89 protein-coding genes (1 of these 89 running past the window's edge) are annotated in these 115,343 nt (G+C 63.8%); 47 read left to right on the top strand and 42 right to left on the bottom strand.

All coding sequences use genetic code 11. The features are described from left to right. The 4 genes from ACI2KK_RS12445 to gltS all read right to left on the bottom strand — a co-directional run. Positions 1–425, bottom strand: the 5' end (the start) of a protein-coding gene (locus tag ACI2KK_RS12445; RefSeq protein WP_404669129.1) for an L-serine ammonia-lyase. The gene continues 952 nt to the left of window position 1, outside the view; the window shows 425 of its 1,377 coding nt (coding positions 1–425); it begins with the start codon at positions 423–425; its stop codon lies off the left edge, out of view. Between the two features lie 144 nt (positions 426–569). Next, complete coding sequence (gcvP, locus tag ACI2KK_RS12440) at positions 570–3,419, bottom strand: aminomethyl-transferring glycine dehydrogenase (RefSeq protein ID WP_404669128.1); 2,850 nt, start codon at positions 3,417–3,419, stop codon at positions 570–572. Between the two features lie 11 nt (positions 3,420–3,430). Continuing rightward, complete coding sequence (gene gcvH, locus ACI2KK_RS12435; protein ID WP_404669127.1) at positions 3,431–3,814, bottom strand: glycine cleavage system protein GcvH; 384 nt, start codon at positions 3,812–3,814, stop codon at positions 3,431–3,433. Positions 3,815–4,124: 310 nt separating this feature from the next. Continuing rightward, positions 4,125–5,330 (bottom strand): sodium/glutamate symporter, encoded by a 1,206-nt coding sequence (gltS, locus tag ACI2KK_RS12430; protein ID WP_404669126.1) that lies wholly within the window; start codon positions 5,328–5,330, stop codon positions 4,125–4,127. A 532-nt stretch (positions 5,331–5,862) separates the two neighbouring features. Between gltS and ACI2KK_RS12425 the strand changes: the two genes are divergently transcribed. Both ACI2KK_RS12425 and ACI2KK_RS12420 read left to right on the top strand, forming a co-directional pair. After that, positions 5,863–7,569 carry an S-type pyocin domain-containing protein gene (locus ACI2KK_RS12425; RefSeq protein ID WP_404669125.1) on the top strand — a complete coding sequence of 569 codons (1,707 nt, stop codon included), beginning with the start codon at positions 5,863–5,865 and terminating at the stop codon, positions 7,567–7,569. Beyond that, entirely contained in the window at positions 7,570–7,836 is a 267-nt protein-coding gene (locus ACI2KK_RS12420; protein ID WP_404669124.1) for a bacteriocin immunity protein, read from the top strand. A 70-nt stretch (positions 7,837–7,906) separates the two neighbouring features. Here the strand turns inward: ACI2KK_RS12420 and ACI2KK_RS12415 are convergent, their stop codons facing one another. The 8 genes from ACI2KK_RS12415 to arcD (ACI2KK_RS12380) all read right to left on the bottom strand — a co-directional run bounded on the left by ACI2KK_RS12415 (position 7,907) and on the right by arcD (ACI2KK_RS12380) (position 18,356). Next, on the bottom strand, positions 7,907–9,421 hold the full coding sequence (locus ACI2KK_RS12415; RefSeq protein ID WP_404669123.1) for a nucleobase:cation symporter-2 family protein: 1,515 nt from the start codon (positions 9,419–9,421) through the stop codon (positions 7,907–7,909). A gap of 97 nt (positions 9,422–9,518) precedes the next feature. Next, entirely contained in the window at positions 9,519–10,877 is a 1,359-nt protein-coding gene (locus ACI2KK_RS12410; protein ID WP_217886317.1) for an 8-oxoguanine deaminase, read from the bottom strand. A 462-nt stretch (positions 10,878–11,339) separates the two neighbouring features. Then, entirely contained in the window at positions 11,340–12,848 is a 1,509-nt protein-coding gene (locus ACI2KK_RS12405; protein ID WP_404669122.1) for a sigma-54-dependent transcriptional regulator, read from the bottom strand. 170 nt (positions 12,849–13,018) lie between these two features. Then, entirely contained in the window at positions 13,019–13,387 is a 369-nt protein-coding gene (locus tag ACI2KK_RS12400; RefSeq protein WP_404669121.1) for a DUF5064 family protein, read from the bottom strand. Positions 13,388–13,442: 55 nt separating this feature from the next. Next, positions 13,443–14,372: a carbamate kinase gene (arcC, locus tag ACI2KK_RS12395; protein WP_404669120.1), complete on the bottom strand. Its 930-nt coding sequence runs from the start codon at positions 14,370–14,372 to the stop codon at positions 13,443–13,445. A gap of 179 nt (positions 14,373–14,551) precedes the next feature. After that, on the bottom strand, positions 14,552–15,562 hold the full coding sequence (locus ACI2KK_RS12390) for an ornithine carbamoyltransferase (RefSeq protein WP_217840115.1): 1,011 nt from the start codon (positions 15,560–15,562) through the stop codon (positions 14,552–14,554). Between the two features lie 80 nt (positions 15,563–15,642). Continuing rightward, positions 15,643–16,896, bottom strand: a complete 1,254-nt coding sequence (arcA, locus tag ACI2KK_RS12385; protein WP_404669119.1) for an arginine deiminase — start codon at positions 16,894–16,896, stop codon at positions 15,643–15,645. 32 nt (positions 16,897–16,928) lie between these two features. Then, positions 16,929–18,356: an arginine-ornithine antiporter gene (arcD, locus tag ACI2KK_RS12380; RefSeq protein WP_404669118.1), complete on the bottom strand. Its 1,428-nt coding sequence runs from the start codon at positions 18,354–18,356 to the stop codon at positions 16,929–16,931. A gap of 438 nt (positions 18,357–18,794) precedes the next feature. On the opposite strand from arcD (ACI2KK_RS12380), the gene arcD (ACI2KK_RS12375) reads away from it, so the two are divergent. Continuing rightward, complete coding sequence (gene arcD, locus ACI2KK_RS12375) at positions 18,795–20,222, top strand: arginine-ornithine antiporter (RefSeq protein ID WP_404669117.1); 1,428 nt, start codon at positions 18,795–18,797, stop codon at positions 20,220–20,222. An 82-nt stretch (positions 20,223–20,304) separates the two neighbouring features. On the opposite strand, the gene ACI2KK_RS12370 is transcribed toward arcD (ACI2KK_RS12375), so the two are convergent. The 9 genes from ACI2KK_RS12370 to gap form a co-directional block, all read right to left on the bottom strand. Continuing rightward, entirely contained in the window at positions 20,305–21,651 is a 1,347-nt protein-coding gene (locus ACI2KK_RS12370; RefSeq protein ID WP_404669116.1) for a CoA transferase, read from the bottom strand. A 54-nt stretch (positions 21,652–21,705) separates the two neighbouring features. Then, positions 21,706–22,113, bottom strand: a complete 408-nt coding sequence (locus tag ACI2KK_RS12365) for a YbaN family protein (RefSeq protein WP_217840110.1) — start codon at positions 22,111–22,113, stop codon at positions 21,706–21,708. A 49-nt stretch (positions 22,114–22,162) separates the two neighbouring features. Further along, complete coding sequence (locus ACI2KK_RS12360; protein WP_369987903.1) at positions 22,163–22,756, bottom strand: biliverdin-producing heme oxygenase; 594 nt, start codon at positions 22,754–22,756, stop codon at positions 22,163–22,165. A gap of 405 nt (positions 22,757–23,161) precedes the next feature. Then, positions 23,162–25,753, bottom strand: a complete 2,592-nt coding sequence (locus tag ACI2KK_RS12355; RefSeq protein ID WP_404669115.1) for a TonB-dependent receptor — start codon at positions 25,751–25,753, stop codon at positions 23,162–23,164. 131 nt (positions 25,754–25,884) lie between these two features. Then, positions 25,885–26,847: a FecR family protein gene (locus ACI2KK_RS12350; RefSeq protein ID WP_404669114.1), complete on the bottom strand. Its 963-nt coding sequence runs from the start codon at positions 26,845–26,847 to the stop codon at positions 25,885–25,887. A 93-nt stretch (positions 26,848–26,940) separates the two neighbouring features. Then, positions 26,941–27,453: an RNA polymerase sigma factor gene (locus tag ACI2KK_RS12345; protein ID WP_404669113.1), complete on the bottom strand. Its 513-nt coding sequence runs from the start codon at positions 27,451–27,453 to the stop codon at positions 26,941–26,943. Positions 27,454–27,758: 305 nt separating this feature from the next. Then, positions 27,759–30,374 (bottom strand): adenosine deaminase, encoded by a 2,616-nt coding sequence (locus ACI2KK_RS12340; protein ID WP_404669112.1) that lies wholly within the window; start codon positions 30,372–30,374, stop codon positions 27,759–27,761. Further along, the gene (locus ACI2KK_RS12335; protein ID WP_404669111.1) at positions 30,364–32,958 is read right to left on the bottom strand and encodes a hypothetical protein; all 2,595 of its coding nucleotides are present in this window, start codon (positions 32,956–32,958) and stop codon (positions 30,364–30,366) included. Before ACI2KK_RS12335 ends, ACI2KK_RS12340 begins: the two co-directional genes overlap by 11 nt. 335 nt (positions 32,959–33,293) lie before the next feature. Beyond that, on the bottom strand, positions 33,294–34,295 hold the full coding sequence (gene gap, locus ACI2KK_RS12330) for a type I glyceraldehyde-3-phosphate dehydrogenase (RefSeq protein ID WP_404669110.1): 1,002 nt from the start codon (positions 34,293–34,295) through the stop codon (positions 33,294–33,296). 260 nt (positions 34,296–34,555) lie between these two features. Between gap and edd the strand changes: the two genes are divergently transcribed. From edd to ACI2KK_RS12275, 11 genes are all read left to right on the top strand, one after another. Beyond that, positions 34,556–36,382 carry a phosphogluconate dehydratase gene (edd, locus tag ACI2KK_RS12325; RefSeq protein WP_404669109.1) on the top strand — a complete coding sequence of 609 codons (1,827 nt, stop codon included), beginning with the start codon at positions 34,556–34,558 and terminating at the stop codon, positions 36,380–36,382. Then, positions 36,379–37,338: a glucokinase gene (locus tag ACI2KK_RS12320; RefSeq protein ID WP_404669108.1), complete on the top strand. Its 960-nt coding sequence runs from the start codon at positions 36,379–36,381 to the stop codon at positions 37,336–37,338. Before edd ends, ACI2KK_RS12320 begins: the two co-directional genes overlap by 4 nt. A gap of 152 nt (positions 37,339–37,490) precedes the next feature. Then, a complete protein-coding gene (locus ACI2KK_RS12315) occupies positions 37,491–38,213 on the top strand; it encodes a response regulator (protein WP_217886304.1) in 723 nt (240 codons plus the stop codon). Next, entirely contained in the window at positions 38,197–39,651 is a 1,455-nt protein-coding gene (locus ACI2KK_RS12310; protein ID WP_404669107.1) for an ATP-binding protein, read from the top strand. Before ACI2KK_RS12315 ends, ACI2KK_RS12310 begins: the two co-directional genes overlap by 17 nt. 170 nt (positions 39,652–39,821) lie before the next feature. Next, a complete protein-coding gene (locus ACI2KK_RS12305; protein WP_404669106.1) occupies positions 39,822–41,039 on the top strand; it encodes an AGE family epimerase/isomerase in 1,218 nt (405 codons plus the stop codon). 116 nt (positions 41,040–41,155) lie between these two features. Continuing rightward, on the top strand, positions 41,156–42,442 hold the full coding sequence (locus ACI2KK_RS12300; RefSeq protein WP_404669105.1) for an ABC transporter substrate-binding protein: 1,287 nt from the start codon (positions 41,156–41,158) through the stop codon (positions 42,440–42,442). A 186-nt stretch (positions 42,443–42,628) separates the two neighbouring features. Then, complete coding sequence (locus tag ACI2KK_RS12295) at positions 42,629–43,537, top strand: carbohydrate ABC transporter permease (protein WP_217886300.1); 909 nt, start codon at positions 42,629–42,631, stop codon at positions 43,535–43,537. Then, positions 43,530–44,375: a carbohydrate ABC transporter permease gene (locus ACI2KK_RS12290; protein WP_404669104.1), complete on the top strand. Its 846-nt coding sequence runs from the start codon at positions 43,530–43,532 to the stop codon at positions 44,373–44,375. The genes ACI2KK_RS12295 and ACI2KK_RS12290 overlap by 8 nt, the downstream gene beginning before the upstream one ends. Positions 44,376–44,378: 3 nt before the next feature. After that, positions 44,379–45,530, top strand: a complete 1,152-nt coding sequence (locus ACI2KK_RS12285; RefSeq protein ID WP_404669103.1) for an ABC transporter ATP-binding protein — start codon at positions 44,379–44,381, stop codon at positions 45,528–45,530. Between the two features lie 183 nt (positions 45,531–45,713). Continuing rightward, the gene (locus ACI2KK_RS12280) at positions 45,714–47,057 is read left to right on the top strand and encodes a carbohydrate porin (protein WP_404669102.1); all 1,344 of its coding nucleotides are present in this window, start codon (positions 45,714–45,716) and stop codon (positions 47,055–47,057) included. 118 nt (positions 47,058–47,175) lie between these two features. After that, on the top strand, positions 47,176–48,030 hold the full coding sequence (locus tag ACI2KK_RS12275; protein ID WP_404669101.1) for a D-hexose-6-phosphate mutarotase: 855 nt from the start codon (positions 47,176–47,178) through the stop codon (positions 48,028–48,030). Here ACI2KK_RS12275 and hexR read toward each other — a convergent pair. Further along, positions 48,023–48,886, bottom strand: a complete 864-nt coding sequence (gene hexR, locus ACI2KK_RS12270; RefSeq protein WP_217843642.1) for a MurR/RpiR family transcriptional regulator — start codon at positions 48,884–48,886, stop codon at positions 48,023–48,025. The two genes, ACI2KK_RS12275 and hexR, sit on opposite strands and share 8 nt — an antisense overlap. Positions 48,887–49,124: 238 nt before the next feature. On the opposite strand from hexR, the gene zwf reads away from it, so the two are divergent. The 5 genes from zwf to ACI2KK_RS12245 all read left to right on the top strand — a co-directional run bounded on the left by zwf (position 49,125) and on the right by ACI2KK_RS12245 (position 53,557). Next, entirely contained in the window at positions 49,125–50,594 is a 1,470-nt protein-coding gene (zwf, locus tag ACI2KK_RS12265) for a glucose-6-phosphate dehydrogenase (protein WP_404669100.1), read from the top strand. Next, a complete protein-coding gene (gene pgl / locus ACI2KK_RS12260; RefSeq protein ID WP_404669099.1) occupies positions 50,581–51,294 on the top strand; it encodes a 6-phosphogluconolactonase in 714 nt (237 codons plus the stop codon). Before zwf ends, pgl begins: the two co-directional genes overlap by 14 nt. A 17-nt stretch (positions 51,295–51,311) precedes the next feature. Beyond that, a complete protein-coding gene (locus ACI2KK_RS12255) occupies positions 51,312–51,986 on the top strand; it encodes a bifunctional 4-hydroxy-2-oxoglutarate aldolase/2-dehydro-3-deoxy-phosphogluconate aldolase (protein ID WP_404669098.1) in 675 nt (224 codons plus the stop codon). A 139-nt stretch (positions 51,987–52,125) separates the two neighbouring features. Beyond that, the gene (locus tag ACI2KK_RS12250; protein WP_404669097.1) at positions 52,126–52,803 is read left to right on the top strand and encodes a monalysin family beta-barrel pore-forming toxin; all 678 of its coding nucleotides are present in this window, start codon (positions 52,126–52,128) and stop codon (positions 52,801–52,803) included. Positions 52,804–52,828: 25 nt separating this feature from the next. Continuing rightward, positions 52,829–53,557: a monalysin family beta-barrel pore-forming toxin gene (locus ACI2KK_RS12245; RefSeq protein WP_404669096.1), complete on the top strand. Its 729-nt coding sequence runs from the start codon at positions 52,829–52,831 to the stop codon at positions 53,555–53,557. A gap of 84 nt (positions 53,558–53,641) precedes the next feature. On the opposite strand, the gene ACI2KK_RS12240 is transcribed toward ACI2KK_RS12245, so the two are convergent. The 6 genes from ACI2KK_RS12240 to xseA all read right to left on the bottom strand — a co-directional run bounded on the left by ACI2KK_RS12240 (position 53,642) and on the right by xseA (position 62,056). Further along, on the bottom strand, positions 53,642–54,784 hold the full coding sequence (locus tag ACI2KK_RS12240; RefSeq protein WP_404669095.1) for a merozoite surface protein 3b: 1,143 nt from the start codon (positions 54,782–54,784) through the stop codon (positions 53,642–53,644). 44 nt (positions 54,785–54,828) lie between these two features. After that, positions 54,829–56,172 (bottom strand): hypothetical protein, encoded by a 1,344-nt coding sequence (locus tag ACI2KK_RS12235; protein WP_404669094.1) that lies wholly within the window; start codon positions 56,170–56,172, stop codon positions 54,829–54,831. A 3-nt stretch (positions 56,173–56,175) separates the two neighbouring features. Further along, entirely contained in the window at positions 56,176–57,405 is a 1,230-nt protein-coding gene (locus tag ACI2KK_RS12230; protein ID WP_404669093.1) for a DUF6384 family protein, read from the bottom strand. Positions 57,406–57,644: 239 nt separating this feature from the next. Then, entirely contained in the window at positions 57,645–59,318 is a 1,674-nt protein-coding gene (gene leuA, locus ACI2KK_RS12225) for a 2-isopropylmalate synthase (protein ID WP_404669092.1), read from the bottom strand. Between the two features lie 527 nt (positions 59,319–59,845). Next, positions 59,846–60,673: a peptidoglycan DD-metalloendopeptidase family protein gene (locus ACI2KK_RS12220; RefSeq protein ID WP_404669091.1), complete on the bottom strand. Its 828-nt coding sequence runs from the start codon at positions 60,671–60,673 to the stop codon at positions 59,846–59,848. Between the two features lie 3 nt (positions 60,674–60,676). Then, positions 60,677–62,056: an exodeoxyribonuclease VII large subunit gene (xseA, locus tag ACI2KK_RS12215; protein WP_404669090.1), complete on the bottom strand. Its 1,380-nt coding sequence runs from the start codon at positions 62,054–62,056 to the stop codon at positions 60,677–60,679. Between the two features lie 232 nt (positions 62,057–62,288). Between xseA and ACI2KK_RS12210 the strand changes: the two genes are divergently transcribed. The 5 genes from ACI2KK_RS12210 (at position 62,289) to ACI2KK_RS12190 (ending at position 68,769) form a co-directional block, all read left to right on the top strand. After that, entirely contained in the window at positions 62,289–63,044 is a 756-nt protein-coding gene (locus ACI2KK_RS12210) for a sulfite exporter TauE/SafE family protein (RefSeq protein ID WP_404669089.1), read from the top strand. Between the two features lie 51 nt (positions 63,045–63,095). Continuing rightward, positions 63,096–63,647 (top strand): sugar ABC transporter ATPase, encoded by a 552-nt coding sequence (locus ACI2KK_RS12205; RefSeq protein WP_404669088.1) that lies wholly within the window; start codon positions 63,096–63,098, stop codon positions 63,645–63,647. 186 nt (positions 63,648–63,833) lie between these two features. Then, positions 63,834–65,303 carry an IMP dehydrogenase gene (gene guaB, locus ACI2KK_RS12200; protein WP_217886282.1) on the top strand — a complete coding sequence of 490 codons (1,470 nt, stop codon included), beginning with the start codon at positions 63,834–63,836 and terminating at the stop codon, positions 65,301–65,303. A 77-nt stretch (positions 65,304–65,380) separates the two neighbouring features. Further along, positions 65,381–66,958 carry a glutamine-hydrolyzing GMP synthase gene (gene guaA / locus ACI2KK_RS12195; protein WP_217840080.1) on the top strand — a complete coding sequence of 526 codons (1,578 nt, stop codon included), beginning with the start codon at positions 65,381–65,383 and terminating at the stop codon, positions 66,956–66,958. Positions 66,959–67,188: 230 nt separating this feature from the next. Next, entirely contained in the window at positions 67,189–68,769 is a 1,581-nt protein-coding gene (locus ACI2KK_RS12190; RefSeq protein ID WP_404669087.1) for a phage tail sheath family protein, read from the top strand. Positions 68,770–68,858: 89 nt separating this feature from the next. Here the strand turns inward: ACI2KK_RS12190 and ACI2KK_RS12185 are convergent, their stop codons facing one another. From ACI2KK_RS12185 to ACI2KK_RS12175, 3 genes are all read right to left on the bottom strand, one after another. Beyond that, positions 68,859–69,332, bottom strand: coding sequence for an OsmC family protein (locus ACI2KK_RS12185; RefSeq protein WP_404669086.1), 474 nt, complete (start codon positions 69,330–69,332; stop codon positions 68,859–68,861). A 46-nt stretch (positions 69,333–69,378) separates the two neighbouring features. Continuing rightward, positions 69,379–71,250, bottom strand: coding sequence for an LTA synthase family protein (locus tag ACI2KK_RS12180; protein WP_404669085.1), 1,872 nt, complete (start codon positions 71,248–71,250; stop codon positions 69,379–69,381). 131 nt (positions 71,251–71,381) lie between these two features. After that, a complete protein-coding gene (locus ACI2KK_RS12175) occupies positions 71,382–74,354 on the bottom strand; it encodes a membrane-targeted effector domain-containing toxin (protein WP_404669084.1) in 2,973 nt (990 codons plus the stop codon). 192 nt (positions 74,355–74,546) lie between these two features. Here ACI2KK_RS12175 and ACI2KK_RS12170 point away from each other — a divergent pair, with 192 nt between their 5' ends. Continuing rightward, positions 74,547–75,929, top strand: a complete 1,383-nt coding sequence (locus tag ACI2KK_RS12170; protein WP_404669083.1) for a multicopper oxidase family protein — start codon at positions 74,547–74,549, stop codon at positions 75,927–75,929. Further along, positions 75,929–76,408 (top strand): tRNA adenosine(34) deaminase TadA, encoded by a 480-nt coding sequence (gene tadA, locus ACI2KK_RS12165; protein WP_404669082.1) that lies wholly within the window; start codon positions 75,929–75,931, stop codon positions 76,406–76,408. Before ACI2KK_RS12170 ends, tadA begins: the two co-directional genes overlap by 1 nt. A gap of 83 nt (positions 76,409–76,491) precedes the next feature. On the opposite strand, the gene mltF is transcribed toward tadA, so the two are convergent. Continuing rightward, positions 76,492–77,949 carry a membrane-bound lytic murein transglycosylase MltF gene (gene mltF, locus ACI2KK_RS12160; RefSeq protein WP_404669081.1) on the bottom strand — a complete coding sequence of 486 codons (1,458 nt, stop codon included), beginning with the start codon at positions 77,947–77,949 and terminating at the stop codon, positions 76,492–76,494. A 455-nt stretch (positions 77,950–78,404) separates the two neighbouring features. Between mltF and purL the strand changes: the two genes are divergently transcribed. Together purL and cutA are read left to right on the top strand one after the other, a co-directional pair. Continuing rightward, the gene (gene purL / locus ACI2KK_RS12155) at positions 78,405–82,304 is read left to right on the top strand and encodes a phosphoribosylformylglycinamidine synthase (RefSeq protein WP_404669080.1); all 3,900 of its coding nucleotides are present in this window, start codon (positions 78,405–78,407) and stop codon (positions 82,302–82,304) included. A gap of 3 nt (positions 82,305–82,307) precedes the next feature. Continuing rightward, complete coding sequence (gene cutA / locus ACI2KK_RS12150) at positions 82,308–82,619, top strand: divalent cation tolerance protein CutA (RefSeq protein WP_404669079.1); 312 nt, start codon at positions 82,308–82,310, stop codon at positions 82,617–82,619. 251 nt (positions 82,620–82,870) lie between these two features. Here cutA and ACI2KK_RS12145 read toward each other — a convergent pair whose 3' ends face one another. The 5 genes from ACI2KK_RS12145 to ACI2KK_RS12125 all read right to left on the bottom strand — a co-directional run bounded on the left by ACI2KK_RS12145 (position 82,871) and on the right by ACI2KK_RS12125 (position 92,657). Further along, entirely contained in the window at positions 82,871–84,907 is a 2,037-nt protein-coding gene (locus tag ACI2KK_RS12145) for a PhoX family protein (RefSeq protein ID WP_404669078.1), read from the bottom strand. A gap of 150 nt (positions 84,908–85,057) precedes the next feature. Next, complete coding sequence (locus ACI2KK_RS12140; protein WP_404669077.1) at positions 85,058–89,497, bottom strand: hemagglutinin repeat-containing protein; 4,440 nt, start codon at positions 89,495–89,497, stop codon at positions 85,058–85,060. Between the two features lie 27 nt (positions 89,498–89,524). Next, entirely contained in the window at positions 89,525–91,201 is a 1,677-nt protein-coding gene (locus ACI2KK_RS12135; RefSeq protein ID WP_404669076.1) for a ShlB/FhaC/HecB family hemolysin secretion/activation protein, read from the bottom strand. A gap of 320 nt (positions 91,202–91,521) precedes the next feature. After that, the gene (locus ACI2KK_RS12130) at positions 91,522–92,082 is read right to left on the bottom strand and encodes a murein L,D-transpeptidase family protein (RefSeq protein WP_217840051.1); all 561 of its coding nucleotides are present in this window, start codon (positions 92,080–92,082) and stop codon (positions 91,522–91,524) included. Between the two features lie 20 nt (positions 92,083–92,102). Further along, positions 92,103–92,657, bottom strand: coding sequence for an NUDIX hydrolase (locus ACI2KK_RS12125; protein WP_404669075.1), 555 nt, complete (start codon positions 92,655–92,657; stop codon positions 92,103–92,105). A 137-nt stretch (positions 92,658–92,794) separates the two neighbouring features. Between ACI2KK_RS12125 and ACI2KK_RS12120 the strand changes: the two genes are divergently transcribed. The 5 genes from ACI2KK_RS12120 (at position 92,795) to purT (ending at position 96,314) form a co-directional block, all read left to right on the top strand. Beyond that, entirely contained in the window at positions 92,795–93,394 is a 600-nt protein-coding gene (locus ACI2KK_RS12120) for a CoA pyrophosphatase (RefSeq protein WP_217886268.1), read from the top strand. A 45-nt stretch (positions 93,395–93,439) separates the two neighbouring features. After that, entirely contained in the window at positions 93,440–93,964 is a 525-nt protein-coding gene (locus ACI2KK_RS12115) for a gamma carbonic anhydrase family protein (RefSeq protein WP_217840049.1), read from the top strand. Beyond that, positions 93,957–94,163 carry a DUF1289 domain-containing protein gene (locus ACI2KK_RS12110; protein ID WP_404669074.1) on the top strand — a complete coding sequence of 69 codons (207 nt, stop codon included), beginning with the start codon at positions 93,957–93,959 and terminating at the stop codon, positions 94,161–94,163. The genes ACI2KK_RS12115 and ACI2KK_RS12110 overlap by 8 nt, the downstream gene beginning before the upstream one ends. Before the next feature lie 318 nt (positions 94,164–94,481). Next, entirely contained in the window at positions 94,482–94,949 is a 468-nt protein-coding gene (locus tag ACI2KK_RS12105; RefSeq protein WP_369987863.1) for a preQ0 transporter, read from the top strand. Between the two features lie 183 nt (positions 94,950–95,132). After that, complete coding sequence (gene purT, locus ACI2KK_RS12100; RefSeq protein WP_404669073.1) at positions 95,133–96,314, top strand: formate-dependent phosphoribosylglycinamide formyltransferase; 1,182 nt, start codon at positions 95,133–95,135, stop codon at positions 96,312–96,314. Between the two features lie 70 nt (positions 96,315–96,384). Here purT and ACI2KK_RS12095 read toward each other — a convergent pair whose 3' ends face one another. From ACI2KK_RS12095 to ACI2KK_RS12085, 3 genes are all read right to left on the bottom strand, one after another. Then, a complete protein-coding gene (locus ACI2KK_RS12095) occupies positions 96,385–97,689 on the bottom strand; it encodes an MFS transporter (protein WP_404669072.1) in 1,305 nt (434 codons plus the stop codon). A gap of 243 nt (positions 97,690–97,932) precedes the next feature. Further along, a complete protein-coding gene (locus ACI2KK_RS12090; RefSeq protein ID WP_404669071.1) occupies positions 97,933–99,120 on the bottom strand; it encodes a transporter associated domain-containing protein in 1,188 nt (395 codons plus the stop codon). A gap of 9 nt (positions 99,121–99,129) precedes the next feature. Continuing rightward, a complete protein-coding gene (locus ACI2KK_RS12085) occupies positions 99,130–99,939 on the bottom strand; it encodes an inner membrane protein YpjD (protein ID WP_217886262.1) in 810 nt (269 codons plus the stop codon). Between the two features lie 294 nt (positions 99,940–100,233). On the opposite strand from ACI2KK_RS12085, the gene ffh reads away from it, so the two are divergent. The 12 genes from ffh (at position 100,234) to ACI2KK_RS12025 (ending at position 110,397) form a co-directional block, all read left to right on the top strand. Further along, the gene (gene ffh / locus ACI2KK_RS12080; protein WP_217886261.1) at positions 100,234–101,610 is read left to right on the top strand and encodes a signal recognition particle protein; all 1,377 of its coding nucleotides are present in this window, start codon (positions 100,234–100,236) and stop codon (positions 101,608–101,610) included. A gap of 232 nt (positions 101,611–101,842) precedes the next feature. Beyond that, positions 101,843–102,094 (top strand): 30S ribosomal protein S16, encoded by a 252-nt coding sequence (gene rpsP / locus ACI2KK_RS12075; RefSeq protein WP_011535318.1) that lies wholly within the window; start codon positions 101,843–101,845, stop codon positions 102,092–102,094. A 5-nt stretch (positions 102,095–102,099) separates the two neighbouring features. Further along, positions 102,100–102,636 (top strand): ribosome maturation factor RimM, encoded by a 537-nt coding sequence (rimM, locus tag ACI2KK_RS12070; RefSeq protein WP_217840041.1) that lies wholly within the window; start codon positions 102,100–102,102, stop codon positions 102,634–102,636. Positions 102,637–102,639: 3 nt separating this feature from the next. Beyond that, positions 102,640–103,392 (top strand): tRNA (guanosine(37)-N1)-methyltransferase TrmD, encoded by a 753-nt coding sequence (gene trmD / locus ACI2KK_RS12065; RefSeq protein WP_008094486.1) that lies wholly within the window; start codon positions 102,640–102,642, stop codon positions 103,390–103,392. Positions 103,393–103,434: 42 nt separating this feature from the next. Beyond that, positions 103,435–103,785, top strand: a complete 351-nt coding sequence (rplS, locus tag ACI2KK_RS12060) for a 50S ribosomal protein L19 (RefSeq protein ID WP_011535315.1) — start codon at positions 103,435–103,437, stop codon at positions 103,783–103,785. Between the two features lie 204 nt (positions 103,786–103,989). Next, a complete protein-coding gene (locus tag ACI2KK_RS12055) occupies positions 103,990–104,397 on the top strand; it encodes an acyl-CoA thioesterase (RefSeq protein WP_404669070.1) in 408 nt (135 codons plus the stop codon). Positions 104,398–104,615: 218 nt separating this feature from the next. Beyond that, positions 104,616–105,512, top strand: a complete 897-nt coding sequence (gene xerD, locus ACI2KK_RS12050) for a site-specific tyrosine recombinase XerD (RefSeq protein WP_217840039.1) — start codon at positions 104,616–104,618, stop codon at positions 105,510–105,512. A gap of 154 nt (positions 105,513–105,666) precedes the next feature. After that, positions 105,667–106,428 carry a DsbC family protein gene (locus ACI2KK_RS12045; protein WP_217886259.1) on the top strand — a complete coding sequence of 254 codons (762 nt, stop codon included), beginning with the start codon at positions 105,667–105,669 and terminating at the stop codon, positions 106,426–106,428. An 82-nt stretch (positions 106,429–106,510) separates the two neighbouring features. Next, a complete protein-coding gene (locus ACI2KK_RS12040) occupies positions 106,511–107,815 on the top strand; it encodes a homoserine dehydrogenase (RefSeq protein ID WP_217840037.1) in 1,305 nt (434 codons plus the stop codon). Between the two features lie 54 nt (positions 107,816–107,869). Continuing rightward, complete coding sequence (thrC, locus tag ACI2KK_RS12035) at positions 107,870–109,279, top strand: threonine synthase (RefSeq protein WP_217840036.1); 1,410 nt, start codon at positions 107,870–107,872, stop codon at positions 109,277–109,279. A gap of 331 nt (positions 109,280–109,610) precedes the next feature. Continuing rightward, positions 109,611–109,985: a histidine kinase gene (locus ACI2KK_RS12030; RefSeq protein ID WP_404669069.1), complete on the top strand. Its 375-nt coding sequence runs from the start codon at positions 109,611–109,613 to the stop codon at positions 109,983–109,985. Between the two features lie 130 nt (positions 109,986–110,115). Continuing rightward, positions 110,116–110,397, top strand: coding sequence for a DUF3509 domain-containing protein (locus ACI2KK_RS12025; protein WP_217886257.1), 282 nt, complete (start codon positions 110,116–110,118; stop codon positions 110,395–110,397). Between the two features lie 135 nt (positions 110,398–110,532). Here ACI2KK_RS12025 and ACI2KK_RS12020 read toward each other — a convergent pair whose 3' ends face one another. Further along, positions 110,533–111,417, bottom strand: a complete 885-nt coding sequence (locus ACI2KK_RS12020) for a TIGR02285 family protein (protein WP_404669068.1) — start codon at positions 111,415–111,417, stop codon at positions 110,533–110,535. Positions 111,418–111,431: 14 nt separating this feature from the next. Further along, complete coding sequence (locus ACI2KK_RS12015) at positions 111,432–112,631, bottom strand: CaiB/BaiF CoA transferase family protein (protein ID WP_404669067.1); 1,200 nt, start codon at positions 112,629–112,631, stop codon at positions 111,432–111,434. 249 nt (positions 112,632–112,880) lie between these two features. Here ACI2KK_RS12015 and ACI2KK_RS12010 point away from each other — a divergent pair, with 249 nt between their 5' ends. Next, entirely contained in the window at positions 112,881–113,420 is a 540-nt protein-coding gene (locus ACI2KK_RS12010) for a YaeQ family protein (protein ID WP_217840032.1), read from the top strand. A gap of 30 nt (positions 113,421–113,450) precedes the next feature. Then, a complete protein-coding gene (gene recJ / locus ACI2KK_RS12005) occupies positions 113,451–115,160 on the top strand; it encodes a single-stranded-DNA-specific exonuclease RecJ (protein WP_404669066.1) in 1,710 nt (569 codons plus the stop codon). Positions 115,161–115,343 lie beyond the last annotated feature (183 nt).

Raw genomic sequence — 115,343 nt, 5'->3', positions numbered from 1 at the left:
CGGCTGCGAATCTGCAGGCCGGCGGCGTCGAAGGCGCGGAAGATCATGCCGTTGGGGTGGTAGTCCAGCGGTTTGCGGATCATCGCCAGGTGCTGCTTCTCGATGAACGCAATGCGCTGCTCGCCCAGCAGGTCGAGATGACCGCTGTCGCGGATGGCCTGCAGGCGCGCGGGGATGCTCTCGGTGTCGATGAGGTCGGGGTGTTCGCCTTCAAGGCCCAGCAGCACCGCCTTGTCGCTGCCGTGGCCCTTGCCGGTGGCGCCCAGCGAGCCGTACAGCTCGGCCTTGACGCTGGTGGTGTTGGCCAGCAGGCCATCACGGCGCAGGCCTTCGGCGAAGCGCGCGGCGGCGCGCATCGGCCCGACCGTGTGTGAACTGGAGGGGCCGATGCCGATCTTGAACAGGTCGAAGACGCTCAGTGACATGGTGGAACCTCCTGAACAGCAGGGGTCGCTTTGCGACCCTTTCGCGACACAAGGCCGCTCCTACAGGGACCAATGCCGACCTTGTAGGAGCGGCCTTGTGTCGCGAAAGGGCTGCGCAGCAGCCCCCGCTATCTACAGGACGCCTCAGACGTCCTGATAGCTCTCGATCGACGGGCAAGCGCACACCAGGTTGCGGTCGCCGAACACGTTGTCGACACGCCCGACCGGCGGCCAGTACTTGCCTTCGACCAGGCTTGGCAGCGGGTACACCGCCTGCTCGCGGCTGTAGCCATGGGCCCATTCGCCGGCCAGTTCCGCCGCGGTGTGCGGGGCGTTTTTCAGCGGGTTGTCGTCCTTGTCCAGGCTGCCGTTCTCCACCGCGCGGATTTCCTCGCGGATCTGGATCATGGCGGCGCAGAAGCGGTCCAGTTCCTCTTTGGACTCGCTCTCGGTCGGTTCGATCATCAGCGTTCCGGCCACCGGGAACGACATGGTCGGGGCGTGGAAACCGAAGTCGATCAGGCGCTTGGCGACGTCGTCGACGCTGATGCCGCTGGTCTCCTTGAGCGGGCGCAGGTCGAGGATGCACTCGTGGGCTACCAGGCCGTTGCCACCGGTGTACAGCACAGGATAGTGCTCTTCCAGGCGGCGGGCGATGTAGTTGGCGTTGAGGATCGCCATTTGCGAGGCGCGTTTCAGGCCCGCGCCACCCATCATGCGAATGTACATCCAGGTGATCGGCAGAATGCTCGCGCTGCCGAACGGCGCCGCGCACACGGCGCCGGCGGTGTTCTCAAGCTGCGCGTGGCCCGGCAGGAACGGCGCCAGGTGCGCCTTGACGCCGATCGGGCCAACGCCCGGGCCGCCACCGCCGTGGGGGATGCAGAAGGTCTTGTGCAGGTTCAGGTGCGATACGTCGCCGCCGAACTTGCCCGGGGCGCACAGGCCGACCATGGCGTTCATGTTGGCGCCGTCGATGTACACCTGGCCGCCGTTGTCGTGGATGATCGCGCAGATCTCGCCGATGGCTTCCTCGAACACGCCGTGGGTGGACGGGTAGGTGATCATGATCGCCGCCAGGCGCTCGCGGTGCTCGATGGCCTTGGCGCGCAGGTCGTCGATGTCGACGTTGCCGCGGGCGTCGCAGGCGGTCACCACCACGCGCATGCCGGCCATGTGCGCGGTGGCCGGGTTGGTGCCGTGGGCCGAGGACGGGATCAGGCAGATGTCGCGGTGGCTGTCGCCACGGCTGCGGTGGTAGGCGCGGATAGCCAAGAGGCCTGCGTACTCGCCTTGGGAGCCGGCGTTGGGCTGCAGCGACACGGCGTCGTAGCCGGTGGCGGCGCACAGCATCGCCTCAAGCTCGCGGGTCATCTGCAGGTAGCCCTGGCTTTGCGCGGCCGGGGCGAACGGGTGCAGGTTGCCGAACTCGGCCCAGGTCACCGGGATCATCTCGCTGGCGGCGTTGAGCTTCATGGTGCACGAGCCCAGCGGGATCATGGTCCGGTCCAGCGCCAGGTCCTTGTCGGCCAGGCGGCGCAGGTAGCGCATCAGCTCGGTTTCGCTGTGGTAGCGGTTGAATACCGGGTGCTCGAGGATCGCCGACTGGCGCAGCAGGGCAACGGGCAGGCGCACCTGCACTGCGGCGGCGATGGCGGCAAAGTCCGCGGCCTTGTCGGTGAACAGCGCCCACAGCGCCTCGACATCGGCCTGGCTGCTGGTTTCGTCCAGCGACAGGCCCAGGTGTTCGGCGTCGATCTGGCGCAGGTTGATGCCCTGGGCGCGGGCCTTGTCGTGCAGTGCTGCGGTAGCACTGCCGGTGGCCAGGGTCAGGGTGTCGAAGAACGCGCAGGTGACCACGTTCACGCCGGCCTGCTCAAGGCCTGCGGCCAGAATCGCGGTCAGTGCGTGGGTGCGCTCGGCGATGCGCTTGAGGCCGGCCGGGCCGTGGTACACGGCGTACATGCTGGCGATGTTGGCCAGCAGCACCTGGGCGGTGCAGATGTTGCTGGTGGCCTTCTCGCGGCGGATGTGCTGCTCGCGGGTTTGCATGGCCAGGCGCAGGGCGCTCTTGCCGAAGCGGTCGATCGACACCCCCACCAAACGGCCGGGCATGTCGCGCTTGAACGCGTCACGGGTGGCGAAGTAGGCCGCGTGCGGGCCACCGAAGCCCAGTGGTACGCCAAAGCGCTGGGCGCTGCCGATGGCCACGTCGGCATCGAACTCGCCCGGCGGGGTCAGCAGGGTCAGGGCCAGCAGGTCGGCGGCCACGGCCACCAAGGCGCCCGCTGCGTGCAAGCGCTGCACCAGGTCACGGTAGTCGAACACGTCACCGTTGCTGGCCGGGTATTGCAGCAGGGCGCCGAAGAAGGCACTGGCGTCGCTCAGCTCGCGCTCGTCACCCACCACCACATCAATGCCCAGCGGTTCGGCGCGGGTGCGCAGCACGTCGAGGGTTTGCGGGTGGCAGTGTTTGGAGGCGAAGAAGGCGTGGCTGGCCTTGTTCTTCGACAGGCGCTTGCAGAAGGTCATGGCCTCGGCAGCGGCGGTGGCTTCGTCGAGCAAGGATGCGTTGGCGATCGGCAGGCCGGTGAGGTCGCTGATCAGGGTCTGGAAGTTCAGCAGCGCTTCCAGGCGGCCCTGGGAGATTTCTGGCTGGTACGGGGTGTAGGCGGTGTACCAGGCCGGGTTTTCCAGCAGGTTGCGCAAAATCGGCGCCGGGGTGTGGGTGTTGTAGTAGCCCTGGCCGATGTAGCTCTTGAACAGCTGATTGTTGCCGGCGATGGCTTTCAATGCGGCGAGGGCGTCGGCCTCACTCTGGCCGTCTTCGCTGCCAAGCACGCTGGTGCCCTTGATGCTGTCGGGGATGACCGCTGCGGTCATGGCCTCCAGCGAGTCGAAACCGAGGGTGGCGAGCATGGCTTGCTCGTCGGCGCTGCGTGGGCCGATATGGCGGGCGATGAATTCGTTGGCGGTGCCGAGGTTGATGGTCATGGTTGCACTCCTCAGGCGTCGTCGTTGGCTTTGATCAGGCGGTCGTAGGCGTCCTGGTCGAGCAGGGCGCCCACCTCGGCCATGTCGGTCGGGACGAAGCGGAAGAACCAGCCTTCACCCAGCGGGTCTTCGTTGACCAGCTCAGGTTGATCGTTCAGGCCTTCGTTGACCGCGACCACTTCACCGCTCAAAGGCATGTACACGCCGCTGGCGGCTTTTACCGACTCGACGGTGGAGGCTTCATCGCCCTTGCTGTAGGGCTGCAGCTCCGGCAGTTGCACGTAGACCACATCGCCCAGGGCGTTCTGGGCGTAGGCGGTGATGCCCACGGTGACGCTGCCGTCGGCTTCGACGCGCAGCCATTCGTGATCTTCGGTGAAACGCAACTCGCTCATGGGGAATCCTCGGGAAGCAGGGCGTTGGGCGCGGTGGGTCCGCGCTCTTGGGTTGGGATTTCCCTAGCAATAATGCGGCCACATGAAAAAAGTACATATAAATCAATTACTTGGTATTGAGGTGTAATAATTCATTCTTTCTGGTGGAATGAAATCATTACGCTGTTGGCGGGGAGGAAAAAGAAAGCGGGATCAAACCCTTGCGTAAGCGCTGGCAAATCAATGTGGAATGAATTCGACACGGTGTAATGATTTCGGTACGAGTGGCTGGCGCCCTTGCCTGATGATTGGCAAGGGCGCCGCACGGCTGCTACAGGGCCACGAACAACGGCAGCGCCAGATACAGCTTGATCACGATGGCGTTGATGATGTCGATGAAGAACGCACCGACCATCGGCACCACCAGAAAGGCCATCTGCGACGGCCCGAAGCGCTGCGTCACGGCCTGCATGTTGGCGATGGCGGTCGGCGTTGCGCCGAGCCCGAAGCCGCAGTGCCCGGCGGCCAGCACCGCCGCGTCGTAGTTGCGGCCCATCACCCGGAAGGTCACGAAGATGGCGAACAGGGCCATCACCAGCGTCTGTGCCGCCAGCAGGATGAAGAACGGCAGGGCCAGCGCGGCCAGGTCCCACAACTTGAGCGACATCAGTGCAATGGCCAGGAACAGTGACAGGCTGACGTTGCCGAGCACCGAGACTTCCCGTTCGAACACGTGGTATGCGCCAAACGCGGCCAGGCCGTTACGCAGCATCACGCCGACGAACAATACGCAGACGAAGGTCGGCAGCTCCAGCGCTGTCCCCTTGAGCATGCCGTTCAGCAGGGTGCCCAACATCAGGCTGACGGCGATCAGGGCCAGGGTCTCGACCAGCGAGAACGAGGTGATCAGCCGCTCGGTGTGCGGTTGCTCGAAGCCCTTTGGCAGTTGCGGCGCCGGCTGTTCGGTGCCGGGCACCTGGACGCGCTTGATCAGCAGGCGGGCAACAGGCCCGCCAATCAGCCCGCCGAGTACCAGGCCGAAGGTTGCCGAGGCCAGGGCCAGTTCCGAGGCCGACGCCAGGCCGAACTTCTCGCTGAAGGTCGCGCTCCACGCGGCCCCCGTGCCATGGCCGCCAGACAGGGTGATCGAGCCCGCCAGCAGGCCCATCAGCGGGTCCAGCCCCAGTGCCGTGGCCAGGCCGATGCCCATGGCGTTCTGCACCAGCAGCAAGCCTGTGACCACTAACAGGAAAATCACCACCACGCGCCCGCCTTTCTTCAGGCTGGTGAGGTCGGCGCTGAGGCCGATGGTGGCGAAGAACGCCAGCATGAGCGGGGTTTGCAGCGAGGTATCGAATTGCACACGAATATCGAAACTGCGCAGTGCCAGCAGCACCAGCGCGACCAGGAGCCCGCCGGCGACGGGTTCGGGGATGTTATAGGCGCGCAGGAAACCAACGCGTGCAACCAGGCTGCGGCCCAGCAGAAGTACCAGCGAGGCAGCGACCAGCGTCCCGTAGAAATCAAGTTCAAGCATCAAGGGGCTCTTTGTTGTATCCGCAGGCGGGCACATGCGTGCTCGGCCTGTGTAAGCGAAGGGGCAAGGCCCGGCCTCCCGGGGGAGGGTGAAGAAAAGCGGGGGCATTCTAGGGTAGGACTTGCCGACGGGACGATTCAGAAAAGTCTGAAAGTGCTGGGCGTGCCAGCTACTTTTTCCCGCGTAGCTGTAGGGCGGCTGTCGTGAATAAAGTCGTACCTGATGAAACCCTTACAACCTGTTGAACGGCTATTACGAAGCGTCTTGATGGGTATTTGTAAGATGGGTATTACAGGTGTTTATTCCTCGTTCGTAGGACCGCTCTCTATTTGTTTTGGCAACTCCCATTCCGCTTGCAACTGGCTTAGGCTGAGTTTTCCGGAACAGTTTCGGCGTGCCTGATCAGTTCAGCCAATAACTTCATAAGTGGATGCCGCTCACTCTGTGGGCAGTATTCGAGTGCCTGGCTTTTAACGAAGGCTGCAGATGCCAACGTTTGAAAGGCTAATGAGTGATACTCAGGGAGATGCACATGGCGAGGAAAAAGAGACAAGTCGTACTGCCGCCGACCTTTGTCGGCGGGCAGCCTACGCGCCCTGGCGGCCCCGCGCCGGGAGGGACGGTCATCAATCATGTAGGCCCGATTCTGGAAAACTTCAGGTTGTCCGCCTATCACGCAATGAATACCGCCGATGGTGCAGCACGGGCAACCTATCTTGAAAAACTTTCAATGCTTGCCAGCCTGCTTGAAGAGGAGGTTGCCACACTACGTGTAGCACTGGCGGGTACTCCGCGCTCGCACATCGAAATGCTCATGGATGATATCGCGGCGCGTAGCGATTTGCTCCAACGCAAAATCGCCGATCTGTCGGTACAGCAAGCGTTGGCCAACAGCTATTACGGCTCTACCCCGTTTGACAAGAGCGCTGAATATTACGCCGGTGCCACCTTTCATAACATTTCCACCGGACGCTTCAACGTCTCGGCGATACAAGAGGCCTTGAACGCTTCATACCGGGGGGCTTATACGGCACTGCTGCGCGAAGCTGAAATACAGGTGTTGCAGGCGCAGATAGCCGCGCTGCAGCAGGCGCTGGAGGATGCACAAGCGCTGAACGAGCGGGGCCCGCAACCTCCTGGTGCCGGTGATCGCTACGACATGGAGCTGCAGGCTGGCGCCGCACCGCCGGCGCTGCTGATTACGGCCTTAGGCGCGATTGGTGTAGTGGGGGCGAACACTCCCTTGGCACAGGCCGTCAATGCTGGCATCGAGGCCGTACGCAACGCCCGGGCGGGCGTGCTGGCAACGCCTTTTGCAGTCGGTGTGGCCGCCTTGTTGTACCCCTCCGAGTTAGGTCACGGGGAGTTGCCGGACAATTACCTGCTCAGCATGGCGTTGGCCGACCTGGGCCTTGAACTGGACAACGCGAAACAGGCTGCTGCCATCGCTCAGGGGGCGGTCGACCTGCCATTGCGGATGGGCAGCCATGGTGAAAACCCAGGTCGGGACGAGTTGTTCGTCGCCGGCACTGACGGCCCACAGCTTTCGTCCCGTGTCGGCGTGCTGGCCGCGCATTTCGATGCCGCCACCGGCCAGTACAGCGTCAGCACAGAAGACAGCCCGCCCAGAACCCTGATATGGACGCCGGCGGTTACACCGCCGAGTAGCTCGACAACTTCACCGGTCAGCCCGCAACCGCCGATAGTTTTGGTGGGGCCAACACTGGACCCGCTGGAAGGGCGACTGGACGAGTTCCCGGAGCTTGCGGACACTGGCTTTGATGACTACGTCATCATCTTCCCCGCCGACTCGGGGTTACCGCCGCTTTATGTGATGTTCAAGAGCCGGCGGTATATGCCGGGGGAGGTTGATGGGCTAGGCGGGAGTGCTTCAGGGAATTTACTGGTTGAAGGTAATGAGCAAGGCGCTGCTATCCCTGCTCAAATTGCCAGAGAAATGCAGGGCAAGGGTTTCAGCTCATTTGGAAGATTTCGCAGTGCTTTCTGGATGCTGATTGCTACCACTCCAGATTTCTCGGGGCAATTTGATGATCGCGCATTGGCATTGATGAGAAATGGCTATGCTCCTATAGCGCCCGAAAGCGAGCAGATTGGCGCTAGAGTAAAATATGAAATCCACCATAAACAGAGAATTACCGACGGCGGGGCAGTTTATGATGTTGATAATATGGTGATTCTGTCACCTAAATTCCATGTTCAAATGCATCGGGGTGATTGAATGAGTAGGTCTATTTCTGATTATACCGAGGCAGAGTTCGTCAGTTTCATGAATGCGATTGTTACGGTGGACTCTACAGTTTTTCCTACCGAGCGTGCGCATATAAAAGGCATCCTTGAGTTTAAACATCTGACTCAACATCCTTTGGGGTCTGATCTTCTTTATTATCCTGCCAAGCATGGTCTGGATGGATCCTTAGAGGAGGTATTAAAAATTGTCAAACAATGGCGGTCAGAGCAAGGAATGCCAGGGTTCAAAGACGCCTGAGAACAGTACTACCTAGCAAGCACGGTGCCGCTTCTAAAAGCGGCACCGTCCACACTAAATGGTCATTTCACTAACTCGACGTTTCGAGGCGCTTCTCTTTACGAGGCGCAATGTCATGATGCCCCTCATCATGCTCGACAATCGGCACTTCATTGCCGGCACTGTCGAACAGCTTGCCGTCGCGGAACACGTCCCCTTCGTTAAGCCCGGCGATATCCCGGTAACGCAGGGTACGTTCGCTGGCAACCGCGAACACCGATTGCTGCTCGGAGTTGCCGGCACGCAAATGGTTGAACAGCAGGTTGAGCAGAATCGCCATGATCGCCGCCGAGCTGATGCCGGAGTGGAACACCGTCTGCACCCAGGCCGGGAAGTGGTGGTAGAAGGCCGGGGCGGCGATGGGGATCATGCCGAAGCCGATCGAGGTGGCGACGATGATCAGGTTCATGTTGTTGCGGTAATCCACCTGCGACAGGGTACGGATGCCGCTGGCAGTGACCGTGCCGAACAGCACCAGGCCGGCACCACCGAGCACCGCGCTGGGCACGGCGGCGATCAGCCGGCCCATCACCGGCAGCAAGCCCAGGGTCACCAGAATCAGGCCGGCGCTGGCCACCACGTAGCGGCTCTTCACCCCGGTCACTGCCACCAGGCCGACGTTCTGGGCGAAGGCACTTTGGGTGAACGAGCCGAACAGCGGGGCCAGGGCGCTGGACACCATGTCGGCGCGCAGGCCGTTGCCCAGGCGCTTGGAGTCGACCTCGGTGCCGATGATTTCACCCACCGCCAGGATGTCCGCCGAGGTTTCCACCATGGTCACCACGATCACGATCAGCATCGACAGGATGGCCGCCAGCTGGAATTCCGGCGGCCCGAACGGCAACACGCTGGGGAACGCCACCAGCGGGCCGTCCATCGTTGTCGAAAAATCCGCCATGCCGAACGCCGTCGCCACCAGGGTGCCGATCACGATCGCCAGCAAAATCGACAAGCGCGACAGGCTGGCGCTGCCCAGCTTGCTCAACAGCAGCACGCAGGCCAGGGTGAAGGCCGCCAGCAGAATGTTGGCGGTGCTGCCAAAGTCTGCAGCCTGGCTGTTGCCGCCCATGGCCCAGCGGGCGCACACCGGCATCAGGGTCAGGCCGATGGTGGTGATGACGATGCCGGTCACCAGCGGCGGAAAGAACGTGATGATGCGCGAGAACAAAGGCGTGATCAGCAAGCCGACCAGCGACGAGACGATCACCGCGCCGAACACCACCGAAAGGCCGAGCCTGCCGTCATCGCCGATGATCGCCACCATGGTCGCCACACTGGCGAAGGACACCCCCTGCACCAGCGGCAGGCGGCAGCCGAACCAGGGCAGGCCGAGGGTCTGCAGCAAGGTGGCCAGGCCACCGGCAAACAGCGAGGCGGCGATCAGCAGGCCGACGTCGGCAGCTGGCAGGCCGACCGCCTGGCCGATGATCAGGGGCACGGCGATCATGCCGCCGTACATGGTCAGTACATGTTGCAGGCCGTAGGCCAGGTTGGCGCCAGCGCCGAGGTTCTCGTCCTCCGGACGCGATACTGCGGGAGAAGTCATGGTGAGTAGCTCGCTTTTGTTGTTTTGATGCGTCTAACAGCACGGTCTCAGTCGCACTCGGTGAAACGGGCCGCCGCCAGGCAGCGGCCCGGGTGAATCAGTTACCGCTGACCAGCTGGAAGGCCAGCTGGTTGTGGCGCTCGAGCACGCGCGGCAGGTCGACGGTGGTGATGCGCCCGTCCTGCACCACCACCCGGCCGTTGATCACGCTGGTGTGCACCTGGGTCGGGGTGCAGAACACCAGCGCCGCCAGCGGGTCGTGCAGGCCGCCGGCATAGGCCACATGGCCGAGGTCGAAGGCGACGAAGTCGGCCACCATGCCCGGCGCCAGGGCGCCGATGTCGTTGCGGTTGAGCACCTTGGCGCCGCCCAGGGTGGCGATCTCCAAAGCCTCGCGAGCGGTCATGGCATCGGGGCCGAAGCCGACCCGCTGCAGCAGCAGGGCCTGGCGCACTTCGCCGATCATGCTGGCGCCGTCGTTGGAGGCCGAGCCGTCCACGCCCAGGCCTACCGGCACGCCGTGGTCGCGCATCTTGCGCACCGGGGCGATGCCCGAGGCCAGGCGCATGTTCGAGCACGGGCAGTGGGCGACGCCGGTGCCGGTGCGGGCGAACAGCTCGATGCCGTGCTGGTCGAGCTGCACGCAGTGGGCGTGCCAGACGTCGTGGCCGACCCAGCCCAGGTCTTCGGCGTACTCGGCCGGGGTCATGCCGAACTTCTCGCGGCTGTAGGCGATGTCGTTGACGTTTTCGGCCAGGTGGGTGTGCAGCGACACGCCGTACTGGCGGGCCAGCACCGCAGCTTCGCGCATCAGGTCGCGGCTGACCGAGAACGGCGAGCAGGGCGCCACCACCACGCGCAGCATCGAGCCGTGGCTGGCGTCGTGGTAGTCCTCGATCAGGCGTTGCGATTCTTTGAGAATGTCGCTTTCTTTCTCGACCACCGAATCCGGCGGCAGGCCGCCCTGGCTCTGGCCAACGCTCATGCTGCCGCGCGCGGCGTGGAAGCGCATGCCGATTTCCCCGGCGGCGTGGATGCTGTCGTCGAGCTTGCAGCCGTTGGGGTAGATGTACAGGTGGTCGCTGGAGGTGGTGCAGCCGGACAGGATCAGCTCGGCCATGGCGGTCTGGGTCGATACCGCGATCATTTCCGGGGTCAGCCGCGCCCAGATCGGGTACAGGTTGGTCAGCCAGTTGAACAGCTCGCCGTCCTGGGCTGCCGGCACCACGCGGGTGAGGCTCTGGTACATGTGGTGGTGGGTGTTGACCAGGCCCGGGATGACCACCTTGCCGGCCATGTCCAGCACTACGTCGGCGTGTTGCGGCAGGCTGTCGCTGGGGCCGACCTGCTTGATGATGTTGTCTTCGATGTACAGGCCGCCCTGGCGGATTTCACGGCGTTCGCCGTCCATCGTCACCAGCAGTTCGGCGTTCTTGACCAGGAGAGTCTTGGGCATGGGTGTTCCTCGCCCCCAGGGGGCTGATTGTGAGCTCGATGTCGTGCAGGCGCCGGGCGCGTGCGTGGGCAGCGGGTGCGATCAGTGGGTCGGCGGGCGGGGCCGGCCGAAGGGGGGCGTACAGCGGGATGGGCGATCGCGGGAGGGTACTGGCAGAGGGGCTCGCGCCGGGGCGAGCAGATGTGGGCATTGCATGGCTTGAGCCTGTCGCAATACGCAGCGGCGATTGCCGATGTCGTAGGCGAGGGGTTATGTAAGCAGGATTTTCTTATTTTGTATACAACAGGCCGTCACATCCGGGCGGCTTGACGCAGGACCTGTAGGAGCGGCCTTGTGTCGCGATGGGCTGCGCAGCAGCCCCAGAAATTGTGTCAGTTATCGATATTTTGGGGCTGCTGCGCAGCCCATCGCGACACAAGGCCGCTCCTACAGGGGCCAACGCAGAATGCTCAAAATCGGCATTCAGCCCTTGGCGCCAATCCCGTACTTGCGCAGGCGCTGGGCGATGGCGGTGTGCGAGGTCTGCAACCTGCCGGCCAGCTGGCGGGTCGAGGGATAACTGGCATACAGCCGCTGCAGCAGCTCGCGTTCGAAATCCCCCACTGCCTGCTCCAGGCTGGCCACCTCGCCATCCTGCCCGCGCGCCACCGAGGTGCCGGCAATGTCCAGGTCGCCGATATCCACCAGGTTGCCCTCGCAAATGGCCGCGGCGCGGAAGATCACGTTCTGCAGCTGGCGCACATTGCCTGGCCAGGGGTTGGCCAGCAGCGCCGAGTGGGTGGCCGGGGTCAGCCGGCAGGCCGGGCGCTGGATCTGCGTGCAGGCCTGCTGCATGAAGTAGTGCGCCAGCATCAGTATGTCCTGGCCACGGTCGCGCAGCGGCGGCACTTGCAGGTTGAGCACGTTCAGGCGGTAGAACAGGTCTTCACGGAACGTGCCCTCGGCGACCATGCGCTCAAGGTCGCGGTGGGTGGCGCTGATGATGCGCACATCCACCTTCACCTCGCGATCGCCGCCCACCCGGCGGAAGCTGCCGTCGCTGAGAAAACGCAGCAGCTTGGCTTGCAGGTAGGGCGACATCTCGCCGATTTCGTCGAGAAACACCGTGCCCTGGTTGGCCAGCTCCATCAGCCCCGGCTTGCCGCCGCGTTGCGCGCCGGTGAAGGCGCCGGGGGCGTAGCCGAACAGCTCGCTCTCGGCCAGACTCTCGGGCAGCGCGGCGCAGTTAAGGGCCAGAAACGGCGCCCCCTGGCGGCTGCTGATGGCATGGCAGGCGCGGGCCACCAGCTCTTTGCCGGTGCCGGTTTCGCCGTGCACCAGCAGCGGTGCGTCCAGTGCGGCCACACGCAGGGCGCGGGCCTTGAGGGTGCGGATGGCCGGGGAGTCGCCGAGCAGGGCGTCGAAGCCCTCGGCGTGGTCGTGGTGCAGCGCCGACAGGCGTTCGCCCATGCGGTTGGGCGGGTACAGGGTGAGCAGGCCGCCAGCGTGGGTGATGGGGGTGGCGTCCAGCAGCAGGCTCTGGCCGTTGAGCTGCATTTCGCGCATGGGCAGGTGGAAGTTGTTGTCCTGCAGCGCCTGCAACAGCCCGGGGTCGCCGAACAGCTCGCCCACCGAGCGCCCGGCCGACTCGCGCCCGCACAGGGCGATCAGTGCGGGGTTGGCCAGCAGCACCTTGCCGGCGCTGTCCACTGCCAGCACCGGGTCGCTCATGGCCGCCAGCAGGGCGTCGAGTTGCAGGTGGCGGCGCTGGCCGGGGAGGATGTCGACCACCTCCACCGACTGCACGCCGTGCACCTCGAACAGCGCGTCGTGGAGCTCTTCGAGCACGGCGGGGCTGAGCGTGGGCGCGTCGATGTAGACGTTCGGCGGGACCATCTCCACGGCATCGAGGTTGAGGTTGCGGGCACCGAGCAGGGCCAGGACTTCCTGGGTGATGCCGACGCGGTCGATGAAGCTGACGTGGATGCGCATGGGGACGAGGCGGGGTTGTGGCCGGGGAGGACGGTAGTATGCCTCAACATCGCCGGGGCCGCTTTGCGGCCCAATCGCGACACAAGGCCGCTCCTACAGGGCGCGCGTAACTTCTGTAGGAGCGGCCTTGTGTCGCGACTGGGCTGCGCAGCAGCCCCAGGATCTTGGCCTCACTCCAGATGTTCCGGCTTGATCGGATCCCCGGACTTCACATCCAGCTTCTGGCGAATGTCTTCGAACATGTAGTCGTAGAGCTTGTGCGGCGAGCCGAGGTTTTCGAACTTCTTCGGCGCCGGCAGGTAAGACTGGGCCTTGCGGCTCAATAGCATCAGAAAGCTCGGCAACACCTGGTCCTTGGCCAGGAAGAACTTTTCATCGACGTTCTTGCCCTCGATGCTGCCGTGCATGCGGAACTGGATACCGCGGCCTTCCCTGGGGTCCGACGTGGCTTCGTACTCGATGTTCAGGTCGTAGCTGTGGTCGTTGTTGTTCAGCGCCGTGCGCTCGATGTGTACATGACCAGGTTGGTACTGGGCCATGGTGGTTCCTCCGGAAGGTTGAAAACGGCCGGTGCCTGGCACCGGCCAACTGCATTCAACGGTAGCTGATACCCGGCTTGGCGGTGGACACCCGGGTGCCGGCGGTGCCCTTGACGATCTCCTCGATGTTTTCCAGCGAGCTGATCACCGCCACCTTGCCGGTGTGCCGGGCGAAGTCGCAGGCGGCCTGCACCTTCGGCCCCATGGAGCCGGCGGCAAAGCCCAGGCGTTCGAGCTCGTCGGGGTGAGCCTGGGCAATGGCTTTTTGCGTGGGCTTGCCCCAGTCAATGTAGGCGGCATCGACATCGGTGGCGATTATCAGAAGGTCGGCTTCCAGTTGCTCGGCCAGCAGCGCCGAGCACAAATCCTTGTCGATCACCGCCTCGATGCCCTTGAGCTTGCGGTTTTCGTCGTACATGGTGGGGATGCCGCCGCCGCCTGCGCAGATCACGATGCTGCTTTTTTCCAGCAGCCACTTGATCGGGCGGATCTCGAAGATGCGCTTGGGTTTCGGGCTGGCCACCACGCGGCGGTACTTGTCGCCGTCAGGTTTGACCACCCAGCCTTTCTCCTTGGCCAGGCGCTCGGCCTCCTCTTTGCTGTACACCGGGCCGATGAACTTGGTCGGGTCTTTGAACGCAGGGTCGTTGGCGTCCACTTCGACCTGGGTCAGCAGGGTGGCGAACGGCACCTCGAAGTCCAGCAGGTTACCCAGCTCCTGCTCGATCATGTAGCCGATCATGCCTTCGGTCTCGGCGCCCAGCACGTCCAGCGGGTAGGCCTCGTCGGGCTTGTAGGCCATGCCCTGAAGCGACAGCAGGCCGACCTGCGGGCCGTTGCCGTGGGCGATGACCAGCTCGTTGCCGGAGTGGATCTTGGCGATCTGTTCGGTGGCGGTGCGGATATTGGCGCGCTGGTTGCCGGCAGTCATCGGCTCGCCGCGGCGCAGCAGGGCGTTGCCGCCCAAAGCAACAACGATACGCATGGGGAATGTCCTTTAAGCAAAAGAGATGAGCATTGACCTCGGGCCGGACGCCGCCCCCTGTGGGAGCGGGTTTACCCGCGAATGCGTCGGCAGCGCCAACGGTGATTTCTGCACCGACGCTTTCGCGGGTGAACCCGCTCCCACAGGGCTGCGGGTTGCCCGGCGTTTCGAGTCAGGCGTTACAGGTCAGCCAGCGTCGACACCAGAATCGCCTTGATCGTGTGCATGCGGTTTTCCGCCTGCTCGAAGGCGATGCAGGCCGGCGACTCGAACACGTCGTCGGTCACCTCGATGCCGTTGGCCAGGTCCGGGTACTGCTCGGCGATCTGCTTGCCGACCTTGGTCTCGGAATTGTGGAACGCCGGCAGGCAGTGCATGAACTTGGTCCGCGGGTTGCCGCTCGCCTTCATCAGTTCCTTGTTCACCTGGTAGGGCTTGAGCAGCTTGATGCGCTCGCCCCAGGCTTCGATCGGCTCGCCCATCGACACCCATACGTCGGTGTGGATGAAGTCCACGCCCTTGACCGCCGCCTTGGCGTCGTCGGTCAGGGTGATGCGTGCGCCGCTTTCTTCGGCATATTTCTGGCAGCGTTGCACCAGGTCGTCATGGGGCCACAGGTCCTTGGGCGCAGCGATGCGCACGTCCATGCCCAGCTTGGCGCCGATCAGCAGCAGCGAGTTGCCCATGTTGTTGCGCGCATCGCCCAGGTAGGCGTAGCTGATGTCGTGCAGCGGCTTGTCGCTGTGCTCGCGCATGGTCAGCACGTCGGCGATCATCTGGGTCGGGTGGTACTCGTCGGTCAGGCCGTTGAACACCGGCACCCCGGCGAACTTGGCGAGTTCTTCGACGATCTCCTGCTTGAAGCCACGGTACTCGATGGCATCGTACATGCGCCCGAGCACGCGGGCGGTGTCCTTCATGCTTTCCTTGTGGCCGATCTGCGAGGAGTTGGGGTCGATGTAGGTGACGTTGGCGCCCTGGTCATAGGCGGCCACTTCGAAGGCGCAGCGGGTGCGGGTGGAGGTTTTTTCGAAAATCAGGGCGATGTTGTTGCCCTTCAGGTGCTGCTGCTCGGTGCCGGTGTACTTGGCGCGCTTGAGGTCGCGGGACAGGTCCAGCAGGTACTTCAGCTCGCGCGTGCTGTGGTGTTCCAGGCTGAGCAGGTTGCGGTTGTGGATGTTGAACGCCATGACGGTTCTCCTTAGGTTCGGTAGGGTGCCCGGCCGCCACTTCGTGGGTGCGGCCGGGTGCAATGGGTCACACAGGCCACCTAGTAGTCGATTGGGTCGCGCACGATCGGGCAGGTCATGCAGTGGCCGCCGCCACGGCCCCGGCCCAGTTCGCCGGCGCTGATGGTGATGACCTCGATCCCGGCCTTGCGCAGCAGGGTGTTGGTGTAGGTGTTGCGGTCGTAGCCGATGACCACGCCGGGCTCCAGGGCCACCACGTTGTTGCCGTCATCCCACTGTTCGCGCTCGGCGGCGAAGCTGTTGCCGCCGGTCTCGACCACCCGCAGCTTGACCCCCAGTTGCTCGCCCACCACCTCGATGAACGACTTGTTGATGCGGCGCACGTCCATGCCGTAGGGCTTGCTTTCGTCCGGGCGGATGATGAACGGCACGATCTCGCGCACCACTTCCGGGAAGACCGTCACCAGGTCGCGGTCGCAGAAGCTGAACACGGTGTCCAGGTGCATGGCGGCGCGGGATTTGGGCAGGCCGGCAACGATCACTTCCTTCACCGCGCCCTTGGCGAACAGGTTCTGCGCCAGTTGGCCGATGGCCTGGCGCGAGCTGCGCTCGCCCATGCCGATCAGCACGATGCCGTTGCCGATCGGCATCACGTCACCGCCTTCGAGGGTGGCGTTGCCGTGCTCCTTGTCCGGGTCGCCGTACCACACCTCGAAGTCGGCGTTGGTGAACTGCGGGTGGAACTTGTAGATGGCAGTGGCCAGCAGGGTTTCCTGGCGGCGCGCCGGCCAGTACATCGGGTTGAGCGTGACGCCGCCGTAGATCCAGCAGGTGGTGTCGCGGGTGAACTGGGTGTTGGGCAGCGGCGGCAGGATGAAACTGGAGTGGCCCAGGTAGTCGTTGTACATCTTGACTACTTCGGCGCCTTCGCTCTGTGGCAGGTCCTGGCCGGCCACGCCGCCAATCAGGAACTCGGCCAGGTGGCGCGGTTCGAGGCCCTCGAGCCAGCTGCGCACCTCGTTGGTCAGGCCCACGCCGACGGTGTCGGGGGTGATCTTGCGGTCGAGGATCCAGGCCAGGGCTTCCTTGTTCTGCACGATGTCGGTCAGCAGGTTGTGCATTTCCAGCACATCCACGCCGCGCTCGCGCATCTTGGTGACGAAGTCGAAGTGGTCGCGCTTGGCCTGGTCAACCCAGATCACATCGTCGAACAGCAGTTCGTCGCAGTTGCTCGGGGTCAGGCGCTTGTGCGCGAGGCCTGGGGCGCACACCATCACTTTGCGCAGTTTGCCGGCTTCGGAGTGGACGCCGTATTTCTGTTTTTCAGTGGTCATGGTCTATTCCTCCAGTAAGGCGAAACGTGGGGTCAGAGGGTCAGGAAGCCGTCGTACAGGCCAAAGGCTGCCACCAGGGCGCCGACGACCACGGCTGCGAAGATCAGTTTTTCCACGTTGGTGAAGATCGGTTGGCCCACCTCGCGCTTGGCCTTGGCGAACAGGATCGCGCCAGGGGCATACAGCAGGGCCGAGAGCAGCAGGTATTTCACGCCACCGGCGTACAGCAGCCAGATTGCGTACAACAGGGCGATGCCGCCGATGATCAGGTCCTTCTTGCGCTCGGCCAGGGCCTGTTCATAGGTTTCGTTGCGCCAGGCCAGCAGGAAGGCGTAGGCCGCCGACCACAGGTAGGGCACCAGGATCATCGAGGTGGCGAGGTAGATCAGTGACAGGTAAGTGCTGTTGCTGAACAGGGTGATCACCAGGAACACCTGCACCATGGCGTTGGTCAGCCACAGCGCGTTGGCCGGGACATGGTTGGCGTTCTCGCGGCGCAGGAACTCCGGCATGGTGTGGTCCTTGGCCGCGGCGAACATGATCTCGGCGCACAGCAGCACCCACGACAGCAGCGCCCCCAGCAGCGAGATGATCAGGCCGACGCTGATCAGCACCGCGCCCCAGTGGCCGACCACATGCTCGAGCACCGCAGCCATCGACGGGTTCTGCAGCTTGGCCAGCTCCGGCTGGGTCATGATGCCCAGCGACAGCACGTTGACCAGCACCAGGAACAGCAGCACGGTGACAAAACCGATGACCGTGGCCTTGCCCACGTCGGAGCGTTTTTCTGCCCGTGACGAGAAGATGCTCGCGCCCTCGATGCCGATGAACACCCACACGGTGACCAGCATCATGTTGCGCACCTGGTTCATCACACTGCCTAGCTCCGGCGTGCCCAGCGCCCAGACATCGGCGGTGAAGATGTCGAGCTTGAAGGCGAACAGGCAGATCAGCGCGAACAGTGCCAGCGGCACCACCTTGGCCACGGTGGTCACCAGGTTGATGAACGCCGCTTCCTTGATGCCGCGCAACACCAGAAAGTGCACCGCCCACAGCAGCACCGAGGCGCCGATCACTGCCGCCGGGGTGTTGCCCTCGCCGAACACCGGGAAGAAGTAACCCAGGGTGCTGAACAGCAGTACGAAGTAGCCGACGTTGCCCAGCCAGGCGCTGATCCAGTAGCCCCAGGCCGAGGAGAAACCCATGTAGTCGCCGAAGCCGGCCTTGGCGTAGGCGTACACCCCGCCGTCGAGGTCAGGCTTGCGGTTGGCCAGGGTCTGGAACACGAACGCCAGGGTGAGCATGCCCACCGCCGTGATGGCCCAGCCGATCAGCACCGCCCCCACGCCTGCACTGGCGGCCATGTTCTGCGGCAGTGAAAAGATACCGCCGCCAATCATCGAACCCACGACAAGTGCAACAAGCGCACCCAGTTTGAGTTTTCCGGGAGAATCAGACATTTATCGACTCCGTGCCAGGAGAAAGTTGACATCAGGATAAAACTGACGCCTTTGCCATTCGCTGATTTGGATCAGTTCATGCCCACGTGAAGCTAAGGAAAAATCCTTCACGTGGCTCCTGGAGGATACCGACAGCTGTGCTGCAGGCCCTTTGCGCTGGCACCTCCATGCCTTTTTAGAGCAAACGCTCCGTGTCGCCTGCGAACTTTCAAGCTAGTCGCTTTTAGCTGTTTGGCAAATTTTTCACAAAAAACCTTGGTGCGTGCCACAGCGGCAACAGAAGTTGCGTAAAAACCCAATGTGTTAGTTGGTCTTCATAGACATTCCCGTTATGAGTGCTATAGCTTTGATTACCCTGCCTGATATAAACAAGCTGTTACAGTTATATGCTGCGCGCGGGTGTTTCGCCGGCAATACACACCTGCCAATGGAGGCGCGATGAGCGAACCCGGACAGAAGCTGCGCCTCGGTGCGCTGATCGCCCTGGTGGTCGGTTCGATGATCGGTGGTGGCATTTTCTCGCTGCCGCAGAACATGGCCGCACGCGCCGATGTGGGCGCGGTGCTGATCGGCTGGGGCATCACCGCGGTGGGCATGCTGGCGCTGGCTTTCGTGTTCCAGACCCTGGCCAACCGCAAGCCCGAGCTGGACTCGGGGGTGTACGCCTATGCCAAGGCCGGCTTTGGCGATTACATGGGCTTCTCGTCGGCCTGGGGCTACTGGATCAGCGCCTGGCTGGGCAACGTCGGCTACTTCGTGCTGCTGTTCAGCACCCTGGGCTTTTACTTCCCCGCCTTCGGTGAGGGCAACACGCCGCTGGCCATCGGCTGCGCCTCGCTGCTGCTGTGGGCCGTGCACTTTCTGGTGCTGCGCGGCATCAAGGAGGCGGCCTTCATCAACCAGGTGACCACGGTGGCCAAGGTGGTGCCGCTGCTGATGTTCATCGTCATCGCCGCTTTTGCCTTTCGCGCCGACATCTTCACCCGGGACATCTGGGGCCTGAGCAACCCCAAGTTCGGCAGCGTGCTGGAGCAGGTGCGCAACATGATGCTGGTGACCGTGTTCGTGTTCATCGGCATCGAGGGCGCCAGCGTGTACTCGGGCCGGGCGCTGCACCGCTCGGACGTGGGCAAGGCCACGGTGGTGGGGTTTCTCGGGGTGCTGGCGTTGCTGGTGCTGGTCAACGTGCTGTCGCTGGGGGTGATGACCCAGCCGGAGCTGGCCGGCCTGCAGAACCCGTCGCTGGCCTCGGTGCTGGAGCATATCGTCGGGCCCTGGGGGGCGTTGCTGATCAGTATCGGGCTGGCGGTGTCGCTGCTCGGGGCCTTGCTGTCATGGGCCTTGCTGTGCGCCGAGATTCTGTTCGCCACCGCACGCGATCGCACCATGCCGCGTTTTCTGGCCAAGGAAAATTCCAACCACGTGCCGGCCAATGCGCTGTGGCTGACCAACGTGATGATCCAGGGTTTCTTGCTGATCACGCTGTTCTCGGCGGGCACCTACACCAGCCTGATCTACCTGGCGTCGTCGATGATCCTGGTGCCGTACTTCTGGTCGGCGGCTTACGCGGTGCTGCTGGCGCTGCGCGGCGAGAGCTATGACGGCCAGCCAGGGCTGCGGCGCAAGGACCTGCTGGTGGCGGGGGTGGCGCTGTTGTATGCGATCTGGCTGCTGTATGCCGGCGGGCTCAAGTATGTGCTGCTGTCGGCGCTGTTGTATGCGCCGGGGGTGGTGCTGTTCGCCCGGGCCAAGCATGAGCAGGGGCAGCGGTTGTTTACCGGGTGGGAGAAGCTGATCTTCGCCGGGGTGCTGGCAGGTGCTGGCGTCGCGGCTTATGCGCTGTATAGCGGGGTGTTGAGCCTGTGAGGGCCCTATCGCCGGCAAGCCGGCTCCTACAGGTACCGCGTCCCTTGTAGGAGCCGGCTTGCCGGCAATAGGGCCGGTAGCTTCACCACCGGGCTGAAGCCGAGCCTAATTCGCAAGCACCCCGCTCCCACCCCATCACCGCCTCACCCACCTGCAACGGCCCCTTGAGCCGCCGTGTCGCGCCCCAGGGCGTGTGTTCGGTGAACGCGGCAATGTCCTGTGCCGATTCTGCGGCCAACGGCAAGTCTTCCTCCACCGTCCCCCGCTCGATCAGCAGTTTTGCCGTGCGCGCCAGGGAAAACCTCGAGCGGCAAGCCTGCCCGCTGCGCAACCGTTCGCCCAAACCGCGAATCGCTTCGGCCGCCATCAGGTAGCCGGTGGCATGGTCCAGCGCCTGCACCGGCAGCGGCACGGGCTTTTCGGCCTGTTGCCAGCGCTTGCCGGCGTGGGCGATGCCGCTGCTCATCTGCACCAGGCTGTCGAAGCCGCGCCGCTGCTGCCAGGGGCCGCTCCAGCCGTAGGCGTTCAGGCTGATATCGACCAGCCCGGGGTTGAGCTGGCGGCGCACTTCGTTGTCAAGCCCCAGGCGTTCTAATGCGTCGGCGCGGTAGCCGTGTACCAGCACATCGGCCTCGCTGAGCAACTGGCGGAAAGTCGCCTGGCCGTGGTCGCTGCGCAGGTCCAGGCGCGCGCAGCGCTTGCCCAGGGTTACCTCGGCAGCCACCGACGGCTCGTCCCAACCCGGTGGGTCGATGCGCAGCACCTCGGCGCCGAAGGCCGCCAGCAGGCGAGTGGCGATGGGCCCGGCAAGAATACGCGTGAGGTCGAGCACCTTGATACCGGCCAGCGGCCGGGCTTCGCTGCCCTGCCAGGCCACTGGCGGGGCGTTGAATGTGTCGCGTAGCACCAGCGGCTCGACATTCACCGCCCGGCCTTGCGGGTGGTCGCACCAGTCGAGCCAGCTGCGCATGCGTGCGGCGCAGCCGCCGGCGGCCACCACGGCGCTTTCCAGGGCGTCGGCATCCCATTGCGCCACTTGCCTTGCGACGCTGTCGCGGCTGGCCTCGCAAGCCAGCACCTGCAAGGCTGCGGCGCGGTGGTGCGCGGCGTTGGTGTGCAGGCGGATCCAGCCGTCGCGGGCTTGGTAATCACCGGCAATCGCATCCCACAGCGGCGGCGGCTCCCAGCCCTGCGGGCGCAGGCTGCCGGCGAACCAGAACGAAGCCAGGCGGCGGTCTGTGTGCACCAGCGGGCAGCGGTCCAGTTGCCCGGCCAGCAGCTCAGCCAGGGCCAGGCCGCAGGCGCCAACGCTGGCGGCGGCCAGTTCGCTGACAGCGAACGCCGAGGGCAGGGCGCCGATGCCATGCCAGCGTACGGGAGTGGGGGTGAGGTTCAGGGAATGGGCGATGGTGTCGAGCAACGGCTGCATGCAGGATCCTCCTTCGTGGATCCCATTTCAGACCATCTGCGGCACAGGTGCAAATTATTGCGCGACGGAACCCGGCGCGGTCGGCCGCTCGGGGCGCGACCAGATCCACAGGTTGCCCAGGGCCATGCCGCCGATGGCCAGGAACACCGGCCAGTGGTGTTCGAGGAAGGTCAGCATCAGCCCTGCGCACAGCAGCATGCTGAGCGTGGCGCTGACTTTTGCCCGGCGCTGGATCACCTTGCCGTTGCGCCAGTTGTACAGAATCGGCCCGAACAAGCGGTGGTTCTCCAGCCACGCCGATAGCCGCGGCGAGCTGCGGGTGGCGGCCCAGGCAGCCAGCAGGATGAACTCGGTGGTCGGCAGCCCCGGAATGACGATGGCCACCAGGCCAATGCCCAGGCTGACATAGGCCAGGATCGCGTAGAGCAGGCGGGCGAGTTTGGAGCGGGCGATTCGGGTCATGGTCTCACTGCAACGGTGCGGCCGCCCGCAGGCGGCCGGGTAAAGCGTGTCAGGCCAGTGCGGCATCGGCCGCGTAGGCCGCTTTGAGCAGTTCGGTGAAGCGCTCGAAGGCTGCGACCGCACCACGTTCGGCGGCGGCGTCTTCTTCGGCCGACAGCTGCAGGCTGTCGAGAATGCGGGTGAACTGCTTCCAGCCTTCGGCACGGCCACCGGCCGGCTCGCCGAGGTGGCGGGCGCCGAAGCTTTCGGACAGCTCCAGGGCCACGGCACGCTTGATCAAAAAGGCGGCGCCCAGTTTGGAGCCTTCGGAGACGAAGATCCAGCCCAGGGCTTCACCCAGGCTTGGGTTCTGCAGTGCGCCGGCCACGGGCGCAGGTACTTCGGTGTCGAGGTCGGCCAGGTCCAGGCGGGCCTGTTCGGCGCGGCAGCGCTGGGCCAGGTCGGGGACGATGGCGATCAGTTGCGGGTCGGTGTACAGCGCCTGCAGCTCGGACTGGAACAGGTACTGGGCGACCACGAAGCGGGCGAAGCTTTCGCGGCTGTCGAACGGCTTGTGCGACTTGACCAGGGCGTCCAGCTCGGTGTGCGGGGCGTGGGTCACCTGGTTGAGGCGCTGGGAGCGCAGGGCTGGGCGATCGGTCATTGGGCGGTCCTTGAGTAATGAGGGCGTCTAGTGACAAGACGAAGAAGGGGGCGTTGGGCAGTAAAAAAACACGCGCATCTGACAAAGATCGTGTGCGCTCACCTGTAGGAGCCGGCTTGCCGGCGATGGGGCCGGCATGGGCGGCGCATGGCACCGGCGATGCCGGTGATCGCCGGCAAGCCGGTTCCTACAGGGGGCAGGTGTGGGTCAGATATCCCACAGCAGGTTGATGGCGAAGCTGTGCCCCGGCATGGTCAGTAAAAAACACGCATGTCTGAAAATGATCGTGTGCGCTCACCTGTAGGAGCCGGCTTGTCGGCGATGGGGCCGGCATGGGCGGCGCATGGCACCGGCGATGCCGGTGATCGCCGGCAAGCCGGCTCCTACAGGGGGGGCAGGTGTGGGTCAGATATCCCACACCAGGTTGATGGCGAAGTTGCGCCCCGGCATGGTCAGGCGGTCGAGGTTGGCCGGTTGGGTCACCGAGGCTTCGCCCTGGGCGTCGTAGCCGCGCACGTCATCCCACTGCCAGTACTTCTTGTCGGTGAGGTTGTACAAGCCTGCGTTGACGGTGATGTCGTCGGTCACCTTGTAGAAGCCGGTCAGGTCGAGCACGCCGTAGCCCGGGGTGCGGAACTGCGAGCTGGCGCCGTCGGGGGCGAAGAAGGTGGTGTCGTCGACGCGGGTCTTGCGCTTGACCAGGGTCCAGCTCAGCAAACCACCATAGCCGGGTTGCTCGTAACCCAGGCCAAACACGCCGGTCAGCGGGTTGACGCTGTTCAGCGGCTGGCCGTTGTCGTCGTTGCGGCCATTGGCGTAGGCGATCGAGCCCTGGGTGTACAGGCCTTGCGGTGCGCCGAAGTGGTCGAGGTTGAGGCGGCCCTTGATCTCGGCACCTTTGATGGTGGCGTGCTTGATGTTGCTGGCCTGGAACTTCGAGGTCAGGTCCGAGGCCTTGACCGCATCTTCGTTGATGAAATCGCGGTACTTGTTGTAGAACACCGCCACGTCGAAGTTACCCGCCTCGAAGTTGCCGCGCAGGCCGGTCTCGTAGCTCTTGCTCTTTTCCGGTTCGAGGTTCGGGTTGGGCACCACGCTGTAACCCAGGGTCGGGTTCTCGAAGCGGCCATACATCGACTTGGCGGTCGGTGTGCGGAAGCCTTCGGCGTACTGCCCGTACCAGGTGTAGTTGTCGTTGAACGCATACGTCACGCCCAGCTTGGGCGACACGCGGTGCCATTTCTTGGCCGAGTCGTCGTAGTCGCTGGGGCCTGCCCCCAGGCTGCCTTGCACGCCGCGCAGGAACTCGTCGGTCATTTCCGGCTTCAGGTGGGTGTAGTCGTAACGCGCACCTGGCAGGAAGGTCCAGTCGTTCCAGCGGATCTCGTCCTGGGCGAACAGGCTGTAGGTGTTGATGGTCGGGTCAGGGAAGTCGCTGACCGGCACCTGGCTGTCGTTGGTGATGATCTGGCCGACTGCAGTGCAGGCGCCGCCGACGTTCAGGCAGGTGCCGGTGCCTTGGCGCAGGCCGGTGACTTTTTCGTGCTTGATGGTCGTGCCGTAGGTCAGCAGGTGCTCGGTGGCGCCGATGCTGAATGCCTTGTCGAACTGGGCGTCGAGCACCCACTGGCGGTCCTTGTAGGTGGTCTGGCGATCGCGCCAGGTCTGCCGGCCGGCGGCGGCATAGATTTCTTCGGTGCGCTGGTCGGTCTTGGCGATCTGGTAGTTCAGGCTCCACTTAATGTGGTCGGCCAGCAGGCTATCGAGGCCGAACTCATGGTTGATGCCCACCCGCTCGCGGGTGATGGTGTCGTTACCCTGGCGCATGCGATAGGAGTTGAATGCCGGGAAACCTGGAACGAAAGGCCCGCCCACTGCGTTGAGCAGGTTCTGGTCGCGGTCATCCTTATAGTGCTCGTAGGTCAGGCCCAGGCGCGCGTCGTCGGCGTAGTTCCAGCCGAGCTTGGCCAGCACGTTGGTGGTACGGGCATCGGCCGGGTTGGCTTCGGTGCGTTCAAGCCCGGTGCCGCCGTGGTTGCCATAGGACTCGGTCTCGTGACCATTGCGCTGGCTCAGGTGCAGCAGGCCATCGAAATCGCCGTGGCGGCCAGCCACGGTGGCGGAGGTCAGCCAGCTTTCGTCGGCCGAGCTGTAGCCGGTCTTCAGGCGTGCGCCGACATCCTTGCCGGGCTTGATGATGTCGTCGGGGTCGAGGGTGAAGTAGCTGACCGCGCCGCCGATGGCGTTGCTGCCGTACAGCACCGAGGCCGGGCCGCGCAGGATCTCGACGCGCTTGATGATCTCGGGGTCGACGTAGTTGCGCTGGGTTTGCGCGTAGGGGCCGTAGAAGAAGCTGTCGGGAATCGATACGCCATCGACCTGGGTGAGGATGCGTTCGCCATCGATGCCGCGGATGTTGTAGCCGTTCAGGCCGCTGCGCTGGCCCACGCCGCCCACCGAAACACCCGGTTCGTAGCGCACCAGCTGCTTGATGTCGTTGACGCTCTGCCGGTCCAGTTGCTCGCGGGTCTGCACGCTGACAGTGCTCGGCACCTGGCTCACATCCTGGGCGCTACGGGTGGCGCTGACGGTCATCTGCTGCAGGGCGATGGCATTGCCGACCGCCTGGCGCTCCAGCACCACGTTGCCGTTGCCGATCTTGCGGTAGCCAAGGCCGGTGCCTTGCAGCAGGCGTTGCAGCGCGGTTTCCGGCGCCAGCGAACCCTGTACGCCCGGCGAGGCCACGCCTTCGGCCAGCTCGGCGCTGAAGCCTACCTGCCAGCCGGTGACCTGGCTGAACGCGTTGATGGCCGCCACCAGCGGCTGCTGGGCGATGGCAAAGCGGTAGTCACCCATGCGCGGGCTGCTGGCCTGGGCCGGCTCTGCGGCCATGGCCGGCAGGCCGCAGGCACCGCTGGCGAGCAGCGCCAGGGTCAGCAGGGACAGCTGGCCACGGCGGCGGGGGGAAGTGGACGGGCGGGTAGGACCTGAAAACATCGAAAGCGCTCCCTGTCGCGCAAGTTATAGGCGTTGGCTGTTCCCGGTTTCGAGGGTTTCGAACGAGAATCAATCGTATTGGCTATAACGAGACGGGCAGGGTGTGCTGATCGCGTAAAAAAACTTTGCGCTCAGTTCAGAATCACCAGCGCGGGGTATTCGTGCAGTTGTGCCGACGTGATGTGGGCCAGGGCTCGCAGGGTTTCCAGTGGCTGGTCGAGGCGGTAGTTGCCGGTCACTGCCACCTGTTCCAGCTCGGCGTTGTGGCTGATGATCCAGCCGGGGTAGTAGCGCCGCACTTCGGCCAGCACCTGGCTCAGCGGGCAGTTCTCGAAGATCAGCCGGCCTTCGACCCAGGCCAGATCCTGGCGCATGTCGGGGCGCTGGCGTGGGCCGAAGCCGGCCGGGCCGACGCTGATGCTTTCGCCTGCGCTGAGGCGAATGCGCTGGTCGGCGCTGCCCTGCAGGTCGACATCGCCGCGCTGCACCCGCAACTGCGCCTCGCCATCCAGGTAGCGTACGGCAAAGTCGGTGTCGCGCACGCTGGCGCGCAGCGGGCCGGCTTGTACCTCCAGCGGCGGCTGGCCCTGGCCGGCCACCTCGAAGTACGCCTCGCCCTGCAGCAGGCGGGCCACAGGGTGGCCGTCGCGCAGCTCGCTGGCGAAGGCCGAGTTGGTGTTCAGCAATACCTTGGCGCCGTTGTCCAGTTGCAGGCGCTGGCGCTCGCCGACCACGGTGAGGTGGTCGGCCTGCAGGCGCACCGGCAGGTTGCCGAAGGTGAACAGCCCCACCAGCAGCACAGCGGCGGTGGCCAGGGGCTTCCAGTGGCTGCGCAGGCGCCCGCCGAAAGAGCGCCTGCGTTGCTGGTGCAACACGCCTGCGGCCTGGCGCAGCGGGGTGCCGTTCCACAGCGCCTCGGCTTCCACATAGGCTTCGGCGTTTTCCGGCTCGGCGCCGAGCCAGTGCTCGAAGGCTTCGGTGTCTTCGGCGCTGGCGCACTGCAGGCGGATCAGCCAGTCCATCGCCTCGCTGCGGGCACGGGCGCGGGCGTCAGGCTCGGCGGGTGTCGGGCGATCGGAGGGCTGGTCGGTCACGGTGGGTCCTTGGGGGCAGCTTGTATTGCGCATGATCCGTGCAGGCCCGGCGCATGGCAAGGCCTTTGCGTGCGGGCGCGGCGAGCGGTCGCGTCACTGGTGACGGTCGGCCACGCCCATGCAGATGGCCATGATCAGTTTCAATTCCTTTTGTACCGTGCTGGCTGAAACCTTCAGTTTTTCGGCGATTTCCAGGTAGCTGGCGCCGTGCAGGCGGCTCTGGATGAAAATCTGCTGCTGGCGCTCGGTGAGCTGGCCGAGGCTGATGCTCAGGTGCTTGAGCAACTGTTCGGCCTGGGCTGCGTCCTCGCTGCTGCCCACCGGGGCGGCGACGTTGTGCAGCACTTGCTCGGGTACGTCTTCCACCAGCATGCGCGCCTGCACCCGGCGGGCGCGCAGGTGGTCCAGGGCAAGGTTGCGGGCGGTCTGGAACACGAAGGGCTCCAGGTGCTCGATGGGCCGCTCGCCCAGGGCACGGGTGACCCGCAGGTAGGTTTCCTGAAGCAGGTCCTCGGCGGTGCTCGGGTTGCCGACCATGCGCTGCAGCGTGCGCAGCAGGCTGAGGCGCTGGTTGAGGAAGACTGAATTGAACCGGGACTGACTCACGGGGGGACCTGGCCGCTTGAGGGTGAATGATAATGCTTATCATCCATATGACAGGTCAAGGGTAAAAATGTCACGAATGGGTAAAGGTGGTTGTGTGATCGACAGCAAGGCCCCGTGAACGAGCTTGTAACGGTATCCATGCTCTTCGGTTCCAGCTCTGTGATTGAGTAGCGAGCAAGCAAATCAGGGGACGAAAAATTGTCGGTAGCCACTCAATAATTGAGACTGTTTTCAATTGACTTTGTGGTTGCCGCGCAGGCTGTTTTTGTAGATTTCAGTGTGTCTGCGAGCGCGGTCCATTCGATTTAAAATCTATAGCGTTTGGCATTGGAGCAAATTTTTTGAATTATTTCTTCGGATCGTGAAGGATTACTGTGGTTGTCAGTGCCTTTCTTAAGAGCGCGTAAGAGATGGGCATACTCCTGTCTTAGGCTAGTTGCAAATATTCCAGGATCATCCGAACCTAAAACAATTGGCACTGCATTTGGAGCTGGATGCTTGCCAGCGCCAAGCCAACCAATCGCATGGTGTTCATCATAAGAAGAGTGAATGCTGATGCGTACATTGCTACTAGGCAATGTCTCAATAGCAATTGAGTTTTCTGCGAGGAGCTTGAGTAAGTACTGTTGTAGTGTACGTAAGATCTTGGGCGTTAACACGTCATTGTCTCGTAGTACTATGATCTCCTCTTGACTGCGCTGTAATTCTTCTGTTGAAGCACCAAAGCCATGCCGCCTAAGGAAGTGGGAGTGTGCAAGCGGAGTGTTCGTGAGAGCGTTCAGGAATAGACCAGCTTCTTGACGTTTGTTCGGTTCAACATCATTAATTGAATAGCCTTTGGACAGGGGGTCTAGATACCTTAATCGCCAAGCGGCAGATAAAATGTCTGGGGTTAATAGAGGGTCGTGCCATATTTTGATTGCTAAGCGGCGGATTTCGGCTTCGATTGCAGGTAGAGCTTCTACGTGGCATCTGATTTTAACTAAGGTTCCCCATGCAAAAATGAGATCATCAAGACGATCTTCAATGGTGAGAGCGACATAGTTATTGACAGAGTTCCACCATTTTTTTGGGCTGACCCCTGCCGCGGTGCCATGCCCAATCCTACATCCAGCGTCTAGATCGAGGAAAATCACGGCCTCTACGATAGCCCTTAATCCCGAAGCCAAGTGCCCGAAATCCTCCCCAACATGGTAGGTGAAGCGTCTAACTCCAGCATTTCTCATGCGGCGAAAAACTGGGGCAAACACCTCGGGTCCAGCATGACGCTCATTACTGGCGGCATCAATTCCTCGAATAAGCTTGTCTGAACCATGGTTGCTTTGTAAGAATGCAGCCAAGGCGCGTGCACTTTTATCAACCCGATGACGTAGATGAAAGTCTCGGCAGTCAGGCCTTGAGCTTGTTTCGGCGAAGAAGGCTTGACGTTCAGTTAATGTCGTTTGCTTAATAAAGTGAGGGACAAGACCCAGGCGTAAACGGCGGCGCGTTTTTGTGATGCCGTCTTTACCTGTTTCTAAGGCGCGAATTCTATCTAGAAGTTCTGGGATGGATCGATAGTTGAACGGTACATGAGTCGACTCAAGCTGGCTATCTTCGTTTTCGCTAAGAAAACGAAGATAGCCACGAAGGATCTTACCAAGTAATACAGCGATCTTGTCCGGGGTGTCTTTTGGTGCAAAACGTCCCTCTACGTAGTCAAGCAGTTGCTGATGACCCCGTTCAAGCTGACGGAATCGCTCCGAGTAATCCTGTTCCGTCGTTTCTCTCAATTCGTTAAGTGTGATGTATTGGAATTGATCGAATCCTTTGTTTTGAGGCTGCTGAACAAGGAGTCTGCAAAATTGAGCTCGTATAAGAGTGTAATGCCAGATTATATAACCTAAATAAGGTGGGTGTTGTTGCTTTCTAAGACTATTCAATATCGTGGCGATCTGCCAAGCTTCTGATGCAATCGACCATGGATGCTCTCGTGAGCCAACTGAGAATCTTTGTTGCGCATCGGTCAAGCTTCGCTGTGGGTGCGAACTGTCCATGCCGGTATGCTTGAGACTATGATGCAAAAGGTGCGCTTTAAGGCTTGTTGCATCAATGACTCGCTGTAATAGTATTGATGGCGTGAGAGTTGTATCTTCTTGGTTTAATAATCTCTCGATGCCGTTGCCAATTCGCGCATGTAGTCCGAACTCTCGCTCAAGAGACTTTTGGGATAAGTTGCCAATGACCGATTTTGGCCTTGTGAGTGCGTCTATCCATACTTTTTCCGCCTCAGTAGTTCCATTCAAATGCATGTGTGTTTCATCTAGACCTTCAGTGCGGCATAAGTGATCTAGGAACGGATCGTCATCAATTGGTAATGTCGAATCGCACAGCCATCGTTGTAGTCTGCTGGCAATAGTTTCGCGTTCTGAGTAATCAAGGGGAAGTGATTCTGTATAATGTAATTTTTTAGCTATCCATGCAGATGAGATGAGTAGAGGTGGGACTACTAGGATTAGAGCTTGCCAAGGCTCAAGCAAGCGAGTACGGACACGAATCGAACCATCATAGCCCTCACAAAGAAAAGTTTCTGCTAGGTGTTCGAGAATAGTTAGAAAGTTTTCGGGGCAGTCAAAGCCTCCAATTCGTCTTTCGGTTCTTGCTAGACGCTTCTCCAAAATGACATCGGTCATGTTTGGAAGAAGCTTGTTTAGTTGGGAGAAAAGACCTTGTGAAAATGATTTATCCCACTGTTTTCTTGTGTTTTCTGTAAATTTAGATAAATATACTTCCATTGTTGATGTGTTTTCAGATTTTGCTTGATTTTCAATGGCTATTATAGGTGCGGTATTAAGAAAGGCCGCGCGAGCATAGGTGACTAAGTCCCAGGCATTAAATTCTTCTGTTTCATCTGAAAGTTTATTGCTGAGATTAGTTTGCATATCGTGGCACTAAGTTCAAGGGTTCAAAGAAGTTTATTGTGGTTGCGTGTATCTTGTTTGAATGCTCTTGTTCAACGGCAATGTGTATCGTGTATTCTTCAAGGCTCGTCAAGGCGGGTGGTTGATTCGCTTTGTCTTGATACTTAGCCTCAAGAATATCTTTTGCTTTTTTCCATAACATCTTGCTACCGATTCCCGTTGGTTTAAGGAATAACCATACCAGGGGGCAGGAGAGGATAATTGAAAATAGATTGGGGATTGAGTGCTCTGTGTGTTTATTTAATAGCTCTACAAAAGCTCTGTCAGAAGTTTTTGGGGTTTCCTTTCTGCCTGGTACCAGAGTGGTGGTAGCTAATATTCCATGGAGAATGCAGATGATTTGGCGATGTAATATTTCCCCGGTGCGCATTCTCATGGGTATTTTTTCATCAAGGCTCAAGAGATCGTCGTGAATTCGAGTTGCTATGCGGCCCAGCAAGCTCGGAGATATTTCTTGAGGCTCTTGAATGGCATACCTATGCCACATTGTCATGCGATGCATAAATGACTCGAAAGAGCTCTTGTTTATATCGTGATCGCTGGATATCTCGTTGTAATGCTCATCGTCCTCTGTGTCGGACTCTGTTGTGTTGATTTGCTGGTGGTTCTCAAATGGAGGGGTTATTTGAAGTTCTGAGTAATCGCCAAGATTCTTGATTTTATCTGAGTTTAATAAGTCAGTAATTACGCCGAGGAGCGATAGGGCAGATACAGAACGCATTATCTCGCCTCGTGCGTTGTAGCGTTTGTTGGTGATTAATTTTAGAATTTCTCCGAACTTGTCGCAGCGATTATCAGTTAAGTCGTCTATAAGAAACCAGCCGGAGCCATACTGTACAGTTTCATGGCCTAGTGTTAAGTCTCTGACTAGATATGCCAGAGTGCCTTTTTTCTCTAGATTGGTGGGGCTGTCTTTGGAGTCGGGCGGGTACCAGTTTTGCTGGACGTTTTTAAGCTGAACATTGTTCGCAAGCCCGACGGAGCCGAATGATGCTGCACGAAGCTTGATACCTGACTCAGTGCTTCTATTTACTGCTCCCAAGCGAGCGGCGAGGTCAGCTCCGGAGATTGCCAACTGGTTCCATAGGAAGTTGAATAAGTTGTCTCTATTTTGCCGCTCAATAAGAGATGGCCGTTGCATCATTGCTAAGGGAAGAGACAGGCCGAGTAAAGATTTGAGTGCGCTTCCCGCATGGCTTTTAATTGTTTGTGATAGCAGCATAGCTAAGCAGTGTAGGGCAATGGCTTTACTGACCTCTGATGGAACACCAAATTTTGCAAGGTCAGGAGCATCAGGTTGTCTACTTATCCATTCAAATATTACGCGGAGTGAACTGTCGAGGTCGCCATTTAGTATTGAGTCTCCAGAAATGCCTTGGGTTTGTAATCGAGTGGAGAACGAATTAAAAATTGCTCTGCAAGCGGAATCTGGTTCACTTCCGAGCGCTCTCATGTAGCTTATAACTAAGCGCAGGGGCTCAGTGGCAAGCAGATTGAAAAAAGGATTAGTGGTGGGTGGAGTAGAATCATGCATCAATAATGCAATGCGTTGGCTGACCCAAGCTTGTAGCTCTACAGATTCCTTGTGAGTAGTATCGATATTCTTCACTAGAACCGAGATTTTTTTTGCCTTGTACTGAGCAAGGCCACCCAAGGGGATCATGGTGATTCTATTTTGTGGTGGGGCGATTTTGAGAAGGTACTGTTCTTCAAGTTCGAGGATGGAGCGTCCAACTCGTTGTTGATCAAAGCCAATCAATGTGGGGTCATGGCGCAGAACGTCTTCACCGAAAGCGTTGTAAATATTTTTTCTAAGTAAGCGGCCGTAAAGCTCAAGGTCGCCTGAGAGAATAATTACGAGCTTTGGGTTGGTTAAGTACTTGCGCACTGACTCAAGGATCAAGTAGCCGTGCGTGAAGTTAGTGTCTACATCATCGAATGTGAGTACGAATGCGTTCTTGTTTAGAAGTCTTAGCGCTTCTTCAATATATTGTCCCAGAGCTCTCTCAAAGTCGCGCCCTTTTTTAGCCTTACGTAGCCCTTGGCTCATAACCCATTTGGGATCCTCCCACTCGGCGCCATATGCCGAACTAGAACCTATGCCATCTAAGAGCCCGAGACCTTCTGCCAGCGCCTCCCTTGCTTCAGTGAGGCCGCGAGTTTCGCCTTGTATTTGTTCGATCGCACTATCAATTGCTGAAAGTATAACTACTACAATGTTTTCTTTGGTTTCAATTAAGGTTGGGTCTATTAGTCGAAGTACGCTTAGTTTTAGTTCTTTGTCTTTTTTTAATTTTTGTAGTGATTTTAGTAAGAAGGTTGTTTTTCCGCTGCCTCTGCTTCCTTCAATAAGGATAGCGTTGTGCTCCCTTGCATAAATAAAGTCTGAAGGACTAATGCTTCGCTCTTGACGTATGTTGTTGAGCTGATTGGAGATTATATTGTGCAGTGAAAGGTATGCGTCTTGCTGTAGTTGGTCTACTGAGTCCTCGTGCATATGCGTGTCATAAGCTAAGAGGTCAATTGCAAGTTGTTTGTTAGTCATCGTCATTCCTTGAGTAGTCTCGTGGCGATATCTTGCTGCAGTGCCATGCATCAATAGAGATGCTTTTTAGGCATTTGCTGAAGGAGTTGCGCTATTTAGTCAGGCAGTCCAGTGGCTACTTGCTCGTTGAAACAAGATCTGTTTTAAAGGTTTTTTATTTGCGCGCACGCCCCATCGAGCACTGAATGGTGGCCTTATGCTACATGCAATGGGTGATGTTTTGTCAACGCGCTGATACCGATACAGCAGTATTGTGTCTGCTAAATCATTGTCCTGCGAATGAGGAAGGGGCGCAGCGCGCCCCTTCCTCCATTAGCTTATGCAGCGATCACCATCTAGCGCGCCCTGAACAACGCCAGGCAGTTGTCCAGCATGCGGTTGGAGAAGCCCCATTCGTTGTCGTACCAGGCCAGCACCTTGAGCATGCGCCCGTTGGCGCGGGTGTGGTTGGCGTCGAAAATCGACGACAGCGGGTTGTGGTTGAAGTCGCACGACACCAGCGGCAGGGTGTTATAACCCAGCACCCGGGAGTGGCGGCTGGCTTCGAGGAACACCTGGTTGACCTCCTCTGCCGTGGCCTCGCGCTTGAGGTTCACCGTGAGGTCCACCAGCGATACGTTGATCACCGGCACCCGCACCGCCATGCCGGTGAGCTTGCCGGCCAGCTCCGGCAGCACCAGGCCCACCGCCTCGGCGGCGCCGGTCTTGCTCGGGATCATTGACTGGGTGGCCGAGCGGGCGCGGTAGGGGTCGCCGTGATAGACGTCGGTGAGTACCTGGTCGTTGGTGTAGGCGTGGATGGTGGTCATCAGGCCCTGCTCGATGCCGAACTCGCGGTGCAGCACCTGGGCCACCGGGGCCAGGCAGTTGGTGGTGCACGAGGCGTTGGAGATGACCTGGTGCGAGGCGCGCAGCACGTCGTGGTTGACCCCGTATACCACGGTAGCGTCGGCGCCTTTGGCCGGCGCGCTGACAATCACCTTGCCGGCGCCGGCGGTGATGTGCGCGGCAGCCTTGGCGCGCTCGGTGAACAGGCCGGTGCACTCGAACACCACATCGATGGCCAGGGCTTTCCAGGGCAGTTCGGCGGGGTTGCGGATGGCGCTGACCGCAATACGGTCACCATTGACGGTGAGGCTTTCGTGGTCGGCTTCAACCGTTGCATCGAAAATGCCGTGGACGCTGTCGTACTTGAGCAGGTGGGCGTTCATCGCGCTGTCGCCCAGGTCGTTGATGGCGACGACCTGCAGGTCCTGGCGATAACCGTGGGTGTAGAGTGCGCGCAGGACATTGCGCCCGATGCGGCCGAATCCGTTGATGGCGATGCGAAGGGTCATGGCGTTACCTCTGGCAGTCGGGTGAAGCCTGTGGCAAAAAGAGCAGCTTCACTGAAACGGTTTTGTTATTGGAATTACAAGATTATTCACTGGCAGATAGAAAACAAGCCTTTTTAGTGGCAGTATTTTGTTAAATCTACAACGAGTGGTCGGGAAGCCGCTCCACGCTTGCGCCAGCAGGGCCTTACCAGAGCCTAGGCCGCAATCGTTTGGAGGGACAATGCCCGGTGAAGCCGCCCCTATTAGCCTGGAGTCGATACATGCACCCGCGCATCCTTGAGGTCACCGAACGGCTGATCGCCCGTAGCCGCCGCACCCGTGAACGCTACCTTGAGCTGATCCGCGGCGCGGCCAGTGACGGCCCCATGCGCGCCAGCCTGCAATGCGCCAACTTCGCCCACGGCGTGGCCGGTTGCGGCGGCGACGACAAGCAGACCCTGCGCCTGATGAACGCGGCCAACGTGGCCATCGTCTCGGCCTACAACGACATGCTCTCGGCGCACCAGCCGTACCAGCACTTCCCAGAACAGATCAAACAGGCCCTGCGCGAGGTCGGTTCGGTGGGCCAGTTCGCCGGTGGCGTACCGGCCATGTGCGATGGGGTCACCCAAGGCGAACCGGGCATGGAGCTGGCCATCGCCAGCCGCGAGGTGATCGCCATGTCCACGGCGGTGGCGCTGTCGCACAACATGTTCGATGCCGCCCTGATGCTGGGCATCTGCGACAAGATCGTCCCCGGCCTGATGATGGGCGCGCTGCGCTTCGGCCACCTGCCGACCATTTTCGTGCCCGGCGGGCCGATGGTTTCGGGCATTTCCAACAAAGAGAAGGCCGACGTGCGCCAGCGCTACGCCGAGGGCAAGGCCACCCGCGAGCAGTTGCTCGAATCGGAGATGAAGAGCTACCACAGCCCCGGCACCTGCACTTTCTACGGTACTGCCAACACCAACCAGCTGGTGATGGAAGTGATGGGCCTGCACCTGCCCGGCGCCTCGTTCGTCAACCCCTACACCCCGCTGCGCGATGCGCTCACCGCTGAAGCTGCGCGCCAGGTCACGCGCATGACCAAGGCCAGCGGCAACTTCATGCCCATCGGCGAGATCGTCGACGAAAAAGCGCTGGTCAACTCCATCGTCGCCCTGCACTCCACCGGTGGCTCGACCAACCACACCCTGCACATCCCTGCCATCGCCCAGGCCGCGGGCATCCAGCTCACCTGGCAGGACATGGCCGACCTTTCCGAAGTGGTGCCGACGCTGTCGCACGTGTACCCCAACGGCAAGGCCGACATCAACCACTTCCAGGCCTCCGGCGGCATGGCTTTTCTCATTCGCGAGCTGCTTGATGCCGGGCTGCTGCACGAGGACGTCAACACCGTGGCCGGCCATGGCTTGCGCCGTTATACCCAGGAGCCGTTCCTCGAGGACGGCCAGTTGGTATGGCGCGAAGGCCCGAAAGAGAGCCTCGACGAAAACATTTTGCGCCCGGTAGCGCGGCCGTTCTCTGCCGAAGGCGGGCTGCGGGTGATGGAGGGCAATTTGGGCCGCGGGGTGATGAAAGTCTCCGCCGTGGCCCCCGAGCACCAGGTGGTGGAGGCCCCGGCACGGGTGTTCCACGACCAGCAGTCGCTGGCCGATGCGTTCAAGGCTGGCGAGCTTGAGTGCGACTTCGTCGCCGTGGTGCGCTTCCAGGGCCCGCGCTGCAACGGCATGCCCGAGCTGCACAAGCTCACGCCGTTCCTCGGTGTGCTGCAGGACCGCGGCTTCAAGGTGGCGCTGGTCACCGACGGGCGCATGTCTGGCGCTTCGGGCAAAATCCCGGCGGCCATCCACGTGTGCCCCGAGGCGTTCGACGGTGGCCCGCTGGCGCGGGTGCGCGATGGTGATAGGGTACGGGTCGATGGTGTCGAAGGCACGCTGCGGGTGATGGTGTCGGCCGAGGAACTGGCCAGCCGTGACCTGCCCGAAGCCCCCAAAGGCAACGACCTGGGCTGCGGGCGCGAGCTGTTCGGCTTCATGCGTATGGCGTTCAGCCCGGCGGAGAAGGGCGCGAGCGCCTTCACCTCGGCGCTGGAGACCCTTGAATGAAGGCTTTGCTGGTGGGTGACATCGGCGGTACCAACGCACGTTTCGCCCTGTGGCGGGACAACCGGCTGGAGGCGGTGCAGGTGTTCGCCACCGCCGACTACACCAGCCCCGAGCAGGCCATCGAGGCTTACCTGGCTGACCAGCATATCGCCCGTGGCGGGCTGGCTGCGGTGTGCCTGGCGGTGGCTGGGCCTGTGGACGGCGACGAGTTCCGCTTCACCAACAACCACTGGCGCCTCAGCCGCACGGCGTTCTGCCAGACCCTGCAGGTGGAGCGCCTGCTGCTGGTCAACGACTTCACCGCCATGGCCCTGGGCATGACCCGCCTGCAGGACGGTGAGTACCGTGAGGTGTGCGCCGGCAAGGCCGACCCTGCGCGGCCGGCGCTGGTGATCGGCCCGGGCACCGGCCTGGGCGTCGGCAGCCTGCTGCGCCTGGGCGAGCAGCACTGGATGGCATTGCCGGGGGAGGGCGGGCATGTCGACCTGCCGGTGGGCAATGTCCGCGAGGCGGCGATCCATCAGGAAATTCACCGTCAGATCGGCCATGTCAGCGCCGAGACCGTGCTCAGCGGTGGCGGGCTGGTGCGGCTTTACCAGGCCATCTGCGCACTGGATGGCGACACGCCCAAGCACAAGACCCCGGCGCAGATCACCGATGCGGCCTTGGCCAACGAGCCCCGGGCACTGGCTGTGGTCGAGCAGTTCTGCCGCTTCCTCGGCCGGGTGGCGGGCAACAACGTACTCACCCTCGGCGCCCGTGGCGGTGTATACATCGTCGGCGGGGTGATCCCGCGCTTCGCCGAGCTGTTCCTGCGCAGTGGTTTTGCGGCAAGCTTCGCCGACAAGGGCTGCATGAGCGGCTACTTCGCTGGTGTGCCGGTTTGGCTGGTCACTGCCGAGTTTTCCGGGTTGCTGGGGGCCGGGGTGGCCTTGCAGCAGGCGTTGGATCATTGATTTTTGGGGCCGCTTTGCGGCCCTTTCGCGACACAAGGCCGCTCCTACAGGGATCGCGTTTTCTGTAGGAGCGGCCTTGTGTCGCGAAAGGGCTGCAGAGCAGCCCCCAACAGCAGGCACAAAGACCTGCGATTACCAGAGGACGGACCATTGTGAGCACTGCCGGCAAATCGATCCTGATGGTCGACGACGACCAGGACATCCGCGAACTGCTGCAAACCTACCTCAGCCGCGCAGGCTTGCAGGTACATGCCGAACCCGACGGTCAGGGCTTTCGCCGGGCGCTGGACGCCGGCAGCTACGACCTGGTGATTCTCGATGTGATGCTGCCCGACGAGGACGGCTTCAGCCTGTGCCGCTGGGTGCGCCAGCACCCGCGCCTGGCCCAGGTGCCGATCATCATGCTCACCGCCAGCTCCGACGAGGCCGACCGGGTCATCGGCCTGGAGCTGGGCGCCGACGACTACCTGGGTAAACCCTTCAGCCCGCGCGAACTGCAGGCGCGGATCAAGGCGCTGCTGCGCCGCGCCGACTTTGGTCAGGCGATACCGGCCAGCGCCGTGCTGGCCTTCGACGACTGGCGCCTGGACACGGTCAGCCACCGCTTGTTCCACCGCGACGGCGAGGAGGTGATTTTGTCTGGCGCCGACTTTGCCCTGCTCAAGCTGTTCCTCGACAACCCGCAGCAAATTCTTGACCGAGATACCATCGGCAACGCCACCCGCGGGCGCGAGCCGATGCCCCTGGACCGCATCGTCGACATGGCAGTCAGCCGCCTGCGTCAGCGCTTGCGCGACACCGACAAACCGCCGCGGCTGATTCGCACCGTGCGCGGCAGCGGCTACCTGTTGGCGGCCCATGTCTGCCCTGCCTAGCGAGCGCCGCTGGCGCCTGCTGCCGCGCTCGTTGCTGGGGCGCATGCTGCTGCTCACCTTGCTGGTGGTGGTGCTGGCTCAGGGCTTGTCGAGCGTGATCTGGGTGGCGCAGCTGCGGGCCAGCCAGTTGCAGGGGCTGCGTGCCAGCGCCGGCAGCCTGGCCCATTCGATGAGCGCCAGCGTCAGCTACTTCCGCTCCTTGCCGGTGGCGTACCGGCCAATGGTGCTGGACCAGCTGCGCAGCATGGGCGGCACACGCTTTTTCGTCTCGCTCAACGTCAAGCCGCTGGACATGCCGGTGCTGCCCATCACCCCGCGCAAGCAGGCGGTGATCGAGGTGTTCCAGCAGGTGCTGCACGAGCGCCTGGGCGCGCAGATGGACATCTCGGTGGAGTTCGTCAGCCCCGACGATCTGCGCATTTTCAACAGTGGCCTGAAGCTCGATGAGCTGCCGCGTTCGTGGGCGCATTACTCGCTGACCCTGGAACCGCTGAACCCGCCGGTGCTGGTGACGCAGATCCGTCTGGGCGAGGGCGAGTGGCTGTACATCGCCTCGCTGCTGCCCGAGCCCTACACCAGCCTTGAGGCCGAGCGCCTGCCGCGCCAGCAGATCGGCTTCATCGCCCTGACCACCGCCATGCTGCTGGTGTTCATCGGCCTGCTGGTGCACTGGCAGAGCCGGCCGCTCAAGCGCCTGGCGCGAGCAGCGCGGGACATGTCGCTGGGCGCCGATGTGGCGCCGGTGGCCGAAGGCGGCGGCAGCGAAGTGGTGGAGGTGGGCCGGGCATTCAACAGCATGCGCGAGCGCATCAGCCGCTACCTCACCGAACGCGCCCAGCTGTTCAGTGCGGTGTCCCACGACCTGCGCACCCCCATCACACGCCTGCGCCTGCGGGTCGAATTGCTGGAAGACGAGGCGCTGCAGGGCAAATTCACCCGTGACCTCGACGAGCTGGAGCTGCTGGTCAAGGGCGCGCTGCAGTGCGTGAAAGACACCGATATTCACGAGAACATCGAGCCGATCGACCTCAACCAGGTGCTGGAGATTCTCGCCGAGCCTTACCTGGGCGATGGCCGCATCACGGTCGAGGGCTGCGCGCTGGCGCCGTACCCGGGCAAGTCGCTGGCCCTGCGCCGCTGCATTGGCAACCTGATCGACAACGCCATCAAGTACGGCGAGCGGGCGCACCTGCGCATCATCGACAGCGCCGAGAGCTTTGTGCTGCAAGTGGACGACCAGGGCCCCGGGGTGCCGGAGCAGCGCCTGGAGCAGGTGTTCGAGCCGCATTTTCGCCTGGCCGGGCAGCAGCAGGGGTATGGGCTGGGGCTGGGCATCGCGCGCAACATCGCCCATAGCCATGGCGGCGAGGTGAGTTTGCTGAACCTGCGTGAAGGCGGGTTGCGGGTGACCCTGTACCTGCCGCGCAATGCCGACTGACGTTATCGCGGGGCAAGCCCGCTCCCACGCTGGGGACTACGTGGGAGCGGGCTTGCCCCGCGATGAGGTCCTCGTTGTCACCGCTTGGTGACATTCCCACCAGCCTTCGTGACATCCCAGCCAGGACGGCTGGCTAGAATCGCCTGACAACAACAAGGACGACCACGCCCATGACCCACCGCTGGCTCGATTCCCCCACGCACCACGCCTGGCTTACAAACGAGGCTTTGCGCCTGCTCGACTTCGCCCGCGCCGCGCGCCTGCCCCAGGGCTTCGGCAACCTCGACGACGCCGGCCGCCTGCCCCGTGGCGCCCTCGCCGAAACCATGAACACCGCCCGCATGACCCACAGCTTCGCCTTGGCTCACCTGCAAGGTGTGCCCGGTTGCAAGGGGCTGGTGGCGCACGGTGTCGCCGCCCTGCAGGGCCCTCTGCGCGATGCGCAGCATGGCGGCTGGTTCGCCCACCCCGAAGGCCATGGCGGTGCAGGCAAGGCCGCCTACCTGCATGCTTTCGTCGCCCTGGCGGCAAGCTCGGCGGTGGTGGCCGGGGTGGTCGAGGCGCAGGCACTGCTGCGCGAGGCCTGCGAGGTGATCGAACAGTGCTTCTGGAGCGAAGAGGAGGGCGCCCTGCTGGAGTCGTTCAGCCGCGACTGGCAGCAGGCCGAGGCCTACCGGGGAGCCAACAGCAACATGCACGGTGTCGAGGCATTCCTGGCCCTGGCCGATGTCACCGGCGACACGTGCTGGTTGCAGCGCGCGCTGCGCATGGTGCAGCGGTTGATCCTGATACAGGCGGCCGGCGACGGTTACCGCGTGACCGAGCATTTCGATGTGCATTGGCAGCCTTTGCCCGATTACAACCGCGACAACCCCGCCGACGGCTTCCGGCCCTACGGCACCACCCCTGGCCATGCTTACGAGTGGGCCCGCTTGCTGCTGCACCTGGAGGCGGCACTGAAACGCGCCGGATTGCCAGCGCCAGACGCCTTGCTGGTTGGCGCCCGCGGGCTGTTCGACAGCGCCTGCAACCACGCCTGGCACGCCGACGGTGCGCCGGGGCTGGTCTACACCCTCGACTGGCAAAACCGCCCCGTGGTGCGCGAGCGCCTGCATTGGGTACATGCCGAGGCCAGCGCCACCGCCGCAGCCCTGCTGCAACGTACCGGCGACGCCCAGTACGAACACTGGTACCGCTGTTTCTGGGGCTTCATCGCCGAGCATTTCATCGACCGCTGCCACGGCAGCTGGCACCACGAACTAGACCCCGACAACCTGCCCAGCGCACGCATCTGGGCCGGCAAGCCGGACCTCTACCACGCCCTGCAGGCCTTGCTGCTGCCACGCCTGCCGCTGGCGCCCAGTCTGGCCAGCGCCCTGGCTTTGTAACCAAGTGATGACATTCGCGCATCCGTTCGTTACCTGACGGGCTGCGCGGCGTACTTAAACTCCAGTGCAATGCAAGCGACAGTCTTGCCACGCATAACAACAAGAAAGGTACTCCCATGCATTCGACGCTTCGTCTCGCCGCTGCAATTTCCCTCGCCTCCCTGTGCTCGCTCAGCGCCCATGCCGCCGATTCCAAAGGCAGCGTGGAAGTGGTCCATTGGTGGACGTCCGGTGGCGAAAAGGCTGCGGTGGATGTGCTCAAGGCCCAGGTCGAGAAAGACGGTTTCACCTGGAAGGACGGCGCCGTGGCCGGCGGTGGTGGCGCCACCGCCATGACCGTACTGAAAAGCCGCGCAGTGGCCGGCAACCCGCCAGCGGTCGCGCAGATCAAAGGGCCGGACATCCAGGACTGGGCGGCCACCGGCCTGCTCGACCCCGACGTGCTCAAGGATGTGGCCAAGCAGGAAAAATGGGACAGCCTGCTGGACAAGAAAGTCGCCGACACCGTCAAGTACGAGGGCGACTACGTGGCCGTGCCGGTGAACATCCACCGCATCAACTGGCTGTGGATCAACCCCGAGGTGTTCAAGAAGGCCGGCATCGCCCAGGCGCCGACCACCCTCGAAGAATTCTACGCCGCCGCCGACAAGCTCAAGGCCGCAGGCTTCATCCCGCTGGCCCACGGTGGCCAGCCGTGGCAGGACAGCACCGTGTTCGAAAGCGTGGTGCTGTCGGTGATGGGCGTTGATGGCTACAAGAAGGCCCTGGTCGACCTCGATGAAAAGGCCCTGACTGGCCCCGAGATGGTCAAGGCGCTGACCGAGCTGAAGAAGGTCGCCACCTACATGGACCCGGACGGCAAGGGCCAGGACTGGAACCTGGAGGCGGCCAAGGTCATCAACGGCAAGGCCGGCATGCAGATCATGGGCGACTGGGCCAAGAGCGAATGGACCCTGGCCAAGAAAACCGCCGGCAAGGACTACCAGTGCGTGCCGTTCCCGGGCACTGAAAAGGGCTTCCTGTACAACATCGACTCGCTGGTGGTGTTCAAGCAAAAAGACAAAGGTACCGCCGCCGGCCAGCAGGACATCGCCCGCAAGGTGCTGGGTGAGGACTTCCAGAAGGTGTTCAGCATCAACAAAGGCTCGATCCCGGTGCGCAACGACATGCTTGCCGACATGGGCAAGTACGGTTTCGACGCCTGCGCCCAGACCGCGGCCAAGGACTTCCTGGCTGACGCCAAGAATGGCGGCCTGCAGCCGAGCATGGCGCACAACATGGCCACCAGTCTGGCGGTGCAGGGGGCGTTCTTCGATGTGGTGACCAACTACATCAACGACCCCAAGGCAGAGCCTGCCGATGCCGCCAAGAAGCTCGCCGCAGCGATCAACGCCGCCAAGTAGACAGCTTTCTGTAGGAGCGGCCTTGCGTCGCGATGGGCTGCGCAGCAGCCCCAAAACCTGCGCACTCGGTCTTTCAGGTAGGTGATTACCTTGAGTCCCTTGGGGCTGCTGTGCAGCCCATCGCGACCGGACGGCGCCCCGGCAAGGCCGCTCCTACAGGTGAGTGAAGTGTCTTTGAGGTTAATCATGATCACAGCAACCGCCCCCCTGCGGGCCTCCCCCCTGGACGCGCTGCAGCGCTGGCTACCGAAACTGGTACTGGCGCCGAGCATGTTCATCGTCCTGGTGGGCTTTTACGGTTACATCCTGTGGACCTTCGTACTCTCGTTCACCACCTCCACCTTCCTGCCCACCTACAAGTGGGCCGGGCTTGCGCAATACGCGCGGCTGTTCGACAACGACCGCTGGTGGGTGGCCAGCAAGAACCTGCTGCTGTTCGGCGGCCTGTTCATCGGCATCAGCCTGGCCATCGGCGTGCTGCTGGCGGTGTTGCTGGACCAGCGCATCCGCCGCGAAGGTTTCATCCGCACCATCTACCTGTACCCCATGGCGCTGTCGATGATCGTCACCGGTACCGCCTGGAAGTGGCTGCTCAACCCCGGCATGGGCCTGGACAAGCTGCTGCGTGACTGGGGCTGGGAGGGTTTTCGCCTGGACTGGCTGATCGACCCGGACCGCGTCGTCTACTGCCTGGTGATCGCCGCCGTTTGGCAGGCCTCGGGGTTCATCATGGCGATGTTCCTCGCCGGGCTGCGCGGGGTCGACCAGTCGATCATCCGTGCCGCGCAACTGGATGGCGCGAGCCTTCCGCGCATCTACTGGACCGTGGTGCTGCCCAGCCTGCGCCCGGTGTTCTTCAGCTCGCTGATGATCCTGTCGCACATCGCCATCAAGAGCTTCGACCTGGTGGCGGCGATGACCGCAGGCGGCCCGGGGTATTCCTCGGATCTGCCAGCGATGTTCATGTACTCGTTCACCTTCAGCCGCGGGCAGATGGGCATGGGCTCGGCCAGCGCGATCCTGATGCTCGGCGCAATCCTGGCGATTCTGGTCCCTTACCTGTATTCCGAGCTGCGGGGCAAACGCCATGACTAGCCTTTCTGACAAGCCGGCGCTGAACCTTGGCCGCATCGCCATCCATGCGGTGTTGCTGCTGGCGGTGCTGCTGTACCTGGTGCCGTTGGTGGTGATGCTGCTCACCAGCTTCAAGACCCCGGAGGACATCGGTACCGGCAACCTGTTGAGCTGGCCCACCGAGTTCACCGCCATCGGCTGGAGCAAGGCCTGGGCCACGGTCAGCGGCTACTTCGTCAACTCGGTGCTGATCACCGTGCCGGCGGTGCTGATCAGTACGGCGATCGGTGCGCTCAACGGCTACGTGCTGTCGATGTGGCGCTTCCGTGGTTCGCAGCTGTTCTTCGGGCTGCTGCTGTTCGGCTGCTTTTTGCCGTTCCAGACCGTGCTGCTGCCGGCCTCGTTCACCCTCGGCAAGCTGGGCCTGGCCAGCACCACCACGGGCCTTGTGCTGGTGCATGTGGTGTACGGGCTGGCCTTTACCACGCTGTTTTTCCGCAACTACTACGTGAGCATCCCCGATGCCCTGGTCAAGGCTGCGCGCCTGGATGGCGCCGGGTTCTTCACCATCTTCGGGCGCATCATTCTGCCGATGTCGACGCCGATCATCATGGTCTGCCTGATCTGGCAGTTCACCCAGATCTGGAACGATTTTTTGTTCGGGGTGGTGTTCTCCAGCGGCGATTCGCAACCGATCACCGTGGCCCTGAACAACCTGGTCAACACCAGCACCGGGGCCAAGGAATACAACGTCGACATGGCCGCGGCGATGATCGCCGGGCTGCCGACGCTGCTGGTCTACGTGATTGCGGGCAAGTATTTCGTGCGCGGGCTGACGGCCGGCGCGGTCAAGGGGTAAGTCATGGCAACACTCGAACTGCGTAATGTGCACAAGACCTACGGTACCGGGCTGCCGGACACGCTCAAGGATATCCAGCTGGCGATCAAGGACGGTGAGTTCCTGATCCTGGTCGGCCCTTCGGGTTGCGGCAAGTCGACCCTGATGAACTGCATTGCCGGGCTTGAGAACATCAGCGGCGGGGCGATCCTGATCGACGAGCAGGACGTCAGCGGCATGAGCCCCAAGGACCGAGACATCGCCATGGTGTTCCAGTCCTACGCGCTGTACCCGACCATGAACGTGCGCGACAACATTGCCTTCGGCCTGAAGATCCGCAAGTTGCCCCAGGCTGCTATCGACGAGGAAGTGGCGCGGGTGGCCAAGCTGCTGCAGATCGAGCATTTGCTGGCACGCAAGCCAGGCCAGCTGTCGGGCGGCCAGCAGCAGCGGGTGGCCATGGGCCGGGCCTTGGCGCGCCGGCCGAAGATCTACCTGTTCGACGAGCCGCTGTCGAACCTCGACGCCAAGCTGCGGGTGGAGATGCGCACCGAGATCAAGCTGATGCACCAGCGCCTGAAAACCACCACGGTGTACGTCACTCACGACCAGATCGAGGCCATGACCCTGGGCGACAAGGTGGCGGTGATGAAGGACGGCATCATCCAGCAGTTCGGCACCCCGCAGCAGATCTACAACGACCCGGCCAACCTGTTCGTCGCCAGCTTCATCGGTTCGCCGCCGATGAACTTCATCCCGGTGCGCCTGGCCCGCCAGGATGGCCGCGTGCTGGCGCTGCTGGACAGCGGCCAGGCGCGTTGCGAGCTGCCGCTTGGGGTGGCTGGCGAGGGGCTGGAGGGCCGCGAGCTGATCCTGGGCGTGCGCCCCGAGCAGATCACCCTGGGCGGCGCCCAGGGCAACGGCCTGCCGGGCATCCGCGCCGAGGTGCAGGTGACCGAGCCCACCGGCCCGGACCTGTTGGTGTTCGTCACCCTCAACCAGACCAAGGTCTGCTGCCGCCTGGCGCCGGATGTGGCGTGCCGGGTCGGCGACAGTCTGGATTTGCAGTTCGACCCGGCGCGGGTGCTGCTGTTCGACGCCGCCAGCGGCGAGCGGCTGGACCTTTCTGCCAACGCACCGAGCAAGGACAACGTGACCCGTTTCAAAGGCCGTTGAGCAAACGCAGCCCTTGTAGGAGCGGCCTTGTGTCGCGAAAGGGCTGCAGAGCAGCCCCGGCAATTTTTCGGGCGGCTGAGAACTTGGGGCCGCTACGCAGCCCTTTCGCGACACAAGGCCGCTCCTACAGGCGGCCGCCGTTAAATCGTTCTGTTAAATAACAAGAAAAGAGGACGCAAAGGAATGGAACAGCGCAATCGCATCAGGGCCCTGGGCTCGCTGGCCTTGCTGGCCATCGTCGGCAGCAGTGGCGCACAGGCTGCCGAGGCTTTTTCGTCGGAGTCCAAGTGGATGACCGGCGACTGGGGCGGCACCCGCACCGAGCTGCTGGACAAGGGCTACGACTTCACCCTCGACTACGTCGGCGAGGTGGCCGGCAACCTGCACGGTGGCTACAACGACGACAAGACCGCCCGCTACAGCGACCAGTTCGCCTTGGGCGCGCACCTGGACCTGCAAAAGATCTTTGGCTGGCATGACGCCGAGTTCAAGTTGGCAATCACCGAGCGTAGCGGGCGCAACCTGTCCAACGACCGCATCAGTGACCCGCGCGCCGGGCAGTTCAGCTCGGTGCAGGAGGTGTGGGGCCGCGGCCAGACCTGGCGCCTGACGCAGATGTGGGTCAAGCAGAAGTACTTCGACGGCGCGCTGGACGTGAAGGTCGGCCGCTATGGCCCGGGCGAGGACTTCAACAGCTTCCCCTGCGACTTCCAGAACCTGGCGTTCTGCGGCTCGCAGGTGGGCAACTGGGTGGGCGGCATCTGGTACAACTGGCCAGTGAGCCAGTGGGCGCTGCGGGTCAAGTACAACATCACCCCCGAGTTCTTCGTGCAGGTGGGCGCCTTCGAGCAGAACCCGTCCAACCTTGAGACCGGCAACGGCTTCAAGCTCAGCGGCAGCGGCACCAAGGGCGCCATCCTGCCGGTGGAGATGGTCTGGTCGCCGCAGGTCAACGGCCTGCCGGGCGAGTACCGCCTGGGCTACTACTACAGCACCGCCAAGGCCGACGATATCTACGACGACGTCAACGGCAACCCCCAGGGGCTGACCGGCGCGGACTTCAAGTCGCACTCCAGCAAGCACGGCTGGTGGGTGGTGGCCCAGCAGCAGGTCACCGCTCACAGTGGTGATGCCAGCCGCGGCCTGAGCCTGTTCGCCAACTTCACCATGCACGACAAGGCCACCAACGTGGTCGACAACTACCAGCAGGTGGGCATGGTGTACAAAGGCGCGTTCGATTCCCGGCCCAAGGACGATATCGGCTTTGGCATCGCCCGCATTCACGTCAACGACGATGTGAAAAAGCGCGCCGAGCAGCTCAACGTGGTCAGCGGCATCAACGACTACGACAACCCGGGCTTCGTGCCGCTGCAGCGCACCGAGTACAACGCCGAGCTCTACTACGGCTTCCACGTCACCAACTGGCTGACCGTGCGGCCGAACCTGCAGTACATCAAGAGCCCTGGTGGTGTGGACGATGTGGATAACGCGCTGGTCGCAGGCTTGAAGATTCAGTCGTCATTCTGAGAAAAATTGTTGTAAATTTACGCCATCCATTTTCGGCCTTCCGCTAACCACTGGTCTGCAGTGGTTAGCGGGTTGGGGCTGAGACAGCGCTATCTCGAACAACAAAGAGCCTGGAACCATGCCTGAACATCCGCTACATCGCTTCTTCACCACGCAACGGCCACGGCCGACGTTCGAGTGGGAGCGTTACCAGCAGCGCGATGTCCTGGTCATCGACCACCCGCGCTGCCAGGCGGTGTTCAGCCGCCAGGGCGGGCAGTTGCTGCATTTTCAGCCGGCCGGCGAAAAGCCCTGGCTGTGGTGCGCCGAGCAGTGGCCGCAGGTGGGCGCGATTCGTGGCGGGGTGCCGGTGTGCTGGCCGTGGTATGGCCGCCACCCCAGCGAAGATTTGTGGCCGGCCCACGGCTGGGCGCGGCTGCTGGACTGGAAGCTGGTGCAAAGCACTGAGGACGAGGAGGGCGTTACGCTCAAGTGGCGGCTGGATTTGTGCGACTGGCAGGTCGACCTGCACGCCCGTCTGGGCGCCAGCATGGAGCTGAGCCTGTCCACCGAGCATCAGGACAGCGAGCCCTGCCAGTTGAGCCATGCACTGCTGGCCTACTGGCGCATCAGTGACGTGTCAAAGGTAGCGCTGTCCGGGCTTGAGGATATCGAAGGTTACGACCGCCTCAACCGCCAGGTGTGCCGCGAAGACGGCGCGCTGAAGCTGCGTGGCGGCTGCCAGAAGGTGTACCCGGGTACGCCGAAGGTGCAGTTGCAGGACCCGGCCTGGCAGCGCGAGCTGTGCATCGACACCGGCGACAGCGACGACACCGTGGTCTGGCACCCCGGCAACCGCCCGCTGATGGGCGTGACCGGGCGCGAGTGCCAGGGGTTCGTCTGCGTGGAGGCGGCCAGTGGCAGTGATGCCGGGCTGAGCCTGGCGCCTGGCGAGCGGGCGCACCTGCGTTTGCAGGCGCACCGGCTCAGTTGAGGTCGTCGTCTTCGATCGGGTAGCGGCTGGCGTTGAGGCTTTCCTTGATCTTGCGCAGGTGCGGCTGAAAGTCCGAGCCGCGGCGCAGGGTCATGCCGGTGGCCAGCACGTCGAGCACGGTGAGCTGGATGATCCGCGAGGTCATCGGCATGTAGATGTCGGTGTCTTCGGGCAGCGGAATGTGCAGGCTCAGGCTGCAGGCCTGGGCCAGCGGCGAGCCGGCGGCGGTCAGGCCCAGCACCGAGGCGCCGTTCTCCCGCGCCAGGCGCGCCACCTCGACCAGTTCGCGGGTGCGCCCGGTGTAGGAGATGATCACGAACAGGTCGCCAGTGTGGGCCACCGAGGCCAGCATGCGCTGCATGAGCACATCGGCGTGGGCCGATACGGCCAGGTTGAAGCGGAAGAACTTGTGCTGGGCATCCAGCGCCACGGGGGCCGAGGCACCCAGGCCGAAGAAGTGGATCTGCCGGGCCTGGATCATCATGTCCACGGCGCGGCTGACCTGCTGCGGGTCCAGCGCCTGGCAGGCGCTGTCCAGCGAGGCGATGGCGCTGCCGAAGATTTTTTGCGTGTAGGCAGCCGGGTCGTCATCGGCTTCCACGGCGCGGCTTACGTAGGCGGCGCCGCTGGCCAGGCTCTGCGCCAGTTGCAGCTTGAGCTCGGGGTAGCCGCTGACGCCGAACGAGCGGCAGAAGCGGTTGACGGTCGGCTCGCTGACCTTGGCCGCCTGGGCCAGGGCGGCGATGCTGAAGCGGGTGGCTTGCTGCGGGTTCAGCAAGATGACCTCGGCGACCTTGCGCTCGGCCTTGTTAAGCTCGTCCAGGCGGCCCTGGATCTGTTCCAGGAGGTTGCGCACGCGGTCCATGGTGGGGTCCTTGTTTTGAAGGGGCGGCTTGCAGGGCCGGCCCGGGCAGACAGACGGCAGGCAGGGCTGCAGGCTTTTTGCAAAGTTGTCTATCGTACTGTCGCTGAGAGGGTCACACCACTTGTCTGTATCAGGTGGGGTTGATGTTGTTGTTTTTACTACATTACCCCTTGAAAAACCGGGTCGAAACCGGTATTCCTAGCCCAACTTTAATAAAAGAACCAACATCATGGCTGCGATCAGTGTAGAACCTTGCACCTTTGCCCTGTTTGGCGCCCTTGGCGACCTGGCATTGCGCAAGCTGTTTCCCGCGCTCTACCAGCTTGACCGCGCCAATTTGCTGCACGCGGACACCCGCCTGCTGGCCCTGGCCCGGGAGCCTGGCAGTGCCCAGGAGCATCTGCAGAATATCGAGGCGCACCTGCGCCGCCACGTGCCGGACGCCGAGATCGACCCGGCCACCCTCGGGCGCTTCTTCGCCCGCCTTGACTACCTGCATCTGGACTTCGCTCAGCCCGAGGGCTACCAGGCCCTGGCCGAGCAAGCCCCCGCCGGGCTGCCGTTGATCGCCTATTTCGCCACCGCCGCAGCGGTGTACGGCGCCATCTGCGAGAACCTCGACAAGGCCGGCCTTGCGCCACGCACCCGGGTGGTGCTGGAAAAGCCCATCGGCCACGACCTGGAGTCGTCGCGCCGGGTGAATGATGCGGTGGCGCGGTTCTTCCCCGAAAACCGGGTGTATCGCATCGACCATTACCTGGGTAAGGAAACGGTACAGAACCTGATCGCCCTGCGTTTCGCCAACAGCCTGTTCGAAACCCAGTGGAACCAGAACTCCATCTCCCATGTGGAGATCACTGTGGCCGAGAAGGTCGGCATCGAGGGCCGTTGGGGTTACTTCGACAAGGCCGGCCAGCTGCGCGACATGATCCAGAACCACCTGCTGCAGCTGCTGTGCCTGATCGCCATGGACCCGCCCAGCGACCTGTCCGCCGACAGCATCCGCGACGAGAAGGTCAAGGTGCTCAAGGCACTGGCACCGATCACCGGCGAGGGCTTGGGCACCCGTGTGGTGCGTGGCCAGTACATCGCCGGCTACAGCGACGGCAAGCCGGTGCCCGGCTACCTCGAAGAAGACAACGCCAACGCCCAGAGCGACACCGAAACCTTCGTTGCCCTGCGCGCCGACATTCGCAACTGGCGCTGGTCGGGGGTGCCGTTCTACCTGCGCACTGGCAAGCGCATGCCGCAAAAGCTGTCGCAGATCGTCATCCACTTCAAAGAAACGCCGCACTACATCTTCGCCCCGGAACAGCGCCTGCAGATCGGCAACAAGCTGATCATTCGCCTGCAACCGGACGAAGGCATCTCGCTGCGGGTGATGACCAAGGAGCAGGGCCTGGACAAGGGCATGCAACTGCGCAGCGGCCCGTTGCAGCTGAATTTTTCCGATACCTGGCGCAGCGCGCGGATTCCGGACGCCTACGAACGCCTGTTGCTCGAGGTAATGCGTGGCAACCAGAACCTGTTCGTGCGCAAGGACGAGATCGAGTACGCCTGGACCTGGTGCGACCAGTTGATCGCCGGCTGGAAAAACAGCGGTGAGGCGCCCAAGCCCTATGCCGCCGGCTCCTGGGGGCCGATGAGCTCGATTGCACTGATTACACGAGACGGGAGGGCCTGGTATGGCGATATCTGAACTGCAATTGCCGGCAAGCGTGACGGTACACCAGCTCGCTGACGGGCCAACCCTTGCGGCCACATTGGCCGCCGATGTGGCCGGGCGCCTGCGCCAGGCCATTGCCAGCAACGGCCAGGCCTGCGTGGTGCTGTCCGGCGGGCGCAGCCCGGTGCCGTTTCTCGAGAAGCTGGCCAGCGAGGCACTGGACTGGTCGAAAGTGACCGTAAGCCTGGCCGACGAGCGCTGGGTGCCAGTGGAGCACCCCGACAGCAACGCCGGCCTGTTGGCTCGCCACCTGTTCAAGGGTGCGGCGGCCAAGGCCCGTTTCATCGGCCTGTACCACAGCGCTGCAAGCCTGGGCATCGCCGCCGAACAGGCCGACGAAGCACTCGCCGCGCTGCCGCCGATCGACGTGCTGGTACTGGGCATGGGCGACGATGGCCATACCGCGTCGCTGTTCCCGGCCAGCCCCAATTTGCTTGAAGGCCTGAACCCGTCCAGCAAGCGCCGCTGCCTGCCGTTGCTGGCGCCGAGCGTGCCGCGCCAGCGCCTGTCGATGACCCGTGCGCTGCTGGCCAGTGCCGGGCTGACGGTGTTGTCGGTGCAAGGGGCGGGCAAACTCGCTACCCTGCGCGCCGCGCTGGCGGGCAACGACCTTACCGAAATGCCGATTCGCGCCTTTCTTCACGACCCCCTGAGCATCTACTGGTGCCCATGAGCCAAGGATCCACTGTCATGACCACCCTCGAACGCCCACAGCCTTTGCTCTCGATGGCTGAAAAGGCCGCCCGGATCGACGCCATTTGCGAAAAGGCGCGCATCCTGCCGGTGATCACCATCGCCCGTGAGGAAGACATCCTGCCCCTGGCCGACGCCCTGGCCGCTGGCGGTATCCGCACCCTGGAAGTGACCCTGCGCTCGCAGCACGGCCTGAAGGCCATCCAGGTGCTGCGCGAGCAGCGCCCGGAACTGTGCATCGGCGCCGGCACCGTGCTCGACCGCAGCATGTTCGCCAAGGTCGAGGCGGCTGGTGCGCAGTTCGTGGTGACCCCGGGCATTACCCAGGACATCCTCGAAGCCGGCGTCGACAGCGACATCCCGCTGCTGCCGGGTATCAGCACGCCGTCGGAAATCATGATGGGGTACGCCCTCGGTTACCGGCGCTTCAAGCTGTTCCCGGCCGAGATCAGCGGCGGCGTGGCGGCGATCAAGGCCTTCGCCGGCCCGTTCGGCGACATCCGCTTCTGCCCCACCGGCGGGGTCAACCCGGCCAATGTACGCAACTACATGGCCCTGCCCAACGTGATGTGCGTGGGTGGCACCTGGATGCTCGACAGCAGCTGGATCAAGAACGGTGACTGGGCGCGTATCGAGGCCTGCAGCGCCGAGGCGATGGCCTTGCTGGACTGAACCCTTTCGTTGTGTGCTACACGGTTATGGGGCGCTTGGTCGGCGCCCTTTTTTTTGCCTGCAAGAAAGTGTTCCTGCTGATCTGCCGAGCACACGAATTTTAAGGTGGCGCCTCGCTCAGTCAGAAGGAGGTTGCCCAGTGAGCAGCCATGAAGAACTTAAAGGCTCTTATGAAATAGAGCGCTATTTGTACGGCGAGCAGGGCGTGCAAGCGGGCAGTTGGGTGGCGGGGCAAACGGTCGTTGGTGATATCAATGTCGACGGTGTTGCCGTTGAGTGTTTCACCCGCCCGGTCTATGCCTACCTTTCGTATTGCGCACGGGTTCAGCAACAGCGCTCGGGGCCTTATGTCCACACGCAGCACTATCAGTGCGGTTTGAACCGGGACTTTCTGGCAGGCCTCGAGGTGCCTTTCAAGGTGCGCCCGGGCATCAATCGGGTCAATGCACTGTCCCGCATCGTGACCGACTTGCCTGCCGATGTTTTATGGGGCATGCCGGTCGAACAGACGCGCGATGTTTACCTGAACGACAGCAAGGCGTACCTGGTTTACCAGGTCAACATTGCCTATGCCCATTGCCTGGTCGATGGCAAGCCAGGCAACGCCAGGTTGGGCAGCGTATTCAGCGAAGTGGCGGGTCAGTGGCTGCTGGTGTCGTCGCTAAGTACTGATCGGCTGGTCGTCGTGGAAGAGCGTCAGGCCGTTGAGGCACCTGGCTGGCAATCGGTCAGGCAGGCGGTGCTTGCCGCAAGAAAGCTGGGTGCACTCGAGATTGACCAGTCTGTGGCCGGTATCCCCTTCAATCGATATAAATGACAAATACCGACAGGAGTCTGTTGCGATGAGCTTTATCGACGAGTCCATGATCAAGGACATTGGTAACTTCCCGCACAAGCGCGGGTCTTATGAAATCGAGAACTATCTGTTCGGCAGTGACGGGGCGGTCAATGCGGGTTGCTGGATATACGATAAAACCGTGTACGGTGACATGCGCCTGGGGCCGCAGGATTGGGGAACCTACACGACCCCGATAATGGCATACCTCTCCCACCTGAATACCGTGCGCGTCCCCAGCAGTGTCAAGCACATACAGGAAGTGGCAGTAACGGAAGGCTACAGTTCGACATTCACTTCGACGCTGGAGATGGAAGTGGGTTTAGGTGCCGGCTTTTTACTGAGTGCGGTGGGTGGCAAGTTGACCAGCAGCACCAGTGAAGGAATCCATGGTTCCACGGTCAATACCCGCAAGGTCGAGATGGAAGGGCCGGGTGTATTCAATATCTACCAGGTGCATTACGTGTATGCCCATTGCGTGACCTCGGCAGGCAACTGTTCGGACTTCTTCAAATATGCCAAGCACAAGCAGGTCAAGGGCCGGGAAGACCTGTACTTCCTGACTTCGGTGGCCACCGACTCGACAGTGGCAGTTGCAGCCAAGCATTCCATCGCCCCGCTGGGTTGGGATGAGATACAGGTTGCAGCCTTGATGAAAGGATATGACGTTGAAAAGAACAGTGGGCGCTGGGCGCTGGACTGGAAGGCCTACAACCTTCCGGGTTGCCGCTACTGAAGGCAGGCCGGCGAGACCCTGTGAAGGGTTGCGGTGACTGCTTGATAATGAAAAGGCAGGGGCTGCAACGCAGCCCCTTGCCGGTTACTGCGAAGCTTTGCTCAGCAGTGCGGAGAACGCGCGCTTGGCGTCTTCGACGGCGTCGGAGATCTCCTGCGCAGCCTTGGTCGACTCGGCGCGGTAGGTGGCGGTCAGGCCTTTCATGTCGCTCTGGAAGTCCAGGGTGGCCTGGGCCAGGGCGCGCACCGATTCGACCCGCAGGGTCGAGCCGTAGCTGGCTTTCATGGCGGCGCCGAGCTGCTGGTTGCCCAGCTCGCCCAGGGCTTCGAGGCCCTTGTTGATACCGTCGGTGGTGGCGTTGAGGGTGTGGGTAGCCTCGGCCATGCCCTGGTTGGCGGTGAACGACACGGCCAGGCTGGTGAGCACCACCTCGTTGGTGGCGAAGAACGACACCATGCGCTGGTACTGGCGCTCCTTGACCACGTGCACCTGGCTGATGCGGGCGAACACCATCTCGGCGGTGTTGTAGCCGACCCGAAGGTCGTCGGCGATATCCTTGACGATCTGGTAGCTCTTGTCTTCGTTCTGCAGCGCGCGTACCGCTTCATCGCGACTAAGCTCCAGCGCCGCGCGGCGCGCAGGTTCTGCGCCTTCGGCCGCTGCCACGTTGGCGTTGGCCGTATCCAGTGCCTGGGTGCGCTCCTGCAGCGCCCGGCCGGCAAGGGTCAGCACTTCCTGCGCATCCACCTCGGCGGTTTTCATCGCCAGGCGGAAGTCCATGTACGACTCCAGGATCAGGCTCTCGCGGCTGATCTGGTCGCTGGCGGCGGCGCAAACGTCGAGGTAGTGCTTGCGGATATCTTCGAAGCGGCTGGGGATCGAGCCGCGCATCATGTGCATCCAGGCCATTTTCAGGCGCTCGAGGGTGTCCAGGCGGCCGTCGTCCATCCACGTGGCCATGGCGGCAGCATCCTCGCGGATCGAGGTAAAGCTGTCGGTGATGTTCATGTAGCGGTCGGAGATGTCCATGCCGGCGATCTGCTCACGCACGGTCTGGTTGAACAGGGTCGCCTGCTGCAGCACAGCGGCGATGCCGGTGATGCGCTGGTTGTCGTAGTGGGCGACCTTGTCCAGCAGCATCAATACCGGCGCCGGCTGGGCCGGTTTGCCGAAAGAGATGCCGAGTTTGCGCAGGCCTTCGAGGGCGCGTTCTAGGTATTGGCTCATGGGAGTCCTTGCATGAGTGGGGGCTGGAATGGGGTGGGGGCCGTTCAGAAGCTGTCGGTGGTACGGAAACCGCCACCGCCGGAGCTGCTGGAGGTACGAAAACCTGAGCTGCTCGAACCGCCGGAAAAACCGCCGCTGCTGTACGAGCTGGACGAGCGGCCATTGCCGCGGTGGCGCGGCGCAACGTATTCGCGGCCTTCATCGAGCAGCTTTTCAATCGCTTGCTGGTCGGCTGCGCCGCGCATGTATTCGGCCAGAATCTGCTCGATCGGGTGGCGCAACTGGTACTCGTGACGCGAGTCCTGGTAGTGCTCGGTACGCAGGCCGTGCTCGATGGCCTTGGCGCGCTCGTAGTGCTGGCGCCTGTTCTGCGCGCGGTTTTGCAGGGTCTTGAGGGCCTGGCCTGCGTCCTCCAGGCGTGCGTGCAGCACCTGCAGCTCGCTGACCAGCAGGTCATCGCGGGTGTCTGGCGTTTGTGCGGCGGCGAGCATCAGCTCGGCCAGCGGGCGCGCCTTGAGCCGCTCGGTGATGGTCTGGCGAATGCCGAGCAGGTGCGGGTCGCGTTGCTGGGAGAATTCGCTCAGTTGCACCTGCAGCGAGCTGGCGCGGGCCTTGGACTCTTTCAGCAGTGTGTTCAGCACCTGCTCTTCGGCCAGCATGTTCTGCATGCCCAGCGCCTGGCGGGCCTCGTCCAGCTGCTGCTGATACTGCGCTTGCAGTTGCGCGTGGGCCTCGCTGCGGGCTTGGCGCACGGTCTCGTTGCGCGCCTGCATGCTCAGCAGGATGCGCTCGTTGGCCTGGTTGGTGTGAAAATCGACGCGCCGTGCCAGGTAGTTGTCGAGCATGCCCTGCAGCGGGTAGGGGCGATAGTGTTCGGTACCGTACTGGCGGGCCTTGAGGAAGGTGTACAGCGGGTTGCTGGTATAGCCATGCAACTTGCTGTCGCACTCGCTGCGGATTTCCTCGTAACCGGCGTGGGCGTGCTGCTCGGCCTGGCGAGCGGCCTCCAGTTGCTCGAGCAGTTGGCGCGAGGCGGGGTTCTGTTCAAGCAGGTCCTGCGCCCGGGCATCGAGCTGCTCGAGGTTCTGGCGCGCGGCATGGTGCTTGCCAAGGGTGTTGGCGATGATCCGCTCGGCCTGTTGCAGGGTCTGCAGCAAGGCGGCCTGGGCCTGTTCGCGTTGCTCCAGCTGCTGGCGGGTCTGCAGGTCCAGCGCGGCGGTGTCCTGCAGTTGCAGGCTGGCGATCTCGCCCAGTTTGCAGGCGATCTGGTGTTCTAGCCGGGCTTGCTGGTCGGACCCGGCATACAGCGCCTGCTCAGCCTCGCGCAGCTGTTGTTCGGCCTGGCGCGAGTTGTCTTCGAGGGCGCGAAAGAGTGCGCTCGGGGTCATGGGTTACCACTCCAGGATCATGTCAGGGGTGCTGCTGGTGCGCTGGTTGTAGTAGGTCAGCAGGCTGTTGGCCGGTTTTTCGCCGATCAGCCGTTGGCTGATATGGCCATCGTCCAGCTTGTCCTGGCGCACCTTGAGGTACTCGTCACGGCTGACGCGCACGCCGAAGCGATTGGCCCAGCGGGTCTGGCCGTCCTCGACGCTGGTCACCGGCATCATGGCCGCGTTGCCGCTGGCGTCCAGCGGTTCGACCACAAGGTACCAGCTCTTGCCGCGTGTGCTGTTCTCGGCGCAACCAGACGCCTCGTAGCAGCGTTCGACCCCGGACTTGACCCCTGGGCGGTCGACCAGCTCGATGGTCAGTGGCTGGGCGGCAAAGTCCAGGTAATCGCGCAGTACATCCAGCGTGGCGTTGGCGCTTTTCAGGCGCAGCGCGGCGATGTCGTTGCTGGCCTGCTCGCTCCAGGCCAGCAGCGGCTTGCGTTCATTGGCCGACAACGACATGGCCTTGAGGCGGGCGAGCAGCTCGCGCTGGCGGTCGAGGCTGGTGAACACCCGGTCGACGCTGTTCAGGCGCTTGGTTGCGGTATTCAGGCTGGTGCGCGCGGCAGCCAGCTCGAATTGGGCCTGGTCGATACGGGCCTTGAGTGGGGTGCGGTTGTCGCGGGTGATCGGGTCGGGCAGTTCGAGGGGCGCAGGCAAGGCTGACGGCAGCATTTGCTCGATCTTTACCGCCATTGCCGCCACCACAGGTTCTGGCTTGCGCTGCAGGCGTGCCTGCACCTGCCCAAGGCGCTGGCGCTGGGTGGTGATGTCGTTTTGCAGGGTGCGGCTGTCCAGCATCAGGCGGTGGGCGGCTTGCTCGACGGTGACGTTCTGGTAGCGGTCTGCCAGGGCGATGGCGCCAAGGCCCAGTACATAAAGCAGCAGTGCGCCGGCGACCCAGCGCAGCAGTTTGCCGCGGGCCATGATCAGGCCCGCCAGCAGGTTTTGCAGGCGGCCCATGGGCGGTGCTTCGAACATCAAGCGGCGCGAGAAGTACTGCTGCACGCCTTCGGCGATCTGGCTGTCGTCGAAGGGGATGCCATTGTTCTGGTAATAGGTGCGGATGCGCTCGGCCACGTCGGCACGGCGTTTTGGCAGGTCGAGGTGTTCCTGGATTTCCATTTCGCGGTGGCGAAGCTGGTCGACGAGGGCCATGGCCCCTATCTGGTCGCTGAGCGAGACACTCATGGGGTGAGTTCCGGGCGCTGGCTCATGGTGGTCCTTGCATGAGTGAAGAAGGGGCGAGGCAGTATATCCAGAGTTGCGGGCGAAATGATGGCTAGTGTCCTCTCTCGGCCAAAAGAGAACGTATTTCCGAGACAGGACACCAGGGTTTGCAGCCGGCATAAAAAAGGGCCGCCCTGAAGCCCATCGCCTGCGCATCGGCGATGGGCCGCAGGGCGGCCCTTGTTTTAGCTGTTGGCGCTTCAGGCGGCCTTGGCTTCCTGCTGGCTCAGCGAGCGGTTGAGCGCACTGAACAGTGCCTTGAAGCTGGCGGTGGTGATGTTCTCGTCGATGCCCACGCCGTGCACCGGGCGGCCACCGGCCACACGCAGCTCGATGTAGGCCGCAGCTTTGGCGTTGGTGCCGGCGCCGATGGCGTGCTCGTTGTAGTCCATGATCTCGACTGCAACCGGCAGGCCGGCGACCAGGGCTTCCAGGGCGCCATTGCCCTTGCCGCGCCAGTGCAGGTTGGTCTCGCCTTCACCGGCGACTTCCACTTCCACGGCGCTGTTGCCGTTTTCTTCCTGCAAGCGGTGGCTGACCATGGTGTAGGGGGCGTTGGCCTGCAGGTATTCCTTCTGCAGCAGCTTGTAGATCTGCTGGGCAGTCATTTCCAGGCCCAGGCGGTCGGTTTCACCCTGTACCACCTGGCTGAACTCGATCTGCATGCGGCGCGGCAGGCTGATGCCGTATTCCTGCTCGAGCAGGTAGGTGATGCCGCCCTTGCCCGACTGGCTGTTGACGCGGATCACCGCCTCGTAGCTGCGGCCGATGTCGGCCGGGTCGATCGGCAGGTACGGTACTTCCCACAGCTCGCCTTCCTGCTGCTTGGTGAAGCCTTTGCGAATCGCGTCCTGGTGCGAGCCGGAGAATGCGGTGTGGACCAGGTCGCCGACGTAGGGGTGGCGCGGGTGTACCGGCAGCTGGTTGCACTCCTCGACCACCTTGCGCACGCCGTCGATGTCGGAGAAGTCCAACTGCGGGTCGATGCCCTGGGTGTAGAGGTTCAATGCCAGGGTGACCAGGTCGACGTTGCCGGTGCGCTCGCCGTTGCCGAACAGGCAGCCTTCGGCGCGGTCGGCGCCGGCCATCAGGCCCAGCTCGGTGGCGGCGATGCCGGTGCCGCGGTCGTTGTGGCAGTGCAGGCTGATGATCACGCTGTCACGGCGGTTGACGTTGCGGCAGAACCATTCGATCTGGTCGGCGTAGACGTTCGGCGTGGCAACTTCGACGGTGGCCGGCAGGTTGAGGATGATCTTGTGCTCAGGGGTGGGGTTCCACACCTCGATCACCGCGTCGCACACCTCTTTGGCGAACTCAAGCTCGGTGGCGCTGAAGGTTTCCGGCGAGTACTGGAAGGTCCATTGCGTTTCAGGCTGCTGGGCGGCGTACTTGACGAACAGCTTGGCGGCGTTGACGGCGATGTCCTTCACGCCCTGCTTGTCCTGGTTGAAGACGATGCGGCGGAACGACGGGCAGGTGGCGTTGTACAGGTGGACGATGGCCTTTTTCGCGCCGCGCAGCGATTCGAAGGTGCGGGCGATCAGGTCTTCACGGGCCTGGGTGAGCACCTGGATGGTGGTGTCGTCCGGGATGTGGCCATCTTCGATCAGGGTACGCACGAAGTCGAAATCGGTTTGCGAAGCGGAAGGGAAGGAGGCTTCGATTTCCTTCACGCCCACCTGCACCAAGGTCTTCCAGAAGCGCAGCTTCTTCTCCGAATCCATCGGCTCGATCAGCGACTGGTTGCCATCACGCAGGTCCGAGCTGCACCAGATAGGTGCCTCGGTGATGGCCTTCGACGGCCAGGTGCGGTCGGGCAGGTCGATGGTCGGGAAGGCGCGGTATTTCTTCGAAGGGTCTTTGAGCATGGTCATGGAAGCAATCCTTTTGTGTGCGGCCGAGATCGGGCCTGCCGGGCAGTAACGAGATGAAGGGGCGAGGCGACGCGAATCAGCCTGGTAGTCGGGCGCTGACCAGGTTGAGGCTGCGATGTTGTCGGAGCAGGATGAGGGTGCTGAAGGTTTTCATGTGCTCAACCCTAACCAGTGGGGTGGGGGATGGCAAGCACTGCGGAAAAATTGAGAGGAATGCTTAAAAAATGCTGAAAGGCGAGATTTTATCGCTGATATGTGTTTTAAGGTTTTGAATTGTTGCGCTGTATTTTTTAATGGCGCAACACAGGTGAAGTGATGGTGACGCTGCTGGCCTCTTCGCGGGCAAGCCCGCTCCCACAGGGAAATCACAGCCTTCGAACGCTTCGTCATACCTGTGGGAGCAAGTGTCTTGTGCTGCCTGTACTGGCCTCATCGCCGGCAAGCCGGCTCCCACAGGTACAACGCAGGCTTGAACCTCATGCAATACCTGTGGGAGCGGGCTTGCCCGCGAAGCAGGCGCCGCTGTGTCAGGGCTGGAACGCGCCAATGAAAATCGCCGGATCCACCCGCGCATCGTTCAGGCTGACGTTCCAGTGCATGTGCGGCCCGGTGGCACGCCCGGTCGAGCCCACGCGCCCCACCACTTCGCCGCGGCGCATCACTTGCCCGGGCTTCACGTCGATCTTCGACATGTGGCAGAACATGCTGATGAAGCCCTGGCCATGGTCGACGAACACCGTGCGGCCATTGAAGAAGTAATCACCCACCAGGATCACCTTGCCGTTGGCCGGGGTCTTGATCGGCGTGCCGGCGGGCACGGCGAAGTCCAGGCCGGCATGGGGGTTGCGTTCCTCGCCGTTGAAGAAGCGGCGCACGCCGAACTTGCTCGACAGCGGGCCGTTGACCGGCTTGTCGAGGATCAGGTTGCTGGGCAGCGCCGGGCTGAAGCTGCGGTAGGCCTTGATCTGCTCGGCAAGCTCGCGGTCGATGCGTTTGAGGTCGTCGGGGTTGGGGTTGACCTGGCGCTGGTTCTTCAGGGTGATGTGCTGCTCGGGGTATTTCTTGCTGCCAACGTTGAACGCCAGAGTGCGCCCGCCCTGGGTCAGCACCGCGCTGCCGGGCTTTTGCGTCAGCGGGATGCCGACGATGGCCAGCCAGGTGTCCTGCTCCTTGACCACCAGCACCGGCTTGCCGTCGAAGCGTGCCGACGGGGCGCTGGCGGCAGGCCCCAGGTCGACCACGGCAACGCCGCCGGGCACTGGTTTGTTCAGGGTGCGGGTGATGTAGCTGGCCTGGGCGGCGGTGATCGGCAGCAGCAGGGCGAGGGCGAGCAGGGGCGCGAGCAGGCGGGGCATGTGTCAGTCCAGTAGCGAGAGGGTGACCGGGGTCTGGTGATTGTCCTCGACCCGCACCTTCAGCTCGCCTTCGTTCAGGCGTGCGGTCAGGCGTTGGCCGTTGCGGGTGTCGGCGGCGCTGCGCACGGCCTGGCCGCGCTCGTCGAGCAGGATGCTGTAGCCGCGGGCGAGGGTGGCCAGGGGGCTGACCACCTGCAGCGTCTGCAGTTGCGCCTGGAAGCGCTGGCGGCGGTCCTTGAGCACGTCGCGCATGGCCCTTGGCAGGCGTGCGGCGAGGGTGTCCAGGCGCTGCTGGAGCATTTTCAGGTTGCGCCCCGGGTGTTGGGCGGCCAGGCGCATGTCCATGCGCCCCAGGCGCTCCTGGCGGCGCTGCATGCCGAGCATGAAGGCGCGGCGCAGGCGCATGTCCAGGTCGTCCAGGCGCTGGGCCTGCTGGCGCAGGCGCTCACCGGGGTGGCGCAGGCGCCGGGCCAGGCCTTCGACGCGCAGGCGGTCATGGCTCAGGCGGTTCTGCATGCGCAGCAGCAGGCGCCGCTGCAGGCTGTCCAGGCGCTGCTGCAGGCCGCTGTTGTCGGGGGCCAGCAGCTCGGCGGCGGCGGACGGCGTGGGTGCGCGCACGTCGGCGACGAAGTCGCTGATCGACACGTCGGTTTCATGCCCCACGGCGCTGACGATGGGCGTCACGCAGGCGGCCACGGCGCGGGCCACGGCCTCTTCGTTGAAGCACCACAAGTCTTCCAGCGAGCCGCCGCCACGGGCCAGGATCAACGCATCGAAGCCCTGGCGGTCGGCCAGCTGCAAGGCGCGGACGATCTGGTTGATCGCTTCGCGGCCCTGCACGGCGGTGGGGATCAGGTTCAGCTCGACTTGCGGCGCGCGGCGGCCAAACACGCTGATGATGTCGCGGATCACCGCGCCGGTGGGCGAGGAGACGATGCCGATGCGCCGCGGGTGGGCCGGCAGCGGCTGCTTGCGCTCGGTGCTGAACAGGCCCTCGGCGCCGAGCTTCTCTTTCAGCGCCTCGAACGCCAGGCGCAGGGCGCCGTCGCCGGCAGGCTCGACGGTGTCGAGGATCAGCTGGTAGTCGCCACGCCCCTCGAACAGCGACACCTTGCCACGCACCTTGACCGCCAGGCCGTCACGCAGGGCCTGGCGCACGCGGGCGGCATTCTGGCGGAACAGCGCGCAGCGAATTTGCGCGCCGCTGTCCTTGAGGGTGAAGTACATGTGCCCGGAGGCCGGGCGGGCGAGGTTGGAAATCTCGCCTTCCACCCAGACGCTGCGGAACACGTCCTCCAGCAGCACGCGGGCGCGGCCGTTGAGCTGGCTGACGGTGAGGACCTCGCGGTCAAGGCCGAGTCGTTCGAAGGGGTCTCTGATCATGGCGGGCATCATAAAGGACATGCGGGGCGGTTGTCTGTGCCGGGTGCGTAGTAGCGTGGGAGCGGGCTTGCCCCGCGATGGGGCGGGCCTGGAAACCGAGTGGCATGGCACCGGCGCTGCCGGTGATCGCGGGGCAAGCCCGCTCCCACGGCATGTGGCGAGGTGCACAACTCCCTTGCCGGTGATGGGGTAAGGCAGGCTAACCTGTGCCGGTCGCCCAAGGAATCGGCCCATGTTCAGCCAACTCGCCTTCACCCCCCTCGAATGGATTCCCATCCTGCTGGCCATCGCCGCCGCCTACATCGTCTTCGGCATTGCCGGGTTCGGTACCGCGCTGGTGGCAGGCCCGGTGCTGATTCACTTCATGCCGCTGTCGCGGATCATCCCGCTGCTGGTGCTGCTGGACTTCGTCGCCGCCTTCGGCAACCTGCTGCCATCACGCAAGGATGTGGTGCGCGGCGAGCTGCTGCGGTTGCTGCCGTGCATGGCGGTGGGCTGCACCTTGGGGGTGGTGTTTCTGCTGCACCTGAAATCCGACCTGCTGCTGTTGCTGATGGGGCTGTTCGTTACCGCCTACGCCATCTACGGGCTGGCGGTGAAGGTGCGCCCGGCCAGGCTTTCCGGGCTGTGGGCGGTGCCGATGGGGACCGTGGGCGGGCTGTTCGGCGCGTTGTTCGGCAGTGGCGGCTTTCTGTATGCCATCTACCTCAGCGCCCGGCTGGAGGTGAAGGAGCAGGTGCGCGCCACCCAGAGCGCGCTGATCAGCTGCAGCACCATCGTGCGCCTGTCGCTGTTCCTGATCGCCGGGGTGTATGCCGACACCAGCCTGGTGTGGCTGGCGGCCTGCCTGCTGCCGGTGATGTTCGCTGGTTTGTGGGTGGGCCGGCGTTTGACCCACAAGCTTTCCCGCGAAGCTTTCGTGCGGCTGGTCACCTGGCTGGTGCTGGCCAGCGGCCTGGCGCTGATCGGTCGCTACCTGAGCGGCTGAGCAGGCGGTAGAATTGCGCCACTACCGCTGTTTTGCAGGCTTGCCCCGTTCATGAACACCCAGAGCATCATCGTCCCCAAGCTGTCCACCGTGCCGGTGCACGAAGCCCGTGCCCGGGCCATCCTGCGCTGGCTGGTGCGCGAAAAAGTCGTCGAGGAGCAACTGAGCACCTGCGGGCGCACCGGCAATCGCATGGGCCATGCCCTGGCCGCAGGTGCCCGCAAAGTGGCCCTGCACCCGGAAAAACTGCCGTTGGGCAACCCGGTCAACGGCCTGGAGGTGATGCTCAAACGCTGCATCTACACCCCCACCGAAGGGTTCTTGCAAGAAGCCGGCTGCCCGGAGTGCCGCCGCGAGGTGGGCGAGCCGCTGTTCGAGAGCCTGGAGGAGTGGATGCCGGCGGTGAGCGACAACTTCACCTGCCCGCTGTGCGGCTTCGAAGATGACATCAATGGCTTCCTTTACCTGCAGCCATGTGCCTTTTCCAACCTTGGGTTCATCTTCAACAACTGGGGCGAGGCCGGGTTTACCCAGGCCTTTCTCGACAGCTTCGCCGATTGGCTCGACCAGCCGGTGGCTGTGGTGCAGGTGAAGGTAGGCTGATTCGAGGGCCTCATCGCCGGCAAGCCGGCTCCTACAGGGCGAATGCAATGCTTGTAGGAGCCGGCTTGCCGGCGATGAGGCCACAACAGCCAAAACTGGACCGAAGGCCCTTATTTTGCATTGAGCGGCGCGCCTTGCATGAGTATAATGGCGCGCTTCCATTTTTCCCGCCCGGGAGCCCCCGCGATGCTGCGTATCAGCCAAGAAGCCCTGACCTTCGACGATATCCTCCTTGTACCTGGCTACTCCGAGGTACTGCCCAATGAAGTCAGTCTCAAGACCCGTTTGACCCGTGGCATCGAGCTGAACATTCCCCTGGTTTCCGCCGCCATGGATACCGTGACCGAAGCGCGTCTGGCCATTGCCATGGCCCAGGAAGGCGGCATCGGCATCATCCACAAGAACATGACCATCGAGCAGCAGGCCGGCGAAGTGCGCAAGGTCAAGAAGTTCGAGGCTGGCGTGGTCAAGGACCCGATCACCATCGACGCCGACGCCACCGTGCGCGACCTGTTCGAGCTGACCCGCCTGAACAACATCTCCGGTGTTCCGGTGCTGGAAAACGGCGACCTGGTCGGCATCGTCACCTCCCGTGACGTGCGCTTCGAAAACCGTCTGGACGCCAAGGTCCGCGACGTGATGACCCCCAAAGAGCGTCTGGTCACCGTGCGCGAAGGCGCCGACAAGAACGAAGTCCGCGAGCTGCTGCACAAGCACCGCCTGGAAAAAGTCCTGATCGTCGACGACAAGTTCGCCCTCAAGGGCATGATGACCGTCAAGGACATCGAAAAGGCCAAGGCCTACCCGCTGGCCAGCAAGGACGACCAGGGTCGCCTGCGCGTCGGCGCTGCGGTCGGCACCGGCAAGGACACCGGCGAGCGCGTTGCGGCCCTGGTTGCTGCTGGCGTTGACGTGGTTGTCGTCGACACCGCCCACGGCCACTCCAAAGGCGTGATCGACCGCGTTCGCTGGGTCAAAGAGACTTACCCGCAAGTGCAGGTGATCGGCGGCAACATCGCCACCGGCGCTGCCGCCAAGGCCCTGGCCGAAGCTGGCGCCGACGCAGTCAAGGTCGGCATCGGCCCGGGCTCGATCTGCACCACCCGTATCGTTGCCGGTGTCGGCGTGCCGCAAATCAGCGCCATCGCCAACGTTGCCGCCGCACTGGAAGGCACTGGCGTGCCACTGATCGCCGACGGCGGCATCCGTTTCTCGGGTGACCTGTCCAAGGCCATCGTCGCCGGTGCTTCCTGCGTGATGATGGGTTCGATGTTCGCCGGTACCGAAGAAGCCCCGGGTGAAGTCGAGCTGTTCCAGGGCCGTTCGTACAAGGCTTACCGCGGCATGGGCTCGCTGGGTGCCATGGCACAGGCGCAAGGCTCGTCCGACCGTTACTTCCAGGACTCCTCGGCCGGTGCCGAGAAGCTGGTACCGGAAGGCATCGAAGGCCGCGTCCCTTACAAAGGCGCCCTGGCCGCGATCATCCACCAGCTGATGGGCGGCCTGCGTTCGTCCATGGGCTACACCGGCAGCGCGACCATCGAAGAGATGCGTACCAAGCCTGAGTTCGTGCGCATCACCGGTGCCGGCATGGCCGAGTCCCACGTGCATGACGTGCAGATCACCAAAGAAGCCCCTAACTACCGCGTAGGCTGAGGCTTCAAGCAATAACCGAACGGGGCTGTCACGAACAGCCCCGCGTCGTTTCCGATTTCCACTGACGAGATTGAGTCATGGCCCTCGACATTCACGCTCACCGCATCCTGATCCTCGATTTCGGTTCCCAGTACACCCAGCTGATCGCCCGCCGCGTGCGCGAAATCGGCGTGTACTGCGAGCTGCACCCGTTCGACATGGACGATGAAGCGATCCGCGAATTCAACCCGCGCGGCATCATCCTGGCCGGCGGCCCCGAGTCGGTCCACGAAGCCAACAGCCCGCGTGCCCCGCAAGCGGTGTTCGACCTGAAGGTGCCGGTACTGGGCATCTGCTACGGCATGCAGACCATGGCCGAACAGATGGGCGGCAAGGTCGAAGGTTCCGAGCTGCGCGAGTTCGGCTACGCCCGCGTTGACGTAGTTGGCAAGAGCCGCCTGCTGGACGGCATCGAAGACCACGTCGACGATGACGGCGTACTGGGCCTGGACGTGTGGATGAGCCACGGCGACAAGGTTACCCAGATGCCGGGCAACTTCAACGTGCTGGCCAGCACCCCGAGCTGCCCGATCGCCGGCATGTACGACGACGCCCTGGGCTACTACGGCGTGCAGTTCCACCCGGAAGTGACCCACACCAAGCAGGGCGGTCGCATCCTGTCGCGCTTCGTGCAGGACATCTGCGGCTGTGAAGCCCTGTGGACCGCCTCGAACATCGTCGAAGACGCCATCGCCCAGGTGCGCGCGCAAGTCGGTTCGGCCAACGTCCTGCTGGGCCTGTCCGGCGGCGTCGACAGCTCGGTGGTTGCCGCGCTGCTGCACCGCGCCATCGGCGACCAGCTGACCTGCGTATTCGTCGACAACGGCCTGCTGCGCCTGCACGAAGGCGACCAGGTGATGGCCATGTTCAAGGAGAACATGGGCGTCAAGGTGATCCGCGCCGATGCTGAAAAGCAGTTCCTCGACAACCTGGAAGGCGAAGCCGACCCGGAGAAAAAGCGCAAGATCATCGGCCGTACCTTCATCGACATCTTCGATGCCGAAGCCAGCAAGCTCGAGAACATCCAGTTCCTCGCCCAGGGCACCATCTACCCCGACGTGATCGAGTCGGCCGGCGCCAAGAGCGGCAAGGCCCACGTGATCAAGTCGCACCACAACGTCGGCGGCCTGCCGGAGGAAATGAACCTCAAGCTGGTCGAGCCACTGCGTGAGCTGTTCAAGGACGAAGTGCGCAAGATCGGCCTGGAACTGGGCCTGCCGTACGACATGGTCTACCGCCACCCGTTCCCGGGCCCGGGCCTGGGCGTGCGCATTCTGGGTGAAGTGAAGAAGGAATACGCCGACATCCTGCGTCGCGCCGACCACATCTTCATCGAAGAGCTGCGCAAGGCCGACTGGTACCACAAGACCAGCCAGGCCTTCGTGGTGTTCCAGCCGGTCAAGTCGGTCGGTGTCGTTGGCGACGGCCGTCGCTACGCCTGGGTCGTGGCCCTGCGCGCCGTCGAGACCGTGGACTTCATGACCGCACGTTGGGCGCACCTGCCCTACGAGCTGCTGGAGACTGTCAGCGGGCGTATCATCAACGAGATCGAAGGCATTTCGCGCGTTACCTACGACGTGTCGAGCAAGCCGCCGGCCACCATCGAGTGGGAATAAGTTGAGCCACAAGGGCGCCGCAAGGCGCCCTTGTTGTATCCGCATGGTCACTTTTGTCGTTCGTATATGGCCATGAGCCATTGTTGTGCTAGCTTGCTGGAACCTTGAGGTTTCAGTGACTGCTTTATCACCGGTACCCCAGGCCAGTTCACAGCGATCCGGCAATGGCTTTGCAGCAGCTTGGGTATTGCGGCAGGCCTTGCCACTCCCTCTACCGTCAAGGACGAGCCATGGCCTCCACTTATGCAACACCCGGCGTGTACATCAACGGGGCCAGCGCCCAGGCCGCCAGCGTGGTGCCGGTCGCCACTGCGGTTCCGGCGTTTATCGGCTACACGCCCCGGGCCGTGTCTCAGGGCCAGCCTTGCTACAACCAGGCGGTGAAGGTCTCTTCGTTCGCCGAGTTCCAGGCCTGTTTCATGCTGGACAACCCGCCGCCGCCGGCTGACCCGGCGCGCCAGTACAGCCCGGAGTACTACCTGGTGGCGCAGAAAGAGCAGCCAGCTTCAGGTGACTACCTGGCCATCGACGGGGTGTATTACTCGGTGCTGCCCGACCCTGCGACCCTTTACTACCTCTACAACAGCATTCGCCTGTTCTACCAGAACGGTGGCGGCGATGCGTACATCGTCGCAGTCGGCCCCTATGGCCCGGCCAGCAAGCAGCCGGCCAGTAGTCCCACTGCACAGCTGATCAACCCCAACGTGCAACTGGCCGACCTGCAGCGCGGCCTGGCCACCTTGCTGAACCAGCCCGAGCCGACCTTGTACATCTGCCCGGAGGCCACCTTGCTGACGGTGGCCGACAACGCGGCCCTGATGCAGGGCATGTTGCTGCAGGCAGAGGAGATGGGCACGGTCTTGTGCGTGTTCGACATCATCGGCGGTGCCAATCCCGACCCCGTTCGCTACACCCAGGATATCCAGGCCTTTCGCAGCAACACTGGTAACAACGGGCTGAACTACGGCACCTGCTACTACCCGTTCATCGGCACCACCATCATGCAGCAGGGCGATATCGACTTCACCAACCTGTTCGGTGGCGACACAGCGCAACTGGCGGCGTTGATCAACCCGCCGGCCGCGCCCAATGCGGCAGTGGCTACCTTGCTGGGTATGATCAACGAGCCGCCGGCCAACCCCATGAGCAACAGCCAGCTGCAAGATGCGTTGCTCAATGCCAGCCCGCTCTATGGTCAGATCGTCAACCATGTCCTTACTTGCGCCAACGTGCTGCCAGCCAGTGGCGCCATGGCCGGGGTGTATACGCTCAACGACAACACCCACGGCGTCTGGAACGCGCCGGCAAACATGAGCATCGTCGGTGCGGCCAGCTTGCCGATCAACTTGTCTGACCAGCAGCAGGCCAATCTCAACGTCGACCCGGTGTCGGGCAAGTCGATCAACGCCATCCGCTTTTTCACCGGTCAGGGCATTCTCATCTGGGGGGCGCGCACGCTGGACGGCAACAGCCAGGACTGGCGCTACGTGCCGGTGCGCCGGACCGTGACCTTCCTCGAGCAGTCGATCAAGCTCGCCGTCCGGGCCCTTGCGTTCGAGCCCAACAACGCCAACACCTGGGCGGCGGTCAAGACGATGATCACAAGCTTTCTCACCAATATCTGGAAGCAGGGCGGCCTGCAGGGTACGGCGCTGGCGGATGCGTTTCAGGTGAGTGTCGGGCTGGGCTCAAGCATGATGGCCGATGATTTGCTCAACGGCTACCTGGGTGTCACGGTCGAGGTGGCAGTGGCACGCCCGGCCGAGTTCATCGTCATTACCTTCCAGCAACAGCAGGCAGCCAGTGGCTGACCTGCAGAGGGAAGCAAGCAATTGCTTCGAGCTGTGCATCGAAGGTCAACTGGCGTAGCTCAGACGCAGGGCGCTCGTGCGCCCGGCATTCAACCCTCGCGCCGAATCACCGCCTCACACCGCACCGGAAAGTTCACCGAGTTGGCAACAAAGCACTCATGGTGAGCATCTTCATGCAGCCGCAGCGCCATCTGCGCATCCGAATCACTGCTCACCACCACCTGCGGGCGCAGCACCACCTCGGTGAAGTGCCCCTTGCGTTCGGCATCGCCTTCGACCATGCGCCCCTCGGGGTGGTCGACATACGCCAGCACATTGACCTTGTTCACCGCACACAGGTGCAGGTACCACAGCTTGTGGCAGGCCGACAGCGAGGCCAGCAGCATGTCCTCGGGGTTCCAGCGCGCGGGGTCGCCGCGAAAGGCCGGGTCGGCCGAGCCGTGCAGGCTGGGCTTGCCCGGGATCTCGAGGGTGTAGTCGCGCTGGTAGGCGGTGTAGTTGCTGGTGCCCTGGCCGCTGTTGCCGGTCCAGTTCAGGGTGAGTGCGTAGCGGTGTTCCTTCATGTCCCTTCCTTGCGAGCATTCATGGAGCCTGGACCGTTACACAGCTTCAGCGCTGCTCGGGGTCTTTGGCGAAAAACGCCTTCTGATAGGCGTCGTAGGACAGCAAACGGTTCTTCGTCGCGGTGAATTCATCGCCGGTCACCAAGTCCGGCTTGTTCTCCCACGGGTCGTCGTCGAGGTTGTAGCGCACCAGGGTGTCCGGGCTGTATTCGTAGATGTACTTGTACGGGTGCTCCACCAGCGCGCTGGCGAGGCGGTCGAAGAAGGTCGCCATGAAGAACGCCCGTTTGCCGTGGGGCCGCAGCAGGCTGATGCCCTGCACCTTGAAGCTTTCATCGGTGATGCCGAAGAAGTCCGCCACGGTGGGGGCGATATCGGTCTGCTGGCTTACGCTCGATTCAGGCTTGGGCAGGGTTTGGCCTTTGGCCCAGAAGATCAGCGGCACCGTCACTTCTTCTTCGTGCATCGAGGAGTTGTGGATGAACATGCCGTGCTCGCCAAACGACTCGCCGTGGTCGCCTACCAGCACGAACAAGGTCGAGTCGAGCAGGCCGGCCTTGTCGTAGCCTTCGAGCATCTGCCCGATCAGCGCGTCGGTGGTCTCGATGCAGGCTTCGTACTTGTCCAGCTCCGAGGTGGGCACGGTGTTGCCCGGGCAGTCGTAGGGGTAGTGCGCAGCGCTTGGGAAGTACAGGGCGATGAAGCCCTTGCCGGCCTGCTGGATGGCCTGCAGGTAGGGGATGCTGGGCAGGAACAGCTGCTCGTCGCTGGCACCGAAGCTGCTGCTGTGCTGCGCCGCCGCGTTGGCCGGCAGCATGTCGGCGACGGCGTAGGCCTTGGACACGCCGATGGACTTGAGAAAACCGTCCATGTTCTCGAATTGCAGGAACAGCGAACTGAAGGCCACGGCCTCCATGTTGCGCTTTTGCTTGAGCGCGTGAATCACCCCGGGCTGGTACAGGTGCATCGCTTCCTTGATCTCTACCCCGGGGTAGGCGTGCAGCCCGGTGAAGATCGAAAAATAGCCCTTGGACGAATGCGGAACCGTGACGTAAGCCTTGCTCAGCATGCCTTCGCGGGCGAGCCTGGCGAAGGTGGGGTAGCGTTCGGCGGTGTCGACGTTGGGGCCGAAGGTGCTGTTCCAGCGCACCGACTCCATGACGATGTACACCAGGTTCTTGAAGCCTGGGGCAATCTCGGGCTTGGGCAGCGCGTTGATGGCGGACAGCGGGTAGGCGGGCTGTTCGAAAGGCAGCAGGTTCTGCGCGCTGCTGTCGCGGCCAAGGCCGGTGCTGCGCAGTGCCTCGACCAGCGGGCGGGTGGCGATGTTCTGGTTCAGGTCGTAGCGTGCGTCGCGGGCCAACACCGCGCCCAACAGCAGGCCGGCCAGCACGGCGATGAGCGCCAGCTTGCCGCTGCCGGCCATAGGCGCCGGCGGGTGTTTGCGCGCCCGGCGGGCGGCCAGGCCCACCAGCAGCCAGGTGCCCAGCCAGGCCAAAAACAGCACGAAGACAATAAAGCGGAAGGTGAAGCCAAAGCCGGCCAACTGGTTGAGGAACACCTCGGCGCCCGAGGTGAGGCTGCCGGCATGCTCCAGGCTGTACTGCACCAGCGTCCAGTCCAGCGGCTTGAGCCATAGCTCGCGCACGCGCATGTCGATCAGCAATAGCAGTAGCAAGGCGCCGCAGAAGGCGCTGACCGGCAGCCAGCTGTAGCGCACCCTGCGCAGCAAGGTGATCGCCAGCAGGTAAACCAGCGCGGCCAGCAGCAGGTCCTGCAGCAGGTACAGGCCGATGCTGGCCGGGTCGGTATCGACCCAGCGGCTGGCGAAGTAGCTGATCAGGATGACCTTTGGCAGCAGTAGCAGTGAAACGGCGGCCAGCAGGGCCAGCTGCAATGGAGTATTGCCTTTTTGCATGTTGGCCAAGCCTCGGATTGGTTGGGCACTCGCGACGCTTGAACTTAAGCAGCCTGCCGTTGTTTGGGCAAGCTGTTGTGCAGGTCGGCAGGCTTTAGCCTGCCGACCTGCACAACTTCAGCGCGCTGGGGTCACGAGCTGATATAGCGCATGCCACGTGCGCGCAGCAATGCGTGCAATTCGGCAGGCTGTTGCAGGCGACGCCCGTGGATCTTCGGCCAATCCGGTTGCTCTACGTAGATGAAGCGCCCTTCATGCCTGATCAGTGTGCGTCGCAGCGACAGGTCGCGTGCCCTGCTCATCACATACGAATCGCCCGACTCCTCGGCAATGCTGTAGTCGCCGGGGCGCTTGAGCAGCGTATCGAAGTCCTGGGGGGGGATGGGCACCGCGTCGGTGGAGAGCGTGGGCATTGCATCCACGCCGGCGCGTAACCGCAGGTCGCCCTTGACCCTGCGAACGTGGGTGCTCTCGCCCTCCCTGATCGGGCCTTTTTCGAGCACTGTCAGCCCCGGGTCGCTATCGAAGCGGTCCGGCTGCCCTGCAGGCACATCCTCGACTCGCAGGCCAATGGCGCCTTCCAGCTCGGCGAGCCCGGGGATACCCTCGAACAGGTTGCTGTGGGTGTTGCCGACCAGTGCCACCCACCTGCCAGGCCCGCGCAAAGCCTGGTCGGCCTGGATGATGCGGTGGGCGTAGAAATTCATCATTTCCTGGCGCGATATCGCTTTGCCAAGCCCTTCCTGCCGGTAGCTCGCCATGCAGTCGATGGACTGGATGCGCACCCCATTTTTCTGTGCCTGCACCAGCACCTGGCGGAACGTGTAGCGGCCCGAGGCGTCGGTCATGTGCCCGCGATCTTGCTCGGTGATGTAGCGATCCAGCTCCTGGGGCATTTCACCGGTGCGGTTGAACGTATCGAGGTCCGGCTGTTGGAAGTCGGTCTGGTAGTGCTCGAGGTAGAGCGTCCTGACTTTCATCTTGCGCAGCAGGGGCATGTTGTCGATCAGAAAGCGTTTGCTGCCGATTGCGCTGTGGGATTCACCGACCACCAGCCCATCGGTGTTCTTGTAGATTTCTGCGAGCAGCGCCTTGGCCGTCATGTTCTCGACGGCTTCGGGGATTGGCGGGCGCGGCGGCAGCTCGGGGGCCTTCATGAAGGCTGCCGCATCATCGGCCAGTTGCTGGCGCACGTTGCGGAACTCGACAACAGCCTGGTGTACATCCGGATCGAAACTGACATGGTCACCAGACAGCACGGATTTGGAGACCTGGCGCAAACGCGATCGAAGCGCAGGCGGCATCTCGTAGGGGGTCGCAGGCAGTGCGGGCAACTCGGCGCTTGGGGTGGTTCGCCCCCAGCCCTTGAGCCGCGAGAGCATGCCGCCCTTGAGGCCGGTGCGCTCGACCGGGTGCCATTGGCCATCGGCTTCCAGGCGAATGCTCTGGCATTTGTAGAAGGAGAACGGGTTCTCGGGGTCGACGATGACCCAGGTGTTCAGCTCGCCGACGTAGCGCACCTGGTAGGGCAGGTCTTCGATCAACACGTAGAACTGCCCGTCCTGAAGATAGACCCCTGCAAGCTTGCCGGTCCCAGGCTCCCCAGTGATGATCACGTTGGTTTCAAAGGGGGCCAGCAGCTCGACGCTGTCCCCGGGCCAGAACGGCCGGGGGACCCAGTGCTCAAGTTGGGCGGGGGTGATGGGCTGGTCCTGCTCATGGGGCTCGCTTTCGACTGGCCCGCTGGGTTCCTCCGGCGCCGTGACACCCTGTTCGCCCTCGCCAACTTCGGCCAGTGGCTTGCCGGGCGCCGCGAGCAGGAAGGTGGCGTTGAACAGGGTGTCGATTGCCGCGAAGATCGCCCCGATCACCCCAGCCCTGCGCTCGCTGGTGGTGTGGCCATTGATTGCCTGGTCGACGTTCAGGCCGGTGGTGGCCAGGCCGGCGCCTACCACCACCAGGGCGACAGGCCAGTCCACGGCAGCCATCGGGGCGAACACCTTGTTGAAGGCGTTGAGGTAGCCGATCCACAGCTGTTTGCGCAGGTCGCCGTTCGTGCGCAGGGAAAAGTACGCATCGTCCAGCATGCGTTGCTGAGCCCTGTCGCGCAGCCAGCTGAAACCATCGCCATCGATGGTCAGGTCGGTGGTGTTCAGCCCGGTGTGGTCGTCTCGCCCCCAGCCCTGGTACAGCAGGTCGACGAGGTGGTTCAGGCCGACAGCGGTGTCGCTTTCCTCGCGCTCGGCCAGGGAAAAGTGCCCCATGAAGCGGGCGCGGTTTTCGGCGTGATTGTTGTGGGTCAGCACCCACCAGAACAGCGCCTGCTCGTCGGGGAAGAGCTGCAGGGCATCGACTTCACCGGGAATGTACAGCAGTTGCCGGCCATCGCTCATGACGATGCGCAGGATGTCGGTAGCCACGTAGCCGCCGATGTCCAGGGCGCTCAGGCGCACCGCTGCCTTGTCCGGGGCCACTTCGCGCAGCAGTTGTGGTTGCGAGGGTGGCCAGAACTGGCCGCCGACCAGGGCCTCGGAGGCCTCGGCGCAACACGTGGCGAGCGCGGAACCCGGGTTTTCGGCACAGACCTCCAGCACCTTGCTGAGGAAATTGAGCTTGGCCAGGGTGCGAAAGTCGCTGGCGTGTTTGGCCCAGAATGTGGTGAGGCGCTGATTGAAGTCGCTGGCGAAGTCGATGCTCCAGAAATATTCCAATACCTGCCTGGCATCCAGCCGCACCTCGTTGTGCTCGTTGTACTCACCCTTGTCTGGCCCGTCGGTGTAGAAGCCGACCAGGTAGCTGAGCAGGTCGGCATTGTCCGCATCGTCGGCATTGAAGCGGTGCATTACCAGCTGCGGCAAGGTCAGTGAGGCGTAGGGCGTCTCGTAATGCTGCCAGCCCGAGTAGGTTCTGGGGTTGCTGGACGCGGTCATGAAGCGGTGCAGGTAGACGTTGTCCGGGTCCAGGGTGTGAATACCGTTGCGGTCCAGAACCTGCTGCGCGACTTCGCGGGCCATCTGGCGCATGTCCGGGCAGTCGTCGGTCAGTTGGCTGGCCAGGGCCTGCAGCGCCGTCTTTTCGGCATTGGGCGTTGTTTCGGGTGACATGCTGTTACTCCTGTGGGGATAAGGGCTGGCAGCTTGTCGGGTGGTGGTTGAGGGAGGGTGGTATGTATTGATGCCCGGCATGGCAATGCGTGCTTTCACTTAATCTTTCGCAAATGCAGGTGTATCGTATTCGCCCTTCATCGCCGGCCACTGCTGGCAGACTGATTGCGCGAAAACGAGGTACCCGCACCGATGTCTTTTTCCCGTCGACAAATGCTCAAGGGCCTGACCGGCCTGGTGGTGGTAGGCCTGGGCGCCGGAGGTGCTGCGCGTTACTGGCTGGGCAAGGTCGAGGACGAAAACGCCGGGCACGACTACGAGCTGATCGCCGCGCCCCTGGATGTCGAGCTGGTTGCGGGCTTCAAGACCGAGGCCTGGGCCTTCGGCCCGTCGGCGCCGGGCACCGAGTTGCGGGTACTTCAGGGCACCTGGCTGCGGGTACGCTTCATCAACCACCTGCCGGTGGAAACCACCATCCACTGGCACGGCATTCGCCTGCCGCTTGAGATGGACGGCGTGCCCTATGTGTCGCAGCTTCCAGTGAAACCGGGTGAGTACTTCGACTACAAGTTCCGCGTGCCGGATGCCGGCAGCTACTGGTACCACCCCCACGTCAGCAGCTCCGAAGAGCTTGGCCGCGGTTTGGTTGGCCCGCTGATCATCGAGGAGCGCGAGCCCACCGGCTTCAAGCACGAGCGCACACTGAGCCTGAAGAACTGGCACGTCGACGAGCAGGGTGCCTGGCTGCCGTTCAGCATCCCCCGCGAGGCTGCGCGCAACGGCACCGCCGGGCGGCTGATCACCATCAACGGCCAGGCCGACTCGGTCACCGAGCTGCCGGCCGGCCAGGTGGTGCGCTTGCGCCTGCTGAACCTGGACAACACCTGGACCTACCGCCTGAACCTCAAGGGCAACTGCGAGGCGATGATCTACGCCCTGGACGGCAACCCGGTGACCCCGCGGCCGCTGGACGAGGAGTACTGGCTGGGCCCGGGCATGCGTATCTGCCTGGCCATTCGCATTCCCGAAGCGGGCGAGGAAATCTCCCTGCGCGATGGCTTCGTGCGCCTGGGCACCCTGCGTTCGGTGGCCAGCAGCGACGCACCTGGCGACTGGCCCAAGGCGCTGCCGGCCAACCCGATTGCCGAGCCGGACCTGGAGAACGCCGAAAAGCTCAACTTCAATTTCGAATGGGTCGGCAAGGTGTCGGTGAACACCGAAAACGGCAAGCCGCCGAGCCTGTGGCAGATCAACGGCCAGGCCTGGGACATCACCGACAAGACCTGCGCCGACCGGCCCATCGCCACGCTCAAGCTCGGCAACAGCTATATCTTCGAGCTGAAGAACATGACCCAGTACCAGCACCCGATCCACCTGCATGGCATGAGTTTCAAGGTGATCGGCTCCAATCGCCGGAAAATCCCCGAACCTTACTTCACCGACACCTACCTGCTGGGCAAGAACGAGCGCGCGCAAGTGGCGCTGGTGGCGGATAACCCGGGTACCTGGATGTTCCACTGCCACGTCATCGACCACATGGAAACCGGCCTGATGGCCGCGATCGCGGTGGTGTGATGCGCCCGCAGATCATCGATCGCAGCCGCGACCAGGAATTCATGCGCCTGGCCCTGGACCTCGCCGCCCAGGGCGCGGCGCTGGGCGAGGTGCCGGTGGGGGCGGTGCTGGTGCAACACGGCCAGGTGCTGGGGCAGGGCTTCAACCGGCCGATCCTCGACAGCGACCCCAGTGCCCACGCCGAGATGGTCGCCATCCGCGCCGCTGCGCAGGCGGCCAGCAACTACCGGCTGCCGGGCAGCACCCTGTACGTAACCCTGGAGCCGTGCAGCATGTGCGCCGGGTTGATCGTGCATTCGCGGGTGGCGCGGGTGGTGTACGGTGCGCTGGAGCCCAAGGCCGGCATCGTGCAGAGCCAGGGGCAGTTCTTCGGGCAGGGTTTTCTCAACCACCGGGTGATGGTGGAGGGTGGGGTATTGGCCGAGGAGTGCGGGGCGATACTGAGCGAGTTCTTCAAGGCCCGGCGGGCCAAGGGTTAACCTGTACCGGCCTCATCGCCGGCAAGCCGGCTCCTACAGGGATTTGTAGGAGCGGGCTTGCCCGCGAAGAGGCCGGTGCAGGTTTACATCGGCGGCGACTGCTCCGCCGGCTTTTCCTTGTTCACCCCAGGCACATGCAGGTTGCCTTCGGCCACCTGGCCCTCCAGCTGCGGCTGCGTGACCCAGGTGAGGATGTCGTAGTAGCGGCGGATGTTGGCCACGAAGTGCACTGGCTCGCCGCCGCGGGCATAGCCGTATTTGGTTTTGCTGTACCACTGCTTCTGCGACAGGCGCGGCAGCATCTTCTTCACGTCCAGCCACTTGTTCGGGTTCAGGCCTTCGCGCTTGGCCAGGGTGCGGGCGTCTTCCAGGTGGCCGCTGCCAACGTTGTAGGCGGCCAGGGCGAACCAGGTGCGGTCCGGCTCCTGGATGCTGTCGTCGAGCTGTTCTTTGACCACCATGAAGTACTTGGCGCCGCCCTGGATGCTCTGCTTCGGGTCCAGGCGGTTGGACACACCCATGGCCTGGGCGGTGCGCTGGGTGAGCATCATCAGGCCGCGCACGCCGGTCTTGGAGGTGACCTCGGGCTGCCACATGGACTCCTGGTAGCCGATGGCCGCCAGCAGGCGCCAGTCGACCTGCTCCACCTTGGAGGAGGTCTTGAAGTGCTTCTCGTACTTGGGCAGGCGCTGCTGCAGGTGCTGGGCGAAGGTGTAGGCGCCGACATAGCCGAGCACGTCTACATGGCCGTAGTAGCGGTCTTTGAGGCGCTGCAGGGTGCCGTTCTTCTGCGACTTGTCGAGGAATTCGTTGACCTCGTTGAGCAGGCTGTTGTCCTCGCCTGCGGCCACCGCCCAGCGCTGGTCGCGGGCGTCGCCCAGGTCGAAGGCCACGCGCACGTTGGGGAAGTACACCTGGTTCATCGCCAGTTCGTTGGAGTCGACCAGGGTCAGGTCGATCTGCCCTTCGTCGACCATGCGCAGCAGGTCGACCACCTCGACGGCGTCAGACTCTTCGTATTCCAGGGCCGGGTACTGTTTTTTCAGCTCGGCCAGCTGGTCGGCGTGGCTGCTGCCCTTGAGCACCATGATTTTCTTGCCCACCAGGCCCTTGGCCTCGGTGGGGCGCGAACGGCCGTTGCGGTAGATGACCTGGGGCGTGACCTCCAGATACGGGTGGGAGAACTTCGCCTGACTGCTGCGCCGCTCGCTGCTGACCAGGCCGGCGGCAGCCAGCACCGGGCCGGACGGCTTGCCCAGCTGGTTGAAGATGTCGTCGAGGTTGTCGGCGGTCTCGATCTCGAGCTTGACCCCAAGGTCGTCGGCAAAACGCTTGACCAGCTCGTATTCAAAGCCGGTTTCGCCGTTGCGGTCCTGGAAGTAGGTGGCCGGGCTGTTGCGGGTTATCACGCGCAATACGCCATCCTCCTTGACGCGTTCTAGGGTGCTGGGTTTTTCAACACAGGCACCGAGCATCAGGAAGAGTCCGGTTGCGAAGAGCCATTTGGCGCAACGCTGGCGCAAAGCAGTGTGGGCGAACATAGCGTGCAGTATACGCAAAGCACCGGCCCCGCCATATCTCGACAACGGCTGGCTTGTCTGCTAGCGGGTTCTGTGCAATGCCCTTGTAGGAGCAACGCTCTTGTGCTGGCTGTGCCGGCCTCATCGCCGGCAAGCCGGCTCCTACAGGTACAGCGCAGGTTTGAACGCCTTGCGATCCCTGTAGGAGCGGCCTTACCGGGGCGCCGGACCGGTCGGAAAGGGCTGCGCAGCAGCCCCAGGGTTTCGGCATCATGCAAGATCGCCGGGGCTGCTGCGCAGCCCTTTCGCGACGCAAGGCCGCTCCTACAGAGGCCGCGCGGAGCGGGTGTTTTTTTGACTTTGAAGTCCGGTTCCACCGCCCGGCAGCACTGGCGTAGAGCAGGTGCCGAAAGCCTGCGAATTAGGCTAGAATGCACGGCCTCTAAGCACACCCCTTCCCTGAGGCTGTCCCGACGATGTTGATCCTGCGCGGCGCTCCTGCCCTTTCTGCCTTTCGCCACGGTAAATTACTCGAGCAACTGAGCCAGAAAGTCCCCGCTGTTACTGGTTTGTATGCCGAATTTGCCCACTTTGCCGACGTTGACGGCGAGCTGACCGCCGACCAGCAGCAGGTGCTGGGCCGTCTGCTCAAGTACGGCCCGAGCGTGCCGGTACAGGAGCCGACCGGCCGCCTGTTCCTGGTCGTGCCGCGTCTGGGCACCATCTCGCCGTGGGCGAGCAAGGCCAGCGACATCGCCCACAACTGCGGCCTGCAGTCGATCCAGCGCCTGGAGCGCGGCATCGCCTACTACGTCGCCGGCAACCTCAGTGACGCCGATGCGCAGCTGGTCGCCGCCGAGCTGCACGACCGCATGACCCAGCGCGTGCTGGGCCAGCTCGAAGGCGCCGCCGACCTGTTCAGCCACGCCCAGCCCAAGCCGATGACCTCGGTTGACGTGCTCGGTGGCGGCCGCGCCGCGCTCGCGCAAGCCAACATCGACCTGGGCCTGGCCCTGGCCGAAGACGAGATCGACTACCTGGTCACTGCCTTCCAGGGCCTGCAGCGCAACCCGAACGACATCGAACTGATGATGTTCGCCCAGGCCAACTCCGAGCACTGCCGCCACAAGATCTTCAACGCCAGTTGGGATATCGACGGCCAGGCTCAGGAAAAGAGCCTGTTCGGCATGATCAAGAACACCTACCAGATGCACAACGAAGGCGTGCTGTCCGCTTACAAGGATAACGCCTCGGTGATCGTCGGCAGCGTCGCCGGACGCTTCTTCCCGAACCCTGAAACCCGCCAGTACGGCGCGGTGCAGGAGCCGGTGCACATCCTGATGAAGGTCGAGACGCACAACCACCCGACCGCCATCGCCCCGTTCTCCGGCGCCTCCACCGGCTCCGGCGGCGAAATCCGCGACGAAGGCGCCACCGGGCGTGGCGCCAAGCCAAAAGCTGGCCTGACCGGCTTTACCGTGTCCAACCTGCGCATCCCGGGCTTCGAGCAGCCGTGGGAGCAGGCCTACGGCAAGCCGGAGCGCATCGTCGACGCCCTCGACATCATGATCGAAGGCCCGCTGGGCGGCGCTGCGTTCAACAACGAATTCGGCCGTCCGGCCCTGACCGGCTACTTCCGTACCTTCGAGCAGAGCATCAACACCCCCCACGGTGAAGAAGTGCGCGGCTATCACAAGCCGATCATGCTTGCCGGCGGCATGGGCAACATCCGTGAAGACCACGTGCAAAAAGGCGAGATCACCGTCGGCGCCAAGCTGATCGTGCTCGGCGGCCCGGCCATGCTCATCGGCCTGGGCGGCGGCGCCGCTTCGTCGGTAGCCACCGGTGCCAGCTCGGCCGACCTGGATTTTGCCTCGGTACAGCGCGAAAACCCTGAAATGGAACGCCGCTGCCAGGAGGTCATCGACCGCTGCTGGCAGCTGGGCGATGCCAACCCGATCGCCTTCATCCACGACGTCGGCGCCGGCGGTATCTCCAACGCCTTCCCGGAGCTGGTCAACGACGGTGGCCGCGGTGGCCGCTTCGAACTGCGCAACGTGCCCAACGACGAGCCGGGCATGGCTCCGCACGAAATCTGGAGCAACGAATCGCAGGAGCGTTACGTGCTGGCGGTCAGCGCCAAGGACTTCGAGCGCTTCCAGGCCATTTGCGAGCGCGAGCGTTGCCCGTTCGCCGTGGTTGGTGAAGCCACCGAAGAGCCGCACCTGACCGTTACCGACAGCCACTTCGCCAACACCCCGGTGGACATGCCGCTGGACGTGCTGCTGGGCAAGCCGCCGCGCATGCACCGTTCGGTCACCCGCGAAGCAGAGCTGGGCGATGACTTCGACCCGAGCCAGCTGGACCTGGACACCGCCGTACAGCGCGTGCTCAGCCACCCGGCCGTGGCCAGCAAAAGCTTCCTGATCACCATCGGCGACCGTACCATCACCGGCCTGGTCGCCCGCGACCAGATGGTCGGCCCGTGGCAGGTACCGGTTGCCGACGTTGCCGTCACCGCCACCAGCTTCGACGTGTACACCGGCGAAGCCATGGCCATGGGCGAGCGTACCCCGCTGGCGCTGCTGGATGCCCCAGCGTCCGGGCGCATGGCCATCGGCGAAACCCTCACCAACCTGGCTGCTGCGCAGATCGGCAAGCTGTCCGACATCAAACTGTCGGCCAACTGGATGTCCGCTGCCGGCCACCCGGGTGAAGACGCCCGCCTGTACGACACCGTCAAGGCCGTCGGCATGGAGCTGTGCCCCGAGCTGGGTATCACCATCCCGGTCGGCAAAGACTCCATGTCGATGAAGACCAAGTGGAGCGATGAGGGCGTCGAGAAGAGCGTCACCGCGCCGATGTCGCTGATCATCACCGGCTTCGCCCCGGTCACCGACATTCGCAAGACCCTCACCCCGCAACTGCGCCTGGACAAGGGCGAGACCGACCTGATCCTGATCGACCTGGGCCGCGGCAAGAACCGCATGGGCGCCTCGATCCTGGCCCAGACCTACGGCAAGCTGGCGGCACAAGCGCCGGACGTCGACGACGCCGAAGACCTCAAGGCGTTCTTCGCGGTGATCCAGGGCCTGAACGCCGACGGCCACCTGCTGGCCTACCACGACCGCTCCGACGGCGGCCTGCTGACCACCGTGCTGGAAATGGCCTTCGCCGGCCACTGCGGCCTCGACCTGCAACTCGACCCGCTGACCGACAGCAAGGGCGAGGTGCCGGCCATCCTGTTCAACGAAGAGCTGGGCGCTGTCATCCAGGTTCGCCAGGATGCCACCCCGGACGTACTGGCGCAGTTCAGCGCCGCAGGCCTGGGTGAAGAGTGCGTGGCAGTGATCGGCAAACCGATCAACAACGGCGAAGTGTCCATCAGCCTGAACGGCGAAGTGCTGTTCGACGATGACCGCCGCATGCTGCAGCGCCAGTGGGCTGAAACCAGCTACCAGGTACAGCGCCTGCGCGACAACGCCGACTGCGCCGACCAGGAATTCGACCTGCTGCTCGAGGAAGAGAACCCGGGCCTGTCGGTGAAGCTGGGCTTCGACGTCAACGACGACATCGCAGCGCCGTACATCAAGAAGGGCGTGCGCCCGCAAGTGGCGATCCTGCGCGAGCAGGGTGTCAACGGCCAGGTCGAGATGGCAGCTGCCTTCGACCGCGCAGGCTTTGCCGCCATCGACGTGCACATGAGCGACATCCTCGCCGGGCGCGTCGACTTCGAAGCGTTCAAGGGCCTGGTGGCCTGTGGCGGCTTCTCCTACGGCGACGTGCTGGGTGCCGGTGAAGGCTGGGCCAAGTCGGCGCTGTTCAACGCCCGTGCCCGCGATGCCTTCCAGGCCTTCTTCGAGCGCAACGACAGCTTCGCCCTGGGCGTGTGCAACGGTTGCCAGATGATGTCCAACCTGCACGAGCTGATCCCGGGCACCGAGCACTGGCCGCACTTCGTGCGCAACCGCTCGGAGCAGTTCGAGGCGCGTGTGGCCATGGTCGAGGTGCAGAAGTCCAACTCGATCTTCCTGCAGGGCATGGCCGGTTCGCGCATGCCGATCGCCATCGCCCACGGCGAAGGCCATGCCGAGTTTGCCAGTGAAGAAGCCCTGCTGGCCGCCGACCTGTCCGGCACCGTGGCCCTGCGCTACGTCGACAACCACGGCAAGGTCACCGAGGCCTACCCGGCCAACCCGAACGGCTCGCCGCGCGGTATCACCGGCCTGACCAACCGCGACGGCCGCGTGACCATCATGATGCCGCACCCGGAGCGTATGTTCCGCGCCGTGCAGAACTCCTGGCGCCCGGATGAGTGGCAGGAAGATGCCGCGCTGATGCGCATGTTCCGCAACGCGCGGGTGTGGGTGAACTAAGGCGTGTACAAGCTCGCCTTCTTCGTCCCCGGCAGCCATGTCGAGGTGGTCAAGGCCGCTGTGTTCGCCGCAGGTGGCGGGCGCATTGGCGCTTATGAGCACTGCGCCTGGCAAGTGCTTGGCCAGGGCCAGTTTCGCCCGTTGCACGGCAGCCAGCCGTACCTTGGGCAAACCGGCCAGGTCGAGACGGTCGAAGAGTGGAAGGTGGAGCTTGTGGTGGCCGATGAGCTGATCGCTCAGGTGGTCGCAGCGCTGAAGCACAGCCACCCTTACGAAACACCGGCCTATGAGGTCTGGCCGCTGGCCGATTTCTAAGGTTCGGCGCAACATCCATCGCGGGGCAAGCCCGCTCCCACGCAACCGATGAGATTGCGTGGGAGCGGGCTTGCCCCGCGATGCGTTTCAGAGCGCATGATTTGGACTTTACTCAGTCCTGTGGGAGCGGGTTTACCCGCGAACACCGGCGCAGCCGGTGCCACCCACCGCGCTGGCTGCTTCGCGGGTAAACCCGCTCCCACAGGATCGCGTCAGGCTTGAAGCCAGCGCTGCACCTGCGGGAGCGGCTTTCAGGCCGTGCCTATCTCCCCGCCATCGAGCCGCTGGATCACCACGGTCGACGAACGCGGCCGTACCTTGCTCCCCGCTGGGGTCACATCGGTGGCCACGTCCGTGGACGGCCAGTTCTCCGGGTGCTGGATATTGATGAACAAGGTCTTGTTGTCGGGGGTGAAGGTGATCCCCGTGACCTCGCAACCATTGGGTCCGACGAAGAACCGCCGCAGGTCGGCCTGGTTCTGCGCGTTGATCGGTACCTGCTTGCCGTTGCCATCCACCAGGTCAGTGGGGATCACCGCCAGCAACTGGTCGTTGGTGTAGCGGGTCAGGGTTTCTTCGCCATTGTCGGTCTCGAACCACAGCACGCCGCGGCTATCGAAGCTCATACCGTCGGGGCTGGCGAACTGGTTCATTTCGGTCAGGCCGGAGCGGTTGATGTCAGCGCCGCCATCGGCATTGGCGCCGAACACGAAGATGTCCCAGGCAAAGTGCTGGTGATCGTCGCTGTCGTGCCAGCGAATGATATGGCCATGGCGGTTGGGGCCGCGCGGGTTGGCCTTGTCGGTCTTGTCGGCGCTGCGTGCGCTGTTGTTGGTCAGGGTCAGGTAGGCGTCGCCATTGAGCGGGTTGACCGCGGTCCACTCGGGGCGGTCCATGGGCGTTGCGCCCACGGCATCGGCCGCGCCACGGGTATTGACGATGATGCCCGGCAGGTCGCCGAACAGCGCGCCGAGGGTCTTGCCGTCGCGGGTTGGCGTGGCAACGTCGAGCAGCAACCAGTCGCCGCTGCCATCGGCATTGAAGCGGGCGACGTACAGCTTGCCCTTGTCGAGGTACTTGGCGCCGGTGGCCAGGCGGTCGGCGGCCTTGGCGTCGGCCGGGTCCCACACGGCGTCAGAGACGAACTTGTACAGGTACTCGTTGTTGGAGTCGTCACCGGTGTACCAGGTGAGCGGCTTGCCGGCCACCGCCAGGCCCGGGCAACAGCCTTCGTGGCGGAAGCGCCCGAGCGCCGTGCGTTTGGCCGCGCGGGTGGCGCTGTTGTACGGGTCGATCTCGACGATGTAGCCGAAGGTGCTGGCCTCGTTGCGGTAGTCGTCGCTGGCGCTGGCGCCCTTGGGGGTGACATCGAAGCGGGCGAACTCGTCGTCCACCTCGCTGGCATCACCCGTTGCGCTTTCCCAACGGTACTGGCCGGCGGTGGCAGCAACGCCGATGCGTACCTGGTCGGCCGGGCGGCTGGCGGTGTTGACGAAGATACCGGGCCAGTTTTCTTCGCAGGTGAGGTAGGTGCCCCACGGGGTGTAGCCGTTGCCGCAGTTGTTATTGGTGCCGCGGCACTCGAGGCCGGCCGGGGAGAAGCGCGTGCGCACGTGGTCGGTGCCGCGCAAGGGGCCGGCGATGTCCATCACCGTGGCGGTGGTGAAGCGGCGGTTGAGCGGGTCGTTGTCGACCACCTGCCAGCGCCCGCTGACCTTGCGGATGCGCACCACGCCAGCGCCGTGGGCGTTGATCTCCTTGCGCACTTCTTCGGCCGGGCGCTGGCCGCTGATTGCGTTGGTCGGGCCGTGGGGGTGCAGGGCGGCGGTGTCGATGTATTCGAAGTTGATCGCCAGCAGGCCGTCGTCAGAGCTGCCGTCGATGGGGAAGAAGCGCATGCCGTCGTGGTGCATGCCCATGGCGTTGGCCTGATCGCTGGCGCTGTTGCTGCCGTCGGCTTTCCAGGCGGCGCCGTTGCTGTTCAGCGGGGTGCCCCAGGGCGCCAGTACGTGGGCGCTGTAGCCGGGGGCAATGGCGCAGGCGTCGGTGCGCGAGCCCTTGATCGACTGGAAACCGAGCTTGGGTTTGCTTGGCTGCGGGGTAGGCGCGGGCTTGCCGGTGCTGCCATCGAAGCAGGCGGTCAGGCCGGTGCCGGCGATCATCGCGATGGCTGCACCGAGGCTGCCGCGGATGACGCTGCGGCGGCTCAGGTAGGCGTCCATGACGCTGGCCATCGGTAGGTTGCCGGCGTGGTTGCGGTCCAGGTTGTCGCCGCTGTCTCGACTCATCAGGTGTCCTTTTCTTGTCTGGAATAACGCAGAAAGCCGACTTTAGAGCGCGATCATGATGATTACATTGCAGGACTGTTACTGCAGTGGGCGCTCGCGCAGTATCGGCAGGTTGGATGTAAAAGCCCGGGCGTACCCGGGCCCTGTGACTTAACGCTTGCTGTCGACGCTCGAGGTCAGCTCGGTGTTGCGGCTGTAGCCGCTGGTGCGCAGCAGGCCCAGGTCGAGGGCGTTTTCACCCTGCGCGGCGCCCTTGTCCTTGAAGCTGCCAACCAGGGCAGTGCCGATATCGACCGGCGAGTTGCTCAGGTCCACCGACACGTCCCGGCGCGAATCGCTGCCGGTCAGGGTTTCGCGGGTGACACTGCTGCTGCCCAGCGCCACGCTGCCTTCACTGGCCTGCAACCGGGCGCCGACCAGGCGGGTATCGCCGCCGACTTTCAGCTCGATGCCCTGGCTGCCGGCCAGGGTGGTTTGCCGGGTGACGCTGTCGCGCTGCTCGCGACTGACCTGCACCTTGACGGTGGGGGACAGCGCAGGCTCGGTGCGGGCCAGGGCCTTGCCGGCCTTTTCCCGCACCTTGCCCGAGGCCGGCCCGGCCAGCGCACTGGCGGCATTGATATGGCCCTGGGGGTTCTTCTCCTGGCTCAGGCGCCCGTCGACGGCAACCGTCAGGCTGTCGACCCGGTCCTTGCGGCTGGCCACCAGCAGGTCGCCGCCCACCTTGCCCTCGATACGCTCGGCCTCAAGCCTTGCGCCTTCGATGCGGGTATTGCCGCGGCTGTTCAGCTCGATGTGGTCGGCGCGCAGGGTACTGTCGCTCCAGGTCTGGTTGTCGCGCTTGTCCACGGCCACCTGCACCCGGCCGTGCAGGGCGCGGATGTCCTTGTCGGTGGTTTCGCCACGGTTCAGGCGCACACCTGCGCCGGCGGTGACGTCGAGGTTGTTGCGCCAGTCCCTTTGGGCGGAGGCCTCCACCAGCAAGCCGCCGTTGCGCGCGTCCAGGCCAATGCGCGCGGCGCTGGCCTGCAACCCTTGCACCTGCAAGGCCTGGTCATCACGGGCGAGGCTGGTGAGCTGCACGCTGCCCTGGCTTGCGAAGCGGGCGTTCACTGCCTGCTGGCTGTCTTCATCCACCTTGGCGCTGGTGAAGTGGCCACCCAGGCCGCCGCCCTTACCGGTGCCTTTGCTCAGCGCCACCTCCAGGCCGCCACCCAGGGTGTTGCCGTTGGCCCGGTGGCTGCTGTTGGCGGCCAGCACCTTCAATGTGCCGTCGCTGTGCAGGGTGATATCGCCTGTGGCCTCGATGCGCGCGCCCTCCACGCTGAGGTCGGCGCTGCTGCTCAACATCACCGAACCCTTGGACTGAACGCTGGCGACCTGGGCCGTGGCATCTTCGCTTTCGCGGGTGCTGTAGTCGCCGTACCCGCGCGCATCCAGCCCGGTGCTGCCGGGGCGGTTGCCGCCCTTGGCCCAGAGACTGGCGTCCAGCTGGCTCTTGCCTTGAGTGCTGCGGTCGTGGGCGGCGGCCAGGGTCAGCTTGCCGCCGCTGACGAGGCTGGCCGGGCCGCTGCCTGCGTCGATGCGCGTGCCTTCGTAGCGTCCATCGCTGCCCAGTTGCACCTGGATGCCGGTTTGCCCGAGCAGGCTGCCCGGGCGGGCGAGGGTGGTGGTCTGCACGTCGCTCAAGGTGCCGAGTTTGCCTTCGAGGCGGCCGTTGATGTCTTCGCCGGTGCTGGTGTCCACTCGCAGGCCACCCGCCACATCGGTGCGTTGCACCTCGTGGCGCTGCTGGTCGCTGGCGGCCAGCAACTGATGCTGGTTGGCGTCGATGTGCAACTGGCCGCTGGTGGCGCTGTAGTGGGTGCCCTGGTCCTGGATGTTGTCGGCTTGCACATTCACCGCAGAGCCGCTGAACTGGCTGGCCCGGGCCGTGCTGGTGCTGTCGGTTTGCCGGCGTGCCAGGTGCTCGATGGCAAAGTCTGCGCCCACGCTGGGCGGCGCCAGGGCATCTTCGATACCGGCCTGCTGGAAGCGTGCCGCTTCGCGCCCTTCGACCAGGCGCTCGATGGGCCGGGAAATATCCCGGTACTCGATGCTGGCGCCCAGGCTGCCCTGCCAATGGTTGCTGGAGGTTTCGCGCTCGGTGGTGTCGGCGGCGGCGCGGTTGTCGATGCGCCCGGCGTTCACCCGCAGTTGGCCGTCGGCCTGCACCTTGGCCCCTTCGCTGCTCAGCTGCGCGGTCTCAAGGTGTAAGTCGCCGCTGGCTTTCAGCTCGCTGGCCTGCGCCGTGCTGCTGCTTTCGCTGAGGCTGTCGCGGTTGCGGTGGCCTTCGTAGGCGCTGCCCACGCGGTCGATGCCGCCGGTCACCTCCAGGCCGCCGCCACTGCGGGTGGTGACCGTGTTGCTTTGCTCGGTGGCCTGGGCCGCATTCAGTTGCACCTCGGCGGCCTTGACCGTGAGGTCGCCGGCGGTGGCCTTGACCTGTGCGCCGCTGGCGACCAGTTGCGCGTCGCTGTGCAGGCCGACGCTGGCGCCGCTCAGGGTGCTGCCGACTTGGTTGGTGGCGGATCGCTGCTGCTCGACCGAGGCCACCTCGTAGCCAACCCTGGCCTCGAACTGCCGCGAGTCGGGCTTGCCGTCCTGGGCTTGCTGGGTTTGCCGGGCGCTGGCGGTGAAGTAGCGCTGCTGCTCGTTGCTCTCGCTGCTGTGGCTGGCCTGCGCGCTTTCCAGGCGCAACTGGCCCTTGGCATCCAGTTCGAGCCTGCCCTCGGCGGCGAGGGTGGCGCCCTTGACCTTCAGCTCGTCGGCGCTGGCCAGGCGCAGGTTGCTGCTGGAGCGCACGTCGCTGACCAGCACTTCGTCGCTACTGCTCTTGCTCTGGCTGCTTTTGCCCGTCAGCCCGAACACCTGGCTGTCGCTGGCGTGCTGCTGCGACTGCCGGGTGCTGTGGGCGGCTTCCACCGTCAACCCGGCCTTGTTGCTGTACAGCACGGCGTCGCCGCCGCTGCTGACCGCACTGGCGCGAATACTCATGCTTTCGGCCGCCACGTCGAGCTTGCCCTCGGCCCGTACGCTGCTGCCGGCGGCCTGGCTGCCCTGGGTGTCGTTGCCCTTGCGGTTACCGAAGAAGGTGCCAGACACCAGGTCGCCGCGGTAATCACGCTGATTGGCGTTGTCGCTGAGTGCCTGTTCGCCCACCTCGACCTGGCGAGCCTGCAGTTGCAGGTCGCCCTGGCTGCGCAGTTCGCTGGCGCGCACGCGCAGGTTGCGCCCGGCGCAGGCCTTCAGGGTGCCGCCCTCCAGGGTGCTGGCGCTGGCACTTTCGCTGTACTGCTCGCTGTTGCTGTCCCCGCGCCACAGGTGCTTGCGGTGGCGAACCTGCTCCTCGACCTTGCGGCTGTCGATACCGGTCTCGATCGCCATATCACCACCGCTGTGCAGCGCCAGGGTGGTGCCGGCTTTCAGTTTTGCAGCGGTCAGTTGCAGGTCAGAGCCTGCGTCGAGCGACAGGCCTTCGCTGGCCTGCAAATTTGTGCCTTGTTGCGTGCGGTCGGTTTGCGTGCGCTCACGGTTGTAGGTTTCGGTGGTGATGAACCAGGCTTTCTTGTTCCAGGCTTCGCGGTCGCGTTGCACATTTTCGCGGGTGTCGGCGTCGAGTATCAGGTTTTGCCCGGCACGGGCTTCGATCTGCCGTGCCTTGCCCTGGGTTGCGGTGAGCTGCAGGTCACCGGCCGAGTGCAGGCTGAGGCTGTCGTCGGCCTGCAGCTCGACCCCGCCCACTCGCACGCCGGCGCCCTCGGCGGTGCTGCGCACGCTGATGCGCCCGGCGCGCATGGCGCCGAACAGGCTGGCGTCGATGCTCGACGGGGTGCCTGGCAGGTGCTGCAGCACTTCGCCGGTGCTGGCGTCCAGGCGGTTGCGGCCGGCGGTGAGGTTCAGGTTGCCCTTGGCTTGCAGTGGCCCCTGGCTGTCGATGCGCGGGGCGATCAGGTCCAGTGCGCCATCGAGGTTGCTCTGGCCGCCGGCCTGCACATTCAGCGCACCGTCGGCCTGCAGGGTGTCGAGGTACTTGATGCGCTGGTTCTCGATCACCGGCGTGCCGACCAGAAAGCCTGCGCGGGTGGTGTTGATGAAGCTGCCGCCGTTGAGGGTGATGCCGTTGGGGTTGGCCAGGATGTAGTCGGCGGCGCGGCCGAAGATTTCCTGGGGGCCTTCGATCAGCGAGGCGTGGCGGCTGATCACCTCGTTGAGGATGGTCGAGGCAGCCTGGCCGCGGAACTGCGGGTTGGCGCCCAGCGCGCCGGCCAGTTGCGACTGGCCGGCCTGCACGGCGTTGTTCAGCACCAGGCCCTGGCGGTCGACGTTGTAGTCGAGGAACTGGTTGTGCGAAAGGCCGTTGGCGTTGGGCGCGACGATGTCGATCACCGGCACGCCGTGGGCATTGCTGATAATCGGTGTGCCGCCGGGGCCACTGGCCGGCTGCAAGGGGGCTGCGGCGTGCAGGGCGGGTGGCGCCAGCAAGCAAAGGAAGATGGCCCAGCGCAGGCGGTCGGGGCGCAGAGGGCGTAATGTTGAGTCATGGGTCATTGTGGTGCTCTCCTTTCTGTGGGTGAGTCAAAGGTCGAGGGCCCACTCCAGGCCCCAGTACCCAGGTTCGAGTGCCCGGCGCGGCAGGTCGCTGGCATACAGCGCGCGCTGGTAGTCAAGGCGGATGCGGTTGCCGGGCAGGCTCAGCTCAAGGCCGATGGCGCTGCCGGCCAGGCGTTGCGAGGGGCTGCCCTGGTCGAAGCGGGCCCAGCCGAGGTCCACGCCGAGGAACGGGCGCAGTTGCACCGTCGGCGATGAAGCAAGGGTGATGGGGTAGCTGAGGGTGTTGCGCCAGACGGCGCCGCTGGCACCCGTGACGGTGAGTTGGCGTACGCCGCGCACGGCGCTGTCGTCGTTGAGTGCCAGCTGTTCGACGGCGGGCAGAAAATCCGGGCTGTACTGCAGGTTCAGCTCGCTCTGCCAGCGCCAGGGGGGCGCAGGTGGCGCCTGGGCCAGGTAGAGCAGGCTGGCGCGGTACTTGCGAAAGTCCGGCTGCGGGGCGCGGCGGGCGCGTATGGTGTGGTCGGCACCGAGGGCGTCGATGCCTTGGCTGATGCCCAGCGAGGCGCTCCACAGGCCGTGTTCGAGCCACAGCAGGTTGAGCCCTGCGTCCAGGGTGGTGAGCGTGGTGCTCTGCACTTTCAGTTGCTGGCCCTTGAGCTGGTTTTCCAGCTGCTTGCGGTCCAGCCGCACCCCGGCACTGAGCATGCCGTGCTGGTTGCGCCACAGCAGGCGTTCGGCGGCCAGGCCCTGGAAGCGGCTGCCGCCCTCGGCCTGCAGGCCGTTGGGCAGCGGGGCGCTGTAGCTCAGTTGGCTGGCGTTGAGGGTGAAGCTCCACGGGCCGTAGGGGATGTTGTAGTACAGGCTCAGGCCACGGCTCTGGCCCGGGGCGCCGAGTACGGTCGCAAGCTGCGACAGGCGCAGGTCGTCGTTCAGGCCCAGCGGGCTGTCGATGCCCAGCCCGAGGTTGAGGCGATTGCGCCCGGTCAGTTCGCTGCCACGGTTGTCGAAGCGGCCTTCCAGATGCCAGCGGCTGCGCACCTGGCGCGGGGTGAGGGCGACCTGCGTGGCCCCCGGCGCCTGGCCGGGCAGCAGTTCGGCGGTGACCTCGTAGGCGCGCAGGCGGTTGAGCTGGTCCAGGCCCTGCTCCAGGTCGGGCAGGTGCAACGGCTGGCCGAGCAGGGCAGGGAAGGCGCCTTGCAGCGACAACGGCAGCGGCTCGGTCAGTTCGATGGCTTCGACGTGGCCCTCGACGATCAGGATGTCCAGCGGCTCGCCGGGCCGGGGCGCGCTGCGCAGGTAGGGGCGAGCCAGCGGGTAGCCGGCCTGCACGTAGCGTTGGGTGATGGCACGCAGCAGCTGGTTGATGGCGGGTACGTTCAGGCAGGGCTGCAGCAATGGACGCAGGGTGCGTTCCAGCTCGCTGGCCGAGAGCTTGCGGTTGCCGGCCAGGCGCAGGCCGCTTATCGGGAAGCAGGGGCCGTCGGTCTGGTCTGGCGAGCTGTCAGCGGGTGACTGGTTGGCTTGCCCCTGGCGTTGCCAGCGGTGCAGGCGCTGTTGGCGTTCGAACTGCTCGGTGGCCTGGCGCTGCTCGCGCAGTTGCTGGCTGGCCGGGTCGGAGGCGTAAGCCGTAGACGCGCCGGCCAGGTGCAGCAGCAGGCAGGCGAGGGGCAGTTTGAGGGCACGGCTGAGCGTTTTGGGCATCGGGCAATCCCGCAATTCGTGTACGGCTGAGGTACTCGGTTGCGTGGATTCTATGGATGCGTCTAGCCGGTTGGATGCGGTCCCGTGCCTTGATTGGCGTCGGAAAAATTACTTAGTTTTGTAGGCGATTTCTTTGCTGAAAGGTTATGTAACAAGCGCGTTTCGCAAAGATTGAACACGGTCTTTGTAGGAGCGGCCTTGTGCCGCGAAAGGGCTGCGCAGCAGCCCCGGCGATAACGCATGATGCCCAGAATCCGGGGGCGCTACGCACCCCTTCGCGGCGCAAGGCCGCTCCTACAGGGGAGCGGTACTTATGCCCGTCAGGGCCTGATCTCGATCAGCGTGCCGTCCTTGACCAGGCTCCACACCTCGCGCATGTCGTCGTTGCGCATGGCGATGCAGCCTTCGGTCCAGTCCAGGGTGTGGAAGTACCACTCGGGGTATTCCTCGTTGATCGGGGTTCCGTGGATCATGATCATGCTGCCGGCACTGACCCCCTCGCGGCGGGCCTTGGCGGCGTCGGTGATGTTCGGGTAGGAGATGTGCATGGCCAGGTTGTAGCGGTCGCTGACCTTGCGCCAGTCCAGCCAGTACAGGCCTTCGGGGGTTCGCTTGTCGCCCTCGCGCTCCTTGGCGCCCTTGGGCTGCTTGCCCAGGGAGATGCGGTAGGTCTTCAGTGGCTCGCCACGGCTGATCAGTTGCAGGCGGCGTTCGGACTTGAGCACCAGCACCTTGTCGATCAGCCGCTCCTGAACCGCCGGGGCGGCAGGGGTGGTGGGCGCCGGCGCCGCCGAAAGCGGCTTGCGGATGATGGTTTCGGTGTAGGCCGCCTGCGACAGCGAGGCGATTCCGAGGCAGAAAAGGGCAAGCAACCAGCGCATGAAACCGTATCCCTGAAGACTCAAGTGGTGGGCGACGAAACGTTCATCGGCGGCAGGTATTCATGGCCTATGGGGTAGTGCTGCCTGATGCGGTCGCGATAGTAGCATTCTAGTGTGCGCGTGACCGTGCGGAAAGCCAGCTCGCCCCAGGGGATCTCATGTTCCTCGAACAGGCGCACCTCCAGGCTCTCTTCGCCCACGGCAAAGTCCAGGTCGGCAAGTTCTGCACGAAAGAACACGTGCACCTGGTTGATGTGCGGCAGGTCGAACAGCTGGTACAGGCGGGTTTCACCCACCCGGGCGCAGGCTTCCTCGACGGTTTCGCGACGGGCGGCAGCATCGAGGGTCTCGCCGTTCTCCATGAACCCGGCCGGGAGCGTCCAGAAGCCTCGGCGCGGCTCGATGGCCCGCCGGCACAGCAGCACCTGGCTGCCCCAGGTGGGCAGCACCCCGGCGACGATGTTGGGGTTCTGGTAATGGATGGTCTGGCAATGGTCGCACACGTACCGCGGGCGGCTGTCGCCCTCGGGGATGCGCTGGGTGACCGGCTGGCCGCACGCGCTGCAGAATTTCATGCTTTCATTCCTGTAGGTTCGAGCTATCTTGGCGCGCCCGGCCCGCCCGCTGCAAGCGGCGCCCGGCGGGCGGGGCTTGGGTGCCCCGCGGCTTTTGGTGCATCATGCACGGCAGGCCTTGGACACGAGAGTGCGTAATGCTGGACGAGCTTCTTCGCCGAATGAGCAACCACACCCCCGCCTCGCTGGAGGTGGATCGACGCTTCCCGGAAGCGGCGGTGCTGCTGCCCATCACCCGCAGCGAAGAGCCGGAGCTGGTGTTGACCTTGCGCGCCAAGGGGTTGTCCACCCACGGCGGCGAGGTAGCCTTTCCCGGCGGGCGGCGCGACCCGGAAGACCCGGACCTGGTATTCACCGCGCTGCGTGAAGCCGAAGAAGAAATCGGCCTGCCACCGGGGCTGGTCGAGGTAATCGGCCCGCTCAGCCCGCTGATTTCGTTGCATGGCCTGAAAGTGACGCCGTTCGTCGGGCTGATCCCCGACTACGTCGAGTACCGCGCCAACGATGCCGAAATTGCTGCAGTGTTCAGCGTGCCGCTGGAGTTCTTCCGCCAGGACCCGCGTGACCACACCCACCGTATCGACTACCAGGGGCGCAGTTGGTACGTGCCCAGCTACCGTTATGGCGACTACAAGATCTGGGGCCTGTCGGCGATCATGATCGTCGAGCTGGTCAACCTGCTGTACGACGCCGGCATCAGCCTGCACCAGCCGCCGGAACGTTTCATCCAGAACTGAGCGGGGCCAACCCCGCCGCCTGCGCCAAACCCTGAGGAGCCACACATGAAATACCGCCTGGGCGACATGAAGGTCGAAGCCCACCCCACCAGCTGGACCGCCCCCACCGCCACCCTGATCGGCAAGGTGCGCCTGCAGGCCCGTGCCAGCGTGTGGTTCGGTGCGGTGCTGCGCGGCGACAACGAGCTGATCGACATCGGCGAGGGCAGCAACGTCCAGGATGGTACGGTGATGCACACCGACATGGGCTCGCCGCTGACCTTGGGCAAGGGCGTGACCATCGGCCACAACGCCATGCTGCATGGCTGCACGGTGGACGATTACAGCCTGGTGGGCATCAACGCGGTAATACTTAACGGCGCGCGCATCGGCAAGCACTGCATCATCGGCGCCAATGCGCTGATCCCCGAAGGCAAGGTCATCCCCGACGGTTCGCTGGTGATGGGCTCGCCAGGCAAGGTGGTGCGCGAGCTCACCGAGCAGCAAATGCGCATGCTCGAGGCCAGTGCCGCGCATTACGTGCACAACGCCGAGCGTTATGCCCGCGACCTGGTGGCTGACGATGACTGACGCCACACCCCGCGAGCGGCCGGTGGCCTCGCCCTGCGTCAGCGTGTGTGCGCTGGACGAGCAGGATATCTGCACCGGCTGCCAGCGCACGGTGGACGAGATCACCCGCTGGGGGCGCATGGACAACGCCGAGCGGCGGGTGGTGCTCAAGCTTTGCCATGAGCGGGCGGTGGCGGCGGGGTTGGTGATCGGCCTCTGAATGGTCGATTGCAACGCGGGCCTCTTCGCGGGTAAACCCGCTCCCACAGGAATTGCATAAGCTTCAGGCCAGTGCCGTACCTGTAGGAGCCGGCTTGCCGGCGATAGGGCCTGCACAGGCTAAAGCTGGCACCGGCTGCGCCAGTGATCGCCGGCAAGCCGGCTCTTACAGGGACCGCACCAGCTTTTAGAAATTGAGCAAGGCAGTTGCTCCCACATGCCCATCACAAGCCTGTGGGAGCGGGTTTACCCGCGAAGGCTCTGGCGCTGACTCCGAATTCAAGTATTCTGTGCCGCTTGCCCAGCGAATTCTCAGATCATGTTCTACCTCATCGCCTACATCAGCAGCGTGGTGCTCATCAACTACGCCTTCTCCAGTGCCCCGCACCTGGACGTGATCTGGTCCGCCTGGGGCGGGTTGGTGTTCATCCTGCGTGACATGGTGCAGACCCGCTACGGCCATGGCGCGTTGGTGGCGATGCTGGTGGCGCTGGTGCTCTCTTACGTCACCTCGGAGCCGGCCATCGCCCTGGCCAGTGCCACGGCGTTCTTCATTTCCGAGCTGATCGACTGGCTGGTGTTCAGCATCACCCGCCGGCCCCTGCGTGATCGCCTGTGGCTGAGCTCGGCGCTGAGCATCCCGGTGGACACCTTCATCTTCTTCGGCATGATCGGCGCGCTTACGCCGGTGGTGGTCGGCACCGCCATGGCGTCGAAGTTCGCCGGCGTCACCGCGGTATGGCTGATCATGGCCTGGCGCGCCCAGGCCAAGCCTCGCCCCCTGTAGGAGCCGGCTTGCCGGCGATCACCGCCGCAGGCGGGGCCAACGCACGCCGGCCAGGGCCGGGTCGCCGGCAAACCGGCTGCTACAGCTGATGCGATCCGCCCTGGCCAGGGTGTAGAATACCGGTCCTTTTTCAGCGGGCAGCGCCACCCGTAGCGCCGCCCCGGACGCCTTCGAGGACCTGAAATGACCCGTATCGGAACCCCATTGTCGCCGACCGCGACCCGTGTACTGCTGTGCGGCTGCGGCGAGCTGGGCAAGGAAGTGGTGATCGAGCTGCAGCGCCTGGGCGTCGAGGTAATCGCCGTGGACCGCTATGCCAATGCCCCGGCCATGCAGGTTGCGCACCGCAGCCATGTGATCAACATGCTCGACGGCGTGGCCCTGCGTGCGGTGATCGAAGCCGAAAAGCCGCACTACATCGTCCCCGAGATCGAAGCCATTGCCACCGCCACCCTGGTTGAGCTGGAAAGCGAAGGCTTCACCGTGGTGCCGACCGCCCGCGCCACCCAGCTGACCATGAACCGCGAAGGTATCCGTCGCCTGGCCGCTGAAGAGCTGGACCTGCCGACCTCGCCGTACCACTTCGCCGACACCTTCGAAGACTACAGCAATGCAGTCGCCGACCTGGGCTACCCGTGCGTGGTCAAGCCGGTGATGAGCTCGTCGGGCAAGGGCCAGAGCCTGCTGCGCAGCGCCGACGATTTGCAAAAAGCCTGGGACTACGCCCAGGAAGGCGGCCGCGCCGGCAAGGGCCGGGTGATCATCGAGGGCTTCATCGATTTCGAATACGAAATCACCCTGCTGACTGTGCGCCACGTGGGCGGCACCACCTTCCTGGCGCCGGTCGGCCACCGCCAGGAGAAGGGCGACTATCAGGAGTCCTGGCAGCCCCAGGCCATGAGCCCGAAAGCCCTGGCCGAGTCGCAGCGGGTGGCCCAGGCGGTCACCGATGCCTTGGGTGGCCGTGGCCTGTTCGGCGTGGAACTGTTCGTAAAAGGCGACCAGGTGTGGTTCAGCGAAGTCTCGCCGCGCCCGCACGATACCGGGCTTGTGACCCTGATCTCGCAAGACCTGTCGCAGTTCGCCCTGCACGCCCGCGCCATCCTCGGCCTGCCGATCCCGACCGTGCGCCAGTTCGGCCCGTCGGCTTCGGCGGTGATCCTGCCGGAAGGCCAGTCGCAGCAGACCAGCTTTGCCAACCTGAACGCCGCCCTGAGCGAGCCGGACACCGCCATCCGCCTGTTCGGCAAGCCGGAAATCAACGGCACCCGGCGCATGGGCGTGTGTCTGGCACGCGATGAGTCGATCGAGGCTGCCCGGGCCAAGGCCACCCGCGCTGCGCAGGCGGTCAAGGTCGAGTTCTGATGCAATCCGGGGCCGCTTTGCGGCCCTTCGCGGGTAAACCCGCGAAGGGCTGCAAAGCAGCCCCAACTGATCAAAGCGCGGTATCGCGCGTCTCTTTCAGGCACAAGACAGCAATCAGGCTGATCACCGCTGCCGCCGACACATACCCCCCCACCCAGCTCAACCCACCCATGCTCACCAGCTGCTGGGCGAAGAACGGTGCCGCCGAGGCGCCGACGATGCCGCCCAGGTTGTAGGCCGCCGAGGCGCCGGTGTAGCGCACGTGGGTCGGGAACAGTTCTGGCAGCAAGGCGCCCATCGGGGCGAAGGTCACCCCCATCAGGAACAGCTCGATGCTCAGGAACAGCGTCACCCCGGCGGTGGAGCCAGAGGTCAGCAGCGGTTCCATGGCAAAGCCCGAAGCCACCGCCAGCAGGCCGCCGACGATCAGCACCGGCTTGCGCCCGTAGCGGTCGCTGAGCCAGGCCGACAGCGGTGTGGCCAGGGCCATGAACACCACCGCGAAGCACAGCATGCCAAGGAAGCTCTGGCGGGTGTAACCCAGGGTATTTACGCCATAGCTGAGGGAGAACACCGTCGAAATGTAGAACAGCGCGTAGCACACCACCATGGCGGCGGCGCCCAATAGGGTCGGCAGCCAGTACTGGCTGAACAGCTCGACCACCGGCATTTTCACCCGCTCTTGGCGTGCCACGGCCTTGGCGAACACCGGGCTTTCTTCGAGCTTCAGGCGCACATACAGGCCGACCAGCACCAGGGCTGCGCTGAGCAGGAACGGAATGCGCCAGCCCCACTCGCGGAACTGCTCGTCGCTGAGCACCAGCGCCAGGGTCAGGAACAGGCCGTTGGCGGCCAGGAAGCCGATCGATGGGCCCAGTTGCGGGAACATGCCGAACCAGGCGCGCTTGCCTTCGGGGGCATTCTCGGTGGCCAGCAGCGCCGCGCCACCCCATTCGCCGCCCAGCCCCAGGCCCTGGCCGAAGCGCAGCACGCAGAGGATGATCGGCGCCCAGATGCCGATGCTGTCGTAGCCCGGCAGTACGCCGATCAGCGTGGTCGACACGCCCATCAGCAGCAGCGAGGCGACCAGGGTCGACTTGCGCCCGATACGGTCGCCGAAGTGGCCGAACAGCGCCGAGCCTAGTGGCCGGGCAAGGAAGGCGATGCCGAAGGTGATGAACGCCGCGAGCATTTGCACGGTGCCGGAGCCGGACGGGAAGAAGATCGGCCCGATCACCAGGGCGGCGGCGGTGGCGTAGACGTAGAAATCGTAGAACTCGATGGCGGTGCCGATGAAGCTGGCAGTGGCCACCCGGGCAGGCGAGTTGACCGGGGCCGCCGGGGCAGAGCCGGCGCAGGTGCTGCTGGTTGTCATTGTGTAGGTCCCTGACAGTCGATGCTCCACAGGGCACGGCCAGGCGACAGGCGCAGGGCGGCCGGAGCGTATTGTTATGGTTCGCGCGACTGACGATGGCCCTGGGGTAGAGGCGGGGGCGGGCACTGTTCGGGGTGGTGAAGCAGGACCGCGGGGCGTGTCAGTGGTGCGGACTGGCCATCGGGCGCGGAGTGCGGGTAGCAGGCGCGATGGCAGGGCTGGATAAGCGTGACTCGAGTATAGCTATCGGGTCACGGTCCAGACCAGTACCTTGCTGGCGCAATTGTCCTCGGTTTCGAGGATTTCCAGGCGGTAACGGCCGATCTTCAGGCACACCGCGCTTTCCGGGATGCTTTCCAGTGCCTCGGTGACCAGGCCGTTGAGGGTTTTCGGCCCGCCGTCGCAGGGCAGGTGCCAGCCCAGCGAGCGGTTGATCTCGCGCAGCGAGGCGGTGCCTTCGATGACGAAACGCCCGTCGGGCTGGGGGTGGACGTGGGGGTTGTCGAGGCTGTGCTCGTCCTCGAACTCGCCGACGATTTCCTCGAGGATGTCCTCCAGGGTGACGATGCCCAGCACTTCGCCGTACTCGTCCACCACCACGCCCATGCGCCGCTGCTGCTTGTGGAAGTTCAGCAGCTGCAGCTGCAGGGGTGTGCTCTCGGGGACGAAGTAGGGCTCGTAGCAGGCGGCCTGCAACTGCCCGAGGGTGAGTTCTGCGCGTGGCAGCAGGTGGCTGATCAGCTTGGTGTTGAGCACCGCTTCAACCTGGTTGATGTCGTTGTGGTACACCGGCAGGCGGGTATGCCGGCTGACGATCAACTGCTCGATGATCTGCTCGATGGGGTCGTCGAGGTTGATGCCGTCGACTTCGTTGCGCGGGATCAGGATGTCGTTGACGGTGACCTTGTCCAGCGCCTGCAGGCCTTCGAGCAGGCCGTGGCGGGCGGGCTCCTGAGGCTCGTCGTCGAACTCGTCACTCTCTTGCTGCGGGTGCAGTGCCACGGCGTTGGGTTGCACGCGGAACGGGCGCAGGATCAGCCGGGCGATGCCGTCCAGCACGCAGGCCAGCGGCTGTAGCAGGGTGAGCGGGAGTTTGAGCAGGCTGGCGCCGAGGCTGACAAATGCCTGCGGGTTGCGCCTGGCCAGGCGTCGGGGCAGGTATTCGGCGATTACCAGCAGGGTGATTGCACCTGCCAGGCCGGCCATCCAGAAGCCGTGTTCACCGTTGTAGCGCTGGCCGAGCAGGCAGGCCAGGCCCAGTACCAGCAGCTTGCCGAAACTGGCGCACAGCACCAGGGCCTGGGCCGGTAGCGCAGGTTCGCCATGGCCGTTGAGCTGCTGGCGGGCGATGTCCACGGCGGTGAACAAGGCCGACCACAGCAGGGCCAGTGCGAGGGTGCCGAGCAGCGGGGCGTACGGCAGGGTGTCCATATTCGGCCGTCAGATATGCAGGATGAATTCGCGGACCAGCTTGCTGCCGAAATAGGCCAGCATCAGCAGGCAGAAACCGGCCAGGGTCCAGCGGATTGCCTTGTGGCCGCGCCAGCCCAGGCGGGTGCGGCCCCACAGCAGCACGCTGAACACCACCCAGGCCACGCAGGCCAGCAGGGTCTTGTGCACCAGGTGCTGGGCGAACAGGTTGTCGAGGAACAGCCAGCCGGAAATCAACGAAAGCGAGAGCAGGACCCAGCCGGCCCAGAGGAAGCCGAACAGCAGGCTTTCCATGGTTTGCAGGGGCGGGAAGTTGCGGATCATGCCGGACGGGTGCTTGTTCTTCAGCTGGCGGTCCTGCAGCAGCAGCAGCAGGGCCTGGAACACGGCAATGGTGAACAGGCCGTAGGCCAGGATCGACAGCAGAATATGGGCGAGGATGCCGGGTTCTTCGTTGATCAGCGGCACCGTGCCCGGCGGGGCGAACTGGGCCAGCAGGGCGGTGACCGCGCCCAGCGGGAACAACAACACCAGCAGGTTCTCTACCGGGATGCTCAGGCAGGCGAGCAGGGTCAGGGCGATGACGGCCACGGCAATCAGGCTGGCGGCACTGAAGAAGTCCAGGCTCAGGCCCAGCGGGGTGATCAGCTGGAAGAACAGCGCGCCGCCCTGGGCGAGCACGGCCAATACGCCGAGCAGGCCGAGCAGGCGCTTGTCTGCCTTGACGCCACGGGCAAGGCCGGTGGCCTGGAAGACGGTCGCGGCCACATAAAGGAAGGCGGCGATCAGGTTGGGGAGGAGGCTGGGTGAAGAGAGCATAAGTCCTGGCAGGCAAGCCCTAAAGGGACGGAGTTTGGCATAGAACCCGGTGGGCAAGGAAGACTGCGTATCAATCGCGGGTTACAGCGCAGGCCTGAAGGTCACGCGCCCCCTGTGGGAGCGGGTTTACCCGCGAAGAGGCCGGCCAGGCCACCGAATGTCCAGAGACCCGGCGCCAAGGTGTGCGCCGCTGGCAGTCTCCGCTATAATCGCCGCCTTGCTGTGCCCGGCGTGTGTGCATTGTTCCCCGGGCACCTGAAAAACCTCGGCTTCACTGGGCCTGAAAGGATCACCATGTTCGAAAACCTGACCGACCGCCTGTCACAGACGCTGCGCCATGTCACCGGCAAGGCCAAGCTGACCGAAGACAACATCAAGGACACGCTGCGCGAAGTGCGCATGGCCCTGCTCGAGGCCGACGTCGCCCTGCCGGTGGTCAAGGATTTCGTCAACAGCGTCAAGGAACGTGCGGTCGGCACTGAAGTGTCGCGCAGCCTGACCCCGGGCCAGGCCTTCGTGAAGATTGTCCAGGCCGAACTCGAAAGCCTGATGGGCGCAGCCAACGAAGAGCTGACGCTGAACAGCGCGCCACCGGCCGTGGTGCTGATGGCCGGCCTGCAAGGTGCCGGTAAGACCACCACCGCCGGCAAGCTGGCCCGCCACCTGAAAGAGCGCAAGAAAAAGAGCGTGATGGTGGTGTCGGCCGACGTCTACCGCCCGGCGGCGATCAAGCAGCTGGAAACCCTGGCCAACGACATCGGCGTGACCTTCTTCCCGTCCGACATCAGCCAGAAGCCGGTGGCCATCGCCGAGGCGGCCATCCGCGAAGCCAAGCTCAAGTTCATCGACGTGGTGATCGTCGATACCGCCGGTCGCCTGCACGTCGACGCCGACATGATGGACGAGATCAAGGCCCTGCACGCCGCGGTCAAGCCGATCGAGACGCTGTTCGTGGTCGACGCCATGACCGGCCAGGACGCCGCCAACACCGCCAAGGCCTTCGGCGACGCCCTGCCGCTGACCGGCGTGGTGCTGACCAAGGTCGACGGTGACGCCCGTGGCGGTGCTGCGCTGTCGGTGCGCGCCATCACCGGCAAGCCGATCAAGTTCATCGGTATGGGCGAGAAGACCGAGGCCCTGGAGCCGTTCCACCCTGACCGTATCGCCTCGCGCATCCTCGGCATGGGCGACGTGCTCAGCCTGATCGAGCAGGCCGAACAGAACATCGACAAGGCCAAGGCCGACAAGCTTGCGAAAAAGCTGAAGAAGGGCAAGGGCTTCGACCTTGAAGACTTCCGCGACCAACTGCAGCAGATGAAGAACATGGGCGGCCTTGGCGGCCTGATGGACAAGCTGCCGAGCATCGGTGGCATGAACCTGTCGCAGATGGGCAACGCCCAGGGCGCCGCCGAGAAGCAGTTCAAGCAGATGGAGGCGATCATCAACTCCATGACCCCTGCCGAGCGCCGCGACCCTGACCTGATCAGCGGTTCGCGCAAGCGCCGCATCGCCCTGGGTTCCGGCACCCAGGTGCAGGATATCGGCCGCTTGATCAAGCAGCACAAGCAGATGCAGAAAATGATGAAGAAATTCTCCGCCAAGGGCGGCATGGCCAAGATGATGCGCGGCCTTGGCGGCATGCTGCCCGGTGGCGGCATGCCGAAGATGTAATCAATTCGGCTGGCTTCCTTTATATAAGGAGGCCGGCCAGACCCCCGCTTTGGCGGGAACATGGCTGCCGTCAGGCGGCTTCAACCGGCAGGACTGAACGGTGGGCCAGGCGCTCGCCGAAAAAGGCATTTGCAAATGTCCGTGTATTCCCCGAGAATATGCGGCCTTTTGGGCACCCGTGTGCCCATTGGGCATTCAGTTTTGCAGCACCGACTATAGGAACGATGTTCACATGGTAACCATCCGTCTTGCCCGTGGCGGCTCGAAAAAGCGCCCTTTCTACCACCTGACCGTGACCAACTCGCGTAACGCCCGTGACGGCCGTTTCGTTGAGCGCGTAGGCTTCTTCAACCCGATCGCATCGGGCGCCGAAGTCAAGCTGTCGGTCAACCAGGAACGCGTCACCTACTGGCTGAGCCAGGGCGCGCAGCCGTCTGAGCGTGTTGCTCAGCTGCTGAAGGAAGCTGCCAAGGCCGCAGCCTGAGCAGTATGAACGCGACGCCAGAAAAGGCTGACGACCTGATCGTCGTTGGCAAGATTTTTTCGGTTCACGGCGTTCGCGGCGAGGTGAAGGTGTTTTCCTTTACCGATCCGATTGAAAACCTGTTGGATTACCCGCGCTGGACGCTACGGCATGAAGGCAAGGTAAAACAGGTCGAGCTGGTCAACGGTCGTGGCTCTGCAAAGGGTCTGGTCGTTAAATTGAAAGGCCTCGATGATCGTGAAGAAGCCCGTCTTCTGAGCGGCTTCGAAATCTGCATTCCGCGCAGCCTTTTGCCCAACCTGGCAGCTGACGAGTACTACTGGTACCAGTTGGTGGGCCTGAAGGTCATCAATCAGGACGAACAACTGTTCGGCACGATCGATCACCTGTTGGAGACCGGCGCGAACGATGTAATGGTGGTCAAACCCTGCGCAGGCAGCCTGGATGATCGCGAGCGTTTGTTGCCCTATACGGCGCAATGCGTGCTCGATATCGACCTGGAAGCAGGCGTGATGCGGGTTGAGTGGGACGCGGACTTCTAAACGATGGGTAACCTTCGCGTAGACGTCATCACGTTGTTCCCCGAGATGTTCTCGGCCATCACGGAGTACGGCATTACCAGCCGCGCGGTGAAACAGGGGTTGCTGCAAGTGACCTGCTGGAACCCGCGGGACTACACCACAGATCGCCACCACACCGTGGATGATCGGCCGTTTGGCGGTGGTCCGGGCATGGTGATGAAGATCAAGCCTCTGGAAGACGCCCTGGTTAGCGCCAGGCAGGCGACCGGAGCATCGGCAAAGGTGATCTACCTTTCGCCACAAGGCCGCAAGCTGACTCAGCAGGCGGTCAAAGGCCTGGCCGAACAGGAATCGTTGATCCTGATCGCCGGTCGTTATGAAGGCATCGACGAGCGCTTTATCGAGGCTCATGTCGATGAGGAGTGGTCGATTGGTGACTATGTGCTTTCCGGTGGCGAGCTGCCGGCCATGGTACTGATCGATGCGGTTACACGGCTGCTGCCCGGAGCTTTAGGGCATGTGGACTCGGCGGAGGAAGACTCTTTCACCGACGGTCTGCTGGATTGCCCGCACTACACCCGACCTGAGGTGTATGCGGATCAGCGTGTTCCCGACGTGTTGCTAAGTGGCAACCATGCACATATCCGGCGATGGCGGATGAAGCAGTCCCTTGGTAGGACCTTCGAACGACGCGCCGATCTTCTGGAAAGTCGCTCGCTTTCTGGAGAAGAGAAGAAGCTGCTCGAGGAATATCTCCGCGAGCGGGACGATAGTTAAACGTATCGATGGTGGATCGCGTATCCATCTTAGGAGCACAGCATGACCAACAAGATCATCCAGCAGCTCGAAGCTGAACAGATGAGCAAAGAGATCCCTACCTTCGCACCAGGCGACACCGTTGTCGTCCAGGTTAAAGTGAAGGAAGGCGACCGCTCGCGTCTGCAGGCTTTCGAAGGCGTCGTTATCGCCAAGCGTAACCGCGGTCTGAACAGCGCCTTCACCGTGCGCAAGATCTCCAGCGGCGTCGGCGTAGAGCGTACCTTCCAGACCTACAGCCCGCAGATCGACAGCCTGGCCGTGAAACGTCGTGGTGACGTGCGTAAAGCCAAGCTGTACTACCTGCGCGACCTGTCCGGCAAAGCCGCTCGCATCAAGGAAAAACTGTCCTGATGACAGTTTGCCGGGTGGCTTAGGCCACCTTGCGAGAAAAAAGCAGCCTTCGGGCTGCTTTTTTGCTTTCTGCGCCCTGTACTGGTGGGTTGGCATCTTCCACAGCTACCCAGCCACCTTTGAAACCAACGCTGCCCCTGTGGGAGCGGGTTTACCCGCGAAGCAGGCGACACTGTCTTCAAGCCCTTACGATGTGAGTTGCCCATGACCCCTCGAGACCAGGAAATCCAGCGCCGCACGGAGCTTTCGGAAACCCGCGTGACCAAGGCGGTGTTCCCCAATACCACCAACCACCACAACACCCTGTTCGGCGGCACCGCCCTGGCCTGGATGGACGAAGTCTCGTTCATCGCCGCCACGCGCTTCTGCCGCCTGCCGCTGGTGACCGTGTCCACCGACCGCATCGACTTCAAGCACCCGATCCCGGCCGGGACCATCGTCGAACTGGTCGGCACCGTGGTGAAAGTCGGCAACACCAGCCTGCAGGTGCAGGTGGATGTGTTCGTCGAGAACATGTACCTCGATGGCCGCGAGCGGGCCATCCACGGGGTGTTCAGTTTCGTCGCCATCGACGAGGACAAGCGCCCGGTGCCGGTTTTGCCGCAGGCTTGATGGGTGCACGGCCAGGCACGACAGTTGTAGGAGCGGCCTTGTGTCGCGATGGGCTGCGTAGCAGCCCCGGCAATTGTGCATGATGCCGAGATCCTGGGGCTGCTACGCAGCCCATCGCGACACAAGGCCGCTCCTACACAGCTCAAGCGTCACCGGCCGCGACAAGCCCTTGGTGGCTGTGAAACACTAGGCCCACCTCCAATATCCAGCAGTTGCGCATGCCCGCCCTCGACCACCCCCTGATCGACCAGTTCCTCGACGCCCTCTGGCTGGAAAAAGGCCTGTCCGACAACACCCGCGCCTCCTACCGCAGTGACCTGGCCCTGTTCAACGGCTGGCTGCAGGAAAAAGGCGTGGCGTTGCCCGATGCCGGCCGCGAGCTGATCCTCGACCACCTGGCCTGGCGCTTTGACCAGGCCTACAAGCCGCGCTCCACGGCGCGCTTTCTGTCCGGTGTGCGCGGTTTTTACCGCTACCTGCTGCGCGAGCGCATGATCGGTGTCGACCCGACGCTGCAGGTAGACATGCCGCAACTGGGCCGCCCGCTGCCCAAGTCGCTGTCCGAGGCCGACGTCGAGGCCCTGTTGCAGGCCCCGGACCGCAGCGAAGCCATCGGCCAGCGCGACCGCGCCATGCTCGAGGTGCTGTATGCCTGTGGCCTGCGGGTTACTGAACTGGTCAGCCTGACCCTCGACCAGGTCAACCTGCGCCAGGGCGTGCTGCGGGTGATGGGCAAGGGCAGCAAGGAGCGCCTGGTGCCCATGGGCGAGGAGGCGGTGGTGTGGATCGAGCGCTATGTGCGCGACGGCCGCGCCGAGCTGCTCAATGGCCGCCCCAGCGACGTGCTGTTCCCCAGCCAGCGTGGCGAGCAGATGACCCGCCAGACCTTCTGGCACCGCATCAAGCACCATGCTCGGGTAGCCGGCATCGACAAGCCGCTGTCGCCGCACACGCTGCGCCACGCCTTCGCCACCCACCTGCTCAACCACGGCGCCGACCTGCGCGTGGTGCAGATGCTGCTGGGGCATAGCGACCTGTCTACCACGCAGATATACACCCACGTGGCCAAGGCCCGCCTGCAGCAGCTGCATGCCCAGCACCACCCGCGTGGATGAATGATATTCATGTTCCGCCGACTGGTGCATGAGGGGCCATTCTGCGGGCCTCTGTTGTGGTAGGCTTGGGCGGTTTGTTGCAAGGGCCGCCCGAACGCCGCGTTTCACCCCGCAGGCATGCCGCGCCGGCCCCGTCCGCCCTCAGGAGTTCCCCATGCGCGTGACCCAGATTTTCGCCGCCGCCGCCCTGGCGCTGGCCAGTACCTTTGCCGCCGCCGCGGCCACCGACGGCAATGCCAACGCCGAACAGGCGATCCGCAAATCGTTGCAGAACCTGTCGCTGGAAGTGCCGGTCGAAAGCGTTGCCAGCAGCCCGCTCGACGGCCTGTACGAAGTCAAGTTGCAAGGCGGCCGGGTGCTATATGCCAGTGCCGACGGCCAGTTCGTGATGCAGGGCTACCTGTTCCAGATCCAGGACGGCAAGCCGGTCAACCTCACCGAAAAAACCGAGCGCCAGGGCATCGCCAAGCTGATCAACGGCATCCCGGCTGCGGAGATGGTCGTGTACCCGGCCAAGGGCGAGACCAAGTCGCACATCACCGTATTCACCGACACCACCTGCCCCTACTGCCACAAGCTGCACGCCGAAGTGCCCGAGCTGAACAAGCGCGGCATCGAAGTGCGCTATGTCGCGTTCCCGCGCCAGGGCCTGGGTTCGCCGGGTGACGAGCAGTTGCAGGCGGTGTGGTGCTCCAGCGACCGCCGCGCGGCGATGGACAAGATGGTCGAGGGTAAAGAAATCAAGGCCGCCAAGTGCACCAACCCGGTGGGCAAGCAGTTTGCCCTGGGCCAGTCGATCGGCGTCAACGGCACGCCGGCCATCGTGCTGGAAAGCGGTCAGGTGATTCCGGGCTACCAGCCGGCACCGCAAGTGGCCAAACTGGCCCTGGCTGGCCAGCAGCAAGCAGCCAAGTAACCAATTCAGTACGCCGTCGTCATGGGGTGACGGCATGTTTCACGGTCGGCGCAGGTGCCGGCCGTTCAATGGGGAGTTCACAGTGAAACCGGTCAAAGTAGGCATCTGTGGGTTGGGGACCGTCGGTGGCGGTACCTTCAATGTACTTCAGCGCAACGCCGAGGAGATTGCCCGCCGTGCCGGGCGCGGTATTGAAGTGGCACAGATTGCCATGCGCTCGCAGAACCCGAACTGCCAGATTACCGGTACCCCCATTACCGCTGACGTGTTCGAAGTAGCGACCAATCCCGAAATCGACATCGTCATCGAGCTGATCGGCGGCTACACCATCGCCCGCGACCTGGTGCTCAAGGCCATCGAAAACGGCAAGCACGTGGTCACCGCCAACAAGGCGCTGATTGCCGTGCACGGCAACGAGATCTTCGCCAAGGCCCGCGAGAAGGGCGTCATCGTCGCCTTCGAAGCGGCCGTGGCTGGCGGCATCCCGGTGATCAAGGCGATCCGCGAAGGCCTGTCGGCCAACCGCATCAACTGGCTGGCCGGCATCATCAACGGCACCGGCAACTTCATCCTCAGCGAAATGCGCGAGAAGGGCCGCACCTTCCCCGACGTACTGGCCGAAGCCCAGGCGCTGGGTTATGCCGAAGCCGACCCGACCTTCGACGTCGAAGGCATCGATGCCGCGCACAAGCTGACCATCCTGGCGTCCATCGCCTTTGGCATCCCGCTGCAGTTCGACAAGGCCTACACCGAAGGCATCACCCGCCTGACCACCGCTGACGTGAACTACGCCGAAGCCCTGGGCTACCGCATCAAGCACCTGGGCGTGGCCCGTCGCACCGCCGAAGGCATCGAGCTGCGCGTGCACCCGACACTGATCCCGGCCGACCGCCTGATCGCCAACGTCAACGGCGTGATGAACGCGGTGATGGTCAACGGCGACGCTGCTGGCTCGACCCTGTACTACGGCGCCGGCGCCGGCATGGAGCCGACCGCTTCGTCCGTGGTGGCCGACCTGGTGGACGTGGTCCGCGCCATGACCAGCGACCCTGAGAACCGCGTGCCGCACCTGGCGTTCCAGCCCGACTCGCTGTCGGCCCACCCGATCCTGCCGATCGAAGCCTGCGAAAGCGCCTATTACCTGCGCATCCAGGCCAAGGATCACCCGGGCGTGCTTGCCCAGGTGGCCAGCATCCTCTCGGAGCGCGGCATCAACATCGAGTCGATCATGCAGAAGGAAGCCGAGGAGCAGGACGGCCTGGTGCCGATGATCCTGCTGACCCACGGTGTGGTCGAGCAGCGCATCAACGACGCCATCGTCGCCCTGGAGGCCCTGCAGGACGTGGTTGGCCCGGTTGTACGCATCCGCGTCGAACAGCTCAATTAATTCCGGCGGCGGGCCGCGACGGCGGCCCGCGCCCAGCATCGAAGGTTTGCACCCATGCGCTATATCAGTACCCGCGGCCAGGCTCCGGCCCTGAACTTCGAAGACGTGCTGCTGGCCGGCCTTGCCACCGACGGCGGCCTGTACGTTCCCGAGAACCTGCCACGCTTCACCCAGGAAGAAATCGCCTCCTGGGCCGGCCTGCCGTACCACGAGCTGGCCTTCCGGGTGATGCGCCCGTTCGTCACCGGCAGCATCGCTGACGCCGACTTCAAGAAGATCCTCGAAGAAACCTACGGCAACTTCGCCCACGCCGCGGTGGCGCCGCTGCGCCAGCTCAACGGCAACGAGTGGGTGATGGAGCTGTTCCACGGCCCGACTTTGGCGTTCAAGGATTTCGCCCTGCAACTGCTCGGCCGCCTGCTCGACCACGTGCTGGTCAAGCGCAACGAGCGCGTGGTAATCGTCGGTGCCACCAGCGGTGATACCGGCTCGGCCGCCATCGAAGGTTGCCGCCGTTGCGACAACGTCGACATCTTCATCCTGCACCCACACCAGCGTGTGTCGGAAGTGCAGCGCCGGCAGATGACCACCATCCTTGGCGACAACATCCACAACATCGCCATCGAAGGCAACTTCGACGACTGCCAGGAAATGGTCAAGGCCAGCTTCGCCGACCAGTCGTTCCTCAAGGGCACCCGCCTGGTGGCAGTGAACTCGATCAACTGGGCGCGGATCATGGCCCAGATCGTCTACTACTTCCACGCAGCCCTGCAGTTGGGCGGCCCGGCCCGTTCGGTGGCGTTCTCGGTGCCGACCGGCAACTTCGGCGACATCTTCGCCGGCTACCTGGCGCGCAACATGGGCCTGCCGATCAGCCAGCTGGTGGTGGCCACCAACCGCAACGACATCCTGCACCGCTTCATGAGCGGCAACCAGTACGTCAAGGATGCCCTGCACCCGACCCTGTCGCCGTCCATGGACATCATGGTTTCGTCCAACTTCGAGCGCCTGCTGTTCGACCTGCACGGGCGCAATGGCGCAGCAGTTGCCGAGCTGATGGCTACCTTCAAGCAAGGTGGCGGCTTCAGCGTCGAGCAGGACCGCTGGACCGAAGCCCGCAAGCTGTTCGACTCGCTGGCTGTCACCGACGAGCAAACCTGCGAGACCATCGCCGAAGTGTTCGCCAGCACCGGTGAAGTGCTTGACCCGCACACCGCCATCGGCGTCAAGGCTGCGCGAGAGTGCCGCCGCAGCCTGGACACGCCCATGGTGGTGCTGGGTACTGCGCACCCGGTCAAGTTCCCCGAGGCGGTGGAGAAGGCCGGCGTTGGCAAGGCGCTGGAATTGCCAGCCCACCTGAGCGACCTGTTCAGCCGCGAAGAGCGCTGCACGGTACTGGCCAACGACCTGAAGGCCGTGCAGGCCTTCGTCAGCCAGCACGGTAACCGCGGCAAGCCGCTGTAAGGCATGTACAGGGCACGCTCCGACTTTGGGGGCGCGTGCCCTTTGCTGGCTGTACCGGCCCTATCGCCGGCAAGCCGGCTCCTACAGGTGCAGCGCGGGCCTGAGGCTAATGCAACCCCTGTGGGAGCGGCTTTAGCCGCGAACACCGGCGAAGCCGGTGCCATCATGTGCAGTCGAGCGCACCAGGGTCAGATTGCACGATGGCTCGCGTGCCCAAGGGCATGTCGATTGATCATTCGAGAAAATACCCGGCGCTTTCTCGGACTTTTCCTATTCAGCCGGCGCATGGCCATCCCTAAAGTGCAGGTTTCACTTCTGCCCGGAGAAGCCCATGCGCAGCCTCCACGTCCTCATCCACCAGGCCCGCCCCTTCCACCAGATCCCCCTGCACCAGGCCTTCAACGCCCAAGGTGTGTTCAACGTGCGGCTAAGCGACGACCTGCTCAACACCACCGCCTGCCTGGGCCGTGAGCGTACCGTTGATGTGCTGGTACTCGACCACGGCATGCCCGAACCCTGCGCCCTTTCATTGCTCCAGCATTTGCAGGCCCAGCCTGCGCCACGCGCGTTGCTGTTCGTCGGCCAGGTCGACGACAAACGCCACGACATGGCCCTGGAGGCCCGCAGGCGAGGTTTTCGGGTGGTGGGCGAGTTGCCCTGGCCGGTATCGACCGTAGCCCTGGAAAAGGCCCTGGCCCGTCTGTAAGCCGAACAGGGCGCTGCCTGCAAACTGTCACACTGCCCGCGCATGCTCGGTAGGGCGGGCCGGTAGGGCGAACTTTCCCACGGGCTCGATGGTCAGTTCCCATATGTCCACCAGCCAGCGAGTGTTCCGGATGGAAAGAATCTGCAGACTGCTCAACGATGCCCTGACCCCTTACCACGCCACCCTCGGCCACATCGACAGCGATGGCAGCCGCCAACTGACACTCCACGACGAACACGGCACGCTCACCCTGCAGCGCAAGGTCGCTGCACGCCAGTTGCTGGAGCAGCAGTTGCTGGTCGACCTGGTCGACGGCCTGCACCGTGACCTGCAAATCGCCGAAGGGCGCCTGCAACCCTGCGTGATCGCCGCCTTGCAGCACCAACGCCAACCCCAGGGAACCTTTGCCTGACAGGCGCATCTGAATCAGCAAGGGCAGTCTGACGGTGCTTTGCTCCGGTAGTGTCAGGTTGCCCCGGGAAGCCTCACAGGCTTTCGCTTGACCCCGGCCGTCCTCCCCAGCGTCCGGGGTTTCTTTTTGCCTGTTTCAGGGCTGGGTGCTGAGGCTGGGGGCAGCCTCGAACAGGCGCCTGGCCTGCTCCAGGTAGTCGGCCTGCTGGTTCGGGTCGAGCCAGCGGGCGTACAGGGCGGGGAGGGTGTCGCGGCCCAGCTCCGGCAGCAGCCGGTCGATATGGGCGATGGCCTTGCGCCCCAGCGGCGTGTCGGAGCAACCCACGCGCAGGAACTGATAGTGGTCTACCCCCTTGATCGGGTAGAACGCATAGCCGTCGAGCGAGCCGCCTTGCTGCTGGATCAGGTAGCGAATTTCCGGCCAGTAACCCAGCACCAGTTGCAGGCGCCCCAGTTGCTGCATTTGCAGAAGGCTCGCAGTAGCTTCGTTGCCATAGTGGCGGCTCAGGGCGCTGTCGGGCAGTTGGCGCAGGATCTCGTCCACCTGTGTGCTGTAGCTGCGCTCGGCGACGATGCCCAGCTTCAGCTGGGTGCCGGCCAGCAGTTGGGCAAGGTCGACCTGGTGTTGCTCAAGGTAGGGCGCCAGCAGCGCCTGGTCTTGCCGGCGCACCACCAGGCCACTGCTCATGGCTGCCAGCAGGGGTTTGGAGAAGTACACGTACTTGGCCCGTTCTGCGGTCCACAGCAGGCTGGGGTCACAGGTGAAGCTGCTCTCCTGAAGCATCTGGATGCCGCGGGCGCGGTTGACCCGCACGATGCTGTGGTCGTACTCGGGCATCTGCGCCATCAGCAGCGGCAGCATCTGGTCGACCACGCCCTGGCCCTTGGCCGGGCCTTCGAAAATGGTGAACGGCGGCAGGTCGCGTATCAGCCACAACAAGCGCTCGCGCGCTTCGCCGGCTTGAGCTGCAAAGGCGCCTAGCAGCAGGGCGGCGAGGGCGATCAGGCGAAGGCTGCGCATGGGGCCGGGCGCGGTCAGACCGCGCCGCTCTCACGTAGGCGGGCGATGGCGGCGGCGTCGTAGCCCAGCCCGTCCAGTACGCTGGCGGTGTGCTGGCCCAGTTCAGGGCCCACCCAGTCGGCCGAGCCCGGCGTGTCGGACAGCTTGGGGACGATGCCGGGCATCTTGAACGGCTTGCCGTCCGGCAGTTTGGCCTGCAGGAACATCTCGCGGGCCAGGTACTGCGGGTCGCTGAACATGTCTTCGGCCGAATAGATGCGGCTGGCCGGCACTTCGGCGGCGTTCAGTACCTGCATCACCTCGGCCAGCGGCAGGCTGTTGGCCCAACGGTCGATTACCCCGTACAGCTCGTCGCGTCGGGCGTCGCGGCCATCGTTGCTGGCAAGGCTGGCGTCGTCGGCCAGGTCGTGGCGGCCGATGGCCTGCATCAAACGCTTGAAAATGGCATCGCCGTTGGCACCGATCTGCACATGGCGGCCATCGGCGGTGGTGTGGATGCACGACGGGGTGATGCCCGGCATGATGTTGCCGGTGCGTTCGCGGATAAAGCCGAACACGTCGAACTCCGGCACCATGCTTTCCATCATGGCGAAGATCGCCTCGTACAGCGCAACATCCACCACTTGGCCCTGGCCGCCGTTCACTTCACGGTGACGCAGGGCCATCAGCGCGCCGATCACCCCCCACAGGGCGGCGATGGAGTCGCCGATGGAAATGCCGGTGCGCACCGGCGGGCGGTCCTCGAAGCCGGTGATGTAGCGCAGCCCGCCCATGGACTCGCCCACCGCACCGAAGCCTGGCTGGTCTTTCATCGGCCCGGTCTGGCCGAAGCCTGACAGGCGCACCATTACCAAACGCGGGTTGAGCGCGTGCAGCACATCCCAGCCCAGGCCGAGTTTTTCCAGCACGCCGGGGCGGAAGTTCTCGATCAGGATGTCAGCCTCGGCCAGCAGGCGCTTGAGCACCTCGCGGCCTTCGGGGTGCTTGAGGTTGAGGGTCAGCGACTGTTTGTTGCGCGCCTGCACGAACCACCACAGCGACGTGCCCTCGTACAGCTTGCGCCACTTGCGCAGCGGGTCGCCGCCGTCGGGCGACTCGACCTTGATCACCTCGGCGCCGAACTCGGCGCAGATGCGCGAGGCAAAGGGGCCGGCGATCAGGGTGCCAAGCTCGATGACTTTCAGGCCGGCGAGGGGTTTGCTGGGCGTGGGCATGGGGCATCCGTGGCGAAGGGCGTTGAGCGGTGGTTGTATCACAGCTGGGCGGTGGCAGGTATACGGTGGCCCCTGTCATCTGCTGACCGTACGGGCTTGCATAACCTTGTAGGAGCCGGCTTGCCGGCGATAGGGCCGGTACAGGCAGCGCAAGACAGCCGGCAACCAGTAATCCGGCAGACCGGCCGGCCCGCGAGAGCGCAGGATCAGTTAGACTGTGCGACTTTCTTTTCAACGAAGCCCGCGCCCATGGCCCAGCCGTCCACCACCTACAAGTTCGAACTCAACCTCACCGACCTCGACCGCGGCGTCTACGAGAGCGTGCGCCAGACCATCGCCCGTCATCCGTCGGAAACCGAGGAGCGCATGGCTGTGCGCCTGCTGGCCTATGCCCTCTGGTACAACGAGAACCTGTCGTTCGGCCGTGGCCTGTCGGACGTCGACGAAGCTGCCCTGTGGGAAAAGAGCCTGGACGACCGCATCCTGCACTGGATCGAAGTCGGCCAGCCGGATGCCGACCGCCTGACCTGGTGCTCGCGCCGTACCGAGCGCACCAGCCTGCTGGCCTACGGCAGCCTGCGGGTGTGGGAGGGCAAGGTGGTCGGCGCGGTCAAGGGCCTGAAGAACCTGAGCATCGCCGCAGTACCGCAGGAAGTGCTGGAGGTGCTGGCCACCGACATGCCGCGCACCATCAAGTGGGACGTGATGATCAGCGAAGGCACGATCTTCGTCACCGACGACCGCGGCCAGCACGAAGTGCAGCTGCAGTGGCTGCTCGGCGAGCGCTGAGTCGACTTTTACCTGATTACCGAAGACCCCATGCGCATCGAACCCCGCCCCCTGCCGTCGACCCTGCCCCTGCTGGGCAACCTGCCCCCCTTGCTGACCCGCCTGTACGCCGCCCGTGGCGTGCAGAGCGAGGCCGAGCTGGACAAGAGCCTGGCACGGCTGCTGCCCTACCAGCAGCTCAAGGGCATCGACGCGGCGGTGGACCTGCTGGTGCAGGCCCTGGACCAGCGTCAGCGCATCCTCATCGTTGGTGACTTCGATGCCGACGGCGCCACTGCCAGCACCGTCGGCGTGCTCGGCCTGCGCCTGCTGGGTGCGGCCCATGTCGATTATCTGGTACCCAACCGCTTCGAGTACGGCTACGGCCTGACCCCGGAAATCGTCGAGGTGGCGCTGCAGCGCCAGCCGCAGTTGCTGGTCACCGTGGATAACGGCATCTCCAGCGTCGAGGGTGTGGCGGCGGCCAAGGCTGCCGGGCTCCAGGTACTGGTGACCGACCACCACCTGCCTGGCCAGCAGTTGCCGGATGCCGACGCCATCGTCAACCCGAACCAGCCGGGCTGCACGTTCCCCAGCAAGTCGTTGGCCGGGGTGGGGGTGATCTTCTACGTGCTGATGGCCCTGCGTGCCCGTTTGCGCAGCCTGGGCCGCTACGAGCAACAGGCGCAGCCGAACATCGGCGAACTGCTCGACCTGGTGGCGCTGGGCAGCGTGGCCGACGTGGTGCCGCTAGATGCCAACAACCGCATCCTGGTCCACCAGGGCCTGGAGCGCATTCGTGCGGGCCGTGCGCGGCCAGGGCTCAAGGCTATTCTGGAGGTCGCCCGTCGCGATCATCGGCGCATCACCTCCACCGACCTGGGTTTCATCCTCGGCCCGCGGCTTAACGCCGCCGGCCGCCTGGACGACATGAGCCTGGGTATCGAATGCCTGCTGTGCGACGACGCGGCGCTTGCGCAGGACATGGCCCAACAACTGGACGGCCTGAACCAGGACCGCAAGTCGATCGAGCAGGGCATGCAGCGCGAGGCGCTGGCCCAGCTCAAGGACCTGCCGGTCGAGTCCATGCCCTATGGCCTGTGCCTGTTCGATGCGGACTGGCACCAGGGGGTGATCGGTATCCTGGCTTCGCGCCTGAAGGAGCGCTACCACCGCCCGACCATCGCCTTTGCCGATGCCGGCGACGGCATGCTCAAGGGCTCGGCAAGGTCGGTGGCGGGGTTCCATATTCGCGATGCGCTGGATGCGGTGGCGGCGCGCCACCCGGCGTTGATCAGCAAGTTCGGCGGGCATGCCATGGCGGCTGGGCTGTCGCTGCCTGAGGCGAATTTCCCGGCGTTTGCCGAGGCGTTTGACCTTGAGGTGCGGCGGCAACTGCGTGAGGAGGACCTGACCGGTCGGCTGCTGTCTGACGGGGTGCTGGCGGTGGAGGAGTTTCACCTGGACCTGGCGCGGGCTTTGCGCAATGCCGGGCCTTGGGGGCAGCACTTTCCCGAGCCGTTGTTCCATGGGGTGTTTCAGCTGGTCGAGCAGCGGGTGGTGGGGGAGCGGCATTTGAAAGTGGTGCTCAAGAGCGAGTGCGGGTCGGTGCGGCTGGATGGGATTGCCTTTGGCGTGGACCGGGAGGTTTGGCCGAACCCTACTGTGCGGTGGGTGGAGTTGGCTTACAAGCTGGATGTGAATGAGTTTCGGGGGAATGAGAGTGTGCAGTTGATGATTGCGCATATCGAGGCGCGGTGATTTTCTGTTTGGTCTGTTTGGTCTGTTTGGTCTGTTGATAGTTGTATTGGTTGGTTTTGATAGTTGTATGCGCATTCATTATTTGTAGTGACGCTTATTCACCTTTCCGCCCTTACGGCGGCTCACTTTTTGAAGGATCAAAAAGTAAGCAAAAAATCCTCGCTCCATTCATCCGGCCCCTGC

It is taken from the genome of Pseudomonas sp. NPDC089406 (assembly GCF_044900265.1).
In the GTDB taxonomy this organism is placed as follows: domain Bacteria; phylum Pseudomonadota; class Gammaproteobacteria; order Pseudomonadales; family Pseudomonadaceae; genus Aquipseudomonas; species Aquipseudomonas fakonensis.
Note: the sequence above shows the minus strand (reverse complement) of the source record. Positions and strands in the feature narration are given on the sequence as shown.

What these genes read in the sequence shown, in the direction of transcription:
- ACI2KK_RS12255 (WP_404669098.1), top strand. Translation starts at nt 51,312, where the DNA reads ATGACCACCCTCGAACGCCCACAGCCTTTGCTCTCGATGGCTGAAAAG.
- ACI2KK_RS12020 (WP_404669068.1), bottom strand. Translation starts at nt 111,417, where the DNA reads ATGCGCAGCCTTCGCCTGATCGCCCTCGCCGCCCTGCTGCTAGGCGCC.
- ACI2KK_RS12290 (WP_404669104.1), top strand. Translation starts at nt 43,530, where the DNA reads ATGACTAGCCTTTCTGACAAGCCGGCGCTGAACCTTGGCCGCATCGCC.
- ACI2KK_RS12025 (WP_217886257.1), top strand. Translation starts at nt 110,116, where the DNA reads ATGGAAAGAATCTGCAGACTGCTCAACGATGCCCTGACCCCTTACCAC.
- ACI2KK_RS12365 (WP_217840110.1), bottom strand. Translation starts at nt 22,113, where the DNA reads ATGACCCGAATCGCCCGCTCCAAACTCGCCCGCCTGCTCTACGCGATC.
- ACI2KK_RS12410 (WP_217886317.1), bottom strand. Translation starts at nt 10,877, where the DNA reads ATGCCCAAGACTCTCCTGGTCAAGAACGCCGAACTGCTGGTGACGATG.
- ACI2KK_RS12175 (WP_404669084.1), bottom strand. Translation starts at nt 74,354, where the DNA reads ATGTCACCCGAAACAACGCCCAATGCCGAAAAGACGGCGCTGCAGGCC.
- ACI2KK_RS12405 (WP_404669122.1), bottom strand. Translation starts at nt 12,848, where the DNA reads ATGCGCATCCACGTCAGCTTCATCGACCGCGTCGGCATCACCCAGGAA.
- ACI2KK_RS12135 (WP_404669076.1), bottom strand. Translation starts at nt 91,201, where the DNA reads ATGCCCAAAACGCTCAGCCGTGCCCTCAAACTGCCCCTCGCCTGCCTG.
- ACI2KK_RS12125 (WP_404669075.1), bottom strand. Translation starts at nt 92,657, where the DNA reads ATGAAATTCTGCAGCGCGTGCGGCCAGCCGGTCACCCAGCGCATCCCC.
- ACI2KK_RS12145 (WP_404669078.1), bottom strand. Translation starts at nt 84,907, where the DNA reads ATGAGTCGAGACAGCGGCGACAACCTGGACCGCAACCACGCCGGCAAC.
- ACI2KK_RS12310 (WP_404669107.1), top strand. Translation starts at nt 38,197, where the DNA reads ATGTCTGCCCTGCCTAGCGAGCGCCGCTGGCGCCTGCTGCCGCGCTCG.
- ACI2KK_RS12320 (WP_404669108.1), top strand. Translation starts at nt 36,379, where the DNA reads ATGAAGGCTTTGCTGGTGGGTGACATCGGCGGTACCAACGCACGTTTC.
- ACI2KK_RS12425 (WP_404669125.1), top strand. Translation starts at nt 5,863, where the DNA reads ATGGCGAGGAAAAAGAGACAAGTCGTACTGCCGCCGACCTTTGTCGGC.
- ACI2KK_RS12285 (WP_404669103.1), top strand. Translation starts at nt 44,379, where the DNA reads ATGGCAACACTCGAACTGCGTAATGTGCACAAGACCTACGGTACCGGG.
- ACI2KK_RS12300 (WP_404669105.1), top strand. Translation starts at nt 41,156, where the DNA reads ATGCATTCGACGCTTCGTCTCGCCGCTGCAATTTCCCTCGCCTCCCTG.
- leuA (WP_404669092.1), bottom strand. Translation starts at nt 59,318, where the DNA reads ATGACCATGCTCAAAGACCCTTCGAAGAAATACCGCGCCTTCCCGACC.
- purL (WP_404669080.1), top strand. Translation starts at nt 78,405, where the DNA reads ATGTTGATCCTGCGCGGCGCTCCTGCCCTTTCTGCCTTTCGCCACGGT.
- ffh (WP_217886261.1), top strand. Translation starts at nt 100,234, where the DNA reads ATGTTCGAAAACCTGACCGACCGCCTGTCACAGACGCTGCGCCATGTC.
- rimM (WP_217840041.1), top strand. Translation starts at nt 102,100, where the DNA reads ATGAACGCGACGCCAGAAAAGGCTGACGACCTGATCGTCGTTGGCAAG.
- ACI2KK_RS12340 (WP_404669112.1), bottom strand. Translation starts at nt 30,374, where the DNA reads ATGCAAACTAATCTCAGCAATAAACTTTCAGATGAAACAGAAGAATTT.
- edd (WP_404669109.1), top strand. Translation starts at nt 34,556, where the DNA reads ATGCACCCGCGCATCCTTGAGGTCACCGAACGGCTGATCGCCCGTAGC.
- ACI2KK_RS12295 (WP_217886300.1), top strand. Translation starts at nt 42,629, where the DNA reads ATGATCACAGCAACCGCCCCCCTGCGGGCCTCCCCCCTGGACGCGCTG.
- ACI2KK_RS12030 (WP_404669069.1), top strand. Translation starts at nt 109,611, where the DNA reads ATGCGCAGCCTCCACGTCCTCATCCACCAGGCCCGCCCCTTCCACCAG.
- xseA (WP_404669090.1), bottom strand. Translation starts at nt 62,056, where the DNA reads ATGATCAGAGACCCCTTCGAACGACTCGGCCTTGACCGCGAGGTCCTC.
- ACI2KK_RS12110 (WP_404669074.1), top strand. Translation starts at nt 93,957, where the DNA reads ATGACTGACGCCACACCCCGCGAGCGGCCGGTGGCCTCGCCCTGCGTC.
- ACI2KK_RS12140 (WP_404669077.1), bottom strand. Translation starts at nt 89,497, where the DNA reads ATGACCCATGACTCAACATTACGCCCTCTGCGCCCCGACCGCCTGCGC.
- ACI2KK_RS12010 (WP_217840032.1), top strand. Translation starts at nt 112,881, where the DNA reads ATGGCCCAGCCGTCCACCACCTACAAGTTCGAACTCAACCTCACCGAC.
- ACI2KK_RS12170 (WP_404669083.1), top strand. Translation starts at nt 74,547, where the DNA reads ATGTCTTTTTCCCGTCGACAAATGCTCAAGGGCCTGACCGGCCTGGTG.
- guaB (WP_217886282.1), top strand. Translation starts at nt 63,834, where the DNA reads ATGCTGCGTATCAGCCAAGAAGCCCTGACCTTCGACGATATCCTCCTT.
- arcC (WP_404669120.1), bottom strand. Translation starts at nt 14,372, where the DNA reads ATGCGTATCGTTGTTGCTTTGGGCGGCAACGCCCTGCTGCGCCGCGGC.
- ACI2KK_RS12220 (WP_404669091.1), bottom strand. Translation starts at nt 60,673, where the DNA reads ATGCCCCGCCTGCTCGCGCCCCTGCTCGCCCTCGCCCTGCTGCTGCCG.
- ACI2KK_RS12205 (WP_404669088.1), top strand. Translation starts at nt 63,096, where the DNA reads ATGAACACCCAGAGCATCATCGTCCCCAAGCTGTCCACCGTGCCGGTG.
- trmD (WP_008094486.1), top strand. Translation starts at nt 102,640, where the DNA reads ATGGGTAACCTTCGCGTAGACGTCATCACGTTGTTCCCCGAGATGTTC.
- ACI2KK_RS12210 (WP_404669089.1), top strand. Translation starts at nt 62,289, where the DNA reads ATGTTCAGCCAACTCGCCTTCACCCCCCTCGAATGGATTCCCATCCTG.
- ACI2KK_RS12305 (WP_404669106.1), top strand. Translation starts at nt 39,822, where the DNA reads ATGACCCACCGCTGGCTCGATTCCCCCACGCACCACGCCTGGCTTACA.
- ACI2KK_RS12130 (WP_217840051.1), bottom strand. Translation starts at nt 92,082, where the DNA reads ATGCGCTGGTTGCTTGCCCTTTTCTGCCTCGGAATCGCCTCGCTGTCG.
- ACI2KK_RS12415 (WP_404669123.1), bottom strand. Translation starts at nt 9,421, where the DNA reads ATGACTTCTCCCGCAGTATCGCGTCCGGAGGACGAGAACCTCGGCGCT.
- ACI2KK_RS12095 (WP_404669072.1), bottom strand. Translation starts at nt 97,689, where the DNA reads ATGACAACCAGCAGCACCTGCGCCGGCTCTGCCCCGGCGGCCCCGGTC.
- recJ (WP_404669066.1), top strand. Translation starts at nt 113,451, where the DNA reads ATGCGCATCGAACCCCGCCCCCTGCCGTCGACCCTGCCCCTGCTGGGC.
- arcD (WP_404669117.1), top strand. Translation starts at nt 18,795, where the DNA reads ATGAGCGAACCCGGACAGAAGCTGCGCCTCGGTGCGCTGATCGCCCTG.
- ACI2KK_RS12015 (WP_404669067.1), bottom strand. Translation starts at nt 112,631, where the DNA reads ATGCCCACGCCCAGCAAACCCCTCGCCGGCCTGAAAGTCATCGAGCTT.
- gcvP (WP_404669128.1), bottom strand. Translation starts at nt 3,419, where the DNA reads ATGACCATCAACCTCGGCACCGCCAACGAATTCATCGCCCGCCATATC.
- rplS (WP_011535315.1), top strand. Translation starts at nt 103,435, where the DNA reads ATGACCAACAAGATCATCCAGCAGCTCGAAGCTGAACAGATGAGCAAA.
- zwf (WP_404669100.1), top strand. Translation starts at nt 49,125, where the DNA reads ATGGCTGCGATCAGTGTAGAACCTTGCACCTTTGCCCTGTTTGGCGCC.
- gcvH (WP_404669127.1), bottom strand. Translation starts at nt 3,814, where the DNA reads ATGAGCGAGTTGCGTTTCACCGAAGATCACGAATGGCTGCGCGTCGAA.
- ACI2KK_RS12355 (WP_404669115.1), bottom strand. Translation starts at nt 25,753, where the DNA reads ATGTTTTCAGGTCCTACCCGCCCGTCCACTTCCCCCCGCCGCCGTGGC.
- ACI2KK_RS12180 (WP_404669085.1), bottom strand. Translation starts at nt 71,250, where the DNA reads ATGCAAAAAGGCAATACTCCATTGCAGCTGGCCCTGCTGGCCGCCGTT.
- ACI2KK_RS12115 (WP_217840049.1), top strand. Translation starts at nt 93,440, where the DNA reads ATGAAATACCGCCTGGGCGACATGAAGGTCGAAGCCCACCCCACCAGC.
- ACI2KK_RS12230 (WP_404669093.1), bottom strand. Translation starts at nt 57,405, where the DNA reads ATGAGTGTCTCGCTCAGCGACCAGATAGGGGCCATGGCCCTCGTCGAC.
- ACI2KK_RS12370 (WP_404669116.1), bottom strand. Translation starts at nt 21,651, where the DNA reads ATGCAGCCGTTGCTCGACACCATCGCCCATTCCCTGAACCTCACCCCC.
- ACI2KK_RS12235 (WP_404669094.1), bottom strand. Translation starts at nt 56,172, where the DNA reads ATGACCCCGAGCGCACTCTTTCGCGCCCTCGAAGACAACTCGCGCCAG.
- gap (WP_404669110.1), bottom strand. Translation starts at nt 34,295, where the DNA reads ATGACCCTTCGCATCGCCATCAACGGATTCGGCCGCATCGGGCGCAAT.
- ACI2KK_RS12190 (WP_404669087.1), top strand. Translation starts at nt 67,189, where the DNA reads ATGGCCTCCACTTATGCAACACCCGGCGTGTACATCAACGGGGCCAGC.
- ACI2KK_RS12120 (WP_217886268.1), top strand. Translation starts at nt 92,795, where the DNA reads ATGCTGGACGAGCTTCTTCGCCGAATGAGCAACCACACCCCCGCCTCG.
- ACI2KK_RS12105 (WP_369987863.1), top strand. Translation starts at nt 94,482, where the DNA reads ATGTTCTACCTCATCGCCTACATCAGCAGCGTGGTGCTCATCAACTAC.
- rpsP (WP_011535318.1), top strand. Translation starts at nt 101,843, where the DNA reads ATGGTAACCATCCGTCTTGCCCGTGGCGGCTCGAAAAAGCGCCCTTTC.
- purT (WP_404669073.1), top strand. Translation starts at nt 95,133, where the DNA reads ATGACCCGTATCGGAACCCCATTGTCGCCGACCGCGACCCGTGTACTG.
- ACI2KK_RS12185 (WP_404669086.1), bottom strand. Translation starts at nt 69,332, where the DNA reads ATGAAGGAACACCGCTACGCACTCACCCTGAACTGGACCGGCAACAGC.
- ACI2KK_RS12390 (WP_217840115.1), bottom strand. Translation starts at nt 15,562, where the DNA reads ATGGCGTTCAACATCCACAACCGCAACCTGCTCAGCCTGGAACACCAC.
- guaA (WP_217840080.1), top strand. Translation starts at nt 65,381, where the DNA reads ATGGCCCTCGACATTCACGCTCACCGCATCCTGATCCTCGATTTCGGT.
- xerD (WP_217840039.1), top strand. Translation starts at nt 104,616, where the DNA reads ATGCCCGCCCTCGACCACCCCCTGATCGACCAGTTCCTCGACGCCCTC.
- gltS (WP_404669126.1), bottom strand. Translation starts at nt 5,330, where the DNA reads ATGCTTGAACTTGATTTCTACGGGACGCTGGTCGCTGCCTCGCTGGTA.
- ACI2KK_RS12245 (WP_404669096.1), top strand. Translation starts at nt 52,829, where the DNA reads ATGAGCTTTATCGACGAGTCCATGATCAAGGACATTGGTAACTTCCCG.
- pgl (WP_404669099.1), top strand. Translation starts at nt 50,581, where the DNA reads ATGGCGATATCTGAACTGCAATTGCCGGCAAGCGTGACGGTACACCAG.
- mltF (WP_404669081.1), bottom strand. Translation starts at nt 77,949, where the DNA reads ATGTTCGCCCACACTGCTTTGCGCCAGCGTTGCGCCAAATGGCTCTTC.
- arcA (WP_404669119.1), bottom strand. Translation starts at nt 16,896, where the DNA reads ATGACCACTGAAAAACAGAAATACGGCGTCCACTCCGAAGCCGGCAAA.
- tadA (WP_404669082.1), top strand. Translation starts at nt 75,929, where the DNA reads ATGCGCCCGCAGATCATCGATCGCAGCCGCGACCAGGAATTCATGCGC.
- ACI2KK_RS12280 (WP_404669102.1), top strand. Translation starts at nt 45,714, where the DNA reads ATGGAACAGCGCAATCGCATCAGGGCCCTGGGCTCGCTGGCCTTGCTG.
- ACI2KK_RS12240 (WP_404669095.1), bottom strand. Translation starts at nt 54,784, where the DNA reads ATGAGCCAATACCTAGAACGCGCCCTCGAAGGCCTGCGCAAACTCGGC.
- ACI2KK_RS12275 (WP_404669101.1), top strand. Translation starts at nt 47,176, where the DNA reads ATGCCTGAACATCCGCTACATCGCTTCTTCACCACGCAACGGCCACGG.
- arcD (WP_404669118.1), bottom strand. Translation starts at nt 18,356, where the DNA reads ATGTCTGATTCTCCCGGAAAACTCAAACTGGGTGCGCTTGTTGCACTT.
- ACI2KK_RS12420 (WP_404669124.1), top strand. Translation starts at nt 7,570, where the DNA reads ATGAGTAGGTCTATTTCTGATTATACCGAGGCAGAGTTCGTCAGTTTC.
- ACI2KK_RS12090 (WP_404669071.1), bottom strand. Translation starts at nt 99,120, where the DNA reads ATGGACACCCTGCCGTACGCCCCGCTGCTCGGCACCCTCGCACTGGCC.
- ACI2KK_RS12360 (WP_369987903.1), bottom strand. Translation starts at nt 22,756, where the DNA reads ATGACCGATCGCCCAGCCCTGCGCTCCCAGCGCCTCAACCAGGTGACC.
- ACI2KK_RS12045 (WP_217886259.1), top strand. Translation starts at nt 105,667, where the DNA reads ATGCGCGTGACCCAGATTTTCGCCGCCGCCGCCCTGGCGCTGGCCAGT.
- ACI2KK_RS12055 (WP_404669070.1), top strand. Translation starts at nt 103,990, where the DNA reads ATGACCCCTCGAGACCAGGAAATCCAGCGCCGCACGGAGCTTTCGGAA.
- ACI2KK_RS12400 (WP_404669121.1), bottom strand. Translation starts at nt 13,387, where the DNA reads ATGGCCCAGTACCAACCTGGTCATGTACACATCGAGCGCACGGCGCTG.
- ACI2KK_RS12085 (WP_217886262.1), bottom strand. Translation starts at nt 99,939, where the DNA reads ATGCTCTCTTCACCCAGCCTCCTCCCCAACCTGATCGCCGCCTTCCTT.
- thrC (WP_217840036.1), top strand. Translation starts at nt 107,870, where the DNA reads ATGCGCTATATCAGTACCCGCGGCCAGGCTCCGGCCCTGAACTTCGAA.
- ACI2KK_RS12335 (WP_404669111.1), bottom strand. Translation starts at nt 32,958, where the DNA reads ATGACTAACAAACAACTTGCAATTGACCTCTTAGCTTATGACACGCAT.